This is a genomic window from Cellulomonas sp. JH27-2, assembly GCF_014837175.1.
Lineage (GTDB): Bacteria > Actinomycetota > Actinomycetes > Actinomycetales > Cellulomonadaceae > Cellulomonas.
Map to the genome: position 1 here is coordinate 1 of NZ_JACYFR010000002.1, position 115,343 is coordinate 115,343.

Genomic DNA, 115,343 nt, shown 5'->3' on the forward strand with positions numbered 1-115,343 from the left:
CGGTCCTCCCACCGGGGCGCCGGCAATTCGCATGCAAGCCACGAAGGCAGTCACGCTAGGAGTCAGACGCCCCGGTGACAGGACCCAACCACCGCTAAGCGGCACCGTCACCCTGACACTGAGAGCACGCTACGCCGCCCCGCCCACACACGGCGTCAGAGTCGGCCGGCCGCCTTCAGGGCCAGGTACGTGTCGGCGAGGCGCGGCGCCAGCTCGTCGGGCAGCGCCTCGACCACCTCGACGCCGCGCTGGCGCAGCCGCACGCCCACGGCCGCCCGGTCCAGCTCGGTCCGCTCGGCGGCGGCCGCGTCGAAGACGGCGCTGACGTCCTCGCGCCCGCGTGCGAGCGCGGCTACCTCCGGGTCGGCCACCGACGCGAGCACCACCTGGTGCCGCTCGGCGAGCTGCCCGACGACGGGTAGCAGACCCTGCTCGACCGCGGCCGGGTCCAGCGCGGTGAGCAGCACGACGAGCGCGCGCTGGCTCAGGCGGCGGCGCACCTGCGCGACGACGCCGGTCCAGTCGGTCTCCAGCAGGTCGGGCTGCGCGTTCGCGAGGGCGTCCGCCATCGCCGACATGACCTGCGCGCCGGACGTCCCGGCGACGCGTGCCCGCACGCGCCGGTCGTAGGCGAGCAGCTCGACGCGGTCGCCCGCGCGCGCGGCCAGGGCCGTGAGCAGGAGCGCCGCCTCGATCGACGCGTCGATGCGCGGGGCGTCGAACACGCGCACCGCGCTCGTGCGTCCCGTGTCCAGGATGACGAGCACGCGGCGGTCCCGTTCCGGGCGCCACGTCCGCACGACGACGTCTGCACGGCGGGCCGACGCACGCCAGTCGATCGAGCGCACGTCGTCGCCGATCACGTACTCGCGCAGCGAGTCGAACTCCGTTCCGGCACCGCGCACCTGCACGGCTGCCCGGCCGTCGAGCTCACGCAGCCGGGCGAGCCGGCTGGGCAGGTGGCGACGTGACGCGAACTCCGGCAGCACCCGCAGGCGCCCGGGCACCTCCAGAGACGCCTGCCGGGCGGCGACGCCGAGCGGCCCGACGCTGCGGATGGTGACCCGGTCCGCGTGCGCGTCGCCACGGCGCGTCGGCACGAGCGTGGTGCGGACCAGCGTGCCGTCCCCGTCGGGCAGGTCCACGCGGTGCCGTGGGTCGACGGCGCCCGTCGACGGCGCCCACGCGTCGCGCACGAGCGCCCGCAGCCGCCGTCCCGAGACGTTCCTGAGCGTCAGGGTGCTCACGGCGGGCTCCGTCAGCCGGACCGCCGACGGGAGGCGGCGGGACACCTCGACGCGGCGCGGGGACGCGGCTAGGGCCGCGTCGAGCACGCACACGACGAGCACGACGAGCGCCCACAGCAGCACCGTCCCGGTGGCGGGGACGACCGCCACCGCGACGATGCCGAGCGCGGCCAGGACCGCCGCGCGCCAGGTCAGGGCCATGGGTCAGCGGGGGACCGGGACGGAGGCCAGGACCGTGTCGAGCACGGACTCGGTGGTCACGCCCTCCAGCTCGGCCTCGGCGCGCAGCTGCACGCGGTGGCGCAGCGTCGGGTGCGCGAGCGCCTTGACGTCGTCGGGCGTGACGTACCCCCGACCCGACAGCCACGCCCACGCGCGGGACGTGGCCAGCAGCGCCGTGGCGCCGCGCGGGGAGACGCCCAGGGCGAGCGACGGCGAGCGGCGCGTGGCCCGGCACACGTCGACCGTGTACGCGAGGACCTCGCGCGAGACCTGGACGCGGGCGACCTCGGCACGGGCGCGTGCGAGCACGTCGGCGTCGGCCACCGCGCGCACCCCCGCCGCGCCCAGGTCGCGCGGGTCGAAGCCCGCCGCATGGCGGGCCAGCACCTCGACCTCGTCCTCCCGCTCCGGCAGGGGCAGCGTGAGCTTGAGCAGGAACCGGTCGAGCTGGGCCTCGGGGAGCTGGTACGTGCCCCCGTACTCGACGGGGTTCTGCGTCGCGATGACCAGGAAGGGGTCGGGCAGCGGGCGCGGCGTCCCGTCCACCGAGACCTGGCGCTCCTCCATCGCCTCCAGCAGGGAGGCCTGCGTCTTGGGGGGCGTGCGGTTGATCTCGTCGGCGAGCAGCAGGTTGGTGAAGACGGGGCCGGGGCGGAACGAGAACTCGGCGGTGCGCGCGTCGTAGACCAGCGAGCCCGTGACGTCGCCGGGCATGAGGTCGGGCGTGAACTGCACGCGCTTGGTGTCGAGCTGCAGCGAGGCGGACAGCGTCCGGACCAGCAGCGTCTTGGCGACGCCCGGCACACCCTCCAGGAGCACGTGGCCGCGGCACAGCAGCGCGATGATCAGTCCCGTCACGGCGGCGTCCTGCCCGACGACGGCCTTGCCGACCTCGGTGCGGACGCCGGCCAGCGCCTGACGCAGCTGCGGTGAGGGCGTGGGCGGCGCAGAAGGTGCCGCCGGTGCGAGGGGCGCGTCCTGCTGCTGCGGCGCAGCGTCGTGGGGCGCGGCGTCGTGGGGCACGGCGTTCTCGGTGGGCTCGCTCACGGGCGGTGGACCTCGCTCTCGATCTCGTCCAGGTCCCGCGCCAGGCGTGCCAGCGCGGAGTCGTCGGTGGGTGGTGGGCCGTAGAAGAGCTGCGCGACCGCGTCCGTCGGGCGGCCGGTGGCGTGCGCGACGGAGTCGATGAGCTCGCTCGCGGGTGCGGACATGGGGAGCCCGAGCCTGCGCGCGCAGCGTGCCGCCGCGCCTGCGCGCAGGGCTGCGGCCGCGTGCCCGTACGAGCGGCCGCGGCGGTAGAGCCGGCCGCGGCCGCGGGTCGTCTCGGCGGAGCGCACGACGACGGGCAGGGGTTCGGTCACGACGCGGCCCAAGCGCCGGCCCCGGACCACGGCGATCACGACGACGACCAGGCACAGCTCGAGCGCCAGCGCACCGGTCCACGGCGGCACCAGGTCGCCCAGGCCGGGTCCCGCCGCCTCGGACTCGCCGCCGTCGTCGTCGAAAGACGGGAGGTACCAGATCAGGTGGTCGTGGCGGCCCAGCACGCGCAGGGCCAGCGCGGCGTTGCCGGCGTCGGCCAGACGGGCGTTCGTGAGGATCCCGGAGTCCGCCAGGACGTCGATGCGGTGGTCTCCCGACGTGGTCGTCGCGTAGGCGCCCTGGTCCTGGGGATCACCGGGTGCGCGGAAGCAGATGACCGTGCCGCCCCCGGCCGAGGCCTGCACCCGGTGCGCCGACGTGATGGTTCCCGCGGCCACCGCGTCCGGGTCGTCGCAGTCCGCGGCCAGCTCGGGGAGGTCGTCCGCGGACGTGACCTCGTACGTCGTCTCGACGCCTGCCAGCAGCGAGGCGGCCCACGACGATCCGGCGAGCACCAGGTCGGCGCCCGTCCCGTCCAGGGACTCGAGCTGCGACTCGTCCCAGATCTGCTGGTCGGACGCCAGCAGGATCGTCGTCCCCGGTCCCGCGGCGGCCACGACGTCGGCGTTGCGCCGCAGGAAGGTGACGTCGACGCCCTGGCGGTCCAGGATCTGCGCGAGCGCGCGAGCTCCCTGGGGTGACGTGCTGTCAGGAGCGAGGGGGAGCGACGTCGTGCGCGGGGTGGGCAGGGCGGCGAGCGCGCCGACGACGGCCATGAGGGCCAGCACGGCGAGCGGCCAGCGCCAGCGACGCCATCGGGAACGGGCGCGCGAGCGAGCGGTGGTGCCGTCACCCAGCACCGGACCCGCCTGTGCGAACTTGCCGGGCTGATCTGGCACGGCCTTGGCCTCGGTCGGCGCGCTCACACGGTCACCGCAGCCGGCTGCTCGCGCACCGGGTGCGTGGCCTGGGCTCGGACGTCGAGGTCGTGCACGCGGCGCTCGTCGTCGGCCGTGGCTGAGCGGCCGCCGTACGCGACGTCGTCGAACAGGGCGCTGGCCGCGACCAGGTCACCGGCGAGCTCCGGCAGCCGCCGCCCGGCGTCCAGCGCGGCCTCGTCCGCGGTGCGGGCAGCGCGCTCGTCGACGACGAGCCGTTCCTCGAGCCCCCGGACCAGGGCGCGGAAACGCTCGACGACAGCGAGCGAGAAGTCCCCGGCACCGACGGCCGCGTCGGCCGCGGCGCGCAGCTCCGCGGCGGTCCGGACGTCGTCGTGCGCGCGGACCGCGCCCGCGGTGGCGGCCCGACGCGAGCGGCGCACGGGGCCGGCCACCCAGAACGCGACCAGGACGACGACCGCCAGGATCCCGACGATCACGAGGGCGGCCTGCGCTCCGGAGAGCCCGAGGTGCGTGCCGACCCCGTCGAACTGACGGGTGATCCACTCGATGAGCCGGCTCAGCAGCGACTCCTGGTGGTGGTACTCGGGACGCGCCAGCTCCTCGAGCGCCCACCGGCGTGCGGTGGGCGCGTCAGGGGTGACGGGCACGTCGGCCGGTGCGAACCTCACGCGGCCGTCACCGGGTCGGGTCCGACGCGCGTGCCAGCTCGACGTCCAGACCCTCGCGTCGCATCCGCACGTCGATGTACAGCAGCGCGACGACCGCGGCCAGGAACGCCGTGCTCAGGGTCATGGCGACCACCTCGGCGACGCCGGAGACGAGGATCGAGCCGAACGACTCCATCGTCGGGTCGTCGAACACGAATGCCGAGATCAGGGCCGCGGGCGTGACCACGAACTGCGTCACGATCGAGGCGAGGATGCTCACCAGCAGGTAGATCCCGAGCAGCCGCCAGTAGCTCTTGTAGGTCAGACGCCAGGCGCGGGCCACGGTGGGGCGCAGCGGCTTGCCCTCGAGCATGATGGCCGGCGGGACCAGGAGCGTTCGGACGCCGAACCAGATGCCGACGACGACCAGGGCCGCGCCGCCCAGCAGGCCCAGCGCCACCGCCGGGCCGACCTGGTCGTTGGCCGCGAGCGCGACGACCGGGACGGCGACGAGTGCGACAGCCACCACGGCCGCGACGGCGACGGCCGCGGTGAAGCCGACGACCGACCAGATCTTGCGGTTGCGCAGCACGGCCGAGGCCGCGACCTTCTGCCCCAGCACCGAACGGCTGACGGACACGATCAACCACCCGGTCAGGACGGTCGTGGCGAGCGACGTGATCGGCAGGGCGATGAAGTTCGCCAGCGCCGAGCCGAACGTCGAGGACATGTCCTCGCTGTAGGCGCTCGACGAGGTCGCGTCGAGGAGGTCGTCCGTCAGGATGCCGCCCAGGTACCACGTGATCACGGACTGGATCGCGACGGCGACGGTGGCGACCAGCGCGGAGAGACCGAACATCACGCGCGGGTTGGCTCGGATCGCCTTGAAGGCGCCGTCCAGGATCTCGCCCAGCCCGAGCGGCCGCAGCGGGATGATGCCGGGCTGGAGGGTGGGGGGGCGCCATGCGCCAGGCGGGGGAGCGGCTGCCCAGCCGGGCTGGCCCGACCAAGCCTGGGGTGAGCTCCACCCCTGCGGCGCGGGCGGCGGGTAGGGCGGTGCCACCGGGGGGCCGGAGGGGGCCTGCGGCGCTGCCGGCGGGGTCGAGCCGGGGTCCGTCCACGACGCGGGCGGGGGCGCGGCGGAGCCCGGGGCCGTCCAGGTGGGCGGTGGGGTGTCGTCGTGCGGGCTCGACATTGCGCGCGCGGCTCCTCGTCGTCGTCGGTCTCCCGGCGCACACCGGTGCGGCGACGGGCGAGTGCCATCGTGCCACGCAGCCTGCCGCCGCGGGCCGAACCGGGTGATCTGTGGACGTCGACCACGACCTGGCCCTGGTTCGCGGCCCGCGATGCGATGATGTCGCCCATGAGGGGACGAGTCCTGGTGGTCGACGACGACACCGCGCTGGCCGAGATGATCGGCATCGTGCTGCGCTCGGAGGGTTTCGAGCCGGTCTTCTGCGAGGACGGCGACGAGGCGCTGGGCGTCTTCCGCGCCACGCAGCCCGACCTGGTGCTGCTGGACCTGATGCTGCCCGGCAAGGACGGCAACGAGGTCTGCCGCCAGATCCGTGGCGAGTCCGGCGTGCCGATCGTCATGCTCACCGCCAAGAGCGACACGGTCGACGTGGTCCTGGGCCTGGAGTCGGGCGCCGACGACTACATCTCCAAGCCGTTCAAGCCCAAGGAGCTCGTCGCGCGCGTGCGGGCCCGGCTGCGTCGCAGCGACGAGCCGGCCCCGGAGCACCTGACGATCGGCGACGTCAGCATCGACGTGCCCGGCCACCGCGTCGACCGGGCCGGCCGGCCGGTGTCCCTGACGCCGCTCGAGTTCGACCTGCTCGTCGCCCTGGCGCGCAAGCCGTGGCAGGTGTTCACGCGCGAGACGCTGCTGGAGAAGGTGTGGGGCTACCGGCACGCCGCCGACACGCGGCTGGTCAACGTCCACGTCCAGCGCCTGCGCTCGAAGATCGAGAACGACCCGGAGCAGCCCGAGATCGTGGTGACGGTCCGTGGCGTCGGGTACAAGGCGGGCGTGACGCCGACGTGATGCGCGTGGCCGGGACGTGGCGCCTGCTGCGGGCCCGCGCGGGCCGGCGGGTGCGGTCGTGGCTCTACGCGTGGCGCTCGTCGCTGCAGACCCGCGTCCTGACGACCACGACGGCCATCGGCCTGATCATGCTGCTCCTGGTCGGCACGTACGTCGGTACCCGCATGCGGGACAGCCTCTTCGAGGGCCGCCTCGAGCAGGTGCTCGAGGAGAGCGCGCGCAGCACCCAGCAGGCGCAGGCGACGTTCGACTCGTCCCCGGCCAACAACGGTGCCGAGGTGTCGAGCCTGCTCACGGACGTCGCGAAGGCTCAGGCCGCCGGCGGCTCCGGCGAGCGGGAGGTGTTCCTGCTGCGGGCACCCGGTCAGACCTCCCCGCTGTCGGCCAACTCGGCCGCCTCGGACGCGAGCCTCGTCGAGGCCGTCGTCACGCCCGAGATGCAGCTCCGGACCGCGCGCGGCGGTCAGCACTGGCAGTCCGTCGGCTGGCCCGTCGCGGACGGCGAGGAGCCCGCGGTCATCGTCGGGCAGGACGTCACCGTGCCCGTCGTCGGGACGTTCCAGCTCTTCTTCCTCTACAGCCTGCAGGCCGAGCAGGACCGGCTCGACTTCCTGCAACGGACCCTCGCGCTCGCGGCCGTCGCGATGGTGCTGCTGCTGGGGGTCATGACGTGGGTCGTCACCCGGCAGGCCGTGCGGCCGGTGCGGCGAGCCGCGCAGGTGGCCGAGCGCCTGGCGGACGGCCACCTCTCGGAGCGGATGCCCGTGCGGGGGCAGGACGAGATGGCGACGCTGGCCCGCTCGTTCAACGAGATGGCGGCCGGGCTGCAGGACCAGATCAGCCGCATGGAGGAGCTGTCGACGATGCAGCGGCGGTTCGTCTCCGACGTCTCGCACGAGCTGCGCACCCCGCTGACGACGATCCGCATGGCCGGCGAGGTCATCCACGCGTCGCGCGACGACTTCGACCCCGCCGTCCGGCGCTCGTCCGAGCTGCTGCAGACGCAGCTGGACCGCTTCGAGGACCTGCTCGCCGACCTGCTGGAGATCAGCCGGTTCGACGCCGGCGCGGCGGTGCTCGACGCCGAGGGGCGGGACGTGCGCGACGTCGTCGTCGCCGCCGCCGACCACGCCTTCCCGCTCGCAGAACGGCGCGGGACGTGGCTGCGCGTCGACCTGCCCGAGCGCAAGGCGGCCGCGGACATCGACCCGCGCCGCGTCGAACGCATCCTGCGTAACCTGCTGGTCAACGCGATCGAGCACGCGGAGGGCAGTGCGGTGGAGGTCACGGTGGCGGCCGACGAGTACGCGGTCGCGGTGACCGTCCGCGACCACGGCGTCGGCATGACGAAGGTCGAGGCGACGCACGTGTTCGACCGCTTCTGGCGCGCCGACCCCGCGCGGGCCCGGACGACCGGTGGCACGGGCCTGGGCCTGGCGATCTCGCTCGAGGACGCCCACCTGCACGGCGGGTGGCTCGAGGCGTGGGGTCGGCCCGGGCTCGGTGCGTCCTTCCGGCTCACGCTCCCGCGGCGCGCGGGCATCCGGCTGACGAGCTCCCCCCTTCCTCTGGTGCCCGCCGACACGAGCACCACGCAGGTGCTGGCGCCCGTCGTGCGCGCGAGCACCGACCCCGCGTCGCTGCCCGAGCTGGCTGACGCCCACCCCGACGAGCATCCCGGCAAGCATCCCGACGGGGACCCCGACGTGCGCAGCGGTGACGCCGCACCCGCGAGCGACGACGTCCGCCAGGAGGCCCGATGATCCGCCGGCTCCGCCTGGCGACCCTGCTGGCCCTCGTCGCCGTCCTCGCGGCGTGCACGGCGCTGCCCACGTCCGGCCCGGTCGTCGAGAGCGACGTCACGGTCGGCGACGTCGGCGGCATCGACCAGCTCCCCGAGGGCCCACAGCCCGGGGCCAGCCCCACCGACATCGTCGAGAGCTTCCTGGTGGCCGGCTCTTTCGGCTTCCAGGGCAACTTCGTCACCGCGCGCGAGTTCCTGGCCGGCGACGCCCGCCAGACGTGGAAGCCGTTGGACGGCGTCGTCGTCGCGGGCCAGTACACGCTCACCGCGACGTCCAAGACCCAGGTCGCCGTCGACGTCTCCGTCCTCGGACGCGTCGACGGGGACGGTCGCTACACGGAGGCCCCGCCGGACTCGCGCGAGTCGGTGAGCTACGACCTGATCCGCAACGACGCCGGTGAGTGGCGGATCTCCGGACTCCCCGACGGCCTGATCCTGACGCAGAACTCGTTCAGCAGCCAGTTCCGCAGCACCACGGTGTACTTCGCGTCGACGGACCAGAAGTTCCTGGTCCCCGAGACGCGGTGGTTCCCGATCCCGGTCACCCAGCTGCCCACGCACGTCATGAAGGCGCTCCTCGCGGGCCCCTCGCCGTGGCTGCGCGACGCGGTCACCACGGCCGTCCCGGACGGCGTGACCCTCAACCCCGAGGCGGTGGTGGTCGACGACAGCGGTGTCGCCCGCGTGGACCTCGCTCCGACGCAGACGGTCCTCGCGGCGAACGGGGGACTGCTCGTCGCGCAGATCGAGGCGAGCCTCCTGACGCTGCCCGGGGTGGGGTCGGTGCAGGTCAGGAGCGGCGGCGTGATCCTCGACAGCCCCGACACGCTCGAGCACGGCAACGCCCCCTCCGGGACCGTCGAGTTCCTCCAGGCGGACCGCCTGGTCTCGCTCACGGCCAACACCGTCACGCCTGTGTCGGGCGTCGGCTCGCTCGACGGCCTGGGTCTGCGCTGGCCGGCGCGCGACGAGTCCGGCTCCGTGCGCGTCGGGATCTCGCACGGCTCGTCGCTCGTGACGCTGCCCGTCGACGGCAAGGCCTCGACCACCGTGCTCGAGGGCAAGGACCTCGTGGCACCGTCGGTCGACCGCTTCGGCTGGGCGTGGACGGCGACGTCCGGCGGGCTGGTGGCCGGCCGTGCCGGTGCCGAGCCCGTCAAGATCGTCGCGCCGTTCCTGGACGGCCGGACCGTGCGCGCCGTGCGCGTGGCGCGCGACGGCACCCGCATCGCGGTGGTCTCCGAGGGGCAGGACGGCTCGACGGTCATGGTCGGCGCCGTGGTCCGCGACGCGAAGGGCGCGCCGCAGCAGATCGGCGACGTGATCCAGGCGGGGGCCGCCGTCACCGACGTGACGACGGTGGTGTGGAGCGACGAGTCCACGCTCGCGGTGATCGGCAGGAGGTCGGGGACCGAGGCGGTGCAGACCGTGCCGGTGTCCGGTCCGTCGGCCGCGCTCCCGGCCGTGACGGACCTGGCCGGGCTGGCCGGCGGCCCCACGCTGTACGTCACGACCACGGGGACCACAGGCGTCCTGCAGCGGTACGCGGGCTTCGCCTGGACGTCGGTGCCGGGGGTGACCGAGGCGCTCGACCCGTCGTACCCCGGCTGACGACCCGTCCACAGATCGCACGCGGCGTCCCCACGGGGCCGCACCGCACGTCAGGATGACCGGATGGACGTCCGGCCGTGGGGTCACGCGCTCGCGGGCCTGGTGCTGCCGGTGCAGTGCGCGGGGTGCGGTCTGGACGACGTCGCGTGGTGCGCGGCATGCCGACGCCCGTTCGAGGCGCAACCGCGCCGCTGCGAGGAGCGCGCGGGGCGGCTGGACCTGCTCGACGGCTCACTCCTTCCGGTGTGGACGCTCGCGGACTGCGTCGGGCCGGCACGCGAGACCGTGGTCGCGTGGAAGGACCGAGCACGCTACGACCTGACGATGCACCTGGCCGGGGTGGCACGGGTCGCGGCCGGGCGCAGCGGCGGCACGTGGGTCCCGGCGGGCGTGCCCGCCCTCGTCGTCCCGGCGCCCTCGACCGCGGCGGCCCGACGGCGGCGCGGCGGCAACCTCGTCGACGCGCTCGCTCAGGCCGTCGCCGAGGGCTTGACGGCCGCCGGGAGTCCGGCGCGCGACGCCCCGGTCCTCGCGCGCCGCGGCGCCGACCAGGCGGGCCTCGGTGCGCGTGCTCGGGGCACCAACCTCGCGGGGCGCGTCCGGGTTCGCGGGGACGGTCGTGACCTGCAGGGACGCGCCGTCCTGGTCGTCGACGACGTCTTGACGACGGGGGCCACGATCGCCGCGTGCCGGGTCGCGCTCGAGGCGTCGGGCGCGCGAGTCGTCGGTGCGTTCACGCTCGCGTCGACGCCGCCGCCGGGGGCCACCGCCCGCCCAGCAGATCCACAGGTCCCCACGCGCGCCGAAGATTGGTGGTCCGGCCCGGTTCGGGGCTAGCGTGGGAGTCCGAGCCGACGGCATCGCGGCGAGCGACCTCAGGGTCCGCTCGGACGGGTGCCAGAGGAGGTGATGCCGCCACTGCGCCCCGAGCGGGGCGACGAACGCACGACGCCGTGGCGGGTCCAGGCCCGCCCTCACCTCCCAGGAGGCTCACATGGAGATTGTGGTTGCCGGCCGGCACACCGAGGTACTTCCCAAGTACCGCGCCCACGCGGAGCAGAAGCTCGCGAAGGTGGAACAGCTGGCCCCCCGCGCGCAGCGGATCGACGTCGTCGTCTCGCACGAGACGAACCCCCGTCAGGCCGACAGCTCGGAGAAGGTCGAGCTGACCGTCATCGACAAGGGGCCCGTGATCCGCGCCGAGGCGTGCGCCGACGACCGGTACGCCGCGCTGGACCTCGCGCTCGCGAAGCTGCTCGAGCGCCTGCGCCGGACGCGGGACCGCCGCAAGGACCATCGCAACCACACCCCGCTGACGCCGGTCGACGTCCGGCCGCCCGAGCCCGCCCAGGCCGAGCCCGAGCCGGCAGCGAACGCGGACGGCGTCGTGGAGCACATGCTCGGCGACTCGCCGGTCCTGATCCGCGAGAAGCTGCACGAGGCGCAGCCCATGACGATCGACGACGCGCTCTACGAGATGGAGCTCGTCGGGCACGACTTCTACCTGTTCGTCGACGCCGAGACCGCGCAGCCGGCCGTGGCGTACCGGCGTCGTGGCTGGAGCTACGGCGTCATCAAGCTCGACACGCCCGTCGGCGTACCGGCGCCGGCCGCCACCTGAGACCGGCCGGCGCGCACCCACCCCGGAACCCCCGATCCTGACCGCGACGCCCGGGTCTGCACCCGCAGCCCCGGGCGTCGCGGCGTCCGGCGTGGCGTCGTCCGGTCGTGTCGGTGGTGGTGGGCAGGATGGCCTGATGGCCCGGATCCAGGAGCCGCGCGAGCGGTGGTCGTTGTCGCAGGCTCGTCGCATCGCGCTGCGCGCGCAGGGGCTCGCCACGCCTCGACCGTCGCGGAACGGCCCGGTGACGATGCGGCAGTTCGAGCAGGTGCTGGACCGTACCGGGCTGCTGCAGATCGACTCCGTCAACGTGCTGGCGCGGGCGCACCTGATGCCCGCCTACTCCCGGCTGGGCCCGTACGACACGAGGCTGCTCGACCGGGCCGCAGGCCGTGCGCCCCGGCGGCTCGTCGAGGCGTGGGCGCACGAGGCGTCGTTCGTCCCGCCGCAGACGTTCCACCTGCTGGAGTGGCGCAGGCGCGCCGTCGCCACGGAGTCGTGGGGTTCGATCGCGTCGGTGCCGGAGCGCAGCGGGCCGGTGCTCGACGAGGTGCGCGCGCTCGTCGCGGCGCACGGCCCCGTCACGGGCGGCCAGGTGCACGACCTCCTGGAGAGCGAGACCTCGGCCCGCCCGCCGCAGTGGGGATGGAACTGGAGCGAGGCCAAGCGGGCGCTCGAGTACCTCTTCTTCGTCGGCGAGGTCACCTCGGCGGGCCGCAACGCGGCGTTCGAGCGGCGCTACGACCTCACGTCGCGCGTCCTGCCTCCGGACGTGCTGGCGGCGCCGGTCCCCGACGACGACGAGGCCGTCCGCTCGCTCGTCGCGATCGCCGCCCGCGCCCACGGCATCGGGACCGTGCGGTGCCTGGCGGACTACTTCCGGATGTCGCAGGAGCGTGTCGCGCCGGCGATCGCCGACCTGGTCGACGCCGGCGAGCTGGTCCCGGCCGAGGTGGACGGCTGGCCGCGGCCGGTCTACCGCCACCGGGACGCGACCGCCCCGCGCCGGGCCACGGGCCGCGCGCTGCTCAGCCCGTTCGACCCCCTGGTCTTCGAGCGCCGCCGGCTCGAGGAGCTGTTCGGCCTGCGCTACCGCATCGAGATCTACGTCCCGGCCGCGCAGCGCGTCTGGGGCTACTACGTGCTGCCGTTCCTGCTGGGGGAGTGGCTCGAGGCGCTCGTCGACCTCAAGGCCGACCGCAAGGCGGGCGTGCTGCGGGTGCACGGCGTGCACCGCGCACCCGCGCCGGCCCGGTCGGCGCGCACCACGGACGACGACGTCGTGGCGGCGCTCGTCGACGAGCTCGCTCTGATGACCGGCTGGCTGGGGCTGGACCGGGTGGAGGTCGGCGGACCCGACGGCGCCCTCGTCGGGGACCTCGCCCCTGCCCTCCACCGCGCGCTGCAGCAGCCGTGTTCGCCCTGAGCGTGGTCGATGCGTACCCACGGCCTGCAGGCTCGCCTACGATGGTCGGGCCCGGCCGTGCGGTCGGACGTCCATGCCGCCCCGACGCCGCCGGCGCTCGGGGTGTGAAACACGTCGGGAGTCATGCGTGCCAGCGATCTTCGAGAAGGTCCTCCGTCTCGGTGAGGGCCGGATAGTCAAGAAGCTGTCGGGGATCGCCGAGCAGGTCAACCACCTCGAGGACAGTTTCACGTCGCTGTCCGACACCGAGCTGCGCGAGGAGACGGACCGCTTCAAGGCCCGGCTCGCGGACGGCGAGTCGCTGGACGACATCCTGGCCGAGGCGTTCGCGACCGTGCGTGAGGCGGCGCGCCGCACGCTGGGCCAGCGGCACTTCGACGTGCAGCTCATGGGCGGCGCCGCGTTGCACCTGGGCAACATCGCGGAGATGAAGACCGGTGAGGGCAAGACGCTCGTCGCCACGGCGCCGGCGTACCTCAACGCGCTGACCGGCAAGGGCGTGCACGTCGTCACGGTCAACGACTACCTGGCCAGCTACCAGGCCGAGCTCATGGGTCGCGTGTACCGGTTCCTGGGCCTGACCAGCGGCGTCATCCTGTCCAGCCAGACGCCGGCTGAGCGTCGCGAGCAGTACGCCGCGGACATCACGTACGGCACCAACAACGAGTTCGGGTTCGACTACCTGCGCGACAACATGGCGTGGAGCACCGACGAGCTCGTCCAGCGCGGCCACAACTTCGCGATCGTCGACGAGGTCGACTCGATCCTCATCGACGAGGCCCGCACCCCCTTGATCATCTCGGGTCCCGCGTCGGGCGACGCGAACCGCTGGTACGCCGAGTTCGCCAAGGTCGTGCGCCGCCTCAAGGCTGAGGTCGACTACGAGGTCGACGAGAAGAAGCGCACCGTCGGTGTGCTCGAGCCGGGCATCGAGCGGGTCGAGGACTACCTGGGCATCGACAACCTCTACGAGTCGCTCAACACGCCGCTGATCGGGTTCCTCAACAACGCCATCAAGGCGCAGGAGCTGTTCAAGCGGGACAAGGACTACGTCGTGATGAACGGCGAGGTGCTGATCGTCGACGAGCACACCGGCCGCATCCTGCCGGGCCGTCGCTACAACGAGGGCATGCACCAGGCGATCGAGGCGAAGGAGGGCGTGGCCATCAAGGCCGAGAACCAGACGCTCGCCACGATCACGCTGCAGAACTACTTCCGGCTGTACGACAAGCTCTCGGGCATGACCGGTACGGCCGAGACCGAGGCCGCCGAGTTCCAGGGCACCTACAAGCTCGGCGTCGTGCCGATCCCGACGAACCGCGGCATGCAGCGCATCGACCAGCGCGACTTCGTCTACAAGAGCGAGGACGGCAAGTTCGACGCCGTCGTGGCGGACATCGTCGAGCGCCACGCCGCCGGGCAGCCGGTCCTGGTGGGCACGACGAGCGTCGAGAAGAGCGAGCTGCTCTCCTCCAAGCTCAAGAAGCAGGGCGTCCCGCACGAGGTGCTCAACGCCAAGCAGCACCAGCGCGAGGCGGCCGTCGTCGCCCAGGCCGGACGCAAGGGCGCCGTCACCGTCGCCACCAACATGGCCGGTCGTGGTACCGACATCATGCTCGGCGGCAACGCCGAGTTCATGGCGGTCGCCGACCTCGCGGCGCGCGGGCTCGACCCGGCGGAGAACGCCGACGAGTACGAGGCCGCCTGGCCCGACGCCCTGGAGAAGGCCAAGGACGCGGTGCAGGCCGAGCACGACGAGGTCGTCGAGCTCGGCGGCCTCTACGTCCTCGGCACCGAGCGGCACGAGTCGCGGCGCATCGACAACCAGCTGCGCGGTCGTTCCGGCCGCCAGGGGGACCCGGGCGAGTCCCGGTTCTACCTGTCGATGCAGGACGACCTCATGCGCCTGTTCAACTCGGGTCTGGCCGAGTCGATGATGACGCGTGCGGGCTTCCCCGAGGACATGCCGCTCGAGTCGAAGATCGTCACGCGCGGCATCCAGTCCGCGCAGTCGCAGGTCGAGGCGCGCAACTTCGAGATCCGCAAGAACGTTCTCAAGTACGACGACGTCCTGTCCCGGCAGCGTGTCGTCATCTACGAGCAGCGCCGCCGCGTGCTCGAGGGCGAGGACCTGCACGAGCAGATCGGCCACTTCCGCGGCGACGTGCTGAGCGCGTACATCACGGCGGCGACCGCCGAGGGGCGTCCGGAGGACTGGGACCTCGACGCGCTCTGGACGGCCATCCGGGCGGTCTACCCGATCAGCATCACGCCCGACGAGGTCGTCGAGCAGGCCGGCGGCGAGGTGCGGCTCACCTCCGAGCTCATCGAGCGCGAGGTGCTGTCCGACGCCGAGCACGCCTATGGCGAGCGTGAGGAGCAGATCGGCTCGGACAACATGCGTCAGCTCGAGCGCCGCGTGACGCTGTCCGTGCTGGACCGCAAGTGGCGCGAGCACCTCTACGAGATGGACTACCTCAAGGAGGGCATCGGCCTGCGCGCGATGGCTCAGCGTGACCCGCTGGTCGAGTACCAGCGCGAGGGCTACCAGCTCTTCAACGCGATGTCCGAGGCGATCAAGGAGGAGACGATCGGGTTCCTGTTCAACCTGGAGGTCCAGGTCGAGGAGCAGCCCGCCGTCAGCGCCGAGTCCGCCGCTGCCGCGGCGACCGGTGCCGGCGCCGCGGCAGCCAACCGGCTGGTCGCCAAGGGCATCGACGGACCCTCCGAGCGTGCCCCTCTGCAGTACTCGGCGCCGTCCGCGGACGGCGACGGTGCGGTCGTGACGCGCGGTGAGGACGGCGCCGCGGCACCGGCCGCCGACGGCGACAACCGCGAGGCCCGTCGTCGGGCGGCGAAGCAGGCCAAGCGCCGCTGAGCCGCCGCCGACGTCACGTCCCGCGGGTACGACGAACGACGGGGCCGCACCCCACCGGGTGCGGCCCCGTCGTCGTCCCGGCGGCGGTCGTCAACCGATCTCGAGCGACGTCGCCCGCCACACGCCACGGTGCGTCTCGAGCCGCATCGCGACGGCCCTGACTCGGGTGCCGTCGTCGACGACCGCGCTGACCTCCACCTGGTGCGGCTCGATGGGGCACAGTCGCACCCGGCGGACCGTCGTCGCGCGCCCGGACCCGGCGCCGCCCAGCACGCGCGCGGTGGCTGCGGCTCGGCAGCGCAGCACGTCGAACACGCCTGGGGTGACCCACCGGGCGAGCTGTGCGGCCGAGCGCCGGCCCAGCAGCACCTCCACGCAGGCGTGCGCGAGCGCGCCCGCGACCACCGACGGGTCGGCGAGCGGCACGGGACCGCGGTCCTCGTCCGCCGACTCCAGCACGGGGGAGCGGTCGTGGGCACGCAGCACCCGCACGCGCTCCTCGAGCCGCGTCGGGACGCGCGTGGCCGCACGCTCGCGGGGCGGCAGGGGAACCGCCGGGGCGGGCATCGGGACCACGCGCACGGCAGGCCGTGGAGCGTCGACCCGCGGGAGCGTCGGCGTGGGGGACAGGTGCCGGGCAGGGGCGGGCGCCGGGTCGGTGAAGAGGTCCTCGACGAAGGTGCGTTCGACGGTCACGGCACTCATCGGTGGGTTCCCTCGGTGCTGGTGGTGGAGCTGCGGGGTCGGGCACTGCTGGTCGGGACCGTGAGGCGCTGGCCGGGGACGATGTGATCGGGGTCGTCGCCGATCTCGTCGGCGTTGGCGTGGAACCAGGCAGGCCAGGCGGCGGCAACGTCCCGGGTGGACGCGTCGCTCCCGAGGTGGTCGGCGGCGATGCTCCAGAGGGTGTCGCCGGGTCGGACGACGACGACGTCGTCGGAGGCGGCGCCGGCAGCCCTGCTCGTCCGGGAGGTCGGGCGGTTCGCCGGCGCGCTCGTCGTGGGCGTCAGGAAGGGCGCTTCGGCCGGCTGCGCGGACGTCCGCCGCGCGGGGGTGGTACGCGGCGCGGCGGGTTCCGGTGCCACCTCGGTGGTGGCCGTGTGCCCGTCGTCCGACGACGCCGCCGGACCGGATGGCGTCGGCGAGGCTGTCGGGGAGGGAGCCGGCGTGCGCTCGTCCGAGCGCACGCTCGTCTCGTCGTGCGCGGGGCCCGACGGCACCCAGCCCAGGTCGTCGGGAACGGGCGTTCGAGCGGCCGTGGGTCGGGCTGCGGGGCGAGTCGCACCCTCGGTCACCGCCGTGGACGGCAGCCACCCCAGGTCGACGACCTGCACCTGGCCGGCAGGCTGTCCGACGGGTGCCGCGGCGGGACCGGCGAGCGTCTCCGCGGCACCGGCCCCGGTGGCGACGGTCGCGGCGAGCGTCGTCGCGACGGCGACGCCCAGGACGCGCCTCACCGCCGCGGGTGCGAAGCGTTGCACGGCGCGCTCTCCGGCCCGCCAGGTCAGGCCGACGGTCCGCGCGCCCACGCACAGCGCGGCCAGCGCGCACGACACGGCGAGCCAGGCGGCCGCGACGGCGCCGACGGCGACGACCGACGACTCGACGACGCCGTCGACCGTCAGCAGGGGATTCCGCGCCGTGCTGACCGCACGGGTGGCGAGTGCCCACGCGAGCGTGGCCCCACCCGCCGCCGCAGCAGGCAGCAGGAGACCCGCGAGGCGGGCTCGAGTCTGTGCCATCGACATCGTTCGCATCCGATCATCTTGTTTGATCTGTTTTGACCGCGCTTGAGAGTCATAGGTGTACCCGAATGTCCGATTCCTGTCCACCCGGCGCGGACTCCGGGTCCCCGCAGCGGGTCGCCCGTGGACCCGCTGCCCTACGGTGTGGGCATGCGATGGGAGGCCCTGTTCCAGGACATGGAGGCGCAGCTCCAGGCCGACGAGCGCGCGGCGGTGCGCGCCGGGGTGGCGGAGCTGGTGCGCGCCGAGCGGGCGACGGTGCGCACGGCGGACCGTCTCCGCGCGGCCGTGGGGCGGCAGCTCCGGGTGCAGGTCGTGGGTGCGGACGCCGTCGAGGGCGAGGTGGTCGACGTGGCCGAGCAGTGGGTGCTGCTCGCTCTCGGCCCGTCCCGCCGCGTGCTGGTCCGGGCGGCGGCGATCGTCGCGGTCGCGGACGTGGGCCGTCAGGCGCAGCCGGACGGCGGTGTCGTCGAGCGGCGTCTCGGTCTCGGGCACGCGCTGCGTGCGCTTGCGCGGGACCGGTCGCCCGTGGGCGTGCGCGCGGGCGACGTGGACCTGTACGGACGGCTCGAGGCGGTCGGCGCCGACCACGTCGACGTCATGGTGCCGGGGCCGGGGCGCACGGGACTCGTCTGGACCGTGCCGTTCGACGCGCTGGTCTGGGTGCGCACCGGCTGACGGGCCGCTCCCGTCGCGTCCCTGGCCTCAGGCCTCCGACGTCTCGCTGACGGTCCGGGGGCGGGCCTGCTCGTACATGCGTTGGATGTAGCTCTCCAGCTCCGTCGCCTCGATGCGCCAGACCTTCTTGGGTCCGATCTGGATCCCGCGCAGGTCGCCGGAGTGCAGCAGCTGGTACGTCTGCTGGGCCGAGATGTTGAGGATCTCGCCGACGTCGGCGAGCGTGAGGAACCGCGGTGGCATGCGGGCAGTCTGTCACGGGCGCGGCCTCGAACCGGGTTGTCCACAATCGGGCATTTGTGCCCGGTTGCCCGGAACGTTCGGGCAGTATGGGCCGTCCCGCCGCTGCGCGTCCCCGATCGGAGAGCTGATGGACACCGCCGTGCTCGACCTGCCCGCCCCGGCCGCAGCGCGACTGCGCCGCCCGGGGTGGCGCGACCCTCGTCTGCTCACGGGCATCGCGCTGGTCGCCGCCTCGGTCGCGCTGGGGTCGTGGGCCGTCAGCTCGGCACAGACGACGGTTCCCGTATACGTCGCCTCGCACGCCCTCGTCCCGGGTCAGAAGGTGACGACCGATGACCTGGTCGTCGCCGACGTGCGCCTCGACTCGGCGGAGCTCGAGCACTACCTGCGCGCCGACGCCGGCCTGCCCGCCGACCCGGTGGTGGTGCGCGTCGTCGGCGACGACGAGCTGGTGCCGGCCGACGCGGTCGGCAGGGCGCAGGATCTCGACGTGCGGTCGGTGGCGGTCCCGCTCGAGCGCACGCCGTCGCAGGACGTCGTGGTCGGCGCCTCCGTCGACCTGTGGTTCACGCCCGCGTCGGACGGCAGCGACACGGCAGGCCCGCCCCGGCAGCTCGCCGCCGGCCTCCCGGTCGCGGAGGTGGCGCGCGCCGAGCGCGGCCTCGCGGCCTCGGGCGGCAGCTCCGTGCACGTGCTGGTGCCGGAGGCGAAGCTGTCCGACGTCCTCGCGGCTCTGGGCTCGCAGGGTGCGCTCGACGTCGTCGCCGTCCCGGGATCGGGCGAGCGATGATCGGGGTGCTGTGCGCCGTGCAGGGCGGTGCCGAGGCGCTGGTGGTCCAGGCGCTCGACGCGCACCCACAGCTGCAGGTCACGCGGCGGTGCGCCGACCTCACCGAGCTCCTGGCCGCCGCGGAGGCCGGCCTCGGTCGCCTCGCGGTGGTCTCGTCGGCCCTCGCGCACCTGGACCGGGAGAGCGTCGACGCCCTGCACGCGGCCGGTGTGCGCGTGCTGGGGCTGTCGGACCCTGCGTCGGTGTGGAGCGTCGAGCGGCTGCGGGGTGCGGGCGTCGACGACGTGGTGCTCGAACCGTTCGACGAGCTGGGCGCCCGCGACGTCGCCGACGGTCTGCTCCGGCTCTCGGTGGCCCAGGCGCCGCAGGCCGACCGGACGCCGGTGCCCGAGGAGGCGCGGCCGGCGGCCGCCCGGGGTGCGGTGGTCGCCGTCTGGGGCCCGACGGGTGCGCCAGGACGCACGACGATCGCCGTGAACCTGGCGGCGGAGCTGGCGGCCGCGGGCGGCTCGGTGCTCCTGGCGGACGCGGACACGTACGGCGGCAGCGTCGCGCAGGTGGTGGGGATGCTCGACGAGGCGCCGGGGCTGGCGGCAGCCGTCCGTCAGGCCGGTCAGGGCATGCTCGACCTGACGGCGCTCGCGCGGCTCGCGCCCGTCCTGGCGCCCGACCTGCGGGTGCTCTCGGGCACCTCTCGCGCCGACCGCTGGCCGGAGCTCGCCTCCTCGGCGCTCGAGTCGGTGTGGCAGGTGGCGCGGTCGATCGCGCGCTGGACCGTGGTCGACACGGGCTTCTGCCTCGAGCAGGACGAGGTGCTCACCTACGACACCCACGCGCCGCAGCGGAACGCCGCGACGTTGCGCACCCTCGAGACCGCGGACCTCGTCGTCGTGGTCGGTGCGGCCGACCCGGTCGGTATCCAGCGCCTCGTGCGTGCGCTGGCCGAGCTCACCGACCTGGGCCTGGGGGCGCGGCGCCTGGTGATGGTCAACCGTGTCCGTGCGTCGGTGGCCGGCCCGAGGCCGGGGGAGGCCGTGGCGCAGGCGCTCGCGCGGTACGCGGGTGTCACGGACGCGGTGCTGGTCCCGGAGGACCGCGCGGGGACCGACACCGCGCTGCTGGAAGCGCGCATGCTGCGCGAGATCGCACCGGGGTCCCCGGCGCGACGCGCGATCGCGCAGGCTGCCGCGCGGGTGGCGCAGCTCCTGCCGCCCGCACCCGCGTCCGCGGGGGCCGAGGACGGCTCGGCGGCGTCCGACGTCGTGGCGTCGGGCTCGCGGGGGTGAGCGGGGGCAGACTGTCGTCGTGCGCATCTACCTGCCCCTGACCCTGGACGAGCTCGACGCCGACGAGCTGCCCGACCGCCGGGGGCACGCCGTGACCGCCGCCCTGCGTGCCGCACTGCCCGACGAGGATGACGAGGGCCTCGAGTTCGCGGCGCAGCTCATGGCGGCCGACGACAGCTTCGAGCTGCTCCGCCGGGCCGCAGGTGCTCCTCGGCTGCGTGCCGTCGCGTCCGTGGATGTCCCCGACGCGCAGGTGGCGGACGTCTCCGACGACGACGACGGCGCCCCGAGCCTGGTCCGGGTCACGCGGCCTGTGAGCCGCTCGGAGATCGCGTGCGTGCACGTGGACGAGCCGGCCGTGGCCACGGACGTGGCGGCTGCGCTGGACGGTGACGCCTCGGCGGTGGAACGCGTCGACGACGCCGACCTGCTCTGGTACGACGCGAGCGAGGTCGCGCAGATCCCGCGGTGACGTCGGGGAGCGCTCGGTGCGCGTGGCGTTCGTCACGAACCGCCGCGACGGCGAGGGCCAGTTGGACCAGTGCGGCCTGGACCAGGTAATGTTCACCGCCGGTACGACGTCCGGTGGACGATCGTGACTGACCTCCGGGGACACCTGGAGGGACGTCGCGACACCGGGGGGAATACCCCCATGGGGTATGGTGTAATTGGCAGCACGAGTGATTCTGGTTCACTTAGTCTAGGTTCGAGTCCTGGTACCCCAGCGCGAGCACCGCTGATTCGACGTTCCGATCCACTCGGAGCATCGGGTAAAGTGTTCACTCGGTAAGCGAGGCCTACGGGCCGAGCAGCTGATAGGCCCCCGTTGTGTAGCGGCCTAGCACGCCGCCCTCTCACGGCGGTAGCGCCGGTTCGAATCCGGTCGGGGGTACAGACGAGAAGCGGTTCCGGCAGACGCCGGGACCGCTTTTTCGTCGCCCGGACGTCTGTTGCCCTCGCCCTGGTCGCTGCGCCATGCTCGTCAGGTCAGCGGTCCGGCGTGCGGAGGCGACATGAGTCCAGGTCAGAGCGACGGATCGCAGGCCCGGGGGAGCCGGCGGCTCATGGTGCTGCTGGCGGCGGCGATGTTCGTGCTCGTCGTCGACACGTCCCTGATGAACGTCTCGATCTCCGCCGTGGTGGTCGATCTCGACACGACGGCGAGCGGCGTGCAGTCGGCGATCGCCCTCGAGGCGCTGGTGTCGGCGGCGTTCATCCTCATCAGCAGCAAGGTGGCCGACCTCGTCGGGCGCAAGCGCGCCTACGTCCTCGGGCTGGTGGCCTACGCCGTCGGTGCGCTGGCCATGACGCTGGCGCAGAGCCTGACCGCGATCGTCGTGCTCTGGGCCGTCGTCGGCGGCCTCGGGGCGTCGCTGCTCCTGCCCGCCATGCAGTCCCTCATCCACGGAAACTTCATGGGGAGCGACCAGAAGAAGGCGTACGCGCTCGTCGGGGCCGCGGCCGCGGTCGCCGCGGCGATCGGGCCGCTGCTCGGGGGCTTCGTCACGACCTACCTGTCGTGGCGCGTCGGGTTCGCGCTCGAGGTGGTCGTCATCGTCGTCGTCCTGAGCCAGATCTCCCTGGTGCGGGACGTCCCCTACACGGGCTCGCGGCGGATCGACGCCGTGGGTGCCGTCCTGTCCGTGCTCGGGATGGGCGGTGTGGTGCTCGGCATCCTGGTGTGGCAGGAAGGGGGCGAGCTCGTCGGTCTGCTCGTGCTCGTCGGGCTCGTCGCGCTGGCCGGCCTCGTCCGCTGGCTCGTCCGCAGCAAGCGGACCGGACGCGTGACGCTGCTCGACCCGGACCTGTTCCGGCACCCGAACTTCACGGCGGGCGTCACCGGGCAGATGCTCCAGCAGATCACCCTGGGCGGGGCCATGATCGCGCTGCCGCTCTTCTTCCAGATGACGCTCGAGTACGACGCACTCGAGGCGGGTCTGTCGCTCGCGCCGCTGTCGTTGACGATGTTCGCGGCGGCCGTGGTGGCGGGCAAGCGGGCCGGCAACCGTCGTCCCGCGGCCGTGATCCGGGCCGGCTTCCTGCTGGCGAGCCTGGGGATCGCGGCGATCGTGCCGCTCGTGCCGCGCGTGGGCAGTGGCTGGTACCTGGTGATCCCGCTCGCGGTCGCGGGGAGCGGTCTGGGGCTCCTCGTCTCACAGCTCAACAACTACACGCTCGCGCCCGTGGCCGAGGAGCGGGTCAGCGAGGCCGCGGGCGTGAACTCCGCGGCCGGGTCGTTCGGTCTCTCCTTCGGGCTCGCGATGGCGGGTGGGCTGATGCTCGCGACCCTGTCGTTCAGCTTCACGCACCTGACGCAGGCCAGCGACGTCATCCCGGCGGAGCAGCAGGCGCAGATCGCGGCGACGCTCGAGCGAGACGCCGAGATCATGAGCAACAGCCGGCTCGCCGAGCAGATCGGTGGAGAGCCGCCCGCCGTCGTGGCGGAGGTTCTCGCGATCAACGACGAGGCCCGCAACCGGTCGCTCCAGGTCGCGCTCCTGGTGCCGCTGCTGGCCGGCCTCGGCGGCCTGGTCAACGGGTTCCGGATGATGCGGCTGCCCGACCAGCGCCCGTCGTCGTCGCTCGAAGGTCTCGACCTCGGCTGAGATCAGTGCTGGCCGCGAGGCCCGTGGTTGCTCGTCGGGAGCAGGGCGACGACGCCCCACCCGACCACGGCCGCGACGAGACCGACCAGGATGCCGGTCGCCACCGCACCGGCCGCGTCGGCCCCGCCGAGCACCGCGACGAGTGCGCCCACGACGAAGCCGGCCACGCCCGCGATCGCCGCGCCGCGCCTGGTCAGCCGTCGCCGCGCGGCGGCCGGCCCGCGGACGGCCATCAGTCGGCGGTCCGGCGCAGGACCTCGGTGAGGCGGTTGGCGGCGGAGACGACGGCGGCGGCGTGCAGACGTCCGGGCTGGCGCGAGAGGCGCTCGAGCGGTCCGGAGACCGAGACGGCGGCGACGACGCGCCCCGACGGGCCCCGCACGGGCGCGGAGACCGACGCGACGCCGACCTCGCGCTCGGAGACGGACTGGGCCCAGCCGCGGCGGCGGACGCCGGACAGGATGGTCGCGGTGAACTTCGAGCCCTGCAGGCCGCGATGCAGGCGGTCCGGCTCCTCCCACGCGAGGAGCACCTGGGCGGCCGAGCCGGCCTGCATCGTGAGCGTGGCGCCTACGGGGATGGAGTCGCGCAGCCCGATGGGGCGTTCCGCGGCGGCGACGCAGATGCGCTGGTCACCCTGGCGGCGGTAGAGCTGGGCGCTCTCGCCCGTGTGGTCGCGGACGGCGGCCAGCACGGGACCGGCGGCGGCCAGGAGGCGGTCCTCACCCGCGGCCGTGGCGAGCTCCGACAGACGCGGCCCCAGCACGAACCGACCCTGCATGTCGCGGGCCACCAGCCGGTGGTGCTCCAGGGCGACGGCGAGCCGGTGGGCCGTGGGGCGAGCAAGATGGGTGGCGGTCACGAGCTGGGCGAGGGTCGCCGGGCCGGCCTCGAGAGCGCTGAGAACGGACGCGGCCTTGTCCAGCACGCCGACTCCGCTAGAGTTGTCCATAGGTCGATATTGCCGTCTCGAAGGCTGAGATGCAAGCGACGCCCCCCAGCAGGTCCCGAAGAGACAGGAAAGAACATGGCCGGCACGTTGGCGGAGAAGGTCTGGGATGCGCACGTCGTGCGCCCTGGTGCGGACGGCGCGCCCGACCTCCTGTACATCGACCTGCACCTGGTGCACGAGGTCACCAGCCCGCAGGCGTTCGAGGGGCTGCGCCTCGCCGGTCGTCCCGTCCGTCGCCCGGACCTGACGCTCGCGACCGAGGACCACAACACCCCGACGCTCGACATCGACCGGCCGATCGCCGACGCGACCAGCCGCACCCAGATCGAGACGCTGCGCAACAACGCCAAGGAGTTCGGCGTGCGCATCCACTCGCTCGGAGACGCGGACCAGGGCATCGTCCACCAGGTGGGCCCGCAGCTCGGCCTCACGCAGCCCGGCCTGACGGTCGTGTGCGGCGACTCGCACACGTCGACGCACGGCGCCTTCGGCGCCCTCGCGTTCGGCATCGGCACGTCCGAGGTCGAGCACGTGCTGGCCACGCAGACGCTGCCGCTCGCGCCGTTCAAGACGATGGCTATCACGGTCAACGGGCAGCTGCCCGAGGGTGCGACCAGCAAGGACATCATCCTGGCGATCATCGCCAAGATCGGCACCGGCGGCGGCCAGGGCTACGTGCTCGAGTACCGCGGCGAGGCGATCCGCGGACTGAGCATGGAAGCCCGCATGACCATCTGCAACATGTCGATCGAGGCCGGTGCCCGCGCCGGCATGATCGCGCCCGACCAGACCACGTTCGACTACCTGCAGGGCCGCCCGCACGCGCCCGAGGGTGCGGACTGGGACGCGGCCGTCGAGTACTGGAAGACGCTGCGCTCCGACGACGACGCGACGTTCGACGTCGAGGTCGTCCTCGAGGCGCAGGACCTCGAGCCGTTCGTCACGTGGGGCACCAACCCCGGGCAGGGCCTGCCGCTGTCCGGCTCGGTCCCGGTCCCGGAGGAGATCGCCGACGAGAACGAGCGCATCACCGCCGAGCGCGCCATCGAGTACATGGGCCTGACGCCCGGCCAGCCGCTGCGCGAGATCAAGGTCGACACGGTCTTCATCGGCTCCTGCACGAACGGCCGCATCGAGGACCTGCGCTCGGTCGCCAAGGTGATCGCCGGCAAGCACAAGGCCGACGACGTCCGCGTCCTGGTGGTGCCCGCCTCCGCACGTGTCCGCCTCCAGGCCGAGGCCGAGGGGCTCGACAAGATCTTCCTCGACTTCGGTGCGGAGTGGCGCAACGCCGGCTGCTCGATGTGCCTGGGCATGAACCCCGACCAGCTCGCACCGGGGGAGCGCTCGGCGTCCACCTCCAACCGCAACTTCGAGGGACGTCAGGGCAAGGGCGGTCGCACGCACCTGGTCTCCCCGCTCGTGGCCGCCGCGACGGCGATCCGCGGCACCCTCTCGTCGTACTCCGACCTGGGCACCGGCACCCCGGCACCCGACGGCACCCCGCTGGCCGACCTCCAGACGGTCTGACCGGACCAGGAAGACAGGAACAGGACCATGGAGAAGTTCACCCAGCACACGGGAGTCGGCGTGCCGCTGCGCCGCAGCAACGTCGACACCGACCAGATCATCCCCGCCGTCTACCTCAAGCGCGTCACGCGCACCGGGTTCGAGGACGCGCTGTTCGCCGCCTGGCGCGGCGACCCGACCTTCGTCCTCAACCAGGAGGCGTACTCGAGCGGTTCCGTCCTGGTGGCGGGCCCTGACTTCGGCACCGGCTCGTCGCGCGAGCACGCCGTGTGGGCGCTCAAGGACTACGGCTTCAAGGTCGTCATCTCGACGCGCTTCGCCGACATCTTCCGCGGCAACTCCGGCAAGCAGGGCCTGCTCGCCGCCGTCGCGTCGGCCGAGGACATCGAGCTCATCTGGAAGATCCTCGAGACCCGCCCGGGCACCGAGATCACCGTGGACCTCGAGGCGCGCACCATCACGTGCGACGACGTCGTCGTCCCGTTCCAGGTCGACGACTACACGCGCTGGCGCCTCATGGAGGGCCTGGACGACATCGGCCTGACCCTCGAGCACGCCGACGAGATCTCGGCGTTCGAGGAGAAGCGTGAGCCGTGGCGCCCTGCCACCCTCCCGGCCAAGCACCTCCCTCCGGTCGAGATCAAGGCGGCGCGCCCGTCGGGCGTGCCGGTGGAGATCAGCCGCCGCCCCTGAGCTCCTACCCGACGTCGCTACGGTGGTCCCAGCAGGTTCGCACCGCCGACGAAGGGACGACCATGCCCGGCAAGTCGCAGATCGCCGACCGGATCGCCGCACGCGGCTGGAGTCGCGCCGATGCCGGGTCCGCGGTCGACGCGGTGCTCGAGGAGGTCACGGCCGCCCTGGCCGCAGGGGAACGGGTGACGCTCACGGGCTTCGGCACCTTCGAGCCCGTGCCCCGCGCTGCTCGCACGGCGCGCGACCCCCGCACGGGCGCGGCGCTCGACGTCGCGGCGACCACCGTGGCGCGCTTCCACCCGGGCGCGACCCTGCGGGCGCGGGTGCGCGGAGCCGCACCGAGGGCCGCCGGCGCCGACGACGGTCCCCGCCGCAGCGGTGACGCGGCGCGTCCAGGCGCGGCAGCGCGGACGACGGAACGCCGCGCGGCGGCCGACCGCGAGACCGGCGTCCCCGACCCCGCCGAGCCCACGGACACCACGAAGACCATCCATCGCGCCAAGGGGGCCGACGCCGTCCGGGTGCGGTCCGGCGAGGTGCGGTCCTCGAAGGGCGGCACCTCGAAGGGCGGTAGCCGCACGAACGAGGCCGCGGAGACGGCTGACGGCAAGGCGAAGGCCAAGGTCGGCAGCAAGGCGAAGGCGAAGGCGAAGGCGAGGGCCGACAGCAAGGTGAAGGCGAGGGCCGACAGCAAGAAGAAGGCGAAGGCCAAGGCCGACAGCAAGGCGAAGGCCAGGTCCGACAGCAAGGCGAAGGCCAAGTTGCGCACGAAGGCGAAGGCCACGGGGAAGTCTCACCGCGGCACGAAGAAGTCCTGACGCCACCCTGTCGTGGCCGCGGCACACCCGCGGGACCTGTCTGTGAAGGTTTGGCACGAAGGACGACGCGCGGGCCCGTGCAGGACGAACCGCGACGGTCGGTAGGTGAGGATAGGCGCGTGAACGATCTGCTCTATGTCAACGGCGGGACGCCCCTGCGGGGCGAGATCACGGTCAGGGGGGCCAAGAACTTCGTCTCGAAGGCGATGGTCGCGGCGCTCCTGGGCGAGACGCCCAGCGTGCTGCGCAACGTCCCCCAGATCCGGGACGTCGCCGTGGTGACCGGTCTGCTCGAGCTGCACGGCGTGAAGGTCGACGCCGACGCCAAGGGTGGCACCCTGCACCTCGACCCGACTGACGTGGAGTCGGCGCACGTCGCCGACATCGACGCGCACGCCGGGTCCAGCCGCATCCCCATCCTGTTCTGCGGGCCGCTGCTGCACCGCCTCGGGGAGGCGTTCATCCCCGACCTGGGGGGCTGCCGGATCGGCGACCGGCCGATCAACTACCACCTCGACATCCTGCGCCAGTTCGGCGCCGTCGTGGACAAGACCCACAACGGCATCCACATCAGAGCGCCTCACCGTCTGCAAGGCACCAAGATCGCGCTCCCGTACCCGAGCGTCGGCGCCACCGAGCAGCTGCTGCTGACCGCGGTGCGTGCCGAGGGCATCACCGAGCTGTCCAACGCGGCGATCGAGCCCGAGATCATGGATCTCATCAACGTGCTGCAGAAGATGGGCGCGATCATCTCGGTCGACACCGACCGCGTGATCCGGATCGAGGGCGTCGACCGCCTCGAGGGCTACCAGCACACGTCGCTGTCCGACCGCATCGAGGCGGCGTCCTGGGCCTCGGCCGCGCTGTCGACGGGCGGGGACATCTACGTACGCGGCGCCACGCAGCCGGAGATGACCACGTTCCTCAACACCTACCGCAAGGTGGGTGGCGAGTTCCGGGTCGACGACGACGGCATCCGGTTCTGGCACCCGGGCGGCGACCTGCGCTCCATCCAGCTCGAGACGGACGTGCACCCGGGTTTCATGACGGACTGGCAGCAGCCGCTCGTCGTCGCGCTCACGCAGGCCAAGGGCCTGTCGATCGTCCACGAGACGGTGTACGAGAACCGATTCGGGTTCACCGACGCGCTCGTCGGGATGGGCGCCACCATCCAGGTCTACAAGGAGTGCCTGGGTGGCCGGCCGTGCCGGTTCGGGCAGCGCAACTTCTACCACTCCGCCGTCATCAGCGGCCCGACGCCGCTGGCCGCGGCCGACATCGAGGTTCCCGACCTGCGGGGCGGCTTCTCCCACCTCATCGCGGCGCTGACCGCCAAGGGCACCTCGTCGGTGCGCGGGATCAGCCTGATCGACCGCGGGTACGAGCACTTCACCGACAAGCTCGAGGCGCTCGGCGCGGAGTTCGGTCGCGACTGATCCGGACATCGCAGGCGAGCCGCGGACGGGGGGCCACGGGTCAGCGGGTAGCATCGGCTCCCGTGCATTCGCCCGCCCGATCCAACCGTGCCTACCGCAACGTCGCGCGCATCCTGCGCCCGATCCTCCTGGTCGTGACCAAGCGCGACTGGCACGGGGCGGAGAACCTGCCGACCGACCGAGGGTTCATCGTCGCCTCGAACCACATGACCAACGTCGACCCCATCACGTTCGCCCACTACCTGTGGGACAACGGGTTCGCCCCCAAGATCCTGGCGAAGTCCAGCCTCTTCAAGGTGCCCGTCGTGGGGGGAGTCCTGCGCGGGACCGGCCAGATCCCCGTCTACCGCAACTCGGCCGCGGCTGCTGACTCGCTGTCCGCGGCCGTCGCCGCGATCGCAGAGGGCGAGTGCGTCGCGGTGTTCCCCGAGGGGACGCTGACGCGCGAGCCCGACCTGTGGCCCATGGCCGGCAAGACGGGTGTGGCGCGCCTGGCGCTCACCACCCGCGCACCGGTCATCCCGCTCGCGCAGTGGGGGGCGCAGGACCTGCTGGGGCGTTACAAGAAGCTGCTCAAGCCGATCCCGCCCAAGAAGGTCACCGTGGTCACGGGCCCGCCCGTCGACCTCGACGACCTCTACGGACGGCCGCTCGACAGCGCGACCCTGCGTGAGGCCACGGACCGCGTGATGGACGCGATCACCGCCCTGCTCGAGGGGGTCCGTGGTGAGAAGGCCCCCACCGCCCGATACGACATGCGCAAGCCCGTCCCGCCCGGCCAGGACCGGGTCGGCGGGGACCACGCGACGAAGCCGGAGCTCCCGTGACCGCCGACCGCGACCCCGTCGCCACGTCCGACCATCCCCTGCGGGCCGCCGTGCTCGGCGCCGGCAGCTGGGGCACCACCTTCGCGGCCGTCATGGCCGACGCGGGCTGTCAGGTGACGGTGTGGGGGCGCGACGAGAAGGTGTGCCGCCAGATCGCCCAGGAGCGGCGCAACGAGCGGTACGTCCCAGGCGTCGAGCTGCCCGCGGGCATCGCCGCGACGACGGACGCGGCCGAGGCGGTGCGCGACGCGGACCTCGTCGTCATCGCGGTGCCGTCGCAGAGCGCGCGGGCCACGCTGGAGCCGTTGCGCGGCGCGATCCGCCCGGACGCTGTGGCCGTCTCGCTCATGAAGGGCGTCGAGCTCGGGACGGACCGGCGCATGAGCCAGGTGGTCGCCGAGTCGCTCGGCATCGCACCCGAGCGCGTCGCCGTCGTCTCGGGCCCGAACCTGGCCAAGGAGATCGCGCACCGTCAGCCCACCGCCACCGTCGTCGCCGCCACGGACGACGAGACCGCGCAGCTCGTCGCGCGGGCCTGCGCGTCGTCGTACTTCCGCCCGTACACCAACGACGACGTGGTCGGCGTAGAGCTGTGCGGCGCCGTGAAGAACATCATCGCGCTGGCCGTCGGCATCTCGCAGGGGCGTGGCCTGGGCTTCAACACCATGGCGACGATCATCACGCGCGGCCTCGTCGAGATCACGCGCCTGGGCCTGGCCCTGGGTGCCGACGCGGACACGTTCCCCGGCCTGGCGGGCATGGGCGACCTGATGGCGACGTGCGCGTCCCCCGACTCGCGCAACCACACGCTCGGCAACCACATCGGTCAGGGCATGACGCTCGAGGAGGCCGTCGCCGCGACGGGCGGCACCGCCGAGGGCGTGAAGTCGAGCCGTTCGGTGCTGGAGCTCGCGGACTCCTTGGGCGTCGAGATGCCCATCACGCACGCGGTGGTCCGCGTCCTGCACGAGGGGCTGCCCGTCGACGACCTGGCGGCACTGCTCCTTGCGCGCCCCCACAAGGCCGAGGGCGTCTAGCGGACGCTCGCGTCGAGGGCCGCCGAGAGGTCGGCCCACAGGTCGTCGACGTCCTCGATCCCGACCGACAGCCGCAGCAGGTCGTCGGGGACGGTGAGCGACTCCGTCGCGAACCGGCGGCGTCGCTCCATGCTGGACTCCACGCCGCCCAGGCTCGTGGCGGGTACCCACAGGCGCACGGCGTCGACGACCGCGTCGGCCGCCGAGGCGCCGCCGTGCGGGCGCAGGCCGATGATCGCGCCGAACCCGTCCATGAGCCGCGCCGCGCGCTCGTGGCCCGGGTCGTCGGGCAGGCTGGGGTGCCGGACCGCGGCCACCGCAGGGTGCGACGACAGACGCCGGGCGAGCTCGGCGGCGTTCGCCTGCGCGCGCTCGACCCGCAGGGCCAGCGTCCGCACGCCGCGCAGCGCGAGCCACACCTCGAACGGCCCGGCGATCGAGCCGTGCAGGGTCCGGTACGCGTGCAGGCGGGTGTGCAGGTCGTCGTCGTCGGACAGCGCCGCGCCCAGCACCACGTCGCTGTGCCCGGCCAGGTACTTCGTCACGGAGTGGATCACCACGTCGGCGCCGAGCGTCAGCGGACGCTGGACCAGCGGGGTCGCGAACGTGTTGTCGACGCCCACCAGGGCGCCGGCGGCGTGCGCGGCCTCGATCAGCACCGGCAGGTCCGCGACCTCGAGCATGGGGTTGGTCGGCGACTCGATCCACAGCATCGACGTGCCGGGCAGCGCCGCGAGCACTGCGTCCGTGTCGTCGATGTCGACCAGCACCACCTCGACGCCCTCGCGCTGCGCCAGGTCCGCCGCGTAGCCGAGGGTGACCTGGTAGCAGTGCCGCGGCAGCACCAGGCGGCCGCCCGGGGGGACCAGCGAGAACGCGGCAGCGATGGACGCCATGCCCGAGCCGAACACGAGGGCGGGATGGCGCGAGCGCTCGAGCTCGCCGAGGACCTGCTCGAAGGGGTGCCACGAGGCCGAGTCGATGCGGCCGTACAGCAGCTCGCCGGGCGCCGGCTCGCCGGACGAGACGTTGGTGGAGGTGAGCACGACCGGCGGGTTGACCGGGCCGCCCTGCTCGCGGGCCGGACGGCCCGATGCGACGGTGACGGTGGCGGGGGAGAGGGCGGGTGACGGGAACTCGTGGCTCACGGCAGCAGGTTACGACCCCGACGGGTACCCCGGTGACAGGCGAGGCGCCGCAGCGGGTGACGCGCCAGGTAGGGTCGTGGCCGATGAACGCGACGCCGAACACCCCTGCCTCGTCCGACGTGCCGACCGACCCGACGTCGGACGACGGCGCGCAGTGGGTGCTCACGACGCACCGGCCGCGCGTCATGGTGCTGTTCGGGGGACGGTCGGGGGAGCACGCGATCAGCTGCGCGACCGCCGGGGGCGTCCTGCGCGCGCTCGACCGTGAGCGGTACGACGTGCTGGCGGTCGGCATCACGCCGACGGGCCGCTGGGTGCTGGCCGACGACGACCCGGACCGGTGGGCCATCACCGACGGCGAGCTGCCGCAGGTCGAGGACACCACCGCGCACGTGCTCCTGCCGCAGGCGGTCGACGACCGCGACGTGCAGGTGCTGGTGCCGGGCGAGCTGGCGCGCGCGCTGGGCCCCGTCGACGTCGTCTTCCCGCTGCTGCACGGGCCGTTCGGCGAGGACGGCACCCTGCAGGGGATGCTCGAGCTCGCCGACGTCCGGTACGTCGGCGCCGGCGTGCTCGCGTCCGCCGTGGGCATGGACAAGCACATGATGAAGCTGGTGCTGGCCGGGCACGGGCTGCCCGTCGGGCCGTTCGTGGTGCTGGCTCCCGGTGAGTACGACCAGGACCCCGCCGCCGCGTCGGCCAAGATCAAGCCGCTCGGCCTGCCGTTGTTCGTCAAGCCCGCGCGTGCGGGCTCGAGCCTGGGCATCTCGCGGGTCGACGACCTGGCCGACCTGCCGGCCGCGGTCGCCGCTGCCGCGCAGCACGACCCCAAGATCGTGGTCGAGGCCGGCATCGAGGGCCGCGAGATCGAGTGCGGCGTCCTGGGTGGGCACGACGGGCAGCGCGCCCGCGCCTCGCTGCCCGGTGAGATCATCGTCACGGGCGACGAGCACGACTTCTACGACTTCGAGGCCAAGTACCTCGACGAGGGCGGCGTGTCGCTCGTGTGCCCGGCCGACCTGCCCGACGACGTCGTCGCGCAGGTGCGTGACGTGGCCGTCCGCACGTTCGAGGCGGTCGGCTGCGAGGGTCTGGCACGCGTGGACGTCTTCGTGACGCCCGACGGCGACGTGGTGGTCAACGAGATCAACACCATGCCGGGCTTCACGCCGTTCTCCATGTACCCGCGCATGTGGCAGGCCAGCGGGCTCGAGTACGGCGACCTGGTCGACGAGCTGGTCCAGCTGGCCCTGCACCGGCCGACGGGCCTGCGCTGACACAGCCTCAGAGGCAGGAGCGCTGCTTGTCCGTCCGCGAGACGGCGGCGCCCAGGTCGATAAGCAACGACGTGGAGTGCTGCTTGCGGACCGACTCCGGGACCTCGACCTCGACGGCGGGGACGCGCCCGTAGGTGACGAACGTCGCAGGCCCGTCCTCGGTGTCCGAGTCGCCCTGCGTGATGACCCAGTCGACGCTGGTGCCGTTCGACCCCTCGACCGTGGTGCAGCGGTCGGTCGTGGGGGCCAGCGGTTCCACGCCGCAGCGCAGCACGATGGCGGAACCCGGCTCGCCCCACGCCGTCGTCGCCTGGGCGTTCGTGTCGTGCCTGGCGAGCCCGCTGAGCTCGTCGGGCGTCGCCAGGACCACGTCCGCGCAGACGGGGTCGGTGGCGTGCGGCGCCGCGGTGGTCGGGACGGTCTGCGCGCACCCGGCGAGCCCGAGCGCCGTCGCGGCCAGGATCACGGCCGTTGCTCGTCTGCGCACCCGACCACGGTATCCCGGGCCGGGTCCCGCGCCGGACCGGCAGCGCTGTGACGCTCGTCGTCACCGCCCGCAGCGCCTCGACTAGCGTGACGTCCGTGAACCACGAGCCCGTCGTCGCGGACCTGTCCGAGCAGGAGCTCCTGGCCCGGATCTTCCCGCTGCTGCCCCCGGGGGACGCGACGATCGTCGCGCCGGGCGACGACGCGGCGGTCGTGCGTGCGGGGGACGGCCGGTTCGTCGTGACGACCGACGTCCTGGTCGAGGACCGGCACTTCCGGCGGGCCTGGTCGTCGGGCGTGGACGTCGGCGCGCGCGCGGCCGTGCAGAACCTGGCCGACGTCGCGGCGATGGGGGCCCGGCCGACGTCGGTCGTGGTCGCGCTGGTGCTGCCGGGTGACCTCGAGGTGACCTGGGTCGAGGGGTTCGCCCGCGGGCTCGCGCAGGTCTGTGCGCCCCTGGGGGTAGGGGTCGTGGGCGGCGACCTGTCCGGTGGTCCGCTCGTGGTCGCGTCCGTCGCGGCGCACGGCGACCTCGAGGGTCGAGCGCCCGTGCTGCGGTCGGGGGCGCGCCCGGGCGACGTCGTCGCGCACGCCGGCACGCTGGGCCGGTCGGCGGCCGGGCTCGCGCTGCTGGCCGCGGGCCGGGCAGGGCCCGACGACGAGGCGCTGGTGGCCACCTACCGACGCCCGGTGTCCCCGCTGGCCTCCGGGCCGGAAGCGGCGCGGGCGGGGGCGACCGCGATGCTCGACGTCTCCGACGGCCTGCTGCGCGACGCGGGCCGGCTCGCCGCCGCGAGCGGTGTGGTCGTGGAGCTCGACGACCCCGCACGCACGCTGCACGCGGACCACGCGGCCGTCGCCGGCGTCGCCGACAGGCTCGGACGTGACCCGTGGGACTGGGTGCTCGCCGGCGGTGAGGACCACGGCCTCCTGGCGACGTTCCCCGCGGGCACGGACCTGCCGCCCGGGTTTCGCGTGCTCGGGCGTGTGCGCGAGCCGCGCGGCGAGCAGCCGGGCGTCCGGGTCGACGGCCGGCACCCGACCGAGCGACCCGGCTGGGACCACTTCGCCGGATGAGCGCGGTGCGGCGTCAGTTGCGCCGGTACCGCACCTCGAGCAGCTCGGCGCCGCCCACCTCGTCGTAGCGCTCGACGCCGTCGGCCTGGAAGCCGTGGCGGCGGTAGAAGTGGCGGGCCCGGTCGTTGTCGGCCAGCACCCACAGCGTCAGGTGCGTCGACTCGCCCGTCTCGCTGATCACGGTGCGCATGAGCTCGCGCGCGACGCCGTGCCCCCAGATGCCGGGGTCGAGGTAGATCGAGTAGATCTCCCGGTCCGCGCGCCGTGCGTCCTCGTCGCGGCTGGGACCGACGGAGACGAAACCGACGAGGCGCTGGTTCGCCGACGCGATCCACGTCGTGACACCGTCCTGCGGCCCTCGTTCCAGGTGCTGCTTCCAGCGACGCCCCCAGTCCTGGGCGTCCAGTCCGGCGAGGTGGTCGGCGGGCACGATGTCCGCGTAGGCCTCCTGCCAGGAGCGCACGTGGACCTGGGCGATGGCGTCGGCGTCCTGAGGTGCGGCGACCCGGATCGTCACCTCGTCGAGCTGCTCGGTCATGGACCTCACGATGCCACATCGGACAGACATGACGAAGGCCCGCAAGATGAACCTTGCGGGCCTTCGTCGAAGCGTCCGGTGATCAGACCGCGCGCTGCACCTTGCCGGCCTTCAGGCACGAGGTGCACACGTTGAGGCGCTTGGGCGTACCCGCGACGACGGCACGCACGCGCTGGATGTTCGGGTTCCAGCGCCGCTTCGTGCGCACGTGCGAGTGCGAGATGCTGTGCCCGAAGCTCGGGCCCTTGGCGCAGACGTCGCAGTTGGCAGCCACGGTCTTCTCCTGTTTGTCTCTCGGTCCGGGACCGAGGGGTCGGTCCCGATGCATACGGTCACGCCGCGGACGGCGAAGCTTGTTCCGGGCGCGCACGCCGAGGGCCGTAGTCCGGGATCTCGTGATGGATCCTGTGATCGGATGCGGGCCGAGCAGACGATGTCCGCGCGCCTCAGGTACCCGAAGTCCTCCGGGCAACCGGTCAAGACTAGCCCATGGCCCCTCGGCACCCCAAATGTCGGTGGGATGAGGCAAGGTGTGGGGCGGGATCGGTGGGAGTGAGATCGGGTGTGAGAGCGGAGCGCATGGGCGATCGCAGGGAGAACGACGACGAGCGCGTCGTCGGCGGCCAGGTCGACGCGGGCGTGGTGCGTGCCTGGGTGCACGGGGCGCTCGGCGGTCTTCGAGCCGCACGCGAGCGCATCGACGCCGTGAACGTCTTCCCGGTGGCGGACTCCGACACCGGCACCAACGTGCTGCTGACCGTCACCGGCGGCGTCGAGCTCGCGGACCAGGAGCCCGCGGACGCGACCGCCGGCGCGGTCGCTTCCGCCTTCGCTCGAGGCGCGATGCTCGCGGCCCGCGGCAACTCGGGGATCATCGTCAGCCAGTACCTGGCGGGCCTGGCGCGGCGGCTCGACGACGGCGCGGCCCCGGCTGACGTCGCGGCCGCGCTCGTGCACGCCGCACGAGCGGCGCGCCAGTCCATGACCGACCCGCAGGAGGGCACGGTGCTGACCGTGGCGGACGTCGTCGCGCAGGCGGCGACGACGGCTGCGGACGCGGGCGCGGACGTGGCGTCGCTCCTGGCCCAGGTGGTGGACGACGCACACCGGTCGCTGGCCACCGTGAGCGCGACCCACCCCGTGCTGCGGCGTGCGCACGTGCTCGACGCGGGCGCGTGCGCACTGCTGGTGGTCCTCGGTGCGCTGGCGCGTGCCGCCGCCGGCGAGCAGGACGCCGCGCCGGACGTCGACTGGCTACCCGTGACGGCGGCGTCCGCCGGCGGCACGGAGACGCTGGTCGGGGGGTCGTTCGAGGTCATGGCGCTGGTGCGCGGCGGCAGCCAGGACCTGGGTTCGGCGCTGCGACAGGGGCTGGCCGGTGTGGGTGACTCGGTCGCGGTGGTGGGTGCGGACGGCTGGTGGCACGTGCACGTGCACACCGACGACCCGGCGGCGGCGATCGGCGTCTGTGCCCCGGGGCGGCGCGAGCAGGTCGTCGTGCGTGCGCTGGAGAGCCCGCACGGGCAGGGCGCCGCGGCGGCGGACGACGGCGGGTGGGGGCTCGTGGTCTGCACGGCGGCACCCGCCCTGTCGCCCTGGTTCGCGGCGGCCGGGGCCGTCGCGGTCGTCGCGTGCCCCGAGGCGCCCGTCACGGCCGAGCACGTCCTGCGGGCGATCACCGACACGGGAGCACCGCGTACGGTCCTCGTCGACGGCGCGGGCCTGGACGAGGGCGAGCTCGCGGCCGTGCGGGCAGCGCGTGGCGACAGCGTGACGGTCCTGCCGGCGGGCGACGACGTCCGGGCAGTCGTCGCGACGCTCGCCGTGGTCGGCTCGGTGGCGGGACGGCCCGACGACGCCGGCGCCGCGGCCCTGGCGCGCGTGCGGGCGGTCGAGCTCGAGGACGTGGCGGGCCTGCCGGCCCGAGCGGCCGAGCTGGCCGGTGACGGCGAGAGCGTCACGGTGCTGCACCGCGACCCGCTCGGCGACGACGACCGGCGCGAGTTCGAACGCCTGGCGGGCGGGCTCGAGGTCACCTTCGTCGGTCCCGCCGGCCGCGGTCCCGCTCTCACCGTGGCCAGGGACTGAGCGGTGGCCGTCCCCCGCGACGTCGGTTACGAGGACCGCGTCGAGCACGCATCGGCGCTCGACGCGCCCGTGGGCAGCCTCGCGCCACGCATCGGGCCGTCGTTCGAGGCGCTGGGCCTGCGCACGGCGGGCGACGTGGCGCGGTACTACCCGCGCCGGTACGCCGACCCCAGCACGCTGACCGACATCGCGGGGCTCGTGGTGGGGGAGACGGTCTCGGTCGTCGCCGAGGTGCGCCGGTCCGGCATCAAGCACGCGCGCGGCACGGGCGACCCGCGCGTCGAGGCGGAGATCACCGACGGGCGGCGGTCGCTGCGCCTCACGTTCTTCGTCAAGCGTGAGTACGTGGCCAAGAAGATGGCCGAGGAGATGCACCCGGGCCGGCGGGGGCTGTTCACGGGGAAGGTCTCGGTGTTCCGCGACCAGGCCCAGCTCACCAACCCCCAGGTGTCCTGGTTCGACGGCGACGACGAGACCGAGGAACGCTCGCAGGTCGAGGTCGGGTGGCCCACGCCGATCTACAGCGCCACGGCCAAGCTGCCCTCGGACAAGATCCGCGGTGTGGCGCGGCTCGTCGTCGAGCCCCTGCGCGACGACGAGGTCGACGACCCGGTGCCCGCGCAGGTGCGTGAGCGGCGGGGGCTCGGCTCCCTGCGGCAGGCGCTGTACGACGTGCACGTGCCCCGCACGGAGCAGGACTGGCGCAGCGCGCGGCACCGGCTGCGGTACGAGGAGGCGTTCGTCCTGCAGGCCGAGCTGGCCCGCCGCCGGGCCCGTGCTGCTGCGGAACCCGCCACCGCCCGCCCGGCGACGTCCGGTGGCCTGCTGGACGCGTTCGACGCCCGCCTGCCCTTCGCCCTGACGGACGGCCAGCGTCGCGTCGGCGCCGAGCTCGCCGACGAGCTCGCGCGGTCCGTGCCGATGCAGCGGCTCCTGCAGGGCGAGGTCGGCTCGGGCAAGACCGTCGTCGCGCTGCGCGCGATGCTGCAGGTCGTCGACGCCGGTGGGCAGGCCGCGCTGCTGGCCCCCACCGAGGTGCTCGCGGCGCAGCACGCGCGTTCGCTGCGACGCCTGCTGGGCGACCTCGCGGAGGGCGGCATGCTGGGCGGCGCCGAGATCGGGACCCGTGTCGCGCTGCTGACCGGCTCGCTCGCGGCGTCCGCGCGGCGCGAGGCGCTGCTGGACGCCGCCGGGGGTGCCGCGGGCATCGTCGTCGGGACGCACGCGCTGCTCTCGGCGAACGTCCAGTTCGCCGACCTGGGCCTGGTGGTCGTCGACGAGCAGCACAAGTTCGGCGTCGAGCAGCGCGACACCCTGCGGGCGAAGGCGGCCACCGCGCCCCACCTGCTGGTGATGACCGCGACGCCCATCCCGCGAACCGTCGCCATGACGGTGTTCGGTGACCTCGAGACCTCCGTCCTCGACGAGGTCCCCGCCGGGCGCAGCGGCGTGGTCACGCACGTCGTGCCCGCCGGCAAGCCCGCCTGGGTGGCGCGCACGTGGACGCGCGTGCGTGAGGAGGTCGCCGCGGGCGGGCGGGCGTACGTGGTGTGCGCGCGGATCGAGGGCGACGACGGCGACGGCGCGGACCTCGTGGCTGCGCAGCCTGCGACGCTGGGGGACGACGGCGCGGCGGCCCGGCGCCCGCTGCGGGCCGTGGTCGAGGTGGCCGACGAGCTGCGGGCGCTGCCCGACCTCGCCGGGATCGGCGTCGGCGTCCTGCACGGACGGCTGGCTGCCGAGGACAAGGAGCGCGCGCTCGCGGACTTCGCCTCGGGCGTGACGCCCGTCCTGGTCTCGACGACGGTCGTCGAGGTCGGCGTCGACGTGCCGGAGGCGACCGTGATGGTCATCCTCGACGCCGACCGGTTCGGCGTCTCGCAGCTCCACCAGCTGCGCGGACGCATCGGTCGCGGGTCGGCGCCCGGCGTCTGCCTGCTGGTGAGCGGGGCGCTGCCGGGGACACCGGCGGACGATCGGGTGAACCACGTCGCCGCCACGCACGACGGTTTCGAGCTCGCGGCTTTCGACCTGGAGCAGCGCGGCGAGGGTGACGTGCTGGGTGCCTCCCAGTGGGGCTCGGCGAGCTCCCTGCGGCTCCTGCGGGTGACCCGCGACGGCACGCTCATCGAGCAGGCGCGGGCCGACGCGCGCGAGCTGGTCGAGCAGGACGTCGAGCTGACGGCCTGGCCGGCGCTGCGGGCGGCGATCGACGCCAGGCTCACCGACGAGGCCGAGGAGTTCCTCGACCGGACGTGACGGAGGCGACGCGGAGCGGGCGGGACGCCCGCGTCGTCGTGGGACCGGCGGCGCGACTACCCTGGCGCACGTGTCGAAGCCCACCGTGCGCGCCCAGGACCTGCTCGTCGGCTACGGCGGGGCTCCCGTCTGCGCGCCCGTGAGCTTCACGCTCGCACCCGGCAGGGCCGTGGCGCTCGTCGGCGCCAACGGGTCCGGCAAGTCCACCGTGCTGCGGGCCGTGATCGGGCTGCTGGAGCCGACCAGCGGCTCCTTGCGCGTCCTCGGAGAACCGGTCGACGAGCGTGAGGTCGCGTTCCGCGCGCAGGTGGCGAGCGTGCTCGACGACGACGCCTACTTCCCGGCCCTCACGGTGCACGAGCACCTGTACCTGACCGCGCGCGGGCACGGCGTGCTGGGCGCCGACGCGCTCGTGCGCGAGCTGCTCGAGGAGTTCGGGCTGGCCGAGCACGCGCGCTCGCTGCCCGTCGCGCTGTCGTCGGGCCAGCGGCGCCGGCTGCTGCTCGCCGCCGGTTTCGTGCGCCCGCGCTCGCTCCTGGTCCTCGACGAGCCCGAGCAGCGCCTCGACCGGGCGATGCGCGACCGCCTCGCGGCACGCCTGGTCGAGGAGAAGAAGGCCGGTGGGGCGGTCCTGATGGCCACGCACGACCCGGACCTGGTGCTGGCCGTCGCGGACCGGGCCGTGCACGTGGCCGACGACGTCACGCGGCTGCTCGGCCCCGCCGAGGCCGCAACCCTCATCAGCCGGGAGAACCCGTGAGCGACGCCGACGCCGTGGACCTGGCGGACACCCCGGCCGTGCTGCCGGGCGAGCTCGGCGAGGTGCCGGGGGCCCGCGACATCCGGCGGTACACCACGCAGGCCGCCAACGCCCGGGGCGGGGCGAGCCTCGGCTCGTTGCTGGCAAGCGTCTACTACGCGGTGATCACCATCGCGATCGCGAGCGGGATGGCGCTCGGGTTCGCCCAGGCGCTGCGCGTGTCCCTGCCGCCCACGCCCGAGTCGGACGCCGCCGTCGACCTCAGCCTCCCGACGCTCGTCCTGGTCGTGCTCCTGGGCCTGGTCGGCATCCTCGTGTCGCTCGCCGGGCGGCTCGGGCCGGTCGGTGCCGGTGGCGCCGAGGCGGCCTGGTGGCTCGTGCTTCCCGTGGACAGACGCGGCCTGCTGCGCCCCGCTGCGCGCCGCCTGCCGCTGGTCGCCGCGTTCGTGGCTGCGATCCTCGTCGGCCTCCTCGACGCGGGTCTGCTGGCCGACTCCGGTGCCCGCGTGCTGCACGTCGCCGTCACGTCGGCGCTCGTCGCGGCCGGGATCGTGCTGCTCGCCGCGCTCGCGCAGTCGCGCGGCCTGCGGCGCTCCACGACGGCCCTGGTCGGCGACCTGATCCTGGCCGCGGCGCCTGTCGTGGCCGTCGCGCTGGCGCTGACCGACTGGTCGGTCCACGAGGTGCCGACGTTGCCGTGGTTCGGGGCCGTGGCGGCCGCGCTGCTGGTCGCGGGCGCCGGTGTCCTCGTGGACCGGCGGCTGGGACGCATCCCCACGGCGTCGCTCCGCGAGAGCGGCTCGGTCGCGACTCAGGCTGTCGGCGCCGCCGTCTCGCTCGACTCGCGCGAGCTGGGCCGGGCCCTGACCGACGGCGCCGCCGCCCCTACCCGGCGCCGCCTGTCCCGGCTGCGCACCGCGCGCGGTCCGGCCACGGCGCTCGTCACCGCCGACCTGGCGGTGCTGCGCCGGTCCGCCCGGCACCTGGTGCAGCTCGCGATCGCGGCGATCGTGCCCGTGCTGGTGACCGTCGTCCCCGAGCTCGCGAGCCAGGCCGGGGTCCTGTTCGCCGTCCTGCTGGCGGGCTACGTCGCCATGAGCGCGACGGGCGAGGGGGCGCGTCGTGCGCAGATGGCGCCGATCCTGGACCGGCTGCTGCCGCTGGACGCCAAGACGGTCCGGCGGCTGCGCATGGTGGTCCCGGGGATCGCGATGCTGGTGTGGTCGGTCGTGGCGTTCGGCGCCGTGGGGCGCTGGACCGGCGACGTCGCGGGGTGGCTCGTGCTCGGTGTCGCATCGACACCCGTGTGGGCGGCGGCCGCCGTCCGATCGTCGTACCGGCCTGCGCCGGACTGGGGCGGCGCGCTCGTCTCGACCCCGATGGGCGCGCTGCCCACGGGTGTCGCCGCGGTGCTGGCCCGCGGCCCGGACGTCGTCGTCCTCGGCCTGCTCCCCGTCTGGATCGCCGTGCTGCTTCGGCACGTCTCTCCGACGATGATCCTCATCCAGGCGGGACTGTCCGCGATCGCGGTGACGGTCGCGTCGTCCATCGCCACGGGCTCGCTGATGGAGCGCATGCTCGCGAGCCAGGAGGAGATGGACAAGCAGCGCAAGGCGAACCGATGACGCGCATCGTCGCGGGGTCGGCGGGCGGTCGCGTCCTGGCCGTGCCACGCAAGGGCACGCGGCCGACGAGCGAGCGCGTGCGTGAGGCGCTGTTCTCCCGCCTCGAGCACCTCGATGTCGTCGAGGACGTCCGCGTGCTCGACCTGTACGCCGGTTCCGGCGCGCTCGGCCTCGAGGCCGCGAGCCGCGGGGCGCGGGCCGTCACGCTCGTCGAGGTCGGGCGCGACGCCGCCGAGGTGTGCCGCCGCAACGTCGCCGCCCTGGGGCTGGCGGGTGTCGTCGTCTCGGCGGAACGGGCCGAGCGGTTCGTCGAGCGGCCCGTCGTCGAGCCGTGGGACCTGGTGCTCGTCGACCCGCCGTACGACCTGTCCGAGGACGACCTGGCCGTGGTGCTCGCGGGGCTGGTCGGGGCGCTCGCGCCCGCGGCCGTCGTCGCCGTCGAGCGATCGAGCCGAGCGCCCGAGCCCCGCTGGCCCGACGGTGTCGTCGCGCTGGACCGCCGGTCCTACGGCGAGACGGTGGTCTGGTTCGCAGAGCCGGCACCCGCCTGACGTGGTCGGTGCATCGACGCGAGCACGGGACCTCCTCGAGGTCGTCCGCTCGCGCGCAGCACCTGCACGGCCACGACGCTACGAGGACCCGGCCCGTCCGCTTACGCTGGCCGGGTGACGATCGCCGTGTGCCCTGGCTCCTTCGACCCGCTCACGCGCGGCCACGTCGATGTCGTGCGGCGGGCGCGTGGCATGTTCGACGAGGTCGTGGTCGGCATCGCTCGGAACTCGTCCAAGTCGGCGCTGCTGGGCATCGACGAGCGCGTGGCGTTGGCCCGCACCGCGCTCGCCGGGGTGGACGGCGTGCGGGTCGACGTCGTCGAGGGGCTGCTCGCGGACTTCGTGCGCGAGGTCGGCGCCGATGCGATCGTCAAGGGTCTGCGCGGGGGGGCGGACTTCGACGCCGAGCTGCCCATGGCGCTGATGAACCGGCACCTGACGGGCGTCGAGACCGTGTTCGTCGTGGGGGACCCCGCCCTGGCGCACATCGCGTCGTCGCTGGTCAAGGACGTGGCTCGCTTCGGCGGGTCGATCGACGACCTCGTACCGGACGGCGTCGCGGACGCCGTGCACGAGGCAGTGAGGAGCAAGCGATGACCGAACCGACCACGCGGCCGGAGGGGCTGACGGGTGTCCTGGACGCCCTCGAACAGGCCGTCGCGACGGCTCGGGCGATGCCCATGTCGTCGTCCGTCCTGGTCAACAGAGCCGAGATCCTCGACCTGCTCGACCAGGCGCGTGGCGCCCTGCCCACGCAGCTCAGCGCGGCCGACGAGGTGCTGGCCGACGCGGACGCCGCGCGCGCAGCGGCTCGCGCGGACGCCGACGAGATCCTGGCGACGGCTCGCGCCGAGGCCGAGCGGCTGGTCGGGCAGGAGGCCGTCGTCGAGGCCGCGCAGGAACGCGCGGCACAGGTGACGGCCACCGCCCAGGAGACCGCGGAGACGTTGCGCCGCGACGCCGACGACTACTGCGACCGCCGCCTGGCCGACTTCGAGATCGACCTCGGCAAGATCGTCGCGCAGGTCCAGGCGGGTCGGGCCAAGCTGGCCGGTCGACTGGGGGACGAGGCGGCGGAGGCCTGAGCGAGCGCGCTCGAGCGCCCTCGAGCAGGGCGAAGGTCACATCGCGAGATTTGGGCGCCGCCCTGCGGTGCCGTAGTGTTGTCGGTTGGTCCTGCCGGTCATGGCACGGACCGAGATCAACGAGGGGACCCGGACGTGCAGCGCCCTGCCCACCTCGATCCCCGTTCGCCGTTCGTGCTCGATACCCACGAGCTCGGCCGACGTCCGGGATCGACGAGGACCGTGCAGCGCACCGTCGGCGCCCCCGAGGATCTCGGGACGGACGTGATCGGCATCCCCACCGGGACCGACGTCGAGCTGGATCTGCGGCTCGAGGCGGTCATGGAGGGGGTCCTGGTCTCCGGTTCCGTTCGCGGGCGGGCGATCGGGGAGTGCGTGCGCTGCCTGGGTGAGGTCGTCGAGGATGTCGACGTCTTCCTCACGGAGCTGTACGTCTACCCCGAGCGTGCTGCCGTTGCGGCGGAGGACGGCGACGAGGACGAGGACGTGCGTGAGCTGGAGGGCGACCTCGTCGACCTCGAGCCCGCGCTGCGGGACACGGTCGTGCCGGCTTTGCCGTTCCGGCCGTTGTGCTCGCCCGACTGCCAGGGTCTGTGCTCCGAGTGCGGAGCCCGCCTGGCGGACGACCCAGACCATTCGCATGAGATCCTTGACCCGCGCTGGTCCGCACTGAGCGGACTGGCGGGCATGCAAGACGAGACGAAAGAGAGCTAGCCGTGGCGGTTCCGAAGCGCAAGATGTCGCGCAGCAACACCCGTGCGCGTCGCTCGCAGTGGAAGACCACTGCCACGACGCTGACCTCCTGCCCGCAGTGCAAGGCCGACAAGAAGCCCCACACGGCGTGCCCGTCGTGCGGTGCCTACAACGGTCGCACCTACGCCCAGGCAGTGCGTACCGAGCTCGCGGGCTGACACCTGCATGACCGCTCGTGACGCCGAGGCGCCCCAGGGCGCCGGCGCGAGCGAACTTCTCGAGAAGCTCGGGGTCCATCTGGACCCCGAGCTTCTCGTGCTCGCCCTGACCCACCGGTCGTTCGCGCACGAGGCCGGTGGCATCCCGACGAACGAGCGGCTCGAGTTCCTGGGCGACACCGTGCTCGGCCTCGTCGTGACGGAGTCGCTGTACCGGACGCACGCAGACGAGCCGGAGGGCGCGCTCGCGAAGATGCGCGCGGCCACCGTCTCCCAGCGGGCGCTCGCGATCGTCGCGCGGGACCTCGACCTCGGCTCGTACGTGCTGCTCGGCAAGGGCGAGATCGCCACGGGCGGCGCGGACAAGGACTCGATCCTGTCCGACACGCTCGAGGCGCTGTTCGGTGCGATCTACCTCTCGCACGGTCTCGAGGTCGCGCGCGGGGTCGTCGAGCGCCTCGTCGGCCCGTCCCTGGTGCGCGCTGCGGACCTGGGCGCCGGGCTCGACTGGAAGACGTCGCTGCAGGAGCTCGCCGCCGAGCTCGAGCTCGGCGCACCGCACTACGAGGTCACGGGCGAGGGCCCGGACCACGCCCGTACCTTCACGGCGCACGCCGTGGTGGGTGGCGAGGCCCGCGGCTCCGGGATAGGGACGGCCAAGAAGGTGGCCGAGCAGCAGGCGGCGGAGGCGGCGTACACGGCGCTCGAGCCGCTGCGGGCCGCGCGTCCCGCGTCGGCCTGACGGGTGCCTGAGCTCCCCGAGGTCGAGACCGTCCGCGACGGGCTGGCCCGGCACGTGCTGGGTCGCACGGTCACGCGCGTCGAGGTGCGGCGCGACTACAGCGTGCGCCGGCACGAGGGCGGTCCGCTGGACTTCGTCGGGCGCCTCACCGGGCGTGCGTTCGAGGCGGCCGTGCGGCGCGGGAAGTTCTGCTGGTTGCTGCTGGGCGACGACGAGGCGCTGCTCGCGCACCTCGCGATGAGCGGGCAGCTGCTGGTGCGGGCATCGGCCGACGACGGACGCGACCACCCGCACCTGCGCGTGCGGATGGTGCTCGACGACGGGGGAGCGCTCGATTTCGTCGACCAGCGCACGTTCGGGCACCTCAGCGTCCAGGAGCTCGTCGCGACGCCCGACGGCCTGCCGGGTGGGGCCGGGTCCTCGCTGGCGGCCGTCCCCGGACCGGTCGCGCACATCGCGCGTGATCTGCTGGATCCGGCGCTCGACGTCGAGGCGCTGGTGGCGGCCCTGCGTGCACGCCGGACCGGCGTGAAGCGGGCGCTCCTCGACCAGACCCTCGTCTCAGGCATCGGCAACATCTACGCCGACGAGAGCCTGTGGCGGGCCCGGCTGCACTTCGCGCGCCCGACCGACACCCTCACCCGCCCCGAGGCGCGGCGCGTGCTCGCCGCCGCGCACGAGGTCATGTCCGAGGCGCTCGTGCAGGGCGGGACCAGCTTCGACGCGCTCTACGTGAACGTCAACGGTGCGTCGGGGTACTTCGACCGGTCGCTGTCCGTCTACGGGCAGGCGGGCCGGCCGTGCCCGCGGTGCGGGACCCCCGTCCGGCGTGACGAGTTCATGAACCGCTCGTCGTACACGTGCCCGCGCTGCCAGCCGCGCCCACGCAACGGTCGCTGGTAGCTCAGCGCTCCACGACGTTGCGCAGCGGCGCGCCGGCCAGGAACGCGGCGAGGTTCTGCTCGAGCAGCGCGCCGGCGCCCAGCGGCCGCCCGCCCGCGGCGTGCGGGCTGACCAGGATGTTCGGCTCGTCCCACAGCGGCGAGTTGGCCGCGAGCGGTTCGCGGTCGAAGACGTCGAGCGCGGCGCCGGCGAGCTGGCCCGCCCGGACCGCCGCCAGCAGGGCGTCCTGGTCCAGCGTCGCGCCCCGGCCCACGTTCACCACCCACGCCCGCCGGGGCAGCAGCCGCAGCACGTCCGCGTCGACCGCGTGCCGGGTCGCCGGCGTGTCGGGCAGCAGGCTGATGAGCACGTCGGCCTGGGCGAGGACCTCCGGCAGGTCGTCGGGCGTGACGACGCGGTAGCCGTCCCGCGTGCCGGGCGTCGTCGCGACGCCCGTGACCTGGGCACCCAGCGCCGTCAGCAGCGGGGCCAGCCGCGCCGCGATCGAGCCGAAGCCCCAGATCACGACGCGCGCGCCGGCCAGCGAGCGGAAGTCCGAGGGCCGCACCGGCTGGATGCCGCCCAGCTCGCCGGCCCAGCGGTGCTCCTGCTGCGCGCGGAAGAGGTCAGGCAGTCGTCGGGCGCACGCGAGGACGAGCGCGAGCGTGTGCTCCGCGACCGGTCCGTCGTGCAGCCCCCGGCCCGACGTGATCGTCACGTCGGGGTCGAAACCGGCGTCGAGGATCGTGTCCACCCCGGCCGACAGCGCGGCAACCCAGCGCAGGTGGGTCAGGCGCGCCGCGGCGTCCCGCAGCGCCCGCCGCCCGCTGCCCCAGACCACGAGCACCTGCGCGCCGACGTCGGGGACCGCGCCGCTCGGGTCGTACCGCACCTCGCTGACTCCGTCGGGGAGTGTGAGGTCGTCGTCGAGCGTGGTGGGGACGAGGATGGTGGTCATACGTCGATACGATGCCACGGTGTCCACCGTCAGCGCGCATGGCCAGGGTCCCGTCAGCGTCATGATCATCGACGACCACGAGGTGGTCCGTCGGGGGATCGCCGAGGTCGTCGAACGCGCGGACGGGATGACCGTCGTCGCCGAGGCCGGTACGGTCGCGGACGGCGTGCGCCGCGCCGAGCTCGTCCGCCCGCAGGTCCTGCTGGTCGACCTGCAGCTGCCGGACGGGACGGGCATCGACGTCCTGCGGCGGCTGCGCGAGATCCTGCCGGAGGCCCGCGCGATCGTCCTCACCTCGTTCGACGACGACGACGCGCTCGCCGCCGCTCTCGAGGCCGGGGCGGCCGCCTACCTGCTCAAGTCGGTGCGCGGCGCTGAGATCACGGACGTCATCAAGGCGGTCGCGGCCGGGCGCGCCCTGCTCGACGAGCGGACCGTCACGCGTCGTCGTGCCGGCCACGACGACCCGACCGAGAACCTCACGCCCAGCGAGCTGCGCGTGCTCGACCTCATCGGCGAGGGCTTGTCCAACCGCGAGATCGCGGAGCGCCTGGGCGTCGCCGAGAAGACGGTGAAGAACCACATCACCTCGCTGCTGGCGAAGATGGGTCTCCAACGCCGCACCCAGGTGGCCGCGTGGGTGGCAGGCCACAAGCGCCAAGCCTGGCGCACGGACCCCACCCACTGACATCGTTCTGCTCCAGCTCCGTCATCGAGACAGACCTTTGCGGGCGAGGTAGACCCTTGCCGACGCCTGTTTCACCCGCAAAGGTCTGTCTCGGTGCCCTGTTCACCACCGCAGCTCGCGACGTGGCCTCATGCCGAGCGTCGCCGCGGGAGGGAGCGCCTGACGCATACGTGATTCGAACGCTCCCGGGACGCGGAGGTCGTCGTTGGTCACGTGGGTGACCCCCCAACCCTCCTCGACGAGCGCGTCGTGGCGCCGCTTCTCCGCCATGAACGTCTCCGCCGGCCGCGCGTCGTACTTGATACGGCCGTCGTACTCGACGAGGACCTTCCACTCGGGCCAGCCCAGGTCGCCCCAGAAGACCCCCAGACGCGTCGGTACCCTGACCTGCGTCGTCGGCACAGGGAAGCCCGCACGCAGCAGGCGATACCGACAGATCGACTCCGGCGCAGACTCCGCACCGTCGTCGGCGTAGCGCAGCGTCGCGAGCGCCCTGGCGTGCCCGCGGCCGCCGCGCCGAGCGCGTGAAGCCAGCTCGTCGACCGTCAGCCCCGCACTCAGGGCTGCGTCGGCGACGACGAGCGCATCCGGGGCTTTCATGCTGGTCAGGCAGTCCCAGACCGTACGGCCGAGCGTCGTGGCCGGCAGGCCCGCGACGGTCGCGCGGTCCTCCACGGGTGGGAGCGGGGTGTGCCGCGTGACGGGGCTGGATCCGGCGCCGTGCGGTGGGGTGGCCTGATAGAGCGACGGCCTGAAGTCGGTTCTGCTCAATGCCAGCCCGTGCAGGAGAGCCGCAGAGTGGTGACTGAAGCAGTGCTCGGTGCGTATCAGGTGGTGAGTGGCGACCAGGTGCGCCAACGCCAGATCGGCTGGTGCCTCGTCGGGCTGCACCCGGAGGTACGCGCCGCGGCGCAGGTGCATGACCGAGCCGGATGCCAGCATCCGCGCGAGCTCCTCGGGCGCGTAGTCACGCGCGAGAAGAAGCGCGGGCGCTGCGGCGGGCGGGCGGAGCAGTGACCGTGCACCGGGTCGACGGGCCATGGGCGCACAGTGCCCGACCGGACCGCGTCCATGGGGACTGGGCGGGCGATCTGTGGACAACCTGTCCGGGCAACGAGCCCGCGGCCGAACCTCGAGCGGCAGAGCCACGTGCTCGGCTGGTGATTGAGATAGACCCTTCCGGGTGAGACAGACCGTTGCAGAGGTCTGTCTCACCCGCAGAGGTCTGTCTCGGTGGAGGGTGGGGAGTCAGGTCAGGGCGGCTGCGGTGGGATCCTGGTGGCGGAGGCGGTCGGCGACCTCCTGGACCAGCTCCTCCGTCTCCGGCTCGCCCTCGCCCCACTGGCCGACGACCTCGCGCAGCTGGCGCCGCTCGTTCTCGCGCAGCTCCTCGGCGATCGCGTCGCCTGCCGGGGTGGGGGTCGCGACGTCGTCCGTGAGCACGATCAGCCCGCGGTCGACGAGCTCGCCGGCGACCTCACGGATGCGCTCGATCGGCACGTGCGAGCGGTCGTGCATGACGGCCAGGGGCCGGGACCGTTCGCCGCTGACGCGGCTGAGCATCCAGCACTGGCCGGGCGTCAGGTCGATGTCGAGGTCGCGGTTGAGCAGGCCGTACGCCTTGAGGGGGTCCTGGCTGCCGACCTCCCGCCAGAGCATGAGCCTCAGCTCCTCGTAGGACGAGCGTCCGCCAGGTGCGCCGAACGCCTCGCTCGGCTCCGGAGTCGTCGCCCCCGTGCGCAAGGTGACCTCGGGGATGAGGAACGTCAGCACGAACGTCAGGACGCCGACCGGCACCGCCCACAGGAAGATCGTGTGGATGGAGTCGGAGTAGCCGTCGAGGAACCAGTTGATGACGTCGGGCCCGCACGCCCCGATGTTCTCGGAGGTCTGGGACAGCACGTCGGCGGAGCAACCTGGTGCGGCTGCGCCGGCGGGCGGGTTCTGGGCCAACGTCGAGCTCAGGTGGGAGTTGAAGACCGTGCCGAACACCGCGACGCCCACGCTGCTGCCGATGGTGCGGAAGAACGTGGCGCCGCTGGTCGCGGTCCCGAGGTCGCGGTACTCGACGGCGTTCTGCACGGCGAGGATCAGCACCTGCATGACGAGGCCCAGCCCGGCTCCCAGCACGAACATCGAGGCACCCGACTGGAGCGACGTGGTCTCACGACCCATGAGCGAGAGCAGGTACAGCCCGACCGTGAAGACGGCGCTGCCGACGATCGGGTAGATCTTGTAGCGGCCCGTGCGGCTGATGAGCTGGCCGCTGCCGATCGACGTGAGCAGCAGCCCGACCATCATCGGGATCATCTGCAGGCCCGAGCCCGTGGGCGACGCCCCCTGCACCGCCTGCAGGTACAGCGGCAGGTAGGTGATGGAGCCGAACATCGCGAAGCCGACGACGAAGCCCACGATCGAGCAGGTGACGAACACGCAGTTGCGGAAGAGCCGCAGCGGCATGACGGGCTCGGGGACGCGCGCCTCGACGAACGCGAACGCGGCGATCGCGAGCACCCCGAGGACCGAGAGCCCGATCACCTGGGGCCCTGCCCAGTCCCAGGTGGACCCGCCCAGGCTCGTGACGAGCACGATGCTCGTCGCCACGGTCGCCAGCAGCGTGATGCCGATGTAGTCGATCTTGGGCGACGTGCGTGCCTTCGTCACCGGGAGCACCGCAGTGACGACGACGAGCGCGACGGCACCGATCGGGAGATTGATGTAGAAGACCCAGCGCCAGCCGATCGTGTCGACGAACAACCCGCCCAGCAACGGTCCCGCCACGCTCGACAGCCCGAAGACGGCGCCGAACGCCCCCTGGTACCGGCCGCGGTCCCGGGGCGGGACGACGTCGGCGATGATCGCCTGCGCGAGCACCATGAGACCGCCGCCGCCGACGCCCTGCACCGCCCGCCACGCGATGAGCTGGCCCATGTTCTGCGAGGTGCCCGAGAGCGCGGAGCCCACCAGGAAGATGACGATGCACGTGATGAACAGCGTCTTGCGGCCATAGAGGTCGCCGAGCTTGCCCCACAGCGGCGTGGTGATGGTGGATGCCAGCATGTAGGACGTGACGACCCACGACAGGTGCTCGGCGCCGCCCAGGTCGCTCACGATCTTGGGCAGGGCCGTCGCGACGATCGTCTGGTCGAGAGCCGCCAGCAGCATCGCGAGCATCAGGCCACCGAAGATGGTCCAGACGGCGCGTTGCGAGAGCTGGGTGGGTGCCTGCGGTTCTGCCTGCGCGGTCATCGAGTTCCCCCGTCTCGTCCCTCGCATCGTCGTGCAGGACAAACCGGGACGCAAGAGGTCAGAGCAGCGGAGCCTGCCAGGTCAGGAGCGTGCCGCGTGCCGTGGGTGCGGCGCCGATCGTGAACGTGCCGCCGTGCTGGCGCGCCCGGGCGGCGAGATTGCCGGTGCCGGACGCGCGGTCGCGACGCGCGGGGATGCCGACGCCGTCGTCGAGCACCTCCACCTGCACACGGCCCACGGGTCCGCGCCCGACGACGTCGACGCGGACGGCGACCGACGCGGCGTGCGCGTGCCGTGCGGCGTTGGCGAGCCCCTCGCGCACGACGGCCACGACGTCGTCGGTCGTGGCGGCGTCGACGCGCTCGTCGAGCAGGTCCTCGTCGAGGCCGTCGTCGGACAGCACCCGCCCGTCGAGCGTCACGACGAGCGACGGCGCGAAGCCCAGCCCCGTCCGGGCGAGCGACGCCTCGCGGCGCAGCCGCTCGACGAGACCCGTCGCGGCGTCGGGGTCGCGCAACGCGTGCACGATCTGGCGGATCTGCTTGACCGACGAGTCCACGTTGTCGAGGGCCTCGTCGAGGATCGTCGTCAGGTCGACCGGAGCGACGCCGTCCGCGGCCCGGCGGCGGACGGTCTCGAGCTGCATGCCGGTGGCGAACAGCTGCTGGATCGCGAGGTCGTGCAGGTCGCGGGCGATGCGGGCTCGCTCGTCGAACAGCGCGGCGATGTCCTGTGCGTGCCTCGCCTCGGCCAGCACGTACGCGAGCGCGGCCTGGCTCGCGAACGTCTCGGCCGTGGTCAGGTCGCGTTCGTCGAACGGCGCCCGGCCGTTGCGGCGCAGCAGGATCAGCACGCCGACGCCGCGGCCCGAGGCCTGCAGCGGTGTGAACATGGCGGGCCCGAACGACCGCATGGCCTCGAGCCGCACGGTGCGCGACCGGGACAACGACGGCGTCTGAAGCCCGCGGCCCTCGCGCATCACCGTCCAGGCGCGGCCCCCCTCGGGCATCTGCTCACCCACCAGACGGTCGGCGTCCTGCCCGTCGGCCAGCTCGATGTACAGCGCCCCGCCCACGCCGGGCAGGGCCAGCGCGGCCGTGTCGGCCCCGGCCACCTCGCGCGCCGTGGCCGCGATGCGTTCCAGGGCCTCCTCCTCGTCGACGCCCTCGAGCAGCATGGTCGCGATGTCCTGACCGGCCTGCAGCCAGTGCTCGCGCCGTGCCGCCTCCGCGTAGAGCTGCGCGTTGGAGACGGCGACGCCCGCGGCGGCGGCCAGCGCGAGCACGATGCGCTCGTCGGCCGGTGTGAACCCCCCGTCCTTCTCCGACAGGTAGAGCTGGCCGAAGACGTGATCCGCGACGCGCACGGATGCTCCCAGGAAGGAGCCCATGGGCGGGTGCTCGGCGGGGAAGCCGCGGAACGCGGGGTGGTCGGTCAGGTCGGCGAGCCGCAGGGCGCCCTCGCGGGGGATGCGGCCCAGGACCCCCTGCGCGTGCGGGGCGTGCCCCATCATCCGTGCCAGGGCCGTGGGGATGCCGGTGTAGACGAACATCGTGGAGGCACCGTGCTGGTCCAGCACGTTGATCGCGCCGTACCGCGCGCCCGTCAGGTCGGCACTGACCTGCACGAACCGGTTGAGCACCGCGGTGAGGTCCAGCTCGCTCGCCACCGCCAGGATCGCCTCGAGCACGTCCTGCAGCGCGTCGCCCGTCACGTGCAAGGGCTCGGCGTCGACCTCGGTGAGCGTTCCGTCCCGGAACGGTGCACCGGGGTGCCGGTCGGGGCTCACGCGTCCTCCGTCTGCTGGGTGCGTTCCTGGGCGAGGTCGTCACGGTAGCGCGCGTCGCGGGCGACGAGGTCGGCGTGCGTCCCGCGTGCCGCGACGCGCCCGCCGTCGAGCCGGATCACCTCGTCGGCCGCGGCGAGCGGCGTGAGGCGGTGGGTCACGACGACGACTCCGCGATCGCGGTGCTCGGTGAGCAGGCGGCGCACCAGCTCGTCGGCGGTCGTGGGGTCGACGTGCTCGGCCGGTTCGTCGACGAGCAGCAGCGGCGCCGGTGCCAGCAGGGCGCGGGCCAGAAGGAGTCGGCGCCGCTCGCCGCCGGACAGCGTGCGGCCGTCGGGGCCCAGCAGCGTCTCGACGCCCTCGGGCAGGCCCGCGAGCCACGTGCCGAGCCCGGCGTGCGCGAGCGCGTCCGCGGCCTCGTCGGGCGTCACATCACCGCGGGCCACACGCAGGTTCTCCAACACCGTGGTGCCGAACACGTAGCCGTCCTCGGCGACGTGCACGACGCTCGCGGCGGGCCGCGCCACCTCGTGGAGATCGGTACCGCCCAACCGCACGGATCCTCCGCCCGCGGGCAGCAGACCCGCGAGCGTCAGCAGCAGGGTCGTCTTGCCCGTGCCGCTGGGGCCGACGACGGCCACCGCGCTGCCGGGGCGCACGTCGAGGTCGAGATCGCGCACGACGGGCGCGGCGCCGTCCCAGCCGGCGACGAGGTCGCGCGCGACGAGGACGGGCTCGGCCGGCGTCAGCCCAGGGACCGGAACCTCGGGCCCGGCGGCGTCGAGCAGCGCGAGGATCCGCGCTGCTGCGGCGCGCGAGCGGTGCACCTGGACGGCAGCGGCGGGCAGGAGGGCGGCTGCCTCGAACGCCGCGAGCGGGGTGAGCACGATGACGGCGAGCTCGACGGGCGCCAGCCGGCCGGCGGTCACCGCGGGGACGCCCGTGAGCAGCGCGGCCAGGACGGCGAGACCGACGGCGGCCTGACCGAGCGCCGCAGCGAGCGCGGCGCTCGGGGCGCCGCGATCGGTCGCCGCGGCCACGGAGCGGTCCGCGGCGCGCAGGACGTCGAGCTCGATGGCGGTGCGGCCGGCCACCGCCAGCGGACCCGCGTCGTCGAGCAGGCCGAGCGCGGTGGCGCTCGAGCGGGCCCGGCCCTCGGCGGCCTCGCGTTCGGTGGTCCGCGACCCCGCGGCGGCCAGCGCGGGCGCGACGACGCCGGCGAGCACCAGGCACGCGGCGAGCGCCAGCCCCGCCGGCGGCCAGAACAGGCTCATCGCGACGGTCGTCCCGACGCCGAGCGCTGCGGCGACCGCGGCGGGCAGCAGACCGCGCACCACGACGTCGCCGACCGCGTCGACGTCCGCGCCCACGCGCGTCAGCAGGTCGCCGCGGCGCACGGCCATCAGCGCGGCCGGCTGCCCCACCGAGAGGCGCGCGTAGAGCATGGTGCGCAGCGTCGTCATGCCCCGCAGCGCGACGTCGTGCGACACCAGTCGCTCGCAGTAGCGCAGCACGCCGCGCCCGATGCCGAACGCCCGCACGGCGACCGTCGCGACGCTGAGGGTGAGCACCGGCGGCATCTGGGACGCCCGCGCGATCAACCAGGCGGCCACGGCGGCCAGCGCCACCGCGCAGCCGAGCGCGGCGGTGCCGAGCGCGACGGCCTGGACGGCTCGGCGCCGGTCGACGTCGAGGAGCGCCACCGCGCGCCGCAACGTCCCACGGGGCGTGGCGCTGCGCGCGTCGTCGTGCAGCCCGTCGGGCACCTCGCCAGGCACGGTCACCGGCCCACCTCCGCGTGGGCCTGGTGCGGGAGGTCGGCGGGCGCCACCACGACGACGTCGTCCGCGCAGGCCAGCAGCGACGCGCGGTGAGCGACGAGCACCACCGCGCGCCCGGCGGCGCGCATGGCACGGACGGTCTCCAGCACCACGCGCTCACCGGCCGCGTCGAGGTGTGCGGTCGGCTCGTCGAGCACGACGAGCGGGGCGGGGGAGAGCAGCGCCCGGGTCAGTGCGACGCGCTGGCGCTGTCCGACGGACAGCCCGTCCCCGCCGCGGCCGAGCGTGGTCGCCCATCCGTCCGGGAGTCCGTCGACGACGGCGTCCAGGCCCGTCACCTCGGCCGCGGCGGCGCGCGCGTCGTCGGCGCCGCCCACCACCTCGAGCAGCGTGCCCGGCTCGAGGACGGGTCGCTGCGGCAGCCAGGTGACCTGCGCCCAGTACGTGGCGCGCGTGACGTCGGCGAGCGCGATGCGGTCGTCGTCGGCGTGCAGCACCACGCCGCCCTCGTCGGGCGCGAGCAGACCCAGCAGCACGTCGACGGCGGTCGACTTCCCACCACCGCTCGGTCCCGTCAGGGCCAGGACACGGCCCGGTCGCACCACGGCGTCCAGCCGGTAGGGGGTCCGGCCCACGCTCACGCCGCGCAGCTCGATCGTCGACGAAGCGAGGTCGGGTGCGACGCGTGTGCCGTCGGGGCGCAGGGGCACGTCGAGGATCGCGAACGCCTGCTCGGCGGCCGCGACGCCGTCGCTCGCCGCGTGGAACTGCGCCCCCACCTGCCGCAACGGGTTGAACACCTCGGGCGCCAGCACCAGCACCGCCAGCCCCGTCACGAGGGACAGCTCGCCCTCCACGAGCCGCAGCCCGATCCCCACCGCGACGAGCGCCACCGACAGCGTGGTCAGCAGCTCGAGCACCATGCCGGACAGGAAGGCGATCCGCAGCGTGCCCATCGTCGCCCGCCGGTGCGCGTCGCCCAGAGCCTGCACCCGCGACGCGGGGCCCCGCTCGCGGCCGAACGCCCGCAGCGTCGGCAGGCCGGCCAACAGGTCGAGGGTCTGGCTGCCGAGGCGGCGCATGGTCGCCAGGCCGCGCTCCGAGCGACCCTGCGTGAGGCGCCCGACGAGCCACATGAAGATCGGCACGAGCGGCAGCACCACCACGAGGATCGCGGCGGAGACCCAGTCGAGGCCGAGGACCACCAGCAGGGTCGCGGGCGTGACGGTGGCGGCCAGCAGCAGCTGCGGCAGGTAGCGCACGAAGTAGGGCTCGAGGTCGTCCAGCCCGCGGGTGGCCAGCGTCGCGACACCGGGCCCCTCCCCGCCGGCGAGCCAGCGCGGGCCGAGTGCCGCGGCGTGCGCGACGACGGCCTCGCGCAGCTCGGCGACCGCGCGGGTCGCGGCGCGGTGGGCGAACCGCTCCTGCACGTAGGTCGTCGCCGCACGCAGGGCGACGACGACCGCCAGCCAGCCGACGAGCGGCGCGATGGTCGCGAGGTCGGCGCCGTCGTGCACCGCACGGCCCAGCGCGTGCGCGAGCAGGACCGCCTGCCCGACGACCAGCGCGGCGGTCACGATGCCGAGCGCGGCCGTGAGCGCGACGTACCCGCGCGCCGCGTGCGCGTGCCGCAGCAGGCGGGGGTCGAGCGGCCTCATGCGGTGGCGGTCCTCACCGCTCCTGGGTGCCCGCGTCGGCCGTCGGTCGCTCGAACGTCAGGCCGATGGACTCGGGGATGTGATCCGCCGAGATGCGCTTGCGGAACACCCAGTACGTCCACCCCTGGTAGAGCAGCACCAGCGGCGTGAGGATCACCGCGACCCAGGTCATGACCGTCAGCGTGTAGTGCGTCGACGACGCGTTGGTGGTGGTCAGCGAGTTGGCGGAGTCGAACGCGGGCATCACGTCCGGGAACAGCGAGCCGAAGATCAGCACGACCGCGGCGACGAGGGTGACGGCCGACGCGACGAAGGCGAGCCCCTCGCGGCGGGTGCGGGTCGCGGCGACGAGCAGCACGAGCGCGACCGCGGCGACCGCGACGGCGGCCCAGGTCCAGCCGCTCTCGCTGTAGGCGACCTGCGCCCAGATCGCCCACGCGGCGGCGACGACGAGCGTCACCGGTGCCAGGCGGGCGCCGAGCCTCGCGGCCCGGTCGCGCACCTCGCCGGCTGACTTCAGCCCCAGGAACACGGCACCGTGCGTGAGGAACAGCAGCGCCGTCGTCGCGCCGCCCAGCAGCGCGAACGGGTTGAGCAGCGCCCAGAAGCCGCCCACGTACTGGTGGTCGGTGTCCAGCTCGACGCCGCGGACGATGTTCGCGAAGGCCACGCCCCACAGCACGGCCGGCACCCAGGACCCGACGATGAGCGCCCGGTCGGCCCAGGCGCGCCACCGGTCGTCGTCGATCTTGCCCCGCCACTCGAACGCGACGACGCGCACGATGAGGGCGAGCAGGATGAGCAGGAGCGGCAGGTAGAAGCCCGAGAACAGCGTCGCGTACCACTCGGGGAACGCCGCGAAGGTCGCGCCGCCGGCGGTCAGCAGCCACACCTCGTTGCCGTCCCACACGGGGCCGATGGTGTTGATCATGACGCGGCGCTCGCGCTCGCGCCCCGGGCCGCGGTGCGGCAGCAGACCCAGCAGCATCCCGACGCCGAAGTCGAATCCCTCGAGCACCAGGTAACCCGTCCACAGGACGGCGATGAGGATGAACCAGACGGTGGTCAGCTCCATGGTCGTCTCCTGTCAGTACGCGAAGGACAGCGGGCGGTCGGCGTCGTCGTCGGTGCGCGCCTCGGGACTGGGGTCCTTCTCCGAGGGGGCGACGCCCTCGATCGTGTAGCGGTGCATGAGGCGGTACCAGACCACCGCGAGCACGCCGTAGAGGAGCGTGAACGCGATGAGGGACGTGAGCACGCCGCCGGCGCCGGGGACCACGGACACGCCGCGGGCCGTGATCAGCCACACGCCGTCCACGCCGGACGGGTCGGGGTTGGGCGCGACGACCCAGGGTTGGCGCCCCATCTCCGTGAAGATCCACCCGAACGACGACGCGAGGAACGGCGTCGCGATGGCGGCGATGCCGAGCGTGCCGAACCACTTCTTGTCCGTCACGCGCCCCTTGCGGGTCAGCCACAGCGCGGCGAGCGCGAGCGCCGCGGACCCGATGCCGAAGCCGATCATGAGGCGGAAGCCCCAGTACGTCACGGTCAGGTCGGGCTGGTAGGAGATCGGGTCGCCGTTCTCGTCGGTGTACCCGTACTTCTGCTCGTACTCGGCCTGCAGATCGTGCACGCCCTGCAGCGTGGCGTTGAAGTCGTCGGTCGCGAGGAAGCTCGTCAGGCCCGGGATCGAGATGAGGTGCTTGACGTTGTCGCAGTCGTTGGACAGGTTCCCGATCGCCAGGATCGAGAAGTCCGCGCCCGAGGTCGTGCTGCACAGCGCCTCGGCGGAGGCCATCTTCATGGGCTGCTGCTTGAACATGAGCTTGGCCTGGGCGTCGCCGGAGATCGCGACCCCGACCCCGCCGACGAGCATCACGATCATGCCCAGCACCACCGCCGGTCGGTAGACGTCCTTCGCGGTTGCGAGGTCGCCCCGCCGCACGAGCTTGACCATCCACCAGGCGCCGATGCCGGCGACGAAGGTGCCGGCCGTCACGAACGCGGCGGTGATGGTGTGCGGGAACGCTGCCAGGACGGTCGGGTTGGTCAGGACGGCGCCGATGTCGTTCATCTCCGCGCGGCCGGTCTTCTCGTTGAAGACCGCGCCCACCGGGTGCTGCATCCACGAGTTCGCGGCCAGGATGAAGTAGGCAGACAGGTTGGTCGCGATCGCGACCGCCCAGATGCACGCGAGATGGATCTTCTTGGGCAGCTTGTCCCAGCCGAAGATCCACAGCCCCAGGAACGTCGACTCGACGAAGAACGCGGCCAGTGCCTCCATGGCCAGCGGTGCCCCGAAGACGTCGCCGACGAACCGCGAGTACTCGCTCCAGGCCATGCCGAACTGGAACTCCTGCACGATGCCCGTGGCCACGCCGATGGCGAAGTTGATGAGCAGGAGCTTGCCGAAGAACTTGGTCAGGCGCAGCCAGCGCTCGTTGCCGGTGCGCACCCACGCCGTCTGCATGATCGCGACCATCGGCGACAGGCCGATCGTCAGCGGCACGAAGATGAAGTGGTAGACGGTGGTGATGCCGAACTGCCAGCGGGACAGGGCGAGTGCGTCCACGAGATCTCCGAGCGGGAGTGCGAGCCGGGAAGTAAGTCCATCCGCGACCGGCGGACCTGGGGGAACGCTAGGACAAGACCCAGTCTGTACCCAGGACCAAGGTCCCGGGTACTGACACGGCGTCGGATCGTTGCGGGAGACGGCCGACGAGACCGTGGACGCGGTGGTGCTCGCGGCGCGAGCGCACGTGATGGGCGGTTGGCGGGCTTCGTGCGGGTCCCTGTGCGATACTGACGACGGTTCGCCAGGCGCCCACACCGTCCGGTAGACCCGTGAGCTCGCAGCATCGCCCGCGTCGCGTGCGCCAGCCGCCGCCCGACAGTTCGTCAGGCCCCCGATCGGGGCCGGGACCGGTCAGGCAGGCGATGGCCCCGGCCAGGTGCAGCAGCCATGACCGACGACTTCCGTCGCCACGTTCCGGCGTGAGCGACGACCGACCCACCACGGGTCACCAGATGTGTGGGTGGTGATTCGTGGTACCCAGGAGCACCTCGCGTGATGTCCGACAACACCTCCGAGTCCGCAGCAACCACGACGGGCGGGGGTGAGACGTCGCCCGCACCGGCGCGCCGTCGTCGCGCCACCCGCGGCGCCGCTGCCCCGGACGCGGTGACCAGCACCTCAGCACCCTCGACCCCGGCACCTTCGCACAGCGGCGCGTCGCAGGCCGACGCGGCCTCGACCGAGGCCGCACCCAAGAAGGCCCCCGCGAAGCGCGCGTCGCGGGCGAAGGCCCCGAAGAGCGAGCCGGTCGACGTGCCCGCGGTCGCGCCGGCGACGGTCGAGGCGTCGGCCCCCGCGCAGGACGCCGCCGGCGAGGACGACCAGCGTCCCCGCCGCACGCGCAGCCGCCGCAAGCCCGCGGATGCCGAGCTGGGCGCGGACGGGGCCGAGCAGGCTCCCGGTTCGCCCGACGTCCCGGCCTCGGACACCGCGCCCGCAGCCGACGAGACGCCCGCCGCGCGCACCAAGGCGCCGCGCAAGCGTGCGACCCGTGCGGCCGCGAGCCCGGACGCGAGCGCCGCGAAGCCGTCGTCCGAGGTGTCGACGCCTGAGCCGAGCGACGCCGACGGCGCTCAGGGGAACGCAGTCGAGACGAACGCAGCCGAGGCGACGGCGGCAGAGCCGAAGAGGGCCCCGGCCAAGCGCCGGCGTGCCAGCTCGCGCCCCGCCGCGGCACCCTTCGAGCCGGTGGTCGACGAGGAGGAGGACGAGACGACGGCTGACGCCGCCGCGGCCCCCGCCCTCGACGTCCTCGCCGAGCTCGCGGGCACGACCGGTTCGACCGCTGCGACGACGGCGGCGGACGCGTCGGCCCCTGCCCCCGCGACCACCGCACCCCGCGGCACGTCGCCGCGGCTCGCCACGACGGCGTTGCTGTTCCAGGCGCCGGACGCCACCGCGACGCGACCGCGTCGACGCCGTGCGACGTCGAGCGCCGGTTCGCCCGAGGCCATCTCCGAGGCGGCGCGCACCGAGCGTGAGCAGGAGGAAGCGCCCTCGTCGAGTGCGAACCAGGCGCAGGACCAGCCGACCGAGAACGAGTCGCGGCCGTCGGGTCGCTCCTCGCGTCGGCGCGGGCGTCGCGGCCGCGGTGGCGAGCCGCCGGCGGCGAGCACGGACGAGCAGGACGCGTCGACCGACGAGGTCGCCGCCGACGCCGACGAGGCCGTCACCGAGGACCAGGTCCTGGACGCCGACGTCGAGCAGGACGCCGCGGGCGAGGACTCCGGTGAGGGCACCGACGCGACGGAGACCGACGAGGACGCGAACGACTCTGCCCCGCGTCGCCGCCGTCGCCGCGGCGGCCGTGGTCGTCGTCGGCCCGACCAGGCGGACGGCTCCACGGACGGCGACGAGACCGACGACGAGCAGGAGCCCGAGCAGGACGAGTCGGGCGACGAGGACGCCGAGGAGGGCGACGGCGGCGAGCAGGGCTCGTCGAGCCGCCGTCGTCGGCGTCGGCGCCGTGGCTCGTCGCGCTCCGGTGACGGGGAGGGCGAGCCGCGCTCGCGCTCGCGCAGCGCCGGCGACGAAGTCACCGCGCTGCGTGGTTCGACGCGGCTCGAGGCCAAGCGTCAGCGCCGCCGCGAGGGGCGCGACGCGGGTCGTCGTCGTCAGATCATCACCGAGGCCGAGTTCCTGGCGCGCCGCGAGTCGGTCGACCGCTCGATGGTCGTGCGCGAGCGTGGCGGGCGCACGCAGATCGCCGTGCTCGAGGACGGGGTGCTCGTCGAGCACTACGTGTCGAACCAGGCGTCCGCGTCGGTCGTCGGGAACGTCTACCTGGGCCGCGTCCAGAACGTGCTGCCCAGCATGGAGGCCGCGTTCGTCGACGTCGGCAAGGGCCGCAACGCCGTGCTCTACGCGGGCGAGGTCAACTGGGACGCCGCTCACGTCGAGGGTGGCAGCGCCCGCCGCATCGAGCAGGCCCTCAAGTCGGGCGACTCGGTGCTCGTGCAGGTGACCAAGGACCCGATCGGGCACAAGGGTGCGCGTCTGACGTCGCAGGTGACGCTCGCGGGCCGCTACCTCGTGTACGTGCCCGGCGGCGGCATGACCGGCATCAGCCGCAAGCTTCCCGACGTGGAGCGCAACCGCCTGAAGAAGATCCTGCGCGAGGTCGTCCCCGAGTCGGCCGGCGTCATCGTGCGCACGGCCGCCGAGGGCGCGTCCGAGGACGAGCTGCGCGCCGACATCGCCCGCCTGCAGTCGCAGTGGGAGGCCATCGAGAAGAAGTCGAAGACCGCGTCCGCGCCCGCCCTGCTGCAGGGCGAGCCGGACATGGCGATCCGCGTGGTCCGCGACATCTTCAACGACGACTTCGGCTCGCTGATCGTCCAGGGCGACGAGGCGTGGTCGACGATCTCGACGTACATCGACGAGCTCGCACCCGACCTGGCGCAGAAGGTCACCAAGTACACCGGGACGGGCGACGTCTTCGCTGCCCACCGGATCGACGAGCAGCTCGCCAAGGGCATGGACCGCAAGGTCTGGCTGCCGTCGGGCGGCTCGCTGGTCATCGACCGCACCGAGGCGATGACGGTCGTCGACGTCAACACGGGAAAGTTCACCGGCTCGGGCGGCACGCTCGAGGAGACGGTCACGCGCAACAACCTGGAGGCGGCCGAGGAGATCGTCCGCCAGCTCCGGCTGCGCGACATCGGCGGCATGATCGTCGTCGACTTCATCGACATGGTGCTCGAGTCCAACCGCGACCTGGTGCTGCGCCGCCTGGTCGAGTGCCTGGGCCGCGACCGCACCAAGCACCAGGTCGCCGAGGTCACGTCGCTCGGCCTGGTCCAGATGACGCGCAAGCGCGTCGGCCAGGGTCTGGTCGAGGCGTTCTCCGAGACGTGCGAGCACTGCCACGGGCGCGGCTTCATCGTGCACGACGAGCCGATCGAGAAGAACGGTCGTCCCGACGCGGGTGCCGCGCAGCCGGCGGCCGACGCGTCGGGTGACGCGAAGCGGTCGCGCCGCAAGCGCGGGGGAGCGGCCAAGGAGCCCGCCACCACGACGCCGCACGCGGGTGTCCCGGTCCTGCCGGAGGCCCGAGAGGCCGTCAAGGCGACGCTCGCGACGATCGCGGCCGCGGCGGCGCACGCGCACGAGCACGACCATGAGCACGACCACGAGCACGGCGGCGAGGCTCACGCTGCGCCGGCGACCGCCGACGTGGCTCCGCGTGACGAGAGCGCGTCGGTCGTCCAGGAGGAGGCCGTCACGGTGCTCCAGGACGAGGTCGACGGGATCGTCGTGGTCGAGGACGAGACCGTCACGGTTGTCGAGGACCACGGTGCGTTCGTCGTGGACGACGACGTCGTCACGCTCGTCGACGACGGCAGCGGTGAGGTCGTCGTGGACGAGCAGGACTCGGTGGTCGTGATCGAGAGCGAGCCCGACGCGCCTCGGGCGCGGGCGACGCTCGATGTCTTCGCCGAGCTCGCGGCACGCGGGGCGCTCGCCCCGTCAGCGGCGGCCGCCGACGCGGGGGCGGACGTCGAGCTCGAGCTCACGCCCGTCGCCGCCGACCTGTTCGAGGCGCACGAGGCCGACGACGCGGACGGTGCCGGCGAGCAGGCCGACGAGCGGTCGGGCGACGATCCGGCGTCCGACGAGAACCCGCAGGGCTGACCGCCCGGGTCCCCGGCGTGGCGTTGGTCACGTCGGGAACACCGGCGGCGCGGACGTGCGCTGTCAGGTTTGACCCTGACGCCGTGGGTCCGTACCCTGGACTGTCGGCGCGTGTAGAACGTGCCGATCACTGTGCCGCCATCGCGGCGCCGATGCGAACCCCGCACACCACCGGTCCAGGCCGGCGGGTCGGGCCGTGCGCAGGCGCCGGGGCCGCACCCCCGAGACAGCAAGCAGTTCGACGAGCAGAGATGAGCAGCAACGTGGTGTACGCGATCGTGAAGGCTGGCGGCCGCCAGGAGAAGGTCGCCGTCGGCGACGTCGTCGTCGTCGACCGCCTCGCCGCGCAGGCCGGCGCCTCGGTCGAGCTGCCGGCGCTGCTCCTCGTCGACGGTGACAAGGTCACCACCGACGCCGCGGCCCTGGCCAAGGTGACGGTGACGGCGGAGGTCGTGCGGGACGAGAAGGGCCCCAAGATCGACATCCTGAAGTACAAGAACAAGACCGGCTACCGCAAGCGCCAGGGTCACCGTCAGCAGCTGACCCGCCTCAAGGTCACCGGCATCAAGTGATGTCGCGGCCACGGTGACGTGGCCAGCCCCCCTTTTCTGAGCAACTCGAGAGCAGGTTCGTCATGGCACACAAGAAGGGCGCGAGCTCCTCGCGCAACGGTCGCGACTCCAACGCGCAGCGCCTGGGCGTGAAGCGCTTCGGTGGCCAGGTCGTCAAGGCCGGCGAGATCATCGTCCGCCAGCGCGGCACCCACTTCCACCCCGGCGTGAACGTCGGCCGTGGCGGCGACGACACGCTGTTCGCGCTGGCCCCCGGTGCGGTCACCTTCGGCACGCGTCGTGGCCGCAAGGTCATCGACATCGTCGGCGTGGACGCCTGACCTCGGGCACAGGGCCTGAGACAGCAAGATCTTCGTACGAAGGGGCGCACCGGTGCGGTGCGCCCCTTCGTCGTGTAGACCATCAGCAGGGGAACCCAAGGAGGTACAGCCGTGGCGACATTCGTCGACCGGGTCGTGCTGCACGCGACCGGCGGTGACGGCGGGCACGGTTGCGCCTCCATCCACCGCGAGAAGTTCAAGCCCCTGGCGGGTCCCGACGGCGGCAACGGCGGCAACGGCGGTTCCGTGATCCTCGAGGTGGATCCCCAGGTCACCACGTTGCTCGAGTTCCACCACCTCCCGCACCGCCACGCGCCCAACGGGACGCAGGGCATGGGGGACCACCGCGCGGGCACCACGGGCGCGGACCTCGTCATCGGTGTCCCCGACGGCACGGTCGTGAAGTCGCCCGAGGGTGACGTCCTGGCCGACCTCGTGGGCCTCGGCGCCCAGTACCTCGTCGCGCCCGGTGGCCGCGGGGGCCTCGGCAACGCCGCGCTGTCGTCTCCGCGTCGCAAGGCGCCGGGGTTCGCGCTGCTCGGCGAGGAGGGCCAGTCGGCCGACGTCGTCCTCGAGCTCAAGACGATCGCCGACGTCGCTCTCGTCGGCTACCCGAGCGCCGGCAAGTCGAGCCTCGTCGCCGCGGTCTCGGCCGCCCGTCCCAAGATCGCGGACTACCCCTTCACCACGCTGGTCCCCAACCTGGGGGTCGTGCAGGCGGGGTCGGCGCGCTACACGGTCGCCGACGTCCCCGGCCTGATCCCCGGCGCCTCGCAGGGCCGCGGCCTGGGCCTGGAGTTCCTGCGCCACATCGAGCGCTGCGCCGTGCTGGTGCACGTGCTCGACTGCGCGACCCTCGAGCCGGACCGCGACCCGATCTCCGACCTCGACATCATCGAGGCAGAGCTCGCGCACTACGCGGGTGACGTCATCGAGGGTGGTCGCGTGCCGCTGAACGAGCGCCCGCGCATCGTCGTGCTGAACAAGATCGACGTCCCCGAGGCGCGCGACCTCGCCGAGCTGGTCCGGCCTGAGCTCGAGGCCCGCGGTCTGCGGGTGTTCGAGGTCTCCACCGCGTCGCACGAGGGTCTGCGCCCGCTGACGTTCGCCCTTGCGGAGATCGTCGAGAAGGCGCGCCGCGAGGCGCCGGTCCCGGAGGCCACGCGCGTGGTGCTGCGTCCCGTCGCGGTCGATGACCACGGCTTCACCGTCAAGCGGCGCGAGGGTGGCGGCACGGTGTGGTTCTCGGTGCGTGGTGAGAAGCCGGAGCGCTGGGTCCGTCAGACCGACTTCTCGAACGACGAGGCCGTCGGCTACCTGGCCGACCGGTTGGCGCGGCTGGGCGTCGAGGAGAAGTTGTTCGCGGCCGGTGCGGTGGCTGGCGACGAGGTCCGCATCGGACCGGACACGAACGCCGTCGTCTTCGACTGGGAGCCCACGCTGCTCACCGGGTCCGAGCTGCTGGGCGGCCCACGCGGCACGGACCAGCGCATCGAGGAGCGTCACCGCCCGACGCGTGGCGAGAAGCGCGCGGAGTACAAGGACCGCATGGATGCCAAGACGCTGGCCCGTGAGGAGCTCTGGACCGAGCGCGAGCAGGGTCACTGGGCCGACCCGGCGAAGGACGACTGACGCTCCGCCACTCGGGCAGCGTCCGAGGAACTGGCTGCTACCGCGACCAGTTGCTCGGACGCTGTGGTGTCCGGGGCGTGAATAGGTGATCGGTGTCGGGGCAGCTCGGGGCACAATGCCGTCGTGACCGCCGCCGCCCTGCTCGACCGCCAGCAGCTCCCGGACGCTGCGCGCGTCGTGGTCAAGGTGGGCTCGTCGTCCCTGACGGACTCGGAAGGCCGGCTCGATGTCGAGCGTCTGCGCGCTCTTGTGGACGTGCTGGCTGCACGGCGGGCCGCGGGGGGGCAGGTCGTCCTCGTGTCGTCGGGTGCCATCGCGGCAGCGATCGGTCCGCTGGGTCTCCCTGCCCGGCCGCGTGACCTGGCGACGCAGCAGGCCGCCGCGTCCGTGGGGCAGGGGCTGCTGGTCGCGCACTACACGCGCGCGTTCGCGGACCACGGCCTTCGGGTGGGCCAGGTGCTGCTGACGGCCGACGACACGGTCCGGCGCGGTCACTACCGCAACGCGCACCGCGCTCTGAACCGGCTGCTGGACCTGGGTGTCGTGCCCGTGATCAACGAGAACGACGCGGTCGCGACCGACGAGATCCGGTTCGGCGACAACGACCGGCTCGCGGCGCTCGTCTCGCACCTCGTGCACGCCGACGCGCTGGTTCTGCTCACGGACGTCGACTCCCTGTACACGGGGCCGCCGTCACGTCCGGGTTCCCGGCGCATCGCCCGCGTGGACGGTCCGGCCGACCTCGACGGGATCGACGTCGCGTCGCGGGGGAGCGCGGTGGGGACTGGCGGCATGATCACGAAGCTCGACTCGGTCGCGATCGCGACGCAGTCGGGCATCCCCGTGGTGCTGACGTCCGCGGCGCAGGCGGCGGGCGCGCTGGCGGGGGACGACGTGGGTACCTGGTTCTCGGCGACCGGTCGGCGCACGTCGATCCGGCTGCTGTGGCTGGCGCACGCCGCGAAGGCGAACGGTCGGCTGGTCCTGGACGACGGCGCGGTGCGCGCGGTCGTGGACCGGCGGACCTCGCTCCTGCCCGCTGGCGTCACGGGGTTCGAGGGTGAGTTCGAGGCGGGGGATCCCGTGGAGCTGGTCGGCTCGGACGGCGTCGTCGTCGGCCGTGGTCTGGTGGCCTTCGGGTCCGACGAGGTGCCGCGTCTGCTCGGTCGGTCGACGGCCGACCTGCGGGTCGAGCTCGGGGCCGGGTACGACCGCGCGCTCGTGCACCGCGACGACCTGGTCCTGGCGCGCCGCCGCCGCTGATCGTGTCCACGTGGTGGGACGCCGAGTCCAATCGTTGACCACAATGGTCCGGATATCTACGTTCCGGGCCCATGAGAACCCTCCTTCCTTCATCTGCACGCATCCGTGCGCTCGGCGCCGCCGTCCTTGTCTCCCTGCTCGCCGCCTGCGCGGGCTCGACCGGGCAGGGCGGTGCCGCGTCGTCGTCCACCTCCGCCGAACCCGTGCACGGCGGCACCTACGTGCACGCGCTCGAGGCCGACCCGCTCGGCTGCCTCGACGCGCCGCAGCAGCGCTTCCACGTGGCGCTCAACATCACGCGCCAGCTCGCCGACTCGCTCGTCGACCAGGACCCGAAGACCGGCAAGATCGTTCCGTGGCTCGCCAGGAGCTGGGAGATCAGCAACGACGCGAAGACGTTCACGTTCCACCTGGTCGACGGCGCGACCTTCGCCGACGGCAAGCCGGTCGACGCGGCCGCGGTGAAGGCCAACCTCGACCGCATCGTCGCGCTGGGGGCGAAGGCGGTCGGCGCCGGTCCGTGGATCCAGGGCTACCAGAGCACCGAGGTCGTCGACCCGAGCACCGCCAAGGTCACGTTCGACCGTCCCAACGTCCAGTTCCTCCAGGCGCTGTCCGGCTCCTGGTTCGGCCTCATCTCGCCCGCGGACACCGGCAAGTCTGCCGAGGAGCTGTGCAAGGGCACGTACGCCGGATCGGGTCCGTTCACGCTCGACCACTACACGCCCAACCAGGAGGCGGTGCTGGTCAAGCGGGCGGGCTACGACTGGCCCTCCAGCCTCGCGCCGCACCACGGCGAGGCGTACCTCGACAAGCTCCAGTTCACGTTCGTGCCCGAGGCGAGCGTCCGGTCCGGCTCGTTGACCTCCGGGCAGGTCCAGTCCGTCTCCCTCGTGCAATGGCAGGACGAGGAGACCCTCAAGTCGGCGGGCGACACGTTGCTCACCGCCCGCCAGCCGGGGCTCACCGAGTCGTGGGTGATCAACCAGCAGTCCTGGCTGGCCGACGACGAGCCCGTCCGGCAGGCCATCCGGTACGCGATCAACAGCCAGGAGATCGTCGACACCGTCTACGGGCCCACGTACCGCAGCCGCACGGCACCCCTGAACAGCACGACGCCCGGCTACGTCGACCTCAGCTCCGAGCTGGCGTACGACCCGACGAAGGCCGCGCAGCTGCTCGACGACGACGGGTGGAAGCCCGGCGCCGACGGCATCCGCGTCAAGGACGGCAAGCGGCTCAGCCTGAACGTCGTCGCCTCCTACACCGACCTCGAGCTCATCCAGCAGCAGCTCAAGGCTGTCGGCATCGAGTACACGATCCGTCAGCTCGACGCCGCCGCCAACGCCAAGGCGACGCTCGCCGGCGACTACGACATCTACGCGTGGACCATGACGCGCGCCGACCCGACGGTGCTCAACGCGCTCTTCTCGTCGGACTGGACCTCGCTCGGCTACGCCAAGGCGAACCCGTCCGAGCTGGACGACCTGCTCGCGACGCAGGAGTCGACCGTTGACGTCGACGCGCGTGCCTCGGCAGCCGCCGAGGTGCAGAAGTACATCGTCGAGCACGCCTGGCTCGTCCCGATCGTCGACCGCGCCTGGACGTACGGCGCGGGCCCGACGTCGCACGGCCTGCGGCTGGACGGCGAGACGAAGCTGGTGTTCTACGACGCGTGGGTCGGCAGGTGACCCGCGGCTGTGCCCCGACCGAGGGCCCGCGCGACACCCGTCGCGCGGGCCCACTCGCATGCCCGGCGCGGGCCGCGATGCCCGACGACGCACGTCCGTGGTCGGTCTTCGCCGCACATTCGTGCCGGCCCGTGGTTGCACGGATGGTTGCCTCGCTCGCGCCCTCCACGGGCACGCCCGACGCAACCATCCCTGCAACCACCTGACCACGCCGGTGACGTGCGCGGTGGCGTGCGGCACGGAAGGCGGGACTGGTCGCGTGTGGTGGCTTTTCGTGTGGCGGCGCTCGCGTGGTCAGGGTCCGCGGCCGACGACGACGAAGGGGCGGGTCCGCGTGGATGCGGACCCGCCCCTCGTCGGCGAGCGGTGACGGACGACCCGGGTCAGTCGACCCAGGCGGTGGAGAGCTGGTCGAGGCGGGAGTCCGCGCCCAGCTCGATGCCGTGCGCGTCCTTGGCCAGCCCCAGGTAGGTGGTGAGCTCGTGCACGGGGATCACGTGGTGCTGCGTGACCAGGCGCTCCTGGGCCTGCGCGAGCAGGTCCGTCCGCTTCGCCTCGTCACCGGTCGCGAGCTGTTCCTGCAGGAGCTTCTCCAACGTCGGGTCGTCGATGCGGTAGAAGTTCGTCGCCGTCGTCGAGTACTGCGTCCGCAGCACGTCGCCGTCGGCCCGCGACAGGTTGCCCCAGACCAGGTCGAACGACCCGTCCTTGAGCTTGGCCTGGAAGTCCGGCACGGCACCCGACCAGAGCGTCGCGTCGATGCCGACGGCCTTGAGCTCGGACTGGATCAGCTCGACCGACGTCTGGTTCGGCGAGAAGTTGGTGATCCACGCGAGCACCGGCGCCAGCGTGGTGCCGCCCTTCGCGTAGATGCCGTCGGCGCCCTTGCTCCAGCCGTCGGCCTCCAGGACGGAGGCGGCCTTGGCGGGGTCGGTGGTCAGGTGCGAGGACTCGTCGGCGACGCCGGGAGTGGTGCTCGCGAGCGGGCCGACCGCCACCTGGAAACCGTCGGACAGTGCCGTGTCGCGGATCTCGGTGGGGTCGATCGCCAGCGCGATCGCCTCGCGCACGGCGGGATCCTTGCCGAGGTCGGAGGACTCGTTGAACGTCAGGCCGAACGGGATGCCGGGGTTGGCGCGCGAGACGAGCGGGAGACCGGCGTCCTGCAGGGTCGGGATGTCCGTGGGCTGGACGCCGCCGATGGCCTGGACCTGTCCCGACGTCAGGGAACCGGTCCGCACGCTGGCCTCCGGAGCCACCTGGAACGTCACCTTCGCGAGGTGGGGGGCACCGGCGCCCTTGCGGTCGGCCGGGGCCCACGCGTAGCCGTCGCGCGCGGTCAGGACCGTCTCGGTGTCCTTGGTGTAGTGGTCCAGGACGAACGGACCGGTGCCGACGACGCCCTTGCCGGACGCGCGCTCGTCGAAGGGGATCGCGAGCGTCGAGTCGGCGACGAACCCGAGCGCGACCGTGCTGGTCGCCTGGGGGAAGGCTGCGTTCGGCGACGTGAAGGCGACCTTCACCGTGTGGTCGTCGACGACGGTGGTGCCCTGGTAGCCGATGAAGTTCGCCGCGGCCGAGCTCTTGGCGCCCGCGGCGACGGTGTCGTCGAAGTTGGCCTTCACCGACGCTGCCGTGAAGGGAGTGCCGTCCGAGAACGTCACGCCGTCGCGCAGGGTGAACGTGAACTCGGTCTGGTCGGCGTTCGCCTCCCACTTCGTCGCGAGCCACGGCTTGAGCGAGCCGTCGGCCGGGTCCTGCCACGTCAGGGAGTCGACGAGCTGACGCGTGACGTAGAACGTGTCGTTGCCCGAGCCGATGCCGGTGGGGTTCAGCGAGATGGGGTCGTTGCCGATCGCGAACGTGAGGTCGCCGCCGTCGACAGGGTTCGCGGCGGACGCCGACGAGGACGACGTCGACGAGGGGGTCTCGTCCGTGCTGCACGCCGTCAGCGCCAGGCCGAGGGCGGCCAGGCCGGTGGCGATGCGCAGCGTGCGGGGGGACAGGGGTCGTGCGGACATGAAGGGTCTCCAGGGTGAAGGTGAGGTGCGCGTCAGCGCGGAGCGGGGCGAGGTGACGGACAGCAGCCGGGACAACAGGCGGTCATCGCTCACCTCCTGCGACCAGGCCGGCCGTGGCCGGCTCGAGCGGGCGTCGTGCGCCCGGGATCGCGGCCAGCAGCTCTGCGGTGTACGCGTGCTGCGGGTCGGCGAAGACGTCCTCGACCGTGCCGCGCTCGACGACGCGGCCCTGGCGCAGGACCACCACGTCGTGCGCGACCTGCCGCACCACGGCGAGATCGTGGGAGATGAACAGGTACGTGACGCCGAGCTCGCGCTGCAGCTCGGCGAGCAGGTCCAGGATCTGGGCCTGCACCGAGACGTCGAGCGCGGAGACGGGCTCGTCGAGCACCACCAGGTCGGGTCGGACGGACAGGGCGCGGGCGATCGCGACGCGTTGGCGCTGTCCGCCGGACAGCTCGGCCGGTCGGCGCTGAGCCACAGAGACGGGCAGGGCGACGAGGTCCAGGAGCTCGGCCGTGCGCGTCGCGCGGGTGCGGCGGTCACCGACGCCGAAGGCTCGCAGCGGCTCGCCGACGATCTGCCCCACGGACCAGCGCGGGTCGAGCGACGAGTACGGGTTCTGGTAGACGACCTGCATCTGCCGGCGCAGGGCCCGCAGCTCGGAGCCCCGCGTGTGGCTCACGTCCCGGCCGCCGACGAGCACCTGGCCCGCCGTCGGCTCGGCGAGCCGCAGCGCCAGACGTGCGGTCGTCGACTTGCCGGACCCTGACTCGCCGACGAGTGCCAGGGTGCCGCCGCGTGGCACGCGGAACGACACGTCGTCGACGGCCCGCAGGGTCCCGCCACCGCCGGAGCGCGGCAGCGGGAAGTCCTTGACGAGCCCGCGGACCTCGAGGGCCGGCGGTGCGTCGAGGGCGACGGGAACCGAGACGGGACGCGCACCGCGCAACGACGGGGCCGCCGCGAGCAGCTGTCTCGTGTAGGCCTCGCGGGGCGAGCCGAGCACCTCGTCGGGCGTGCCCGCCTCCACGACGCGTCCCTGCGACATGACGACGATCCGGTCGGCGCGGTCGGCGGCGACGCCCAGGTCGTGCGTGATGAGCAGGACGCCCGTGCCGGTCTCGGCGGTCAGCGTGTCGAGGTGGTCGAGGATCTGACGCTGCACGGTGACGTCGAGGGCGCTCGTCGGCTCGTCGGCGACGAGCAGGCGCGGGCGCGCCACGAGCGCGATCGCGATGAGGACGCGCTGGCGCATCCCGCCCGACAGCTCGTGCGGGTACTGCCGTGCCCGCAGCTCGGGCTCGGGCAGGCCGGCGCGACGTAGCGCCTCCACCGCCTCGATCCCCGCGGCGCGGCGGTCGGCGAGCCCGTGGATGCGCAGCACCTCGGCCACCTGGTCCCCGATGCGCTTGACGGGGTTGAGCGAGACGGTGGGGTCCTGGGGGACGAGGCCGACGAGCAGGCCGCGAACCGCCTGCAGCTCGCGCGGCGAGGCCTGCACCACGTCGCGACCCAGCAGGTCGATGGTGCCGCGCTCGATGCGCGCGGCGGGCGCGAGCAGGCGGACGACGGCTGCTGCGGTGGTCGACTTGCCGGAGCCGGACTCGCCGACGACGGCCACTGTCTCGCCCTCGTCGACGTGCAGCGAGACGTCACGGACCGCGTGCACGTCGCCGTGCCGGGTGCGGTAGGAGACGGCGAGGTCGTCGACGGTGAGCAGGCGCTCGGGTGCGGTGGTCATCGGTTCCTCCCGGGGTCGCCGTCGAGTGCGCGCGAGATCCGGCCGGCGGCCAGCACGGTCGCGACGATGGTCAGGCCCGGCAGCGTCGTCAGCCACCACGACGTGCGCAGGTAGTCGCGGCCGCCGGCCACGAGCGCTCCCCACTCGGGGGCGGGCGGCGGTTCGCCGTACCCCAGGAAGGACAGGGACGAGACGGCCAGGACTGCGGCGCCGAGCTCGAGCGCGGCGAGCACGACCACCGGCCCGATCGCGTTGGGGAGCACGTGGCGCCCGAGCGTCGTCCACCACCGGCTGCCGCTGGCGTGCGACGCCTCGACGAACACCGAGGTGCGCACGCGCAGCACTTCCGACCGCATGATGCGGGACACGGACGCGACGTTCGCGAGGCCGACGGCGATCGCGACGTTGATCGTGCCGAAGCCGAGCACCGTGATGAGGGCGAGCGACAGGAGCAGCGCGGGGATCGAGAGCAGCACGTCGACCACGCGCATCGCCACGTCGTCGACGACGCCTCCCACGAACCCGGCGACGAGCCCGACGAGCGCCCCGACGACGAGCCCGACGAGGACGGCGGTCAGGGCGGCCGCCAACGTCAGGTGCGTGCCGTGGACCACCCGCGAGTACAGGTCCCGGCCCAGCTGGTCGGTGCCGAACCAGTGCGCCGACGACGGTGCCTGGAGCTTGTCGGCGGGGACGCCGTCCAGCGGGTCGCCGGGGGCCAGGAGCGACGGCACGAACGCCGCGAGCAGGATGACCGCGGACCACACCAGCGCCAGGACGAGCCCGGGCTTGCGGACCAGGTCCTCGAACCGGGTCCGCCACGGGCTGCGGCGGGCCAGCGAGTCCTCGCGCTCGAGCACCGCGTCGGCGAACCGCTCGGCCGACGTGGCCGCGAACTTGTCGGCCCGCGTGTTCGGGTCCAGGGCCGTGGGGACGAACGCCTCGGTGGGCGGCTGGGGCCCGCGCTCGCCGGCGGTCAGGGCGTCGAGGCTGCTCATCGGGTACCTCCGGCGGTGACGGGGACGCGGTCCGCTGCGGGCTCGGGGGCGGCGTCGGCCGGCCGAGGTGGCGGTGGTGAGGTGACCCGCCGGCGGGAGCCGGTCACGATGCGCGGGTCGAGCAGCGGGTAGACGATGTCGATCAGCAGGTTGACCAGCACGTACACGGTGGCCGCGACGAGCACGACGCCCTGCACCACCGGGATGTCCTGCGCCGAGACTGAGGTGGCCGTCAGGCGGCCCAGGCCCGCGCGGCTGAAGACCGTCTCTGTGACGACGGCCCCGGACAGCAGCCCGCCGATCACCAGGCCGGTCACCGTCAGCGCGGGGAGCGCGGCGTTGCGCAGCGCGTGCCGCAGGTGGACGCGGGTGCGGCTCGCGCCCTTGGCGAGCGCGGTGTCGACGTACGGCTCGCGCAGCGTGTGCAGGAGGCTGCGCGAGAGCATCTGCGCGATCAGTGCCGACGTCGGCAGGGCGAGCGTCACGGCGGGCAGGACGGCGGAGGCGAACCCCTGGTTGCCCAGCGCCGGGAACAGCGGGATCTGGAACGAGAACCACTGCACGAGCGTCAGCCCGAACCAGAACGACGGGACGGCGACGCCGAGGGGCGGGAGCGAGAGCAGGAACCCGGACAGCCGCCGGCTGCGGGTCGCGGTCGCGACGACCGCCAGGCCGCCGCCGACGACGATCGCGAGCACGAGAGCCAGCCCTGCGATCTGCGCCGTCGGCGGCAGCGCGTCGGCGATGAGGGTGGTCACGGGCTGGCCGTTGACGACCGAGGTGCCCAGGTCGCCGCGCAGCGCGTGCCCGAGCTGCGTCACGTACTGGACGGGCAGCGGCTGGTCGAGCCCGTACTGGGCGCGCAGCGCATCGAGCTGTTCCGGGGTGACGTCGCTCGACTCGCCGCCGTACATGATGGAGACGGGGTCGCCCGGCAGCGCGTACAGCACCAGGAACGTCACCGTGTAGGCGGCCCACAGGACTCCGGCGGCCAGCAGCAACCGGCGCACCAGGTAGCGGCTCACGGGTTCACCGCCTGCGGTCGTTCGTTCATGGGGATCTCCTCGTTCGGGACGCGCGTGATGGCCGTCGGGCTGCGTGCTTGCACGACGGACGCCGTGCCTGGTCGTCACCTGGAGCACCCCGCCACGTGCGGAGGGTTGCTGCCCGACCAGCCAGGGCTTGACGTCGGGACTCGAGACCGCGGCGAACCTAGGAAGCCGGGCGGGCCGGATCAATGCCCGGCCGCGAACGTCTCACAATTCGGACTCAATCGGTCGGAAATAAGACGCGACCCGCAGGCCGCTCGCGCCGGGAACACCGGCCGAGCGGCCCACGGGTCACGTGGGTGGGGGATCAGGCGTCGACGAGGGCCCCGCGGTGGGGGACCGGCGCGCGCAGGCCCAGGTGCTCGCGCAGCGACGTGCTCGTGTACGCGTCGCGGTAGGCGCCGCGCTCCTGCAGCGCCGGGACCAGGTGGTCGACGACGTCGTCCAGCCCGGTCGGCACCAGCCACGGCGTGATGTTGAAGCCGTGGCTCGCGCCGCCCCGCACCCAGCGGACCAGCTCGTCGGCCACGGAGTCCACGCTGCCGACGAAGCCGCGCTGCCGGTCCTGGGCAAGCACGAGCTGCCGGATCGACAGGTTCTCCGCCTCGGCCCGCTCGCGCCAGGCGCGGGCGAGGGCGCGCGGGTCCGCGCCGTGCCGGGCCGAGCCCCGCGTCTCACCGACCAGCTCGATGCGGGGGTCGTGGGCCGGCAACGGGCCGTCGGGGTCGTACGACGACAGGTCCTCGCCCCACACCTGACCGAGCAGCGAGAGCGCGGTGGCCGGCGTGACCTGCTGCTCCTTGACCCAGTGCGCCTTCTCGCGGGCCTCGGCACCGGTCGCGGCGAGGATGAACTGCGTGCCCGGCAGGATCTTGAGGTCGTCCTCGGGGCGGCCGGCTCGCACGGTGCGGGCGCGGACGTCGTCGGCGAACGCGAGCGCGTCGTCGTAGTCCGTGCCGTGCGCCGAGAAGATGACCTCCGCGTGGCGGGCGGCGAAGTCGCGTCCGTCGGGCGAGTCGCCGGCCTGGAAGAGCACCGGGTGGTCGCTCAGCGCGACGGTCGGGGAGACCCTCAGGTCGACCGTGCTGCCCGTGTAGGACACGCTGCGGCCGAACCCGTCCCAGATGGCCTGCGCGGCCTCGACGAACTCGCCCGCGCGCTCGTACCGCTGCGAGTGGTCCAGCCACCCGCCCCGGCGGAAGTTCTCGCCGGTCCAGGCGTTGTCGGTCGTGACGATGTTCCACGCGGCCCGGCCGCCGGACAGCGCGTGCAGGCTCGCGAGGCGGCGGGCCAGGTCGGCCGGGTCGTTGTAGGTGACGTTCTGCGTCGCTGCCAGCCCGATGTGGGTGGTCACGGCCGCCAGCGCCGCGAGCTGCGTGATCGCGTCGGGGCGGCCGACGACGTCGAGGTCGTGCAGGAGCCCGTTCTGCTCGCGCAGCCGCAGGCCCTCGCCCAGGAAGAACGCGTCGAACAGCCCGCGCTCGGCGGTCTGCGCCACCTGGCGGAACGTCTCGAAGTCGATCTGCGAGCCGCTGGCGGGGTCGGTCCAGATCGTCGAGTGGTTGACGCCTTGGAAGAAGACGCCCAGGTGGACGTGGGCGTTCGGGTAACGGTCGTCGGACACGGTCGTCTCCTTCAGGCGGTCGCGGCGAAGCGCGAGGTGGGTCGGGGCAGGCCGAGCGTGTCGCGCAGGGTCGCGCCGGGGCGCGGGGTCGGCAACGCGCGGGCCACGCGCAGCGCGGGAAGCACGTCGCGGACCAGCACGGGCACGTCGTCGTCGATCACCGAGGGCAGGATCCGGACGCCGTCGACGACGCCGCGCAGCGAGGTGAGCAGCGCGACGAGCCCGGCGGCCGAGCCCGTGAAGACGACGGCGTCGGGGGTGTGCGCGGCGCTCCGGTCCAGTGCTTCCAGACGTTGTGCGCCCGTGGCGGTGTCGGTGTCCAGGGTCACGGCGACGTCGACGAGCACGAGCGGGGCACCCGTTCCCTGCGCCTGCCCGAGGGAGGAGACGAGCGCGATGTCGAGCAGCTCGCCCGGCACGGCGCCGGCACGGCCGACGACGACGGACTGGCCCTGCGGGCCCCGCGGCACGATGAGCGGTCCCTTGACCGTGAAGGGAGCCCGTCGGCCGTCCGGTGCGGAGCGCAGCGCGGGGGAGGCGGCTGGGCCGTCGCCGCCGCTGGCGAAGTCGACGTAGTGCAACCGGTCGCGGTCGATGTACCGGCCCGTGGCGGTGTCCCGGATCACGGCGTCGTCGTCCCACGAGTCCCACAGGTCGCGCACCACCGTGACGACGTCGGCGGTCTCGTCGGCCAGGTCCTGGCCGTCTGCGACCGGTCGGTCCAGCGCGGCGCGTGCCCCGGGGACCGCACCTGCGCCGACGAGCCAGCCGGACCGGCCGGTGCTCGCGTGGTCGAGAGCCGCGAGCTGGCTCGCGAGGTGGAACGGCTCGGTGACGGCGGGGTGGACGAGCGGGACCAGACCGATCCGGGACGTGAGAGGCGCAGCGAACGCCGCCCGCGTCACGGCGTCGACCCGGTGCGGGTCGCGGCCTGCGACCGGGACGAGCGAGTCGTCGAACGTCACGAACGTGACCCCGGCGTTCTCGGCGGCGGCGACCACCGTGCGCAGGCGGTGGGCGTCGGGCGTGACGCCCGGTCGGGCGGCCGGGGTCGCGAAGGTCGTGTGCGGTTCGACGAGGTGGGCGGCCGGGTGCTGGCCGGCGCCGTCCACCTCGAGGGCGATGTGCAGGACGGAGGTCATCGAGTTCCTTCGATCGGGGTTCAGCGGACGGAGTCGTAGGCGTCGCCGAGCCGGTCGACGAACGCGAGCAGCGTCTCGACCGGGTGGTTGCCGTAGGCCAGGCGCAGGTGGTCGGCGAACTCGCGGCGACCGCTCGAGGCGAAGAACTCGCCCCGCTGGTAGGAGGCGCCGCGCTCGGCGGCGGCCTCGTACAGGCGCGTCGGATCGATCGTGGGGTCCGTCAGGCGCGGCCACAGGAAGAAGCCGCCGTCGGGTCGGCGCGTCTCGATCAGGTCGCCGAACCGCTCCGTCAACGCGTCGACCACGGCGTCGGCGCGCTCGCGGTACAGCGCGCGGGCGCCGACGAGCGTGCGGTCGAACCACGTCGCGTCATGCGTCAGCAGGTCGATCACGATGCGCTGCTCGAGCGTGGACGTGTGCGAGTCCTGCCTGTTGCGCAGGCGCACGAACGCCTGGGCCAGCCGCGGGGGAGCCACGACCCAGCCGAGGCGCAGGCCGGGGCCCAGGGTCTTCGAGAACGTGTTGACGTGCACCACGTGCTCGGAGGAGTTGAAGGCGCCGAAGTCCTCGTCGGCGCCGCGGAACCGCAGCTCGCGGTACGGGTTGTCCGCGATGACGACGACGTTGTACCGCTCGGCGAGCTCGACCAGGCGCACCCGGGCCTCGGCCGGCAGCGTGCCCTGGCTCGGGTTGTGGAAGTCGGGCACGGTGTAGACGGCCGACGGGCGCGCGCCCCCCACCAGGTGGGCCTCGAGCTCGTCCACGTCCAGGCCGTCGGGTCCCACGCTGACCGGGAGCGTGGCGGCCTGGGACAGCTCGAGCGCGCGCAGGAACAGCGGGAACACCGGGTTGTCGACCGCGACGAGCCCGCCGCGCTCGACCAGGGTCAGCACGGCGAGGGACAGGCCGTGGAACCCGCCGTTCGTGACGATGACCCGGTCGGCGTCGACACCTTCGCGTGCCGCGATCCACGCGCGCAGCTCGTCGAGCCCCGCAGACTGCGAGTACTGGAACGAGCCGGGGCCGGACACGGTCCCGGTCAGCACCCGCTCGGTGGCGGCGAGGACCTCGTGCACCGGCAGCGCCGAGTCGTCGGGGATGCCTCCGAGCAGCTCGATGTCGCCGGGCCTGCGGCGACGCAGGCTCGCGTCCCCGAAGCCGTGCGGTTCGGGCAGGCCGAGCGAGAGGGCGGTCAGCGCGGGCAGTGCGAGTTCGGCGGTGGTTGTCATGGCACGTCTTCTCCCTGGTGGGACATCGCTTGCGACCGCGGTCGCGGACGCCAGGTCGTGCTCGGGAGCACCCCGCCGGTGTCGTGGGGGTTGCTGTTCCGCCTGCCGAGCCAGACGGCGGAACTCGGGACCGCCGCGCAAGTTAGGTCGCGGACAGGGACGCGTCAAGGGTTCGTCCCGGTCGTCTCACGAACGCGTTCTTCGGGCGATCGTGCAGGTAAGAGCGTTGCGTCCCGCGATGCAAGACGGTCCGGAGCGACCGTTGACATGGCCGTGTGGGACGCGGATTCTCCCCGCCAGGTCACGAGCCCCGCCGTCTGGCCCGGCAGGCGGGGCAGCAACCCCCACGACACCGCGGGGTGCTCCCGGGCAAGACCGGGCCCGTCGCACGACGGGCAAGGAGTGTCACGAAAGGGAGCACCCATGTCTGTCTCGAGCACAGCCGAGCTGCGCACGGCGTCCGTCGACGAGCTCGTCCGCAGCCGTTACGGCGACGAGCCCACGGGAGACCTGCCGGTGACCGAGGTGATCGTCCAGCAGCTCGGCCACCGGTCGGTGCGTCGCTACCTGCCCGACGAGGTCACCGACGCCGAGCTCACCGCGATCGTGGCCGCGGCGCAGTCGGCCGCCACGAGCTCCAACCTGCAGCTCTGGAGCGTCGTGGCGGTCCGCGACCCGGGCTCGCGCACCACGCTGTCGGCGCTGGCGGGCGGCCAGCGGCACATCGTCGACGCCGCGCTCGCGGCCCAGAACGCGACGCTCGCCGCCGAGTCGCTCGGGCTCGGCACGGTTGACATCGGCGCGCTGCGCAACCGCCCCGAGCAGGTCGCCGAGCTGCTCGGACTGCCGCCCCACGTCTTCGCGGCGTTCGGGCTGGTCGTCGGGCACCCCGACCCGGACGAGGCGCCGCGCGTCAAGCCGCGCCTCGCCCAGGCCGCGGTCCTGCACCACGAGACGTACGACGCCGACGTCCACCTGCCGCAGGTCGCCGCCTACGAGGGCCGCATCGCCGCCTTCTACGCCGACGAGGGCCTCGAGCACTCCTGGACGTCGCGCGTCCTGGCGCGACTGTCCGGACCCGACGCGCTGAGCGGACGCGACCGGCTCGGCGAGGCGCTCCGCGCGCAGGGCTTCGAGCTGCGCTGAACCGTGAGCACAGCCGAACCCGTGCGCCTCGCCGCCACGCCCGTCGAGGCGCCGGCGTCGCGCACGCAGAACCGGGTGCTGGCGGTCTGTCTGGTCGTTGGCTTCGCGACCCTCGTCGACCAGTCGATCCTGACCGTCGCGATCCCGTCGCTGCGCGCGTCCCTGGGCGCCGGCACGGCGCAGGTGCAGTGGATCGTCGCGGCCTACTCGCTCGGCTTCGCCGTCGCGCTGGTCCCTGCCGGGCGCCTCGGGGACGCGTTCGGGCGGCGCGGTCTGCTCGTGGCCGGCGTCGCCACGTTCTCCGCGTTGAGCATCGTGGCGGCGACGGCGACGAGCGCCGACGTGGTCGTCGTCTGCCGCCTGCTGCAGGGCGTGGCCGCAGGCACGGCGAACCCGCAGGTCATCGGCCTGATCCAGGAGCACTTCACGGGGTGGCGGCGGACTCGCGCGCTGGGTGCGTACGCGACGGTGGCGGCCTTCGCCGGCGTCGTCGCGCCCCTTCTCGGCGGGGCGGTCGTCGGCCTCGCCGGGGAGGCCGGCGGTGCGTGGCGCTGGGTGGTGGTGCTGAACGTGCCGTTCGGGCTCGCGGTGGCGGTCCTCGGCGTGGCGTGGTTGCCCGGGCGTGCCGGCCGCGCCGCCGGGCCGGGACGCGTGCGGCTCGACGCCGTCGGAGCCGTGCTGCTCGGTGCCACGACGCTCGCCCTCCTGGTCCCGGCTGTGAGGCTCAGCGGCGGGGGTTCGGCGGGCTGGGGGAGCGTGGTGGTCGTCGTCGTCCTGGTGGCACTGCTCCTGCTGTGGGAGCGGCGGTGCGCCCGACGAGGAGGACTCCCGATCCTGGCACCCGACCTGCTCCGGCTGCGCGGCTTCGCCACCGGGACGCTCGTCGCGACCTTCGCGTTCGGTTCCGCGTTGGGCACGTCGCTCGTCCTCGTGCTGTTCCTCCAGGAAGGCCTGGGGCTCAGTGCGTGGGAGGCGGGGCTCGTCGGTGCTCCCGGGGCGGTGGTCGGGGCCATCTGCTCCGCGTACGCCTGGCGCGTCTCCTCCCGGTACGGGCGACCGGCCGTGACGCTCGCGCTGGCGGCCGTCGCGACCTCGCTGCTCGTCGGCGCGGCGCTCGTCGCGTGGGCCCCGCCCGCGGTGCTCGTGGGTGGCCTGATCGTCACGCAGGTCGTCACGGGAGCGGGCGGCGGGCTCGTGCACGCACCCAACCAGGCGCTCACGCTCGAGGCAGTCCCGCTGCGGTCGGCCGGGCTCGCTGCCGGGTTCCTCCAGGTCGCGCAGCGCATCTCGGCCGTGCTCGCGCTCGCCGTCCTGGGCGGCCTCGTCCTCGCGTCGGCAACAGTCGGCGACCTCGACTCGTACCGGCGGGCCACGGTCGTCGCGCTCGGCGTCACGTCGGCGCTCGTCGTCGCGGCGGCGGTCGCCTCGAGCACGGACCGGCGGGCGTCGACCACCCCCGGCGTCGTGGCGCTCGAGTGTGCCGCCACCTGAGCACGTCCGGACCAGACCTGATCCGCCTCATCGACCACACACCGCACCGACCACACACCGCACCGTGAAGGAGAAGGAAGCCATGACCAGCACCGCACCGACCAGCACGGCACCCGCCCAGGACCTGACCCTCGAGGAGGCGACGGCGCTCGCGCCGGCGCTCGACGCCGTCCGCGCCGCCGCCCGCGTGGCCGAGGGCGCGGTCCTCGTCGACGTGCGCAGCGCGGCCGGACGCGCGTCCGTGGGAGAGATCCCCGGCGCGACGGTCGTCGACCGGTGCACCGTGGACGAGACCTTCGACCTGACGTCGGCGACCCGGCTGGCTCCCGTCGTCTCGCTCGACACCCCGGTCGTCGTCGTGTGCGGGTCGGTGCGCGGCTCCGGCCCGGTCGCCGCCGCGCTCATCGCCAGGGGCTACACGAACGTCGTGCACGTCGAGGGCGGTGCGGGCGCCTGGCGGGACGCGGGCCTGCCGTTCGAGCCCGGCGCGCAGGACGCCGCGCAGTGACGACGACCGACGCGCCGTCGAACCGGGTGAGCACGGCGTTCCTCGACGAGCTCCGCGAGCTCACCGAGCGTCGCCGCGCGGCCTTCGTCCCGCTCTCGTCGCCGTTCGCTGGTGCGCGTCCCGACGACGTCGCCCGCGTGCGCGCCGCGGCGGCACTCGGCGAGAGGGAGGCGCTCACCCTGGCCCGCGACGTGCACGGCTACGCGGAGGAGGCATACCGCGAGGTCCGGTCCGTCGCTGCCGTCGCCGACCTGCTGCGCGCGCACGGTGTCCCCGCGTCGGTCGGCACGCACGGTGTCGCGACGGCGTTGCGTGCCGGCCTGACGGCTGACGGGCCCGACGACGGCAGCAGCACGGACGGGCCGACCATCGCGATCCTCGCCGAGTACGACGCGCTCCCCGACGTGGGACATGCCTGCGGGCACCACCTGATCGCGGCCGCCGCCACGGGCGCGTTCCTGGCGCTGCGGCGCGCGGTCGCGGACGGGCTCACTCTCGCGGGCCGCGTGCTGCTCCTCGGCACACCTGCCGAGGAGGGCGCATCCGGCAAGGAGGTCCTGGCGCGAGCCGGGTTCTTCGAGGGTGTCGATGCGGCGATCATGGTGCACCCGTTCGGCTACGACGTGGTCGACCACCCGTTCCTGGGGCGCCGCCAGCTGCGCGTCACGTACCAGGGAGTCGCCGCGCACGCGTCGGCGAGCCCGTTCATGGGGCGCAACGCGCTCGACGCCGCGACGCTGAACTACCAGGCGGTGGCGCTGCTGCGCCAGCACATCCCGCCGAGCGACCGGGTCCACGGCGTGATACGGGAGGGCGGTCAGCGACCCAGCGTGGTCCCCGAGCGCGCGAGCGTCGAGTACTACGTCCGCTCCGCGAGCCCGGCCACGCTGAAGGATCTGAGCCGGCGCCTCGAGGACGTCGCGCACGGTGTCGCGCTCGCCACGGGCACGACGGCCCACCTGGACTGGGACGCCGCGCCGTTCACGCTGCCCGTCCGCACCAACGGCCCGCTCGCGGCGCGCTGGGCGACCCATCAGGCGGCGCAGGGACGTACCGCGCTCGCGGGTGGCGTGGTGCCGGAGATCCTGGCGGCGTCGACCGACTTCGGGAACCTCAGCGTCCGGCTGCCGGGCATCCACCCGATGATCGCGGTCGGTGACCCGGACGTCGCACTGCACACGCGCGAGTTCGCCGAGGTCGCGGCCGGGCCGCGGGGCGACGCGGCGGTCGTCGACGGGGGCCTCGGGCTCGCCCTCACGGCGCTGGACTGGTTGGCCGACCCGGTCCTTCGTGAGGCCGTGCAGAGCGACTTCGAGGCCGCCGGCGGTGTGCTCGACGTGGCGGGGTACTTCGCATGAGCGGGGGCCCGGAGGTCGTCGTCCGCCTCGTCGAGCCGCACGAGATCGACGACGTCAGCCGCCTGTCCGTCGAGGCGTACGCGCACGACTACACGTTGAGCGAGGGCTACCGCGCGTCGGTCGCCGACGTCGCCGGCCGAGCCCGCGAGCACGAGGTGTGGGTCGCCCAGGAGGTCGCGACCGGCGAGCTCGTCGGGACGGTCGCGACCCCACGGGTCGGTGGTCGCCTCTCGGAGCTGGCGCGTGACGACGAGGTCGACTTCCGGCTCCTCGCCGTCGCACCGCACGCCCGGGGCCGAGGCATCGGCGAGCTCCTCACCCGGCACGTGATCGCGCTGGCACGCGCACGCGGTGCGCGGCGCGTCGTCATGAACTCCGGCCCGCGGATGGTCGGTGCCCACCGCCTCTACCAGCGGCTCGGCTTCGTCCGCCTGCCGGAACGCGAGACCCGGTTCGTCGACGGCGCGACCCTGCTCGCGTTCGGCTACGACCTCGAACCCGCCATCACCACGACCACCGTCCCACCCCTCACCCAAGGAGCACCCGCATGAGGTTCCAGGTCCTCGACATCGTCCCCCACGCCGCCCACCCCGTGACCGGTGAGCAGCTCGACCCCTCGACCCGGCTGGAGCGCGTCGTCGAGACCGCGGTGCTGGCCGAGGAGCTGGGCATCGACGCCTTCGCGGTGGGGGAGCGGCACGCGGGCGACTTCCTGTCCTCGTCGCCCACAGTCCTGCTCGGCGCGCTCGCCCAGGCCACCGACCGCATCCTGCTCAGCACGGGCGTCACCGTCCTCTCGCTGCTGGACCCGGTCCGCGTCGCCGAGGACTACGCGACGATCGACCTGCTGTCCCGGGGGCGCCTCGAGATCGTCATCGGCAAGGGCAACGAGGACAAGCACTTCCCGCTGTTCGGCCTCGACATCGACCACCAGTACGACTACCTCGAGGAGAACTACGGCCTGCTTCGGCGCCTGCTCTCCGAGGAGCACGTCGACTGGCAGGGAACGTTCCACGCACCGCTGACCGACGCGACCACGCTGCCGCGGCCGTTCGACGGTCCGTTCCGGATCTGGCACGGCTCGGCGACCAGCCGCTTCGCGGTCGAGCTCGCGGCCAGGAACGGGGACCCCATCGTCTCGGCGAACGCCCTGCAGCCGCGCGAGGCCTACCAGGTCCTCGTCGACCACTACCGCGAGCAGCTCGAGGTCCACGGCCACGACCCGGCGGTCGGGTACGTGGGCGCCGGCTCGGGCGGTCTCTTCCTCGCGGACACCACGGACGAGGCGACGCGGGAGTACCGCGCGGTGTACGAGGCGTTCGCGGCGCGCAGCATCGCCAAGCACGCGGGCGACGCGCGGCCGGGCAAGTCGTCGTCGTTCGCGAGCATCGAGGACGCCGTCGAGCGCGGGCCGGCGCTGGTGGGGTCCTCGGAGCGGGTGGCCGAGAAGATCGTCGACTACCACCGGTCCTTCGGTCACGACTTCCAGTCGGTCTCGCTCAACCCGGTCCTGCCCTACGAGCAGCAGCACGACGTCCTGCGCCGGTTCGCCGAGGAGGTCGTGCCGCTGGTGCGCCGCGAGGTGTCCACGACCTTGTGGGGTCCGCGGGACCCGGGCCGCGCCCGGGGGATCGCGGCGGCACGGCAGGCGGCCGGACTGCCCGACGACGACCTGGTCCCGCAGCGCACAGCGGGAACGGGCGCGTGACAGGAGCGACGAGCAGGACGACGGTCGCGGCGCTGACGGGCGGACGCCCGCCCCGACGCCGTGACCGGCGGACTACGCTGGCCCGATGACCACCTCGCTGGACACCGCGCAGGCTGCCGCCGCGGGCTCGGACACGGGCCCGCAGGAGGGGCTGGCTGACGTCGCCGGGCAGGTCGAGCAGGTCGCCCGACGAGCCCAGCGCGCCTCGCGTCGTCTGGCGACGGCCAACCGCAGCACCAAGGACGCGGCCCTGCACGCGATGGCTGACGCGCTGGTCGCGGCCACGGACCGGGTGGTCGCGGCGAACATCGAGGATCTCGACCGGGCGCGCGCCGGCGGCATGGCCGCGGGGCTCGTCGACCGGTTGGCGCTGACGCCCGAGCGGATCGTCGCGATCTCCGACGCGCTGCGCGAGCTGGCCGGCCTGCCGGACCCGGTGGGCGAGGTCGTGCGCGGGTCCACACTGCCGAACGGCCTGCGGCTGCGCCAGGTGCGCGTGCCGATGGGCGTGGTCGGGATGATCTATGAGGCGCGCCCCAACGTGACCGTCGACGCCGCGGGCCTCGCGCTCAAGAGCGGCAACGCCGTGATCCTGCGCGGCGGCTCGGCGGCGGCGTCCAGCAACTCCGTCATCGTCGACGTGCTGGCGCAGGCGCTCGAGTCCCAGCACCTGCCCGGTGAACTCGTGCAGTCCATCGACGCCTGGGGGCGCGAGGGCGCCGTCGCGCTCATGCGGGCGCGCGGGCTCGTCGATGTCCTGGTGCCCCGCGGCGGCGCGGACCTGATCCGGACCGTCGTGCGCGAGTCGATCGTCCCCGTCATCGAGACCGGCGTGGGCAACGTGCACGTCTACGTCGACGAGAGCGCCGACCTGGGCGACGCGCTGCCGATCCTTCTCAATGCGAAGACGCAGCGCGTCGGCGTGTGCAACGCGGCGGAGACGCTGCTGGTGCACCGCGCGATCGCGGACGAGTTCCTCCCGACGGCCATCGCGATGCTGGCCGACGCCGGCGTGACGATCCACGGCGACGAGACGACGCTGGCACTCGCGCCGGAGGAGGCGGACGTCGTCCCGGCCACCGACGAGGACTGGGGGACGGAGTACCTGTCGCTCGACCTGGCCGTCCGCGTGGTCGAGGACCTCGACGAGGCCATCGAGCACATCCGCACCTGGAGCTCGGGCCACACCGAGGCGATCCTGACGCGCGACCTCGCGGCCTCCGAGCGGTTCGTCGCCGAGGTCGACTCGGCCGCCGTGATGGTCAACGCGTCCACGCGCTTCACCGACGGCGGGCAGCTGGGCCTGGGCGCCGAGATCGGCATCTCGACCCAGAAGCTCCACGCCCGCGGGCCCATGGGCCTGGCCGAGCTGACGACCACCAAGTGGATCGTGCACGGCGACGGCCACGTCCGCCCCTGACCCCACAGACCCACGTGCGACACTGAACGTCAACCCCCACGAGCACAGGAGGAATCACCGTGCACGCTGCTGTGATCGCTGCCGAAGAGGTAGTGAACGAACTGCCGGTCGACCCGATCATCTACGGGCTCACCGCCTTCGGGACCCTGATGGTGCTGCTCTTCGTCACGTACGCCTTCCGCAGCGTCGGTTCCAAGCACTGACCGCGCCGGCTGGTCCAGGCGCGATGACGAACCGGCGACCCCGGCTGGGGGTGATGGGCGGCACGTTCGACCCCATCCACCACGGCCACCTGGTCGCCGCGTCGGAAGCGGCTGCTACCTACGGGCTCGACGAGGTCGTGTTCGTCCCGACGGGGCGTCCCACGTTCAAGCTGGACCAGCAGGTCACGCTCGCGGAGCATCGCTACCTGATGGCTGTGGTCGCCACGGCGGCCAACCCGCGCTTCACCGTGAGCCGGGTGGACATCGACCGCGACGGTGTGACGTACACCGTGGACACCCTGCGCGACCTCAAGGAGTCGCGTCCCGACGCCGACCTCTTCTTCATCACGGGTGCGGACGCGATCGAGCAGATCCTCACGTGGAAGGATGCTGCCGAGCTCTTCTCGATGGCGCAGTTCGTGGCGGTCACCCGCCCGGGGCACGCGCTGTCGGTGGACGGGCTGCCGCAGGACCGGGTGCACGTGCTCGAGATCCCGGCCCTGGCCATCTCGTCGACCGACGTCCGCGCGCGCGCCCAGGCGGGCAAGCCCGTGTGGTACCTCGTCCCGGACGGGGTCGTCCAGTACATCGCCAAGCACAGGTTGTATCGAGGTTTGTCATGAGTGAACCGGGAGAGCGGCGCAGGCGTCGCGACCTCCATCGCGGACCCGACACGGGAGCCGTCGAGCAGGCGACCCCTGCCACGACGCCCCCCGCCGCCCCGTCGGCGGATGCGTCCACGGGTTCGACGGGCGCCGTCCCGTCGCCCGGCTCGCGGCGCGCGCGCCGCGTGAGCGAGGACACCGGGGCTGCGCCGGTTGCCGGCGGATGGGGTGCACCGCAGTCGGCGGCCCAGTCGTCGGCGCCACAGTCGTCGGCGCCACGGTCCGCGCCCCAGACGGCGCCTCAGACGGCGTGGCCGCACGCGGGCAGCCCGGTTGCGTCGGGGGCGCCGGATGCTCGTCCTGCGCCGCGTACCGCCTGGGGAGCGCCGACGGCGCACGCCGGCCCCGCGGGGTCTCGCCCGGACCAGCCCGCGTCCCAGCCATCGGCTCAGCCGCAGGCCTCGGGCGCCGCGGCGCCGACCTCTCGTCAGGCGCCGCCGCCGGCGCGTTCCCAGGACGACGAGGCGAGGTCGCGCCGCTCCTACCGCGACCTGACGCTCGACCCGACGCGATCGTCCCGTCCCGCGACCGGGTGGTCCGCGGCGTCGGCGGGCGCCACGACCGCCGCGAGCCCGTCGCCCGCGAACGGTGCGTCGGCCCCGACGACGGCCCGGCCGGCCAGCCACGGGACACCGTCCTGGTCGGCGCCCACCCCCCGCACGGCACCGGCGAGCGAGACTCCGAGCCACGCACCCGCGCGCCAGGCACCCGCCCGCCAGGCACCCGCGAGCCCGGCGCCACCCGCATGGGGTGCGGCGGCGAGCGCGCAGCCGGGTGGTGCGCCGTCGTCGGCCCAGTCGGTCCGTCGCACCGCGACGTCGGCAGCGGGACGCACGGGCCAGCCCGGCCAGCAGCCCGCACAGCAGCAGCCCGCACAGCCGCAGCTCGGTCAGCAGCACCCGGCCCAGCCGCAGACGCAGCAGGGTCAGCCCGGCTGGCCTCACGCCTCCCAACCGCAGGCCGGGGCTCCCGGAGGGCAGACGTGGTCCCCGACCCGTCCGACGTCCGGGCCGGCTCCGAGGCAGGGCACGGCGTCCGCATGGTCGCCGACCGTCGCGGGCCAGGCCACCACGCACGCCGCAGGCCAGCAGTCCGTGCAGCCGTCCGCGGGCGCACCCGCCCACGCGACCGGCTGGCCCGCAGCACCGGCCGCCGGAGCAGCGACCGCCGCCGCCGCGTCCGCGACCGGGGCGCACGGTCCGGCCTCGCCCTCCTCCTTCGCCCCGGCGACGCCCGGGAACGCGCCGAGCGCGCCCGAGGCGGATGTCGACGACGCCGTGCTCACGCCCGCGTGGCCGTCCCCGACCCAGGAGGCCCCCGGCCAGCCCGCGGCCTCGCCGGCGATGGGGTGGACCGCGCAGCCCGACGAGCGTCCGGTACCCCGCTCGGCGCAGGCGGCACCGGACCCGGTCGGCGCCGGGGGCGCCTTCGGTCCGACGGGAGCGGACGACGAGGACGACGACCTCGACCTGGAGGACCAGCGGCCGCGACACCCGTACACGTGGCTGCACCTGCTGGTGCTCGCCCTGGTGGCGTTCGTGCTCGGCTTCCTCATCATGCTGCTCGTCGTGAACGGCCGCGGCGACAAGGACGGCGCGAACAAGGGGGCGGCGACCACGTCGGCATCCGCGTCCGTGGCCACCGTCGTGCACACCACCTGACCAACCTGCCTGTCCGACCTGCTTTGCACCGGCGTGCCTGACCGGCCCGCTCGAACCAGTCCGAGGAGAACCGTGCCCGCCACCGAGAGAGCCATCGAGCTCGCCGTCGCCGCCGCCCGCGCGGCTGCCGACCGCAAGGCCGAGGAGATCATCGCGCTCGACGTGAGCGAGCAGCTCGTCCTGACGGACGTCTTCCTCATCGCGTCCGGGAGCAACGAGCGCCAGGTCGGCGCCATCGTGGACGCCGTCGAGGAGGCGCTGTTCCACCTCGGCGCCAAGCCGGTGCGCCGGGAGGGCAAGTCGGCGGGCCGTTGGGTGCTGGTGGACTTCGGCGACGTCGTCGTGCACGTCCAGCACGCGGAGGACCGCGTGTACTACGCGCTCGAGCGGCTGTGGAAGGACTGCCCGGTGATCGACCTGCCGCAGGACGCGCGGCCGGGCGAGGCGTCGGACGACGAGACGGACGCCACCGCGTGACGGCCCGTCGCCTGCTGCTGTGGCGCCACGGGCGCACCGCCTACAACGCGGAGGCCCGTCTGCAGGGCCAGGTCGACATCCCTCTCGACGACATCGGGCGCTGGCAGGCCCGCACCGCGGCCGCGCGCATGCTGGAGCGGCACGAGCCCACGCGCATCGTCAGCTCCGACCTCAGCCGTGCGGCCCAGACGGCCCAGTACCTGGCCCGTGCCGCGGAGGTCGAGCTGGAGACCGACGTGCGGGTGCGGGAGCGCGCGTTCGGCGACTGGGAGGGCCTGACGGGCGACGAGATCGAGGCCCGCTGGCCGCAGGAGTTTGCGGTGTGGCGCGCGGGTGGGGAGCCGGCGCGCGTCGGCGCGGAGTCGCGGGCCGTGGTGGCCGAGCGGACCGCGGTGGCCGTCAACGAGCTGGCGGCGACACTGGGGCGCGACGACACGCTCGTGGTGGTCTCCCACGGCGCGGCCATCAGCTCCGCGGTCGGGGCATTGCTCGGGATGCCCGCCGACTGGCGGGGGATCGCCGGCATGCACAACGCGCACTGGGCGGAGCTCGTGTCGTCGTCGGCCTCCGACCAGGCACCGTGGCGCCTGACGGGCTACAACCTGGGTCCCACGGACGCCTCGTCGGACTGGAACGCCGGACCCGACAAGGCCCATGATTCCGAGGCCGACGAGCAGACGAGGGACCCCGCCTGAGCCCGATTGGCTTTTGGGGCCGCGATCGGCCTAAACTTTCCGAGCGCCCGCAAGGGTGTGGTGGCCCGCTCCGGTGGGTCGCGGGGCTGTGGCGCAGCTGGTAGCGCACCTGCATGGCATGCAGGGGGTCAGGGGTTCGAGTCCCCTCAGCTCCACCATGTGATGACGCGGGACATCGTTCATGGATGTCCCGCGTCGTCGTTTCTTATGTAGAGCCCGGCCGTCGGCCGGGCTCTTGTTCAGCCAGTGGCGGGGCGAGTCGCATCTGGGTCGACGTAGCGCGCTCGTCCTCGACGACGAATCCCAGCCTTTCGTACAGCGCCCGAGCACGCGGATTGACGTGCAGGACCCGCAGCGAGACGGACTGGCCGGTGATCGCGGCCCTGGCAGCGATCACCTCGATGGCGGCGCTCCCGATGCCGCGCCCTTGCGCCGCGGGCAGGACCTCGAGATGCCGGATGGTCAGCTCGTCGCCGTCATCGGTCACTTCGGCCAGCCCGACGCGCCGGCCGCTGTCGACGATCGCCGTGAACGAGCCGCCCCTGAGCCCTGCGAGTCGCTCCGCCCACTGGTGCTCCGGGGTCCAGTCGGTGACCGGCTCGACATGCTCGCGAGTCGTCGCCTCGTAGACGTCCCAGGCCCAGTCGATGTCGGCCTCGGTCAACGGCTCGAACGTCAGGCTGCAGGTCATGGCGCAGACCCTATGGCCGCGCGGAGACATCAGAGCACGTCGGGCCGTGCTGTCAGCAGGTGACCGCGAGGCGGCGTGCTCTCGGGTCCACGAGCACGTCCACGTTGTCGGTGCGCTGCTCGACGGATCCACGCCCCCGCGGAAGCCCGCGGACCTCGGGGTCCGCGACACCGTCGATGAGCTGGGCTGCGATCGCCGGGTCCGGGTGCAGGTAGGGGCGGTCCCAGAAGGGGATCAGAGCGTCCCCCACATTCGTGAGCCCGAGCGCGTTCTGTCTCTCGAGCAGGGCCCCGAGAGCGTCGCCAAGAGCACATTGCCTCGCGGCTGCGGAGCTCTCGCCCAGGAGCGCGGCCACCGACGGACCCACGGATCTCGCGCACTCCAGCCCCGCGAAGCGCGTGCCGAGCCATTTCGCGTACGGCGGCCACTGGCGCTCGAGGATGAGTGCCAGGTGCAGCACGACATGGGCCAGGCGCGCAGCGATGATGCGCGCCCCGATCTCGTCGCCGACATCTGCGGCACGGCCCATCAGGGGGAGCTCCTGGCTGATGCGGTTCCAGTCGCAGGCGAGCACGTAACGCCAGACGTCGTCGGGGTACCACGCAAGCGCGTCGCGCGCCGCCCCGAGCTCGCCCGCCAGATCGGTGAACACGGGCCCGGCCGCCACTTCGAGGACGGCCTGCCCTGACAGCGACAACCAGTCATACGCATCCAAGCCGGTACGCGGATCGAACCCGAGCCGCCCGACGACGAACTCGGCGGTCGTGGTCACCTCGACGTGGTGCCGCGGCTCGCTCTCACCCGTGAAGGCGAACCGCGTGGGATGCCCCTGGAACGTTCGCGGGAGACCGCGCTCGAGCTCGGCGCGAACTGCCGAGACCGCATCGTCGGGCACGAACAGGTTGAGCCGGAGCCCCCAGTCGTGATCGCGGGAGACGTCGTCGTCGAGGCGCAGGACGTCCGAGCCGGATCCGAGCCGCCCGGCTGCATAGCGAAGGCCAGGAAGCCTCGACGAGACGATCGGCTCGATCACGTCCGTGAAGTAGGCCTGCGACAGCTCGATCCCGTTCACGACATGATGAGGCACGCGACACATCCTGCTGTGACGCGAACCCACGCGTCGAGCAGAATCGGTGGTTCTCGCTCCGTGCCAGTTCGGTGGAGCAACGGGCGAGCGGATCGGAGGGTGCTGCATGTGTCCTCATGTCGCCGCGGAGGTCCCGTGACGCGCCCCGCGTTCGTGCTGCACGACCATCGGGTCCCGAGACCGCACCAGGACCTGCGCCTGGAGGAGGGCGGGGTCCTGCGCTCGTGGGCCGTGCCCCGTGGCCTGCCGACGGAGGTCGGCCACCCGCGGCTCGCGATCGCGGTCCCGGACCACGACCTCGATCACCTCACCTACAGCGACGACACCAAGCTCATCGCCGACACCGGCTGGTGGGAGCTGCTCGACCGGGACGAGCGCCGCACGGTGTTCGTGCTCCATGGTCGTGCGGGCGCCGTGCAGTACGCGCTCGTCGCTACCGAACGCGGGCTCCTCCTCAGCCGGACCAAGGACCAGCCCAGCCCCCGGACGGACAGGTCGTGAGGCCCCCCGGCGCCCACGGCTGCGCGCGCCGCCTCAGACCAGCTTCTCCAGCAGGTCGACGAGCTGCCGTCGCTGCTCGGGCGTCAGCGGTGCGAGCACGTCGCCCTGGATGTCCGCGATGACCACGTCGAGGCGTTGCAGCGCCCGCTGACCGTCGGCCGTGATCGTCACGATGTTGCGCCGCCGGTGGCCGGGGTCCACGCGCCGCTCGACGAGTGCCTCGTCCTCCAGCTGCCGGAGCGCGGCGGTCACGTCGCTCCGGTCGATCCCGGTGTCGCGGCCCAGGTCGGCCTGGCTGGCAGGACCCCACTGCTCCAGGGCGGCCAGGAGGCGGTAGTGATACCCCCGCAGCCCGTCGCCGTGCGCCTCGAAGCCGGCATGCAGCAGCGCGAGAGCCCTGCCGTGGGCGCGGGCGAGCAGCCACGTCGGACGCGACCGGACGCGGTCGGGGGTGCGGTCGTCGGTCGGCATGCGGCGAGCCTACCCATTGTTGGGTGCGCCAACATCGCCTACGCTGAGAACGTTGGCGTGGCCAACAAGGAAGACGGCGGATGTCGGCACGGCAAGGAGGAGCCATGAGCGATGCGAGACGTCAGCCGCGGACCATGCGCGGGCAGAAGGCGGTCAACGTGCTGGTGCGCGGCCTGCTGCGCACGCCCGGGATCTCGCGCGGGATCGGGCGCAAGCTGGTGACGGTCTACGTCGTCGGTCGTACGTCTGGGCGCCGCTACGCGATACCGGTGGCCTACGAGCGCGACGGCAACGACCTGCTGGTCGGGACGCCGTTCGCGTGGGCGAAGAACCTCCGCACCGGCTCGCCGGTCGACGTGCGGCTCCTCGGGCGTCGCCGAACGTGCGACGTCGTCGTCTGCACCGAGGAGGCCGACGTCGTGGCGGCATACGCCACGATGGCGCGCGCCAACCCGGCGTTCGCGAGCTTCAACGGCGTCCGGCGCGGGGAGGGTGGAGAACCCGACCCGGACGACCTCGCGGCGGCCTGGCGCGGGGGAGCGCGGGCGATCCGGTTGTCTCCGCGACCCGGCGGCTGAGCACGACCCGGAGCGTGGACGTCCGCGCAGCACGGGGCGGCGCACGGATCGCGCGGCGGGCATGATGGGTGCGTCGCCTCCGAGGAAGGACCCGACGCCGATGGTCCAGCGTCAGCTGCCCAATCCCGCCGAGCTGCTCGAGCTCGTCCGGTTCAAGAAGCCCCAGCTCGACGGTCGTCGTCGCCGGCTGGAGGCCTCGCTGACGATCGCCGACCTGCGGCTGATCGCGAAGCGGCGCACGCCCCGCGCGGCGTTCGACTACACCGACGGGGCCGCGGAGGGGGAGATCTCGCTCGCGCGGGCCCGGCAGGCGTTCCGCGACATCGAGCTGCACCCCGGCATCCTGCGGCCTGCGCCGGACGTCGACACGTCGGTGCAGATCCTGGGCGGCAGGTCCGCGCTGCCCTTCGGGATCGCACCGACGGGTTTCACGCGGCTCATGCAGACCGAGGGCGAGATCGCGGGCGCGTCGGCGGCCGGGGCCGCGGGAATCCCGTTCACGCTCTCGACGCTGGGCACCACGTCGATCGAGGACGTCCAGGCAGCCAATCCCCACGGGCGCAACTGGTTCCAGCTCTACGTGATGCGCGACCGCGAGATCTCCTACGCGCTGACCCGCCGGGCCGCCGCGGCCGGGTTCGACACCCTGATGTTCACCGTCGACACGCCCGTGGCCGGCGCGCGGCTGCGGGACAAGCGCAACGGGTTCTCGATCCCGCCGCAGCTCACGCTGCGGACCGTCGCCAACGCTATCCCGCGGCCCTGGTGGTGGTACGACTTCCTGACGACGCCCAAGCTCGAGTTCGCCTCGCTCTCGAGCACAGGCGGCACGGTGGGCGAGCTGCTCGACGCCGCGATGGACCCCACCATCAGCTACGACGACCTGGCCGTGATCCGCGACCTGTGGCCGGGCAGGATCGTGGTGAAGGGCGTGCAGAACGTCGCGGACTCGGTGCGGCTGGTCGACGCTGGGGTGGACGGGATCATCCTGTCCAACCACGGCGGCCGCCAGCTCGACCGCGCGCCGGTCCCGTTCCACCTGCTGCCTCAGGTGGTGCGCGAGGTCGGTGCCGACGCGACCGTCATGGTCGACACCGGGATCATGAACGGCGCCGACATCGTCGCCTCGATGGCGCTCGGCGCGAAGTTCACGTTGATCGGGCGCGCGTACCTCTACGGGCTCATGGCAGGCGGCCGCGAGGGCGTCGACCGGACCATCGAGATCCTGCGCAGCGAGATCGTGCGCACCATGAAGCTGCTGGGTGTCGCGTCGCTGGCCGAGCTCCGGCCCGGCCACGTCACGCAGCTGCGCCGCCTCGTACCCATCGCGGAGGCGGAGCGGACCACGGGCGCGATCCGACCCTGACGATCGGACCGCTCGACACCGTCACGCCGGGAGGTGCACCGAACGGTACTCGGCCCGGGTCGTCGGTGGGGTCGTCGGCAGGCCGGCCGCGCGCCAGGCGTGGAAGCCACCCACGACGTCCGTGGCGCGCACGAGGCCCAAGTCGATGAGCGCCGCCGCGGCCAGGCTCGAGGTGTAGCCCTCGGAGCACAGGACGACGGGCCGCAGGTCGTAGGCCGCCTGCGGGATGCGGGCGTCGCTCGCCGGGTCCAGGCGCCACTCGAGCACGTTGCGCTCGATGACGATCGCGCCGGGCACGCCACCTTCCGCGGCGCGCTGCGCGGCGGGCCGGATGTCGATGAGCAGCGCACCGTCGCGGACGTCGGCCGCGGCGTCGACGGGGGACAGGCGCACGAGCCGGGCCCGGGCGTCGGCGAGCAGCTCGGCGATGGTGCGTCGGGTCGTGACGCCGTCGGCGACGCTCACTCCTCCGGCTCCGTCGTCTCGACCGTGCGGGACGGCACCAGGCCGTGCTCGCCACGCCGGTAGTAGGTCATCTGCTCGAGCGGGGGCGAGTAGGCGTGGATGCTCACGGCTGGTTCGTGGCCGACGTTCACGACGTCGTGGATCTGGCCCACGTCCACGGTCCGCGTGCGGCCGGCGTCGAACGGTGTCGCGACCAGGTCCCCTGCCGCGTCGGGTCGCAGCTCGGTGAGCGTGCCGGCGACGACCGTGAAGGCCGCGTTCGAGCGGCCGTGGTCGTGCGGCTCGGTGCCCTGGGCCGGCAGCCACGACAGGAGCCAGACGTCGACGCCCTCAGGGCCCTCGAGGCGGGTCCACCAGCGTTCGGCCTGCGTGAAGCGGACGATGGGGCGCCACAGGTCGGGCTGGTCGGCGATGGAGCGGACGAGCGCACTGAGCTCGTCGGTGGTCAAGGGAGCGGGGGCGGTGGTGACGGTCATCGGAATGCCTGTCCAGGAGGGCGCACGTCGGGTGCGCGGTGGTGTCGGGGTGAGGCCGCGGGGTCGTGGGACGGACCGGCGGCGGCTGGCTCTGCGAGTCGGCGTGGGCCGACGAGACCTCAGCGGACCCGACAACAGGACGAGGCGGGGCGAGGGCGCATGACATTCATGGCCGACCTCCTGCTCTCGTCGTCGGCGCACCGGGTGCAGCCGAGCCCGGGACCCCTCCCGGACGGCATCAGGGCACCACGTCACGTCGGGCGCCGTCAACGGGGGGCGGCTGTGATCTCGAATACTGGACTGACTCGATCGGATTAACGCGCGCGGCTGTGCCGACGAGACTGCGAACGCTTTCCGCACGCCCGTCCTCGAGCGCTAGTGCGACGCGATCGTCGGACCGTGAGCCGTTCGTGTCGAAAACGTTATCGACAACGATTGACACGTGCACCACCAAGCCCGCAAGATCGGACACGCCAGGCTTCGACCTACCCGTCAACGATGACAGAGGAGTTCCTTTTCATGGCCAGGATGAATCGAGGAGCGGCGCTCGCCGCACTGGGTGCGAGCATCGCGCTGGTGGTGTCGGGCTGTTCCAGCTCCGACGGCGGCAGCAGTGACGACACGACGGCGGACGCGAACAACCCCGTCACCATGACGCTGTGGACCAACGCGACCACCGGTCCCGGTGCGCAGTTCTTCACCGACACGGTCAAGAGCTTCGACGAGGCCAACCCCGGCGTCACCATCAAGATCCAGACGGTCCAGAACGAGGACCTCGACGGCAAGCTCCAGACGGCCCTCAACTCGGGCGACGCGCCGGACATCTTCCTGCAGCGCGGCGGCGGCAAGATGGCCGCGATGGTCGAGGCCGGCCAGCTGATGGACATCACGGACTCGGTCTCGGACGAGACGAAGGCCGGCGTCGGGGAGGGCTCGTTCAAGGCCGAGTCGATCGACGACAAGGTCTACGCGATGCCGGTCTCGGTGCTCCCGGGCGGCTTCTTCTACAGCAAGGACCTGTACAAGGACGCGGGCATCACGGAGACGCCCACCACGCTCGACCAGCTCAACGCGGCCAACACCAAGCTCAAGGCGTCGGGCGTCGAGGCGATCGCGCTCGGCGGCAAGGACGCCTGGCCCGCGGCGCACTGGTACTACTGGTTCGCGCTGCGCGAGTGCAGCGAGGACACGCTGAACTCGACCGCCAAGTCCCTCCAGTTCGAGGACGACTGCTGGACCAAGGCCGGCGACGACCTCAAGGCGTTCAAGGACACCGGCGCGTTCAACAAGGGCTTCCTCACCACGGCGGCCCAGCAGGGCGCCGGCTCGTCGGCCGGTCTGGTCGCCAACCACAAGGCCGGCGCCGAGCTCATGGGTGCGTGGGACCCGGGCGTGATCGCCTCTCTCACGCCCGACGAGAAGCCGCTGCCGGACCTGGGCTTCTACCCGTTCATCTCCGTCCCGGGCGGCCAGGGTGACCCGAAGGCGATCATGGGTGGCGTCGACGGCTACTCGTGCTCGGCCAAGGCTCCCAAGAAGGCGTGCACCGACTTCCTGAACTACCTCGCCTCGAAGGACGTCCAGGAGGCGTACTACAAGGCCTTCAACGCGCCGCCGGTCAACAAGGACGCGCAGGCAGTCGTGACCGAGGACTACCTCAAGGCGGTCATCGCGGCCTTCAACGAGGCGCCGTACGTGTCGCAGTGGCTGGACACGCTGTACGGGCAGAACGTCGGGAACGCGCTCAACACGGCCGTCGTCAACCTCCTGGCCGACAAGGGCTCGGTGGCGGACATCATCACCGCCGTGAACAACGCATCGGCAAAGGGATAGTTCCAACCTCATGAGCGATTCACCGGTCAACCCGTTGGCCGTGAAGAACTCGCAGGACGACCGCTCCGTGGTCGGGGCCGGCAGCACGCCGGCCCCGGCCCCGGCCGCCCTCCCGCGCCGTCGCGGCGTGGGCTGGCGGACGCGGTTCGAGATCGCGGTTCTTTCCGGGCCAGCAGTCCTGATGTTCGTCGGGTTCGTGATCTTCCCGGTCTTCCTGGCGGCCTACTACGGCTTCTTCCGCTGGAAGGGCTACGGCAAGCCGACCGACTTCGTCGGGCTGAACAACTACAAGATCATCCTGACGGACCCTGAGTTCCACGCGGCGCTGGGGCACAACCTCTTCATCGTCGTCGCCTCGCTGGTGCTGCAGGGGCCGATCGCCATCGGGCTCGCGCTGCTGCTCAACCGGCCCATGCGGGGCCGCTCGCTCATCCGCGTGCTGATCTTCGTCCCCTACGTCATCTCCGAGGTCATCGTCGGGACGGGCTTCAGCCTCATGCTCGCGACGAACGGCGCGGCCAACGGCTTCCTGGACAAGGTCGGCCTCGGCTCGCTGGCCCACGACTGGCTGTCCGACCCGGACATCGCCATCTGGACCTTGATGGCGATCATCTCGTGGAAGTACATCGGCTTCGCCGTGATCCTGTTCATGGCGGCGCTGCAGAACATCCCCGACGAGCTGTTCGAGGCCGCCGCGATCGACGGCGCGAGCTACTGGCAGATCCAGCGCAGCATCACGCTCCCGCTCCTCGGTCCGACCCTGCGCATCTGGGCGTTCCTGTCGATCATCGGGTCCCTGCAGCTCTTCGACCTCGTGTACATCGTCTGGGGCCAGTACGTCGCGGGCACCGCGGGCGTCTCGACGATGGCGACCTACATGGTCCAGTACGGCCGGACGGCCGGGAACTTCGGCTACGGCAGCGCCGTCGCGGTCGTCCTGTTCGTCATCTCCCTGACCATCGCGCTCGTCTACCAGCGCTTCGTCCTGCGTCGCGACACCGCCGGCGCACTCACGGATAAGGCAGCACGGTGACCGCCTCGACCATCCAGCTCCAGACCCACCGGCCGCGCTCGCGTGCGACGTCCAAGGCGCGCGGCGGCGCCGGACCCGCGACCTACTTCGTCGCGCTCGTGCTCGTCGGCCTGCTGCTCGTGCCGGTGGTGTACATCATCCTGGGCGGCTTCCGGACGAACAGCCAGATCACGACGGACCCCGCCGGGCTCCCGTCGCCGTGGAAGGTGTCGAACTACGTCGACGTGCTGGCCAACGGCACGTTCTGGCGCGAGGTCGCCAACTCGACGGTCGTCGCGCTCGTCACCTCGGCCGCGGTGGTCGGAGCGGGGCTCATGGTGAGCTTCGTGCTCGCGCGGTACAGCTTCCGCGGGCGTGGCGCGCTGTACGCCCTGTTCGCGGCGGGCCTGATGTTCCCCGTCACCGTCGCCATCACGCCGCTGTACATCGTGGTGCGTGACCTCGGTCTCGTGAACCACCTGGCGGGCGTGATCCTGCCGCAGATCGGGTTCGCGCTTCCGACCACGATCATCATCCTGGTCCCGTTCCTGCGCGCGATCCCGGAGGAGATCGAGGAGGCCGCCTCGATCGACGGAGCCGGCAAGCTCGGATTCTTCTTCCGGATGGTGCTGCCGCTGTCGCTGCCCGGCGTGATCACCACGGGGATCCTGGTGTTCGTCGGCAGCTGGAACAGCTACCTGCTGCCCCTGTTCATCCTCAACGACGAGGGATCGTTCACCCTGCCGCTCGGGGTCCAGGCGTTCTCGTCGCAGTACTCCACCGACACCGCCAAGGTGCTCGCGTTCACCTCACTGTCCATGCTGCCCGCCCTGATCTTCTTCTCGCTCTTCGAGCGACGGATCGTGGGCGGCCTGCAGGGCGCGGTCAAGGGCTGAGGGGGCCTACCCATGACTGACACGCACATCTCCCGGCCGGCCGGCGTCGAAGCGGTTCACCGCGACCGGGGCGTCGACGAGGTCCGCGTCCTGGAGCTCCTGGGGCGCATGACCATCGAGGAGAAGATCGGCCAGATCGTCGGCTTCTGGGACAAGGGCGACGGGGAGTCCGTCGCGCCGCTGCAGGGCGAGTTCGCCGAGCCGACAGGTCTCGCGGAGTTCGCGCGGCACGGTCTCGGACACCTGACCCGGCCTTACGGCACCCGGCCGGTCGACGGCGCCGAGCGTGCCGCGTGGCTGTGGGACTTCCAGCGCAGCCTCGTGCGGGGTACGCGGCTGGGGATCCCGGCGCTCGTCCACGAGGAGGTCCTGACGGGCCTGTCCGCGTGGCGGGCCGCGACGTTCCCGACTCCGCTGGCGTGGGGTGCGGCCTTCGACCCGGAGCTGGTCGAGCAGATGGCCGCCACGATCGGCGAGTCCATGCGCACGCTCGGCATCCACCAGGGGCTCGCCCCGGTGCTCGACGTCGTGCGGGACCCGCGCTGGGGTCGGGTCGAGGAGTGCATCGGGGAGGACCCGTACCTCGTCGGGACCGTGGGCACGTCCTACGTGCGCGGCCTGCAGTCCGCCGGCGTGCACGCGACCCTCAAGCACTTCGTCGGGTACTCGGCGTCGCAGTCGGGCCGCAACTTCGGTCCCGTGCACGCCGGCCCGCGCGAGATCGCCGACGTCCTGCTGATCCCGTTCGAGATGGCGCTGCTCGACGGCGACGCGCGCTCGGTCATGCACGCCTACACGGAGATCGACGGCGTGCCCGTCGCCGCCGACCCGACGGTCCTGACCGGGATCCTGCGCGACCGGTGGGGTTTCGACGGCACCGTCGTGGCCGACTACTTCGGGATCGCCTTCCTGCATCTGCTCCACCACGTCGCGGGCGACCTCGGCGAGGCCGCCGCGCTGGCCCTCGGGGCCGGGATCGACATCGAGCTGCCGACCGGCGACGCGTTCGTCGGACCCCTGCTCGAGCGGCTTCGGGACGGCACGGTCGACGAGGCGCTCGTCGACCGCGCAGTGCTGCGGGCGCTGCGGCAGAAGGACGAGCTGGGGCTGCTCGACGCGACCTTCGAGGACGCGCCGCCCGCGCAGGTCGACCTCGACACCCCCGAGCAGCGCGAGCTGGCGCGGCGGATCGCCGAGGAGTCGGTGGTGCTCGTCGCCAACGACGGCACACTGCCTCTGGCGGCAACGCCGCGGATCGCCGTGATCGGCCCGAACGCCGACCGGACGGCGGCGCTGTACGGGTGCTACTCGTTCGTCAACCACGTGCTGGCGCAGAACCCCGGCGTCGAGGACGGCCTGCACGCGCCGACAATCCTCGAGGCCGTCCGGGCCGAGCTGCCTGATGCCGTCGTCGATGCCGCGGCTGGCTGCGCGGTCGACGACGACGACCGCAGCAGCTTCGGCGAGGCGGTCGCGACCGCGACGGCGGCCGACGTGGCCGTCCTCGTGGTCGGCGACCACGCCGGGCTCTTCGGCCGCGGGACGTCGGGCGAGGGCTGCGACCGCGACCACCTCGAACTGCCGGGCGTGCAGCGGGCGCTCGTCGAGGCCGTGCTGGAGACCGGCACGCCCGTGGTCCTGGTCCTCGTCACGGGTCGCCCGTACGCGGTGGACTGGGCGATCGAGCGGTGCGCCGCGGTGGTGCAGGCGTTCTTCCCCGGTGAGGAGGGGGCCGGCGCCGTCGCCGGTGTCCTGTCCGGGCGCATCAACCCCTCCGGGCGGCTGCCCGTCAGCATGCCGCGCTCCGCCGGGGCCCAGCCCTACTCCTACCTGCACCCCGCCCTGGGGGCCGGTCGGGAGGTCACCAACCTGGACTCGACGCCTGCCGCGCCGTTCGGGCACGGGCTGTCGTACACGACGTTCGAGCGCTCCGACCTGACGGTGGCTGCGCAGGTGCCGACCGGCGGCTCGATCCGGGCCGAGGTCACGGTCGCCAACACCGGCGACGTCGCCGGCGACGACGTGGTCCAGCTCTACGGGCGCGACCTCGTCGGGTCCGTGACCAGGCCGGTCGCCCAGCTGCTCGGGTACGCACGCGTGCACCTGGCGCCGGGGGAGCGCACGGTCGTGCGCTTCGACGTCCCGACCACGCGGCTCGCGTTCTCCGACCGCACCATGCGGCGCGTGGTCGAGCCCGGGGACGTCGACCTGTGGGTCGGCACGAGCGCCGAGCGCGAGACCACCGCACGCACGACGCTGGTCGGCGACGTGCACCTCGTCGGTGCCGACTCGCCGCGCTGGACCACGACAGAGACCCGCTGACGCGCCGACGTGACTCCGCAGGGCAGGCATCGCCTAGCCTTGCGGGGCACGTCTGCACGTCCGCACGCCTGGAGGAGCCGCAGTGGCCGACATCATCGTCTTTCATCATGCCCAGGGTCTGACCGACGGCGTCCGGGCCTTCGCGGACACCCTGCGGGAGGCCGGCCACCGGGTCACGGTGCCGGACCTGTACGACGGCGCCACGTTCGCGACGCTCGAGGAGGGCATCGACCACGCGGACGAGGTGGGGTTCGGCGTGGTCATCGAGCGGGCGCTGGCAGCCGTCGACGAGCTGCCCAGCGCGCTCGTCTACGTCGGGTTCTCCCTCGGCGTGCTGCCCGCGCAGTCGCTCGTCCAGAACCGGCCGGGCGCGCGCGGCGGCGTGTTCTTCCACTCCGCCGTCTCGCCCGCGGACATGGGCGAGCCGTGGCCCGCCGGTGTCCCCGCACAGATCCACGCCATGGAGGACGACGAGCTGTTCGTCGAGGAGGGCGACCTGGACGCCGCGCGCGAGCTGGCCCGGATCGACGGCGTCGAGCTCTACCTCTACGACGGGGACGCGCACCTGTTCATGGACGCCAGCCTGGCGGAGTACGACGAGACGGCGGCGGCGCTCGCCACGCAGCGAGTCCTGGACTTCGTCGCGAGCCTGGGCTAAGTCACCCGTAGAACGGCCCACGCGACGGGGACGTCATGACTACGATCCCGACAATGGGGTCAAAGCTGACGGCCGGCGTCCTGGTGGGCGCGCTCGTCGTCGTGGGTGCGGGCACCTACGTGGCGACGACGGTGCTCGGGTCCGACTCGGTGAGCGAGGGCAATGCCGCGGCCGATCGTCTCGCGGCCGGTCGCAGCACCGACGTGGCTCGCGCGCTGACCCCGCCCGACACCGAGAAGTACTCCGGCGCGCAGCTCGTGGCTGCGGCGCTGGCCGCGGCGTCCTCGAAGACCGACCTGCTCCCGGCCGCGCCGTCGGACGGCACGGGGACGGTCACGGCCGTCGCCGTCGCCTGGAACGGCAGCACGGCGGTCACCGGCGGTGCCCGGGTGACGGTCCGGATCGATGCGCACGTGGTCGCGCACTCCGGCGGTCTGCTGGGGCTCGAGAGCACGTCGGACGGGAAGGGGCAGCGCTGCTTCGTCTACGCGCTGCGCGACGGGGCCGTGAGCGCGGTCCGTGTGATCCGGTGCCCGCCCGCGTCCGAGGCGATGAAGCTGCCGAAGCCGGCGGCGCTGTCCAGGGCCAGCACCTGAGGGCTACCGGTCGCGCAGCTGCCACATCGCGTCGAGCAGCACCCGGTTGAAAGCGACGGGCGCGTGCGAGTTCACGTCGTGCCCCGCCCCGCGCACCACCGTGAGCCGGCTGGCGGGCAGGGCGCGTCGGTAGCGCCGCTCATCGAGCCGCAGCGGGTCGCGGCGGCCGTTGACGAGCCAGACGGGCACCTCGAGGCGACGCACCTCGTCGAGCGACGAGTAGCCGGCGAGGGCGTCGAGCATGTCCGTCACGACGTGCCACGTCCCGCCCGTCCCGGCGACGAGACGCGACACGTGACCGTACGCGCGCAGCGGCTTGCCGCGGAGCTGCGTCGAGCAGCCGGCCAGCACGACACCCGCCACGGCCTCGCGGCGGCTCCCCGTGTAGGCGAGACTCACGTAGCCGCCGAGGGACAGCCCGACGAGCAGCGGGCGCTCGTCGCAGTCGTCGACCGCCCGGTCGATCGTGTCGAGCGCGCCCGGCAGCGTGAAGCGTTCGTCGGCCCGGGTGCCGTGGCCCGGGAGGTCGAGGGCCAGCGTGCGATGCCCGGCCCGGCGCAGTGCCGCGACCTGCGGCGCCCAGATGGTCCCGGACGTGCGCGTGCCGTGGACCAGCACGATCGGACGACGGTTCACGGCACGCTCCAGCGGGACGGGGGAGACCGGAACAGTAGGCCGCGAACCTGTGCCGCGCCCGCCGGGCGTGGTGGTGACGAGACGTGCATCACACCGCCCAACGACTGGACCACCTGACGCACACAGGCATCCGTGGCCTAGTTTGAGCGCGTGACAGCACCGCTTCCCCCCCGCGACTTCCCTCGGGTCCGCGCGAGCCACGAGGTCCCCGAGCCGCTGCGCAACGATGTGCGTGCCCTGGGCGAGTTCCTGGGCCGCGTCCTGGCCGAGGCGGGCGGCGACGATCTGCTCGCCGACGTCGAGGCCCTGCGCGAGCTCGCCATCCACGCCCACTCCGACCCGACGAGCGACGCGCTCGCGCAGGCCGAGGAGCTGGTGTCCGGCTTCAGCCTGGAGCGTGCCGAGCAGGTGGCGCGGGCCTTCACCTGCTACTTCCACCTGGCGAACATCGCCGAGGAGAACCACCGGATCCGCGTCCTGCGGGACCGCGAGGCCCACGTCGAGCCCCTCGCTCTTGCGCCCGACGACTCCCTGCCGGCTGCTGTGCTCAAGGTGACCGAGGAGCTGGGCCAGGACGAGGCGCGTCGGCGCCTCCAGGAGGTCGAGTTCCGGCCCGTGCTGACCGCGCACCCGACCGAGGCCCGTCGTCGTGCCGTCTCGCGCTCGATCCGGCGGATCGCCGAGCTGCTGGCCGAGCGCGACGCCGAGACGATCGGCGGCATGTCGCTCGCCGAGAACGAGCGGCGTCTGCTGTCGGAGATCGAGACCCTGTGGCGCACGGCGCCGCTGCGCCAGTCCAAGCCGACCGTGCTCGACGAGGTCCGCACCGTCCTCGCCGTGTTCGAGTCCACGCTCTCCGACGTGTTCCCGGCGGTCTACCGCCGCCTGGACGACTGGGTCCTGGGCGAGGCGGCCGGCACCGAGGCACCGGCCGTGCGGCCGTTCGCGCGCCTCGGCTCGTGGATCGGTGGTGACCGCGACGGCAACCCGAACGTGACCGCCGAGGTCACGCGAGCCAGTGCCCTGCTGCTCTCGGACCAGGTGCTCACGGCGCTCGAGGCGTCGGCCGTGCGGACGGCGCAGGGCCTCACGCTCGACGCGTCCGGCACCCCCGCGTCCGCCGAGCTGGGCTCGCTGTGGCAGCGTCAGCGCACGCTGTCCGAGGAGATCACGGCCCGCATCGCGGCCGACGCCCCCAACGAACCCCACCGCCGCGTCGTCCTCGTGATCGCCGCGCGCATCGCCGCCACCCGCACCCGGGACGCTGACCTCGCGTACAGCGGGCCCGACGAGCTCGAGGCCGACCTGCGCGTGGTGCAGTCCTCGCTCGAGGCAGCCGGCGCACGCCGCTCCGCGTTCGGTGACGTGCAGCGCCTGCTGTGGCAGGTCGAGTCGTTCGGCTTCCACCTGGCCGAGCTCGAGATCCGTCAGCACTCGCAGGTCCACGAGGCCGCGCTGGCAGACCTCGAGAAGAACGGCGTGGACGGCAAGCTCGAGGAGCGCACGATCGAGGTGCTCGACACGTTCCGGGCGCTCGGTCACGTGCAGCGCCGGTTCGGCCTGCGCGCCGCGCGCCGCTACATCGTGTCGTTCACGCAGAAGCCGGAGCACCTGGCGGCCGTCTACCAGCTGGCCGAGTACGCGTTCGCGGGAACCGACGACGCGCCCGTCATCGACGCGATCCCGTTGTTCGAGACCTTCGCGGACCTCGAGGCGAGCGTGGAGATCCTCGAGGCCATGCTCGAGCTCGACATCGTGCAGCGCCGGTTGGCCGAGAACGGTCGTCGGGTCGAGGTCATGCTCGGCTACTCGGACTCGTCGAAGGACGTCGGCCCGGTCTCGGCGACGCTCGCGCTCGACACGGCCCAGGCGCGCATCACGGACTGGGCCCGGCGTCACGACATCGTGCTCACGCTCTTCCACGGCCGTGGTGGCGCGCTCGGGCGCGGCGGCGGCCCCGCCAACCGTGCCGTCCTGGCGCAGCCGCCGGGTTCGGTGGACGGACGCTTCAAGCTCACCGAGCAGGGCGAGGTCATCTTCGCCCGCTACGGCGACCCCGTCATCGCGGCCCGCCACATCGAGCAGGTCGTCGCCGCGACGCTGCTCGCGGGCACGCCGTCGGTCGAGAAGCGCAACGCGGACGCGACCGCCCGGTTCGCCGAGCTCGCGTCCCGCCTCGACGAGGCGTCGCGCACACGGTTCCACGAGCTGGTGCGTGCCGACGGCTTCCCGCAGTGGTTCGCCGAGGTCACGCCGATGGAGGAGATCGGGCTGCTGCACATCGGGTCGCGGCCCGCGCGCCGCGGCCTGTCGGTGTCGTCTCTCGACGACCTGCGCGCGATCCCGTGGGTGTTCTCCTGGACCCAGGCGCGCATCAACCTGGCCGGCTGGTACGGCCTGGGCACCGCGCTGGAGAAGGTCGGCGACCTGGTCGAGCTGCGCGCGGCGTACGAGCAGTGGCCGCTGTTCGCGACCATGATCGACAACGTCGAGATGTCGCTGGCCAAGACGGACGAGCGGATCGCGGCGCGCTACCTGGCGCTCGGTGACCGCGACGACCTGGCCGACGCCGTCCTCACCGAGCTGCGGCTGACGCGGCGCTGGGTGCTGGCGATCACGGACTCCGACGCCGTGCTGTCCCGCAAGCGGATCCTGGGCCGTGCCGTGCAGCTGCGCAGCCCGTACGTCGACGCGCTCTCCCTCCTGCAGCTGCGCGCGCTGCGCGGCCTGCGCACGGGGGAGGCGCCGGAGCAGGACGACGACCTGCGCCGGCTGCTCCTTCTCACCGTCAACGGCGTCGCGGCCGGCCTGCAGAACACGGGCTGATCCAGCGCCGACACGCACGAGGGCGCCCACCGGAATCGGTGGGCGCCCTCGTGCTGTCCGGCCCGGAGCCGGCGACCGGGTCAGGGCGTCAGCGGGACGAATCCGAGGTGTAGCGCACCTGGCTGCGGGCGCCGCTCGGTGCACCGCTCGGCCGCCCGGCGCGACGTCCGGTGCCCCCGCGACGCGGCGAGCCGGCCGGCTGGGCCGTGCGCCCCTGCGCCTGGTCGCCGCGACCGCCACGGGTCTGACCGGCGGCCGCGGGCTGCCCGCCCCGTGCCTGGCGCGTGCTGGGCTGTCCCGTGCGCGTCTGGCCGGTCGTGGCCGGGGTCGTGCCGGTGGTCGAACCGCCACGACGGCGGCTGCGGCTGCGACCCGAACCGGCAGGCTTGCCGGCGGCTGCTGCCGGCGCGGGTGCGGCCGGAGCCACGTACGGGGCGACCTCGCCGACGAGGGCCGAGAGCGCCGCGTCGTCGGGCCGCACGGAGCGCGGCTGCGCGGTGATCTTCGCGGCGCGCGTCAGGGCGCGGACGTCGCCGCGCTGCTCGGGCAGGACGAGCGTGACGACGTCGCCGCCGGACCCTGCACGCGCGGTGCGGCCCGAGCGGTGCAGGTACGCCTTGTGCTCGGCCGGCGGGTCGACGTGCACGACCAGCTCGACCTCGTCGACGTGGATGCCGCGTGCGGCGATGTCGGTGGCGACCAGCACCTTCGCGGCGCCGGTCGAGAACGCCTCGAGGTTGCGCTCGCGCGCGCCCTGACCCAGGTTGCCGTGCAGGTCCACGGCGGGGATGCCGTCGGCCGTCAACTGCTTGGCCAGCTTCTTGGCCTGGTGCTTGGTCCGCATGAACAGCACCCGGCGGCCTGTGCCGGAGGCGAGGTGGTGGACGATGCGCTTCTTGTCCTCGACGTCGCGGACCTCGAAGAAGTGGTGCGTCATGGTCTGCACCGGCGACGCGGCGCTGTCCACCGAGTGCGTCACGGGGGAGTGCAGGTAGCGCTTGACCAGCTGGTCGACCCCGTTGTCGAGGGTCGCGGAGAACAGCATGCGCTGGCCGACCTTCGGGGTCTTGTCCATGATCCGCTTGACGCCGGGCAGGAAGCCCAGGTCGGCCATGTGGTCGGCCTCGTCGAGCACGGTGATCTCGACGCCGTCGAGCGTCAGCAGCTTCTGGTTGAGCAGGTCCTCGAGGCGGCCGGGGCAGGCGACGACGATGTCGACGCCCTTGTCGAGCGCGGTGACCTGGCGGGACTGGGCGACCCCGCCGAAGATCGTCGTGGTGCTCAGGCCCATGGCCGCGGCCAGCGGCGCGACGGTCGCGTCGATCTGGTTGGCGAGCTCACGCGTCGGGCACAGCACGAGCGCGCGGGGTCGTCGGCTCGCCGTCCGGGTGCGTGACGCCGCGAGGCGCGCGACGAGGGGGAGGGCGAAGGCGATGGTCTTGCCGGAGCCGGTCCGGCCGCGGCCGAGCACGTCGGTGCCGGCCAGCGAGTCGGGCAGGGTCGCGGTCTGGATGGGGAAGGGGGCCGTGATGCCCTGGTCCGTCAGGGTGCGGACGAGGGCAGCGGGCACGCCGAGATCGGCGAAGGTGGTCACGAAGGGGCCTCTCGGGGCTGGGGATGGATCGCCGCGCAAGCTTCCGAGACGGGCTCGGGCGATCTCCACGACGCGGGGCGCTCGCGTGGTCGCGGCACTCCCGGACCTCCACCTTCTCACATTGGCCGGTGCGTCCGGCCTCAAGGTGAGCAACGACACGACCCCGCGCGCCTACGCTGGGTGGGTGAGCGACACCGGCTACGGCGACTTCGAGTTCGAGCGGCGCTTCTGGGTGCGCGAGCTCCCGGTCGACCTCCTCGACGGGGCGCCCACCCTCATCGTGCAGAGCTACTACCTGGCCGACGAGGGCTTCGCGATCCGGCTGCGTGCGCAGACGTCCGGCGGGTCACCCGCGCTGGACCCGACGCTCGAACCGCTGGCGGTGCTCGACGCCTACGCGGACCTGGTCGACTTCTGCGCGATCACGCTCAAGGGACCCATGAACGCCGGGACCCGCTACGAGGCCGAGCGCGAGGTCGACGTCGCGGTCGGCATCGAGATGATCCGCCGCGGCGGGTCGCGGATCGTCAAGACGCGGCACTCGTCATGGCTCGGGTCCGACGGCTGGGTGATCGACACGTTCGGCGGCGCCAACGCCCCCCTCGTCGTCGCCGAGGTGGAGCGTGGGGGACCGGTCACCGACCTGCAGATCCCGGCGTTCTGCGTCACCGAGCTCACCGAGGACCCACGGTTCTCCAACGACGCGCTCGCCCGCACCCCCTACGGCGGCTGGGCGCGGCAGTTCGAGGACGAGCTCACGGCGCGCGGGCCGCGCTTCCTGCACGGGCTGGGCCACAACCACCTCGAGGGGCGCACCGACCCACGGTGACCGCGTGCCGGACGGAGGTGCCGGGCTCGATCTGCCGGTGCCGCGACCAGGCGGTTTCGCCGTCGGTGCGCCACCTGCCTACAGTGGCCTGCCCGCGAGCCCTGGGGAGGACCCGTGCGACCTGTTCGACGCCTGCTGCCCGGTCGTCCGCCCGTCTGTCGACCCGGCCGGTCGCCCGCGAGGAGCGCGGTGGCCGCGGTGGCGATCGCCCTGCTGGCCGGATGCACCGCGGGGTCCGGGCCTGACCCGACGGACAGCGCTCTGGCCGGTGCGTCCTCGGAGTCGTCGACGACCGGCGTGCCGCGGCCGGAGGCGTCGCCGGCGGCTCCGAGCTCGTCGAGCAGCCCGTCCACGAGCCCGTCGCCCAGCCCGTCCGGCCCGCCCCGCGCGGTCACGCGGGCCCCGCAGGCGTCCGCGACTGTCCTGCCTGCGAGTCCCGGCGCGGCCGCGCTCGCCGCGTCGCGGGCGGTGTTCGCGTCGTCACCCGTCGTGGTGGTCGTCGGCGCGGACGACGCTGCGGGCCAGCTCACCGCGGCGAGTGTCGCGGCGGGTCTGGGCGCGCCCGTCCTGCTGACCGGCACGGGCGTCCCCGACGCGGCGGGAGAGATCGCGCGGCTGGGTGCGACGAGCGTGGTGCGGGTCGGCGACGCGGACGTCGACGGTCTCGGCGTCGGCGTCGTCGACGTGCCGGTCGGGGCGGACGCGACCCGGCTCGAGGCGGCGACGGGCGCACTGGCGGTCAGGCCGTCCCCGGCCGAGGGCACGGTGGCGCTCGTCGGAGCCGGCACGGTCCCGTTGGCGGCGCTCGCGACGCTGCGGGCGGCCGGGGTGGCGACCATCGCCTGCCCGAGCGGCGACCCGCGGACCACGGCAGCGTCGGTCGCGGCTCTCGCGGACGCGTCCCCGAACGCCGTCGTCGCGCTCGGCAAGGGCTTCGGCAGCGCAGGTCTGCTCGCAGGTCGCGTGGCCTCGGCGAAGACCGGGGCGCAGCTGCCGGGCGGCGGTCAGCTGATCTTCCCCGAGGGCACCGGAGTGCGCGGCAAGCGGTACGTCGCCCTCTACGGGACGCCCGGCAGCAAGGCGTTGGGCGTGCTGGGCGAGCAGTCGGTGCCGAAGACGATGACGCGCGCGGCGTCGACCGCGAAGAAGTACCGCCCGCTCACGTCGGACACCGTCGTGCCGATGGTCGAGGCCATCGCGACGATCGCCGCGGGCTCGAAGGGCGAGGACGGCGACTACTCGCGCGAGCGCTCGGTGGCCGAGCTGCGCCCGCTCGTCGAGGCGGCGCGCGCCAAGGGCGTGGCCGTCGTGCTCGACCTGCAGCCGGGCCGGGCCGACTTCCGCGACCAGGCCAAGCGCTACGCACCGCTGCTGGCGCTGCCGAACGTGGGGCTCGCCCTGGACCCGGAGTGGCGGCTGACCAAGAAGCAGAAGCCGCTGCACCAGATCGGGTCCGTGAGGATCGGCGAGGTGAACGGCGTCGTCGACTGGCTCGCCGACTTCACCGCACAGCGGCACCTTCCGCAGAAGATGCTGGTGCTGCACCAGTTCTCGACGTCGATGATCGCGGGGCGCAGCAAGCTGGACACGACGCGCGACGAGCTGGCGATGGTGATCCACGTCGACGGCCAGGGCTCCCAGCCCGCGAAGGCCGGCACGTGGGCGACGATCCGCAAGGACGCTCCCGACGTGCACTGGGGCTGGAAGAACTTCTACGACGAGGACAAGCCGATGCTCTCGCCGAAGAAGACCTACGCCGTCCACCCCCGACCCGACCTGGTCAGCTACCAGTGACGGTGCGTTCGGAGCGCGAGCGGACTCTACGGGCGCTTAGGGTCGTGTCGTGACCTTTCCTGTGCGCATCGGTGTCCAGCTCCAGCCCCAGCACGCCGACTACGGCCAGATCCGGGACGCGGTGCGCCGCGCCGAGGACGCCGGTGTCGACGTGATCTTCAACTGGGACCACTTCTTCCCGCTCTCGGGCGACCCGGACGGTAAGCACTTCGAGTGCTGGACCATGCTCGGCGCGTGGGCGGAGCAGACCGAGCGCGTACAGATCGGTGCGCTCGTCAGCTGCAACTCCTACCGCAACCCCGAGCTGCTGGCCGACATGGCGCGGACCGTCGACCACATCAGCGGCGGTCGCCTGATCCTCGGCATCGGGGCCGGCTGGTTCGAGAAGGACTACGACCAGTTCGGTTACGAGTTCGGCACCGCCGGCTCGCGCATCGCGGACCTCGCGCAGGCGATGCCGCGGATCCGCGCGCGCTGGGCCGCGTCGAACCCGGTCCCGACGCGCGAGATCCCCGTGATGATCGGCGGCGGCGGTGAGCGCAAGACCCTGCGCGTCGTCGCCGAGCACGCCGACGTGTGGCACTCGTTCGGGGACGTCGACACGCTCGTCCGCAAGAGCGGCATCCTCGATGAGCACGGCTCCGACGTGGGCCGGGACACGGCGAGCCTCGTCGAGCGCTCGGTCGGGGTCTCGCGGCCTCCGGCCGAGGTCGCCGACGACCTGATCGCCGCCGGTGCGACGCTCTTCACGATCGGCACCTCCGGCCCGGACTACGACCTGAGCCTCGTGGAGCAGTGGGTGGCCTGGCGGGACGAGCGCGCGTAGGTGCATTCCCGCAAGGAGCGACGCACCGCGACCGATGGTGCGACGAGCACGCAGACGCCCCCCGCCGCGCGACGGCGGTGGTGGCCTCGCGTGCTGCTCGTCGTCGTCGGCGTGCTGGCCAGCATCGTGTTCGGCGTCGTCACGGCGTCCGTCGAGAGCAGCCTGGGGCCGCACGAGGCACGCTACGACGTGACCGCGGACTCGACCGTGACCGTCGATCTGGGACCGCTCGGCGAGCTCCTCATCGACTCGCCCCTGCCCCTGGGCCTCGGCGTCACCATCACGGTGCACGAGATCCCCGCGAGCTTCGTCCAGCTCGACCAGGCCACGACACTCAGCGGACTCTCGGAGGACCTCGACCGGTACGTCCAGTTCTTCTCCGCGCCCCAGACGACGATCTCCGACGTCACGCGGGCGCTCCTGATCGACGCAGGTGTCCGGGCCGTCACGGCGTTCGCGCTGCTGGTCGTCGCGTGGTCGCTGCTCGTCGTGCTGCTCGGGCGCGCGCGACGGGAGGAGCTCGCCCACCGGCTGCGCCCCCACGAGCGGCAGGTCGCACTGGGTTCCGTGCTCGCCCTCCTCCTCCTGGTGGTGGTCGCGCCGCAGGTGGACGAGGGGGAGGACTCCACGGCGGTCGCGTCGCCGGTGTTCGACGGCACGCCGCTCGAAGGCGCCCAGGTCACCGGGCGTCTGGGCGGTGTCATCGACACGTACGGTGCCTCGGCGCTCGCGACGTACCGCGACTCGCAGGCGTTCTACGAGAAGGCCGACACCGCGTTGAAGGAGCAGTGGGACGCGACGTCGTCGGCCGTGGCGCTGGCGGGCCGGCTCGCCGCGCCCGGCGGCGGCGCGCCCACCGGCGTCGCGGCGTCCGCACCCGACCTCCTGACGGTCGTCGTCATGTCCGACCTGCACTGCAACGTCGGCATGGCCCCGCTCGTCACGACGCTCGTGAAGCGCTCCGGCGCGTCGCTCGTGCTCGACGCCGGTGACACGACGATGAACGGCACGGCCGTCGAGCAGTACTGCGTGAGCACCTTCGCGAAGGCCGTCCCGAAGGGCGTCGACCTCGTCGTGTCGCCCGGCAACCACGACTCCGCGGACACGTCGGCCAAGTACGCCAAGGCCGGCGCCCGCGTGCTGCACGGCGAGGTCACGACCGTCGACGGCCTGCGGATCCTGGGCGACCGCGATCCCAACGAGACGCGCGCCGGGCAGGGGACGAGCGCGGGGCAGCGCACGGAGGCCGAGGAAGGTGCGGACCTCGCCGCCACCGCGTGCGACGACGACGACGGCGTCGACCTGCTGCTGATCCACACCCCGTGGGTGGGCGACCCGACGCTGGACCAGGGGTGCGCCCCCGCCCAGATCTCTGGCCACCTGCACAAGCGTGTCGGCCCCGCCCAGGTGGGTCAGGGCATCCGGTACGTGAGCTCGAGCAGTGCGGGCGCCACGCTGGGTCAGCCGACCGTGGGCAAGCTGCACGGGACCGCCGAGCTGACCGTGCTGCACTGGAACCCGCAGACGCGCCGGTTCGTCGACTACCAGGTGGTGCAGATCGACACCGACGCCACCGCCCACGTGCTGTGGCCCCGCCCCTGGCCCGTCGCCGTGCCCGTCGTCGAGCCCGACGTGCTGGCGCCGGGCGTGCTGGGTCCGCAGCCGACGGTGGGACCAACCAGCCCTACGACGCCCAGCCCGACCCCGTCAGCCGCCCCGAGCGACCTCGCGACCGCGGACTGAGGCAGGGAATCTCGGCTTCACCCGTGTGAATCCGGCGAACCGGGTTTACGGTGATGAAGCGCGCACACCGGGCACGGTTCGCCCGCGTGCGCCGCAGGCTGGGGGGTCAGCGTGAAGCAAGGGTCGGTGCGGGTCCGCGGTGCGGTCGCGCTCGCGCTCGCGGCGGTGCTGTCCGGAGCGGGGCTGGCAGCCTCGCCCGCGCAGGCGGCGGCCGACGACGACGAGCTCACCGCGGGTCAGCAGCTGAAACCCTCGCAGTCCCTGGTCTCGGCGGACGGCGGCCAGGTGGCCGTGGTTCAGAAGACCGGAGAGCTCGCCCTGTACGAGGTGGGCGGCGACCTGCGCTGGACCAGCGGCCCCGGGGTGAAGGGATCGCGCCTCGTCGTGCGCTCGACGGGTGACGTCGCGCTCGTCGCGCCCGACGGGACCGTCGGCTGGCACACGGGGACGAAGGGCATCAAGGGCGCGCGGCTGGTGGTGCAGGACGACGGGGACCTCGTCGTGCGGGACACGAAGGGCACGGTGCAGTGGTCCGCGGGCACGGCGACGCCGCCCACGATGCTGAACGCGGGGGAGAAGCTCGAGCCGGGCAAGGTGCTGTCCTCGCAGGACGGGCGCAGCACGCTCGTCATGGGCGAGGACGGCGACCTGCAGCTCCTGGGTCCGGACGCGCGGCCGCGCTGGTCGACGGACACCGACCGCGCGGGCTCGTCGCTGGTGCTCTCGGAGCAGGGCGACCTCGCGGTGCGGACGGAGGCAGGGTACGTCCGCTGGCACACCGGGACGTGGGGGCACGAGGACGCGACCCTCGTGCTCCAGGACGACGGCGACCTGCAGCTCCTGGACCCTGACGGGACCGTGCTGTGGAGCACGGGCACAGCGCTGGGTGAGCCGGAGCTGGCGGCCGGCAAGCGGCTGGTCGCCGGGGAGCGGCTCGACTCGCCGGACGGCCGCGTGAGCCTGCTGGTCGACGAGGACGGTCTACGGCTCGAGATCGACGGGCGGGCGGTGTGGGCCGTGCTGCCCGCCTACCCGGACGCCGAGCTGCGGCTGTCGCTCGGGAAGTCGGGGAACCTGGTGCTCAAGGGCACCGACGGTGCCATCTACTGGACCTCGGAGACGGTGAGCAAGGGGGCGACGCTCGCGGTGGACGCCGGCGGGCTGGTGCTGCGGGCTGCGAACGGCGAGGAGCTCTGGCGCGCCGACGTGCCGCCGGGCGCGCTCGGCGCCCCCGTCACGAGCGACTGCTCGACGGTCGTCGCGCCGGTCCCGCTCGAGGCGACCGCGCTGACGAGCACCGGGATCCGCCTGAACCCGTGCCTGGTGACGGCCGTCGAGGCCCTGCAGGCGGCGGCGAAGGCCGACGGCATCGACCTGAGCGGCTGGGGCTGGCGCAGCAACGAGCAGCAGCGCGCGCTGCGGGCGCGCAACTGCACCGCGTCGGGCTGCCGTCCGGCGACCGCCACGCCGGGCACGTCCCGGCACGAGCGCGGGCTCGCGATCGACTTCACCGTGAACGGGCACGTCATCACCGCAGGGTCGGCGGCGTGGACGTGGATGGTGCGCAACGCCCCGACGTACGGGCTGAAGAACCTGCCCGGTGAGCCGTGGCACTGGAGCGTCGACGGTTGGTGAGCGCGGGCCTCTAGGCTGGGCGCCGTGAGTGCTGACGACGTGACCGCCGGGCCCGCGGGCTCCGCGGCCGCCTCCTTCGGCGGCGCCGACGCACTGAGCGCGGTGAGCCAGGACTACCTCAAGGTCATCTGGGCGGCGACCGAGTGGGAGGACCGGCCGGTCACCACCAAGCTGCTCGCGGGCCGGCTGGGCGTGGGGGCGTCGACGGTGTCCGAGACGGTGCGCCGTCTGGCTGACTCGGGGCTCGTCACGCACGAGCCGTACGGTGCCGTCGGCCTGACGGAGCACGGACGGCTGCTCGCACTCGCGATGGTGCGTCGGCACCGGTTGGTCGAGACCTTCCTGGTCCAGGTCCTGGGCTACGGGTGGGACGAGGTGCACGACGAGGCGGAGGTGCTCGAGCACGCGGTGTCCGACGTGTTCGTCGAGCGGCTCGCGGCGCACCTGGGCCACCCGACGCGGGACCCGCACGGCGATCCCATCCCCGGGGTGGACGGCACGTTCGCCCCGCCGCCCGCGACCTCCCTGTGGCAGGCGTCGGCGGGGCACTGGCAGGTGGCGCGGATCTCCGACGCCGATCCCGAGCTGCTGCGGCACGTCGAGGCCGTGGGCCTGGTGCTCGACGCACCGGTCGAGGTCGTGGCCCGCCGCGAGGCGATCGGCCTGGTCTCGCTGCTCGTCGGGCCGGAGCGTGCGTCGACGGAGCTCGGCGAGGTCGCGGCGCGCTCGATCTGGCTCGTCGCGGCGGACTGACCTAGGCTGAGCCCATCCACCGGAGTCCACACCGTCGTCCTCCGCCGCCGGATCGAATCGATACGACCTTGGAGAGACGCATGCTTCCGCTGCCCGCCGGCAAGGCCCGCGCCGCGCTGTTCGCGCTCGCGCTGGGCGGCTTCGGCATCGGCACCACCGAGTTCGCGACCATGGGTCTGCTGCCGGAGATCGCCGACGACCTCGGCATCTCGATCCCGGTGGCCGGGTACGCCATCACGGCCTACGCGCTCGGTGTCGTCGTCGGTGCGCCCACGCTTGCCGCGCTGGGTGCCCGCATGGACCGCCGCCGCCTGCTGATCTGGCTCATGGTGGCATTCACCTGCGCGAACGTGCTCTCTGCGTTCGCCCCCAGCGCGTCGACCCTCGTCGCCGCGCGCTTCCTGGCCGGTCTGCCGCACGGTGCCTTCTTCGGCGTCGGGGCGGTGATGGGGACCGCGGTCGTCGG

At 73.2% G+C, this 115,343-nt stretch carries 103 protein-coding genes, 3 tRNA genes and 3 riboswitches (1 of these 109 running past the window's edge); of the genes, 69 read left to right on the forward strand and 37 right to left on the reverse strand.

The window, feature by feature from the left end:
- Positions 1–155: 155 nt before the first annotated feature.
- The 5 genes from IC607_RS04950 to IC607_RS04970 are packed head-to-tail and all read right to left on the reverse strand — an operon-like array spanning position 156 to position 5,575.
- Complete coding sequence (locus IC607_RS04950) at positions 156–1,448, reverse strand: DUF58 domain-containing protein (RefSeq protein ID WP_191785921.1); 1,293 nt, start codon at positions 1,446–1,448, stop codon at positions 156–158.
- A 3-nt stretch (positions 1,449–1,451) separates the two neighbouring features.
- Entirely contained in the window at positions 1,452–2,516 is a 1,065-nt protein-coding gene (locus IC607_RS04955; protein ID WP_370526016.1) for an AAA family ATPase, read from the reverse strand.
- Positions 2,513–3,757 carry a DUF4350 domain-containing protein gene (locus tag IC607_RS04960; protein WP_370526017.1) on the reverse strand — a complete coding sequence of 415 codons (1,245 nt, stop codon included), beginning with the start codon at positions 3,755–3,757 and terminating at the stop codon, positions 2,513–2,515. Before IC607_RS04960 ends, IC607_RS04955 begins: the two co-directional genes overlap by 4 nt.
- Positions 3,754–4,401, reverse strand: coding sequence for a DUF4129 domain-containing protein (locus IC607_RS17785; protein ID WP_191785922.1), 648 nt, complete (start codon positions 4,399–4,401; stop codon positions 3,754–3,756). The genes IC607_RS04960 and IC607_RS17785 overlap by 4 nt, the downstream gene beginning before the upstream one ends.
- A gap of 7 nt (positions 4,402–4,408) precedes the next feature.
- Positions 4,409–5,575: a glycerophosphoryl diester phosphodiesterase membrane domain-containing protein gene (locus IC607_RS04970; RefSeq protein ID WP_191785923.1), complete on the reverse strand. Its 1,167-nt coding sequence runs from the start codon at positions 5,573–5,575 to the stop codon at positions 4,409–4,411.
- Positions 5,576–5,743: 168 nt separating this feature from the next.
- Here IC607_RS04970 and mtrA point away from each other — a divergent pair, with 168 nt between their 5' ends.
- From mtrA to secA, 7 genes are all read left to right on the forward strand, one after another.
- Complete coding sequence (gene mtrA, locus IC607_RS04975; RefSeq protein WP_370526019.1) at positions 5,744–6,427, forward strand: MtrAB system response regulator MtrA; 684 nt, start codon at positions 5,744–5,746, stop codon at positions 6,425–6,427.
- Positions 6,427–8,190: an MtrAB system histidine kinase MtrB gene (gene mtrB / locus IC607_RS04980; RefSeq protein WP_191785924.1), complete on the forward strand. Its 1,764-nt coding sequence runs from the start codon at positions 6,427–6,429 to the stop codon at positions 8,188–8,190. The genes mtrA and mtrB overlap by 1 nt, the downstream gene beginning before the upstream one ends.
- The gene (locus IC607_RS04985; RefSeq protein ID WP_191785925.1) at positions 8,187–9,842 is read left to right on the forward strand and encodes an LpqB family beta-propeller domain-containing protein; all 1,656 of its coding nucleotides are present in this window, start codon (positions 8,187–8,189) and stop codon (positions 9,840–9,842) included. The genes mtrB and IC607_RS04985 overlap by 4 nt, the downstream gene beginning before the upstream one ends.
- 63 nt (positions 9,843–9,905) lie before the next feature.
- Complete coding sequence (locus IC607_RS04990) at positions 9,906–10,679, forward strand: ComF family protein (protein WP_191785926.1); 774 nt, start codon at positions 9,906–9,908, stop codon at positions 10,677–10,679.
- 157 nt (positions 10,680–10,836) lie between these two features.
- Positions 10,837–11,463, forward strand: coding sequence for a ribosome hibernation-promoting factor, HPF/YfiA family (gene hpf, locus IC607_RS04995; RefSeq protein WP_191785927.1), 627 nt, complete (start codon positions 10,837–10,839; stop codon positions 11,461–11,463).
- Between the two features lie 136 nt (positions 11,464–11,599).
- The gene (locus tag IC607_RS05000) at positions 11,600–12,889 is read left to right on the forward strand and encodes a winged helix-turn-helix domain-containing protein (protein ID WP_191785928.1); all 1,290 of its coding nucleotides are present in this window, start codon (positions 11,600–11,602) and stop codon (positions 12,887–12,889) included.
- Between the two features lie 127 nt (positions 12,890–13,016).
- Entirely contained in the window at positions 13,017–15,767 is a 2,751-nt protein-coding gene (gene secA, locus IC607_RS05005) for a preprotein translocase subunit SecA (RefSeq protein ID WP_191785929.1), read from the forward strand.
- A gap of 90 nt (positions 15,768–15,857) precedes the next feature.
- Here secA and IC607_RS05010 read toward each other — a convergent pair whose 3' ends face one another.
- Positions 15,858–16,472 (reverse strand): Rv3235 family protein, encoded by a 615-nt coding sequence (locus tag IC607_RS05010; protein ID WP_191785930.1) that lies wholly within the window; start codon positions 16,470–16,472, stop codon positions 15,858–15,860.
- Positions 16,469–17,509, reverse strand: coding sequence for a LysM peptidoglycan-binding domain-containing protein (locus tag IC607_RS05015; protein WP_225224551.1), 1,041 nt, complete (start codon positions 17,507–17,509; stop codon positions 16,469–16,471). Before IC607_RS05015 ends, IC607_RS05010 begins: the two co-directional genes overlap by 4 nt.
- Positions 17,510–17,662: 153 nt before the next feature.
- Between IC607_RS05015 and IC607_RS05020 the strand changes: the two genes are divergently transcribed.
- On the forward strand, positions 17,663–18,190 hold the full coding sequence (locus IC607_RS05020) for a hypothetical protein (RefSeq protein ID WP_191785932.1): 528 nt from the start codon (positions 17,663–17,665) through the stop codon (positions 18,188–18,190).
- A 27-nt stretch (positions 18,191–18,217) separates the two neighbouring features.
- Here IC607_RS05020 and IC607_RS05025 read toward each other — a convergent pair whose 3' ends face one another.
- Positions 18,218–18,433, reverse strand: coding sequence for a helix-turn-helix domain-containing protein (locus IC607_RS05025; protein ID WP_191785933.1), 216 nt, complete (start codon positions 18,431–18,433; stop codon positions 18,218–18,220).
- 127 nt (positions 18,434–18,560) lie between these two features.
- Between IC607_RS05025 and IC607_RS05030 the strand changes: the two genes are divergently transcribed.
- The 6 genes from IC607_RS05030 (at position 18,561) to IC607_RS05055 (ending at position 23,115) form a co-directional block, all read left to right on the forward strand.
- Entirely contained in the window at positions 18,561–19,223 is a 663-nt protein-coding gene (locus tag IC607_RS05030) for a hypothetical protein (RefSeq protein WP_191785934.1), read from the forward strand.
- Positions 19,220–20,509: a P-loop NTPase gene (locus IC607_RS05035; RefSeq protein WP_225224552.1), complete on the forward strand. Its 1,290-nt coding sequence runs from the start codon at positions 19,220–19,222 to the stop codon at positions 20,507–20,509. The genes IC607_RS05030 and IC607_RS05035 overlap by 4 nt, the downstream gene beginning before the upstream one ends.
- Before the next feature lie 19 nt (positions 20,510–20,528).
- Positions 20,529–20,981 carry a hypothetical protein gene (locus IC607_RS05040; protein WP_191785935.1) on the forward strand — a complete coding sequence of 151 codons (453 nt, stop codon included), beginning with the start codon at positions 20,529–20,531 and terminating at the stop codon, positions 20,979–20,981.
- Positions 20,982–21,162: 181 nt separating this feature from the next.
- A tRNA-Gln gene (locus IC607_RS05045) sits at positions 21,163–21,234 on the forward strand.
- A 94-nt stretch (positions 21,235–21,328) separates the two neighbouring features.
- Positions 21,329–21,401, forward strand: a tRNA-Glu gene (locus IC607_RS05050).
- Positions 21,402–21,522: 121 nt separating this feature from the next.
- Positions 21,523–23,115, forward strand: a complete 1,593-nt coding sequence (locus tag IC607_RS05055) for an MFS transporter (protein WP_225224553.1) — start codon at positions 21,523–21,525, stop codon at positions 23,113–23,115.
- 2 nt (positions 23,116–23,117) lie between these two features.
- Here IC607_RS05055 and IC607_RS05060 read toward each other — a convergent pair whose 3' ends face one another.
- Positions 23,118–23,348, reverse strand: coding sequence for a hypothetical protein (locus IC607_RS05060; RefSeq protein WP_191785936.1), 231 nt, complete (start codon positions 23,346–23,348; stop codon positions 23,118–23,120).
- Positions 23,348–24,067 (reverse strand): IclR family transcriptional regulator, encoded by a 720-nt coding sequence (locus IC607_RS05065; RefSeq protein WP_118767660.1) that lies wholly within the window; start codon positions 24,065–24,067, stop codon positions 23,348–23,350. The genes IC607_RS05060 and IC607_RS05065 overlap by 1 nt, the downstream gene beginning before the upstream one ends.
- A gap of 75 nt (positions 24,068–24,142) precedes the next feature.
- Between IC607_RS05065 and leuC the strand changes: the two genes are divergently transcribed.
- From leuC to IC607_RS05095, 6 genes are all read left to right on the forward strand, one after another.
- Positions 24,143–25,597, forward strand: a complete 1,455-nt coding sequence (gene leuC, locus IC607_RS05070; protein WP_191785937.1) for a 3-isopropylmalate dehydratase large subunit — start codon at positions 24,143–24,145, stop codon at positions 25,595–25,597.
- A gap of 27 nt (positions 25,598–25,624) precedes the next feature.
- Complete coding sequence (leuD, locus tag IC607_RS05075; RefSeq protein ID WP_191785938.1) at positions 25,625–26,290, forward strand: 3-isopropylmalate dehydratase small subunit; 666 nt, start codon at positions 25,625–25,627, stop codon at positions 26,288–26,290.
- Between the two features lie 62 nt (positions 26,291–26,352).
- Complete coding sequence (locus tag IC607_RS17610) at positions 26,353–27,111, forward strand: HU family DNA-binding protein (protein WP_191785939.1); 759 nt, start codon at positions 26,353–26,355, stop codon at positions 27,109–27,111.
- A gap of 119 nt (positions 27,112–27,230) precedes the next feature.
- On the forward strand, positions 27,231–28,547 hold the full coding sequence (gene murA / locus IC607_RS05085; protein WP_191785940.1) for a UDP-N-acetylglucosamine 1-carboxyvinyltransferase: 1,317 nt from the start codon (positions 27,231–27,233) through the stop codon (positions 28,545–28,547).
- A gap of 62 nt (positions 28,548–28,609) precedes the next feature.
- Positions 28,610–29,374 (forward strand): lysophospholipid acyltransferase family protein, encoded by a 765-nt coding sequence (locus IC607_RS05090; protein ID WP_191785941.1) that lies wholly within the window; start codon positions 28,610–28,612, stop codon positions 29,372–29,374.
- Positions 29,371–30,411 (forward strand): NAD(P)H-dependent glycerol-3-phosphate dehydrogenase, encoded by a 1,041-nt coding sequence (locus tag IC607_RS05095; protein ID WP_370526020.1) that lies wholly within the window; start codon positions 29,371–29,373, stop codon positions 30,409–30,411. The genes IC607_RS05090 and IC607_RS05095 overlap by 4 nt, the downstream gene beginning before the upstream one ends.
- Here the strand turns inward: IC607_RS05095 and IC607_RS05100 are convergent.
- Complete coding sequence (locus IC607_RS05100) at positions 30,408–31,559, reverse strand: PLP-dependent transferase (RefSeq protein ID WP_191785942.1); 1,152 nt, start codon at positions 31,557–31,559, stop codon at positions 30,408–30,410. The two genes, IC607_RS05095 and IC607_RS05100, sit on opposite strands and share 4 nt — an antisense overlap.
- 83 nt (positions 31,560–31,642) lie before the next feature.
- On the opposite strand from IC607_RS05100, the gene IC607_RS05105 reads away from it, so the two are divergent.
- Positions 31,643–32,836 (forward strand): D-alanine--D-alanine ligase family protein, encoded by a 1,194-nt coding sequence (locus IC607_RS05105; RefSeq protein ID WP_304516306.1) that lies wholly within the window; start codon positions 31,643–31,645, stop codon positions 32,834–32,836.
- 7 nt (positions 32,837–32,843) lie between these two features.
- On the opposite strand, the gene IC607_RS05110 is transcribed toward IC607_RS05105, so the two are convergent.
- The gene (locus tag IC607_RS05110; RefSeq protein ID WP_191785943.1) at positions 32,844–33,323 is read right to left on the reverse strand and encodes a DUF3515 family protein; all 480 of its coding nucleotides are present in this window, start codon (positions 33,321–33,323) and stop codon (positions 32,844–32,846) included.
- Between the two features lie 95 nt (positions 33,324–33,418).
- Between IC607_RS05110 and IC607_RS05115 the strand changes: the two genes are divergently transcribed.
- Entirely contained in the window at positions 33,419–34,399 is a 981-nt protein-coding gene (locus tag IC607_RS05115) for a thiamine-phosphate kinase (RefSeq protein ID WP_191785944.1), read from the forward strand.
- Positions 34,400–34,412: 13 nt separating this feature from the next.
- Here the strand turns inward: IC607_RS05115 and IC607_RS05120 are convergent, their stop codons facing one another.
- Both IC607_RS05120 and rpmB read right to left on the reverse strand, forming a co-directional pair.
- Positions 34,413–34,937 carry a GNAT family N-acetyltransferase gene (locus IC607_RS05120; protein WP_191785945.1) on the reverse strand — a complete coding sequence of 175 codons (525 nt, stop codon included), beginning with the start codon at positions 34,935–34,937 and terminating at the stop codon, positions 34,413–34,415.
- An 82-nt stretch (positions 34,938–35,019) separates the two neighbouring features.
- The gene (rpmB, locus tag IC607_RS05125) at positions 35,020–35,211 is read right to left on the reverse strand and encodes a 50S ribosomal protein L28 (protein WP_029289091.1); all 192 of its coding nucleotides are present in this window, start codon (positions 35,209–35,211) and stop codon (positions 35,020–35,022) included.
- 305 nt (positions 35,212–35,516) lie between these two features.
- Here rpmB and IC607_RS05130 point away from each other — a divergent pair, with 305 nt between their 5' ends.
- The 11 genes from IC607_RS05130 to mutM all read left to right on the forward strand — a co-directional run bounded on the left by IC607_RS05130 (position 35,517) and on the right by mutM (position 45,861).
- On the forward strand, positions 35,517–37,025 hold the full coding sequence (locus tag IC607_RS05130; RefSeq protein ID WP_191785946.1) for a DAK2 domain-containing protein: 1,509 nt from the start codon (positions 35,517–35,519) through the stop codon (positions 37,023–37,025).
- Positions 37,026–37,028: 3 nt separating this feature from the next.
- Positions 37,029–39,284 carry an ATP-dependent DNA helicase RecG gene (locus IC607_RS05135; protein WP_191785947.1) on the forward strand — a complete coding sequence of 752 codons (2,256 nt, stop codon included), beginning with the start codon at positions 37,029–37,031 and terminating at the stop codon, positions 39,282–39,284.
- A gap of 70 nt (positions 39,285–39,354) precedes the next feature.
- Positions 39,355–40,044, forward strand: coding sequence for an ABC transporter ATP-binding protein (locus tag IC607_RS05140; RefSeq protein WP_191785948.1), 690 nt, complete (start codon positions 39,355–39,357; stop codon positions 40,042–40,044).
- On the forward strand, positions 40,041–41,669 hold the full coding sequence (locus tag IC607_RS05145) for a DUF6297 family protein (protein WP_370526021.1): 1,629 nt from the start codon (positions 40,041–40,043) through the stop codon (positions 41,667–41,669). The genes IC607_RS05140 and IC607_RS05145 overlap by 4 nt, the downstream gene beginning before the upstream one ends.
- Complete coding sequence (gene rsmD / locus IC607_RS05150; RefSeq protein WP_191785949.1) at positions 41,666–42,220, forward strand: 16S rRNA (guanine(966)-N(2))-methyltransferase RsmD; 555 nt, start codon at positions 41,666–41,668, stop codon at positions 42,218–42,220. Before IC607_RS05145 ends, rsmD begins: the two co-directional genes overlap by 4 nt.
- Positions 42,221–42,334: 114 nt before the next feature.
- On the forward strand, positions 42,335–42,817 hold the full coding sequence (gene coaD, locus IC607_RS05155) for a pantetheine-phosphate adenylyltransferase (protein WP_191785950.1): 483 nt from the start codon (positions 42,335–42,337) through the stop codon (positions 42,815–42,817).
- The gene (locus IC607_RS05160) at positions 42,814–43,305 is read left to right on the forward strand and encodes a hypothetical protein (protein WP_191785951.1); all 492 of its coding nucleotides are present in this window, start codon (positions 42,814–42,816) and stop codon (positions 43,303–43,305) included. Before coaD ends, IC607_RS05160 begins: the two co-directional genes overlap by 4 nt.
- Before the next feature lie 135 nt (positions 43,306–43,440).
- Positions 43,441–44,019, forward strand: coding sequence for a DUF177 domain-containing protein (locus IC607_RS05165; protein ID WP_191785952.1), 579 nt, complete (start codon positions 43,441–43,443; stop codon positions 44,017–44,019).
- A 2-nt stretch (positions 44,020–44,021) separates the two neighbouring features.
- Positions 44,022–44,216, forward strand: a complete 195-nt coding sequence (rpmF, locus tag IC607_RS05170; protein ID WP_191785953.1) for a 50S ribosomal protein L32 — start codon at positions 44,022–44,024, stop codon at positions 44,214–44,216.
- Between the two features lie 7 nt (positions 44,217–44,223).
- A complete protein-coding gene (gene rnc / locus IC607_RS05175) occupies positions 44,224–44,958 on the forward strand; it encodes a ribonuclease III (protein WP_191785954.1) in 735 nt (244 codons plus the stop codon).
- 3 nt (positions 44,959–44,961) lie between these two features.
- Entirely contained in the window at positions 44,962–45,861 is a 900-nt protein-coding gene (mutM, locus tag IC607_RS05180; RefSeq protein WP_191785955.1) for a bifunctional DNA-formamidopyrimidine glycosylase/DNA-(apurinic or apyrimidinic site) lyase, read from the forward strand.
- 1 nt (position 45,862) lies between these two features.
- Here the strand turns inward: mutM and IC607_RS05185 are convergent, their stop codons facing one another.
- The gene (locus IC607_RS05185) at positions 45,863–46,798 is read right to left on the reverse strand and encodes an NAD(P)-dependent oxidoreductase (RefSeq protein ID WP_191785956.1); all 936 of its coding nucleotides are present in this window, start codon (positions 46,796–46,798) and stop codon (positions 45,863–45,865) included.
- 61 nt (positions 46,799–46,859) lie between these two features.
- Between IC607_RS05185 and IC607_RS05190 the strand changes: the two genes are divergently transcribed.
- Positions 46,860–47,486 carry a response regulator transcription factor gene (locus IC607_RS05190; RefSeq protein WP_191787009.1) on the forward strand — a complete coding sequence of 209 codons (627 nt, stop codon included), beginning with the start codon at positions 46,860–46,862 and terminating at the stop codon, positions 47,484–47,486.
- Positions 47,487–47,588: 102 nt separating this feature from the next.
- Here IC607_RS05190 and IC607_RS05195 read toward each other — a convergent pair whose 3' ends face one another.
- The 7 genes from IC607_RS05195 to IC607_RS05225 form a co-directional block, all read right to left on the reverse strand.
- Positions 47,589–48,527, reverse strand: coding sequence for a hypothetical protein (locus IC607_RS05195; RefSeq protein ID WP_191785957.1), 939 nt, complete (start codon positions 48,525–48,527; stop codon positions 47,589–47,591).
- A 207-nt stretch (positions 48,528–48,734) separates the two neighbouring features.
- The gene (locus IC607_RS05200; protein WP_191785958.1) at positions 48,735–50,735 is read right to left on the reverse strand and encodes an MDR family MFS transporter; all 2,001 of its coding nucleotides are present in this window, start codon (positions 50,733–50,735) and stop codon (positions 48,735–48,737) included.
- 58 nt (positions 50,736–50,793) lie between these two features.
- Entirely contained in the window at positions 50,794–52,524 is a 1,731-nt protein-coding gene (locus IC607_RS05205; protein WP_191785959.1) for a GAF domain-containing protein, read from the reverse strand.
- Positions 52,521–54,305, reverse strand: a complete 1,785-nt coding sequence (cydC, locus tag IC607_RS05210) for a thiol reductant ABC exporter subunit CydC (RefSeq protein ID WP_370526023.1) — start codon at positions 54,303–54,305, stop codon at positions 52,521–52,523. Before cydC ends, IC607_RS05205 begins: the two co-directional genes overlap by 4 nt.
- Positions 54,302–55,960, reverse strand: coding sequence for a thiol reductant ABC exporter subunit CydD (gene cydD, locus IC607_RS05215; RefSeq protein WP_191785960.1), 1,659 nt, complete (start codon positions 55,958–55,960; stop codon positions 54,302–54,304). Before cydD ends, cydC begins: the two co-directional genes overlap by 4 nt.
- Positions 55,961–55,973: 13 nt before the next feature.
- Entirely contained in the window at positions 55,974–57,035 is a 1,062-nt protein-coding gene (gene cydB, locus IC607_RS05220) for a cytochrome d ubiquinol oxidase subunit II (RefSeq protein ID WP_191785961.1), read from the reverse strand.
- Positions 57,036–57,047: 12 nt separating this feature from the next.
- The gene (locus tag IC607_RS05225) at positions 57,048–58,535 is read right to left on the reverse strand and encodes a cytochrome ubiquinol oxidase subunit I (protein ID WP_191785962.1); all 1,488 of its coding nucleotides are present in this window, start codon (positions 58,533–58,535) and stop codon (positions 57,048–57,050) included.
- A 495-nt stretch (positions 58,536–59,030) separates the two neighbouring features.
- On the opposite strand from IC607_RS05225, the gene IC607_RS05230 reads away from it, so the two are divergent.
- The 6 genes from IC607_RS05230 (at position 59,031) to IC607_RS05255 (ending at position 68,150) form a co-directional block, all read left to right on the forward strand.
- Positions 59,031–62,672 (forward strand): Rne/Rng family ribonuclease, encoded by a 3,642-nt coding sequence (locus IC607_RS05230; protein WP_370526024.1) that lies wholly within the window; start codon positions 59,031–59,033, stop codon positions 62,670–62,672.
- 263 nt (positions 62,673–62,935) lie between these two features.
- Positions 62,936–63,244 carry a 50S ribosomal protein L21 gene (rplU, locus tag IC607_RS05235; protein ID WP_191787011.1) on the forward strand — a complete coding sequence of 103 codons (309 nt, stop codon included), beginning with the start codon at positions 62,936–62,938 and terminating at the stop codon, positions 63,242–63,244.
- 62 nt (positions 63,245–63,306) lie between these two features.
- On the forward strand, positions 63,307–63,564 hold the full coding sequence (rpmA, locus tag IC607_RS05240; protein ID WP_191785963.1) for a 50S ribosomal protein L27: 258 nt from the start codon (positions 63,307–63,309) through the stop codon (positions 63,562–63,564).
- Between the two features lie 111 nt (positions 63,565–63,675).
- Positions 63,676–65,196 carry a GTPase ObgE gene (gene obgE / locus IC607_RS05245; protein WP_191785964.1) on the forward strand — a complete coding sequence of 507 codons (1,521 nt, stop codon included), beginning with the start codon at positions 63,676–63,678 and terminating at the stop codon, positions 65,194–65,196.
- 123 nt (positions 65,197–65,319) lie between these two features.
- Positions 65,320–66,459 (forward strand): glutamate 5-kinase, encoded by a 1,140-nt coding sequence (proB, locus tag IC607_RS05250; RefSeq protein WP_191785965.1) that lies wholly within the window; start codon positions 65,320–65,322, stop codon positions 66,457–66,459.
- Positions 66,460–66,530: 71 nt separating this feature from the next.
- Positions 66,531–68,150 carry an ABC transporter substrate-binding protein gene (locus IC607_RS05255; RefSeq protein WP_191785966.1) on the forward strand — a complete coding sequence of 540 codons (1,620 nt, stop codon included), beginning with the start codon at positions 66,531–66,533 and terminating at the stop codon, positions 68,148–68,150.
- Positions 68,151–68,533: 383 nt separating this feature from the next.
- Here the strand turns inward: IC607_RS05255 and IC607_RS05260 are convergent, their stop codons facing one another.
- The 7 genes from IC607_RS05260 to IC607_RS05290 form a co-directional block, all read right to left on the reverse strand.
- Positions 68,534–70,171 (reverse strand): ABC transporter substrate-binding protein, encoded by a 1,638-nt coding sequence (locus tag IC607_RS05260; protein ID WP_191785967.1) that lies wholly within the window; start codon positions 70,169–70,171, stop codon positions 68,534–68,536.
- An 82-nt stretch (positions 70,172–70,253) separates the two neighbouring features.
- Positions 70,254–71,915 (reverse strand): ABC transporter ATP-binding protein, encoded by a 1,662-nt coding sequence (locus IC607_RS05265; RefSeq protein WP_191785968.1) that lies wholly within the window; start codon positions 71,913–71,915, stop codon positions 70,254–70,256.
- Entirely contained in the window at positions 71,912–72,913 is a 1,002-nt protein-coding gene (locus IC607_RS05270) for an ABC transporter permease (RefSeq protein WP_225224557.1), read from the reverse strand. Before IC607_RS05270 ends, IC607_RS05265 begins: the two co-directional genes overlap by 4 nt.
- The gene (locus IC607_RS05275) at positions 72,910–73,938 is read right to left on the reverse strand and encodes an ABC transporter permease (RefSeq protein ID WP_191785969.1); all 1,029 of its coding nucleotides are present in this window, start codon (positions 73,936–73,938) and stop codon (positions 72,910–72,912) included. The genes IC607_RS05270 and IC607_RS05275 overlap by 4 nt, the downstream gene beginning before the upstream one ends.
- A gap of 68 nt (positions 73,939–74,006) precedes the next feature.
- A riboswitch (SAM riboswitch) is annotated at positions 74,007–74,116 on the reverse strand.
- Positions 74,117–74,269: 153 nt separating this feature from the next.
- Positions 74,270–75,586: an LLM class flavin-dependent oxidoreductase gene (locus IC607_RS05280; RefSeq protein WP_191785970.1), complete on the reverse strand. Its 1,317-nt coding sequence runs from the start codon at positions 75,584–75,586 to the stop codon at positions 74,270–74,272.
- Between the two features lie 11 nt (positions 75,587–75,597).
- The gene (locus tag IC607_RS05285; RefSeq protein WP_191785971.1) at positions 75,598–76,728 is read right to left on the reverse strand and encodes an LLM class flavin-dependent oxidoreductase; all 1,131 of its coding nucleotides are present in this window, start codon (positions 76,726–76,728) and stop codon (positions 75,598–75,600) included.
- A gap of 20 nt (positions 76,729–76,748) precedes the next feature.
- Positions 76,749–77,957 (reverse strand): PLP-dependent aminotransferase family protein, encoded by a 1,209-nt coding sequence (locus tag IC607_RS05290; protein WP_191785972.1) that lies wholly within the window; start codon positions 77,955–77,957, stop codon positions 76,749–76,751.
- Between the two features lie 20 nt (positions 77,958–77,977).
- Positions 77,978–78,089, reverse strand: a riboswitch (SAM riboswitch).
- A gap of 167 nt (positions 78,090–78,256) precedes the next feature.
- Positions 78,257–78,365, forward strand: a riboswitch (SAM riboswitch).
- Positions 78,366–78,380: 15 nt separating this feature from the next.
- On the opposite strand from IC607_RS05290, the gene IC607_RS05295 reads away from it, so the two are divergent.
- The 8 genes from IC607_RS05295 to nadD all read left to right on the forward strand — a co-directional run bounded on the left by IC607_RS05295 (position 78,381) and on the right by nadD (position 86,414).
- Positions 78,381–79,103 (forward strand): nitroreductase family protein, encoded by a 723-nt coding sequence (locus IC607_RS05295; RefSeq protein ID WP_191785973.1) that lies wholly within the window; start codon positions 78,381–78,383, stop codon positions 79,101–79,103.
- A gap of 3 nt (positions 79,104–79,106) precedes the next feature.
- The gene (locus IC607_RS05300) at positions 79,107–80,594 is read left to right on the forward strand and encodes an MFS transporter (protein ID WP_191785974.1); all 1,488 of its coding nucleotides are present in this window, start codon (positions 79,107–79,109) and stop codon (positions 80,592–80,594) included.
- Between the two features lie 82 nt (positions 80,595–80,676).
- Positions 80,677–81,102: a rhodanese-like domain-containing protein gene (locus IC607_RS05305; protein ID WP_191785975.1), complete on the forward strand. Its 426-nt coding sequence runs from the start codon at positions 80,677–80,679 to the stop codon at positions 81,100–81,102.
- Positions 81,099–82,460: an amidohydrolase gene (locus tag IC607_RS05310; RefSeq protein WP_191785976.1), complete on the forward strand. Its 1,362-nt coding sequence runs from the start codon at positions 81,099–81,101 to the stop codon at positions 82,458–82,460. The genes IC607_RS05305 and IC607_RS05310 overlap by 4 nt, the downstream gene beginning before the upstream one ends.
- Positions 82,457–83,011, forward strand: coding sequence for a GNAT family N-acetyltransferase (locus IC607_RS05315; RefSeq protein ID WP_191785977.1), 555 nt, complete (start codon positions 82,457–82,459; stop codon positions 83,009–83,011). The genes IC607_RS05310 and IC607_RS05315 overlap by 4 nt, the downstream gene beginning before the upstream one ends.
- The gene (locus tag IC607_RS05320) at positions 83,008–84,168 is read left to right on the forward strand and encodes an LLM class flavin-dependent oxidoreductase (RefSeq protein ID WP_191785978.1); all 1,161 of its coding nucleotides are present in this window, start codon (positions 83,008–83,010) and stop codon (positions 84,166–84,168) included. The genes IC607_RS05315 and IC607_RS05320 overlap by 4 nt, the downstream gene beginning before the upstream one ends.
- Before the next feature lie 85 nt (positions 84,169–84,253).
- The gene (locus IC607_RS05325; protein WP_191785979.1) at positions 84,254–85,588 is read left to right on the forward strand and encodes a glutamate-5-semialdehyde dehydrogenase; all 1,335 of its coding nucleotides are present in this window, start codon (positions 84,254–84,256) and stop codon (positions 85,586–85,588) included.
- A gap of 226 nt (positions 85,589–85,814) precedes the next feature.
- On the forward strand, positions 85,815–86,414 hold the full coding sequence (gene nadD / locus IC607_RS05330) for a nicotinate-nucleotide adenylyltransferase (protein ID WP_191785980.1): 600 nt from the start codon (positions 85,815–85,817) through the stop codon (positions 86,412–86,414).
- Between the two features lie 523 nt (positions 86,415–86,937).
- Here the strand turns inward: nadD and IC607_RS05335 are convergent.
- Entirely contained in the window at positions 86,938–87,291 is a 354-nt protein-coding gene (locus IC607_RS05335; protein WP_191785981.1) for a hypothetical protein, read from the reverse strand.
- A 259-nt stretch (positions 87,292–87,550) separates the two neighbouring features.
- On the opposite strand from IC607_RS05335, the gene IC607_RS05340 reads away from it, so the two are divergent.
- The 4 genes from IC607_RS05340 to IC607_RS05355 all read left to right on the forward strand — a co-directional run bounded on the left by IC607_RS05340 (position 87,551) and on the right by IC607_RS05355 (position 89,447).
- Positions 87,551–88,117 (forward strand): hypothetical protein, encoded by a 567-nt coding sequence (locus IC607_RS05340; RefSeq protein WP_191785982.1) that lies wholly within the window; start codon positions 87,551–87,553, stop codon positions 88,115–88,117.
- Positions 88,118–88,189: 72 nt separating this feature from the next.
- Complete coding sequence (gene rsfS / locus IC607_RS05345) at positions 88,190–88,594, forward strand: ribosome silencing factor (protein WP_191785983.1); 405 nt, start codon at positions 88,190–88,192, stop codon at positions 88,592–88,594.
- On the forward strand, positions 88,591–89,289 hold the full coding sequence (locus IC607_RS05350) for a histidine phosphatase family protein (RefSeq protein ID WP_191785984.1): 699 nt from the start codon (positions 88,591–88,593) through the stop codon (positions 89,287–89,289). Before rsfS ends, IC607_RS05350 begins: the two co-directional genes overlap by 4 nt.
- An 82-nt stretch (positions 89,290–89,371) precedes the next feature.
- Positions 89,372–89,447: transfer RNA gene (locus tag IC607_RS05355), tRNA-Ala, on the forward strand.
- 47 nt (positions 89,448–89,494) lie between these two features.
- On the opposite strand, the gene IC607_RS05360 is transcribed toward IC607_RS05355, so the two are convergent.
- A complete protein-coding gene (locus tag IC607_RS05360; RefSeq protein WP_191785985.1) occupies positions 89,495–89,980 on the reverse strand; it encodes an N-acetyltransferase in 486 nt (161 codons plus the stop codon).
- Between the two features lie 52 nt (positions 89,981–90,032).
- Positions 90,033–91,067 (reverse strand): DUF4037 domain-containing protein, encoded by a 1,035-nt coding sequence (locus IC607_RS05365; RefSeq protein ID WP_370526025.1) that lies wholly within the window; start codon positions 91,065–91,067, stop codon positions 90,033–90,035.
- A gap of 135 nt (positions 91,068–91,202) precedes the next feature.
- On the opposite strand from IC607_RS05365, the gene IC607_RS05370 reads away from it, so the two are divergent.
- Positions 91,203–91,568, forward strand: a complete 366-nt coding sequence (locus IC607_RS05370) for a DNA polymerase ligase N-terminal domain-containing protein (RefSeq protein WP_370526026.1) — start codon at positions 91,203–91,205, stop codon at positions 91,566–91,568.
- Positions 91,569–91,601: 33 nt separating this feature from the next.
- On the opposite strand, the gene IC607_RS05375 is transcribed toward IC607_RS05370, so the two are convergent.
- Positions 91,602–92,039: a MarR family winged helix-turn-helix transcriptional regulator gene (locus IC607_RS05375; protein WP_191785987.1), complete on the reverse strand. Its 438-nt coding sequence runs from the start codon at positions 92,037–92,039 to the stop codon at positions 91,602–91,604.
- A gap of 104 nt (positions 92,040–92,143) precedes the next feature.
- On the opposite strand from IC607_RS05375, the gene IC607_RS05380 reads away from it, so the two are divergent.
- Together IC607_RS05380 and IC607_RS05385 are read left to right on the forward strand one after the other, a co-directional pair.
- The gene (locus tag IC607_RS05380; RefSeq protein WP_225224558.1) at positions 92,144–92,617 is read left to right on the forward strand and encodes a hypothetical protein; all 474 of its coding nucleotides are present in this window, start codon (positions 92,144–92,146) and stop codon (positions 92,615–92,617) included.
- 100 nt (positions 92,618–92,717) lie between these two features.
- Complete coding sequence (locus IC607_RS05385; protein ID WP_191785988.1) at positions 92,718–93,983, forward strand: alpha-hydroxy acid oxidase; 1,266 nt, start codon at positions 92,718–92,720, stop codon at positions 93,981–93,983.
- 21 nt (positions 93,984–94,004) lie between these two features.
- Here IC607_RS05385 and IC607_RS05390 read toward each other — a convergent pair whose 3' ends face one another.
- Both IC607_RS05390 and IC607_RS05395 read right to left on the reverse strand, forming a co-directional pair.
- Positions 94,005–94,448 carry a rhodanese-like domain-containing protein gene (locus IC607_RS05390; RefSeq protein WP_191785989.1) on the reverse strand — a complete coding sequence of 148 codons (444 nt, stop codon included), beginning with the start codon at positions 94,446–94,448 and terminating at the stop codon, positions 94,005–94,007.
- Positions 94,445–94,924, reverse strand: coding sequence for a cysteine dioxygenase family protein (locus IC607_RS05395; protein WP_191785990.1), 480 nt, complete (start codon positions 94,922–94,924; stop codon positions 94,445–94,447). The genes IC607_RS05390 and IC607_RS05395 overlap by 4 nt, the downstream gene beginning before the upstream one ends.
- Before the next feature lie 498 nt (positions 94,925–95,422).
- Here IC607_RS05395 and IC607_RS05400 point away from each other — a divergent pair, with 498 nt between their 5' ends.
- The 6 genes from IC607_RS05400 to IC607_RS05425 are packed head-to-tail and all read left to right on the forward strand — an operon-like array spanning position 95,423 to position 102,241.
- Positions 95,423–96,757 (forward strand): ABC transporter substrate-binding protein, encoded by a 1,335-nt coding sequence (locus tag IC607_RS05400; RefSeq protein ID WP_370526027.1) that lies wholly within the window; start codon positions 95,423–95,425, stop codon positions 96,755–96,757.
- 10 nt (positions 96,758–96,767) lie between these two features.
- The gene (locus tag IC607_RS05405; RefSeq protein WP_191785991.1) at positions 96,768–97,790 is read left to right on the forward strand and encodes a carbohydrate ABC transporter permease; all 1,023 of its coding nucleotides are present in this window, start codon (positions 96,768–96,770) and stop codon (positions 97,788–97,790) included.
- Complete coding sequence (locus tag IC607_RS05410) at positions 97,787–98,665, forward strand: carbohydrate ABC transporter permease (RefSeq protein WP_191785992.1); 879 nt, start codon at positions 97,787–97,789, stop codon at positions 98,663–98,665. The genes IC607_RS05405 and IC607_RS05410 overlap by 4 nt, the downstream gene beginning before the upstream one ends.
- Positions 98,666–98,677: 12 nt before the next feature.
- On the forward strand, positions 98,678–100,987 hold the full coding sequence (locus IC607_RS05415) for a glycoside hydrolase family 3 N-terminal domain-containing protein (protein ID WP_191785993.1): 2,310 nt from the start codon (positions 98,678–98,680) through the stop codon (positions 100,985–100,987).
- Positions 100,988–101,039: 52 nt separating this feature from the next.
- On the forward strand, positions 101,040–101,645 hold the full coding sequence (locus IC607_RS05420) for a dienelactone hydrolase family protein (protein WP_191787016.1): 606 nt from the start codon (positions 101,040–101,042) through the stop codon (positions 101,643–101,645).
- Between the two features lie 53 nt (positions 101,646–101,698).
- Entirely contained in the window at positions 101,699–102,241 is a 543-nt protein-coding gene (locus tag IC607_RS05425; RefSeq protein WP_191785994.1) for a hypothetical protein, read from the forward strand.
- A 3-nt stretch (positions 102,242–102,244) separates the two neighbouring features.
- Here IC607_RS05425 and IC607_RS05430 read toward each other — a convergent pair whose 3' ends face one another.
- Positions 102,245–102,877, reverse strand: coding sequence for an alpha/beta fold hydrolase (locus tag IC607_RS05430; RefSeq protein WP_370526028.1), 633 nt, complete (start codon positions 102,875–102,877; stop codon positions 102,245–102,247).
- A gap of 150 nt (positions 102,878–103,027) precedes the next feature.
- On the opposite strand from IC607_RS05430, the gene IC607_RS05435 reads away from it, so the two are divergent.
- Positions 103,028–105,703, forward strand: a complete 2,676-nt coding sequence (locus IC607_RS05435) for a phosphoenolpyruvate carboxylase (RefSeq protein ID WP_191785995.1) — start codon at positions 103,028–103,030, stop codon at positions 105,701–105,703.
- A gap of 88 nt (positions 105,704–105,791) precedes the next feature.
- Here IC607_RS05435 and IC607_RS05440 read toward each other — a convergent pair whose 3' ends face one another.
- The gene (locus IC607_RS05440; protein ID WP_191785996.1) at positions 105,792–107,297 is read right to left on the reverse strand and encodes a DEAD/DEAH box helicase; all 1,506 of its coding nucleotides are present in this window, start codon (positions 107,295–107,297) and stop codon (positions 105,792–105,794) included.
- A gap of 184 nt (positions 107,298–107,481) precedes the next feature.
- On the opposite strand from IC607_RS05440, the gene IC607_RS05445 reads away from it, so the two are divergent.
- The 7 genes from IC607_RS05445 to IC607_RS05475 all read left to right on the forward strand — a co-directional run.
- Complete coding sequence (locus tag IC607_RS05445) at positions 107,482–108,126, forward strand: hypothetical protein (RefSeq protein ID WP_191785997.1); 645 nt, start codon at positions 107,482–107,484, stop codon at positions 108,124–108,126.
- A 189-nt stretch (positions 108,127–108,315) separates the two neighbouring features.
- Complete coding sequence (locus IC607_RS05450; protein ID WP_191785998.1) at positions 108,316–109,920, forward strand: hypothetical protein; 1,605 nt, start codon at positions 108,316–108,318, stop codon at positions 109,918–109,920.
- A 49-nt stretch (positions 109,921–109,969) separates the two neighbouring features.
- On the forward strand, positions 109,970–110,746 hold the full coding sequence (locus IC607_RS05455; protein WP_191785999.1) for an LLM class F420-dependent oxidoreductase: 777 nt from the start codon (positions 109,970–109,972) through the stop codon (positions 110,744–110,746).
- Complete coding sequence (locus tag IC607_RS05460) at positions 110,747–112,489, forward strand: metallophosphoesterase (RefSeq protein ID WP_370526029.1); 1,743 nt, start codon at positions 110,747–110,749, stop codon at positions 112,487–112,489. It begins immediately after the preceding gene.
- Positions 112,490–112,600: 111 nt separating this feature from the next.
- Positions 112,601–114,124 (forward strand): D-alanyl-D-alanine carboxypeptidase family protein, encoded by a 1,524-nt coding sequence (locus IC607_RS05465; RefSeq protein ID WP_191786000.1) that lies wholly within the window; start codon positions 112,601–112,603, stop codon positions 114,122–114,124.
- Between the two features lie 93 nt (positions 114,125–114,217).
- Positions 114,218–114,877, forward strand: coding sequence for a metal-dependent transcriptional regulator (locus IC607_RS05470; protein ID WP_191787019.1), 660 nt, complete (start codon positions 114,218–114,220; stop codon positions 114,875–114,877).
- Between the two features lie 80 nt (positions 114,878–114,957).
- On the forward strand, positions 114,958–115,343 hold the 5' end (the start) of the coding sequence (locus tag IC607_RS05475; RefSeq protein WP_191786001.1) for an MFS transporter. 868 nt of this gene lie beyond the right edge of the window; 386 of the gene's 1,254 nt are visible here — the first part of the coding sequence; the start codon lies at positions 114,958–114,960; the stop codon falls past the right edge of the window.

Bases quoted from the DNA above. Each gene is read 5' to 3' on its own strand.
- IC607_RS05405 (WP_191785991.1), top strand. From the start codon at position 96,768: ATGAGCGATTCACCGGTCAACCCGTTGGCCGTGAAGAACTCGCAGGAC.
- IC607_RS05425 (WP_191785994.1), top strand. From the start codon at position 101,699: ATGGGGTCAAAGCTGACGGCCGGCGTCCTGGTGGGCGCGCTCGTCGTC.
- IC607_RS05055 (WP_225224553.1), top strand. From the start codon at position 21,523: ATGAGTCCAGGTCAGAGCGACGGATCGCAGGCCCGGGGGAGCCGGCGG.
- IC607_RS05025 (WP_191785933.1), bottom strand. From the start codon at position 18,433: ATGCCACCGCGGTTCCTCACGCTCGCCGACGTCGGCGAGATCCTCAAC.
- IC607_RS04970 (WP_191785923.1), bottom strand. From the start codon at position 5,575: ATGTCGAGCCCGCACGACGACACCCCACCGCCCACCTGGACGGCCCCG.
- cydB (WP_191785961.1), bottom strand. From the start codon at position 57,035: ATGGAGCTGACCACCGTCTGGTTCATCCTCATCGCCGTCCTGTGGACG.
- IC607_RS05130 (WP_191785946.1), top strand. From the start codon at position 35,517: ATGGGCGATCGCAGGGAGAACGACGACGAGCGCGTCGTCGGCGGCCAG.
- nadD (WP_191785980.1), top strand. From the start codon at position 85,815: ATGACGAACCGGCGACCCCGGCTGGGGGTGATGGGCGGCACGTTCGAC.
- hpf (WP_191785927.1), top strand. From the start codon at position 10,837: ATGGAGATTGTGGTTGCCGGCCGGCACACCGAGGTACTTCCCAAGTAC.
- IC607_RS05065 (WP_118767660.1), bottom strand. From the start codon at position 24,067: ATGGACAACTCTAGCGGAGTCGGCGTGCTGGACAAGGCCGCGTCCGTT.
- IC607_RS05000 (WP_191785928.1), top strand. From the start codon at position 11,600: ATGGCCCGGATCCAGGAGCCGCGCGAGCGGTGGTCGTTGTCGCAGGCT.
- IC607_RS05035 (WP_225224552.1), top strand. From the start codon at position 19,220: ATGATCGGGGTGCTGTGCGCCGTGCAGGGCGGTGCCGAGGCGCTGGTG.
- rnc (WP_191785954.1), top strand. From the start codon at position 44,224: ATGACCGCTCGTGACGCCGAGGCGCCCCAGGGCGCCGGCGCGAGCGAA.
- IC607_RS05315 (WP_191785977.1), top strand. From the start codon at position 82,457: ATGAGCGGGGGCCCGGAGGTCGTCGTCCGCCTCGTCGAGCCGCACGAG.
- IC607_RS05385 (WP_191785988.1), top strand. From the start codon at position 92,718: ATGGTCCAGCGTCAGCTGCCCAATCCCGCCGAGCTGCTCGAGCTCGTC.
- IC607_RS05415 (WP_191785993.1), top strand. From the start codon at position 98,678: ATGACTGACACGCACATCTCCCGGCCGGCCGGCGTCGAAGCGGTTCAC.
- IC607_RS05260 (WP_191785967.1), bottom strand. From the start codon at position 70,171: ATGTCCGCACGACCCCTGTCCCCCCGCACGCTGCGCATCGCCACCGGC.
- IC607_RS05360 (WP_191785985.1), bottom strand. From the start codon at position 89,980: ATGACCTGCAGCCTGACGTTCGAGCCGTTGACCGAGGCCGACATCGAC.
- IC607_RS05270 (WP_225224557.1), bottom strand. From the start codon at position 72,913: ATGAGCAGCCTCGACGCCCTGACCGCCGGCGAGCGCGGGCCCCAGCCG.
- IC607_RS05325 (WP_191785979.1), top strand. From the start codon at position 84,254: ATGACCACCTCGCTGGACACCGCGCAGGCTGCCGCCGCGGGCTCGGAC.
- IC607_RS05060 (WP_191785936.1), bottom strand. From the start codon at position 23,348: ATGGCCGTCCGCGGGCCGGCCGCCGCGCGGCGACGGCTGACCAGGCGC.
- IC607_RS05380 (WP_225224558.1), top strand. From the start codon at position 92,144: ATGAGCGATGCGAGACGTCAGCCGCGGACCATGCGCGGGCAGAAGGCG.
- IC607_RS05305 (WP_191785975.1), top strand. From the start codon at position 80,677: ATGACCAGCACCGCACCGACCAGCACGGCACCCGCCCAGGACCTGACC.
- IC607_RS04950 (WP_191785921.1), bottom strand. From the start codon at position 1,448: ATGGCCCTGACCTGGCGCGCGGCGGTCCTGGCCGCGCTCGGCATCGTC.
- IC607_RS05400 (WP_370526027.1), top strand. From the start codon at position 95,423: ATGACAGAGGAGTTCCTTTTCATGGCCAGGATGAATCGAGGAGCGGCG.
- mtrA (WP_370526019.1), top strand. From the start codon at position 5,744: ATGAGGGGACGAGTCCTGGTGGTCGACGACGACACCGCGCTGGCCGAG.
- leuD (WP_191785938.1), top strand. From the start codon at position 25,625: ATGGAGAAGTTCACCCAGCACACGGGAGTCGGCGTGCCGCTGCGCCGC.
- IC607_RS05015 (WP_225224551.1), bottom strand. From the start codon at position 17,509: ATGGCACAGACTCGAGCCCGCCTCGCGGGTCTCCTGCTGCCTGCTGCG.
- IC607_RS05255 (WP_191785966.1), top strand. From the start codon at position 66,531: ATGAGAACCCTCCTTCCTTCATCTGCACGCATCCGTGCGCTCGGCGCC.
- IC607_RS05160 (WP_191785951.1), top strand. From the start codon at position 42,814: ATGACCGAACCGACCACGCGGCCGGAGGGGCTGACGGGTGTCCTGGAC.
- IC607_RS05010 (WP_191785930.1), bottom strand. From the start codon at position 16,472: ATGAGTGCCGTGACCGTCGAACGCACCTTCGTCGAGGACCTCTTCACC.
- IC607_RS05120 (WP_191785945.1), bottom strand. From the start codon at position 34,937: ATGACCGAGCAGCTCGACGAGGTGACGATCCGGGTCGCCGCACCTCAG.
- cydD (WP_191785960.1), bottom strand. From the start codon at position 55,960: ATGAGGCCGCTCGACCCCCGCCTGCTGCGGCACGCGCACGCGGCGCGC.
- IC607_RS05020 (WP_191785932.1), top strand. From the start codon at position 17,663: ATGCGATGGGAGGCCCTGTTCCAGGACATGGAGGCGCAGCTCCAGGCC.
- IC607_RS05265 (WP_191785968.1), bottom strand. From the start codon at position 71,915: ATGACCACCGCACCCGAGCGCCTGCTCACCGTCGACGACCTCGCCGTC.
- IC607_RS05395 (WP_191785990.1), bottom strand. From the start codon at position 94,924: ATGACCGTCACCACCGCCCCCGCTCCCTTGACCACCGACGAGCTCAGT.
- IC607_RS05320 (WP_191785978.1), top strand. From the start codon at position 83,008: ATGAGGTTCCAGGTCCTCGACATCGTCCCCCACGCCGCCCACCCCGTG.
- IC607_RS04985 (WP_191785925.1), top strand. From the start codon at position 8,187: ATGATCCGCCGGCTCCGCCTGGCGACCCTGCTGGCCCTCGTCGCCGTC.
- IC607_RS05185 (WP_191785956.1), bottom strand. From the start codon at position 46,798: ATGACCACCATCCTCGTCCCCACCACGCTCGACGACGACCTCACACTC.
- mtrB (WP_191785924.1), top strand. From the start codon at position 6,427: ATGCGCGTGGCCGGGACGTGGCGCCTGCTGCGGGCCCGCGCGGGCCGG.
- IC607_RS05290 (WP_191785972.1), bottom strand. From the start codon at position 77,957: ATGACAACCACCGCCGAACTCGCACTGCCCGCGCTGACCGCCCTCTCG.
- rsmD (WP_191785949.1), top strand. From the start codon at position 41,666: ATGACGCGCATCGTCGCGGGGTCGGCGGGCGGTCGCGTCCTGGCCGTG.
- IC607_RS05195 (WP_191785957.1), bottom strand. From the start codon at position 48,527: ATGGCCCGTCGACCCGGTGCACGGTCACTGCTCCGCCCGCCCGCCGCA.
- IC607_RS04990 (WP_191785926.1), top strand. From the start codon at position 9,906: ATGGACGTCCGGCCGTGGGGTCACGCGCTCGCGGGCCTGGTGCTGCCG.
- IC607_RS05190 (WP_191787009.1), top strand. From the start codon at position 46,860: ATGATCATCGACGACCACGAGGTGGTCCGTCGGGGGATCGCCGAGGTC.
- IC607_RS05295 (WP_191785973.1), top strand. From the start codon at position 78,381: ATGTCTGTCTCGAGCACAGCCGAGCTGCGCACGGCGTCCGTCGACGAG.
- IC607_RS05030 (WP_191785934.1), top strand. From the start codon at position 18,561: ATGGACACCGCCGTGCTCGACCTGCCCGCCCCGGCCGCAGCGCGACTG.
- IC607_RS05285 (WP_191785971.1), bottom strand. From the start codon at position 76,728: ATGACCTCCGTCCTGCACATCGCCCTCGAGGTGGACGGCGCCGGCCAG.
- leuC (WP_191785937.1), top strand. From the start codon at position 24,143: ATGGCCGGCACGTTGGCGGAGAAGGTCTGGGATGCGCACGTCGTGCGC.
- rpmA (WP_191785963.1), top strand. From the start codon at position 63,307: ATGGCACACAAGAAGGGCGCGAGCTCCTCGCGCAACGGTCGCGACTCC.
- IC607_RS05200 (WP_191785958.1), bottom strand. From the start codon at position 50,735: ATGACCGCGCAGGCAGAACCGCAGGCACCCACCCAGCTCTCGCAACGC.
- IC607_RS05105 (WP_304516306.1), top strand. From the start codon at position 31,643: ATGAACGCGACGCCGAACACCCCTGCCTCGTCCGACGTGCCGACCGAC.
- IC607_RS05375 (WP_191785987.1), bottom strand. From the start codon at position 92,039: ATGCCGACCGACGACCGCACCCCCGACCGCGTCCGGTCGCGTCCGACG.
- IC607_RS17610 (WP_191785939.1), top strand. From the start codon at position 26,353: ATGCCCGGCAAGTCGCAGATCGCCGACCGGATCGCCGCACGCGGCTGG.